The organism is Fictibacillus nanhaiensis, from assembly GCF_042686385.1.
GTDB lineage: Bacteria > Bacillota > Bacilli > Bacillales > Fictibacillaceae > Fictibacillus > Fictibacillus nanhaiensis.
This window is the reverse complement of record NZ_JBHUPF010000006.1, coordinates 2017083-2132425: the sequence shown is the minus strand read 5'-3', so window position 1 is coordinate 2132425 and position 115343 is coordinate 2017083. Positions and strand designations below refer to the sequence as shown.

Below are 115343 nucleotides of genomic sequence, written 5' to 3'. Positions count from 1 at the left end.
CAAAGAATCTCTAAAACAAGCCTTAGATCAATACATAAAGGAACTGAAAGAGGACGATAGCCCATGGGCAAAACGTTCATTGGAATGTTTGTATTCATTAGAAAAAGATTATAAGTTTGATTAAAAATGGATAGACAGTGGAAAGAGAAAATATAGACCAAAAGGTGGCGATAGAATTGGAACTTCAAAAACAGATTATTACAGAGTTGAAAGTAGAACCTAAAATTAATGCGAAAGAAGAGGTTACATCAAGAATTCAATTTTTAAAAGATTACGTAAAAAAATCGGGTGCGAAGGGGTATGTCCTCGGCATCAGTGGTGGACAAGACTCAAGTCTCGCCGGAAAATTAGCTCAGATTGCCATGAACGAGCTTAGAGAAGAAACAGGAGAAAAATATACATTTGTTGCAGTTAGGCTTCCGTATGGTGTTCAAAAAGATGAAGAAGATGCTCAGCGTGCTCTTACATTCATTGGGCCAGATGTATCTTTAACAGTAGATATTAAACCAGCAGTTGACGCATCTGTAAGTGCGTTTATGAAGGCGACCGAAAAAGAACTTTCTCACTTTCTCAAGGGGAACACGAAAGCCCGTGAAAGAATGAAAGTACAATACGACATTGCAGGTGCTTATCAATGTTTGGTTATCGGTACAGATCATGCAGCAGAGGCGATAACCGGCTTCTTTACAAAACATGGTGATGGAGCATGTGACATCGTTCCACTATACGGATTAAATAAAAGACAAGGAAGAGAGTTGCTAAAAGAACTAGGTGCAGAAGAACGCATCTATTTAAAAGTCCCGACAGCTGACCTTGAAGATGACAAGCCGTTGATTCCTGATGAAACAGCACTTGGGGTAACTTATGAAGAAATTGATGATTATCTAGAGGGTAAAGAAGTGTCTTTAGAATCTAAAGAAAAAATTGAAAAGAGATATCTTCAAACCATGCATAAGAGAAATCATCCTGCTTCCATCCATGATACATGGTGGAAGTAATGCAGAGAACACCTGGAAAACCAGGTGTTTTTGTTTTGTCTTTTTTAGGTTATACTTGTTCTTGGAATAAAGGGGAAGGGGATACATAACTTTGAGTAAAACGGCGAAGATCATCATCTCATTAGGTGTCATATTTTTAGCATATTTTGTATATGATACCATCAATCGTGAGAACGAAAGAAAAGATAAATTAAATGTTATCGACGAGCATTTTAAGAAACCTTTTAAGATTGAAGAAGAATTAAAAGAACAATATGATAATGATTTTCTGATCGAAATGGACAAAGAACTATATATAGTAACAGTAGAAAATCATAAAGTCGTCAAAACGGTAAAGCAATAATAGAAAGAAACCGCTTATAAAGAGCGGTTTTTTGTATGATTGTTGGTACTTCGTCTTCCCCATGGAAAGGGAGAAACCTGAAATGATAATCATCTACACTCAAAAGCTTCAATGATCAAAGTGACTCTTGAAGGCATTCTCTTTTTCATTTAAAGTAGATGAAAGCTCAATTGTATACATATTATGTAGATGGGGTGGTAAAATCATGGAAAATTCATACGTTTTGTATCATGATCAAATTATTAAAGACGGATCAATTCCAGTTGATCCAGAAGACAGAGGCTACCATTTCGGAGATGGGATTTATGAAGTGGTGTTTGTTTATGACAAAAAACCTTTTGCGTTTAAAGAGCATTTTGCGAGGTTTGAACAAAGTGCAGAGAAACTAGAACTTGCGATGCCGTATGATGTTTCTACGTTTAAAAACCTTACAGATGAACTGATCAGTAAGAACAACATCGAAAATGGAATGGTCTATATTCAGATGACGCGTGGAGTAGCACCAAGAAATCATCTATATGAAAGAAATATGCAAAGCGTTGTTACAGGTTTTGCAAAATCCGTTTCACTTGAAAACATCGCTGAATCTCAAGCGAACGGAATCAGCACGTATCTAACAGAAGATATTCGTTGGCTACGATGCGATATTAAGAGCTTAAACCTTCTTGGTAACGTGATGGCAAAACGGAAAGCTGCAGATTTTGACTGTCAAGAAGCGGTTCAGCACAGAGATGGAACGGTAACTGAAGGATCTTCTTCCAACGTTTTCATCGTAAAAAATGGAACATTGAAAACACATCCGAGTACCAATTTGATCTTAAATGGTATCACGAGACAGATCGTCATTAAATTAGCACAAGAAAATGGGATCTCCGTTATAGAAGAAGCCTTTTCTGTAGAGGAACTTTTAAAGGCAGACGAAGTGTTCATTACAAGTACAACGATGGAAGTGACACCTGTCACAAAACTTATAGGCTCAGAGAAACAATCATACGTTATTGGTCCTGTTACTCAAATACTACAAGACCACTTTAAAAAACAGATCAAAAAGAATACTTCTGTCGTTAACTAGTCTTAATTGTAGGGGAAAACATGAAAAAAATACTCAAATACTTTATTAATGGACTCTTGACCATCCTTCCGATCGTGTTAGCGGTTTATATGGTTTATAAGATCTTTGGATTCTTAGATAGCATCCTTGGGAACTTATTAAAAGATGTTTTAAAAGAAGACTATATTCCTGGGATCGGACTCATCACAACGCTCGTACTGATCACGGTCTTAGGCTGGATGTCTACGCAATATGTATCAGGAAAAATATTTAGTCTCATTGATCGTTTACTAGAGAAGACACCATTTGTGAAGACGATTTATTCTGTAATAAAAGATACGATCCATTCTCTGTTTGGCGAGAAAAGATCTTTCTCCAAAGTTGTACTGATCGAATATCCTGAACTGAACTTAAAAAGTGTTGGTTTTGTTACGACTGAAGATGTATGTAGTTTAAGTGACGAGTTAGCAGATCACGTTGCGGTGTACATCCCTCAAACGTTTCAGATTGCCGGCTTTACTTTTTTAGTCCCAAAGAACAAGATCAAAGTTCTTGATATAAAACCTGAAGAGGCCATGAAGTTTTTATTATCGGGTGGCGTCGCAATAAAATAATTTAGCTAATGAACAAACACCCTTGTAATGGAAAGGGTGTTTTTCGTTGCTTTATTTCATACATTGTTAGAAAAGGAGGGTGTTAAGATTGATAACTTCTAAACGTCTATTTACAAAATTAACACTTCTCCCGTTTGAAATGGTTTTAAACGCTATTCCTTTTTTTCATAGAGAAAAAGTAGTTTGGGAACTAAGTGAAGTTCAGAAGACCTTACTCCAAGATGAGTGGAAGAGAATAAAAAGAAGAAGTGATGGCGTTAAGATAAATGTTCAAAGCCATAATAAAGAATTAGTTCAAAGAATCAGGTCGGAGACAAAACGCAACAACAAGAATAACATTACGCGTACTGCAGCCTATTTAGCTTTTTATAACCAACATCCTGAGATCACATGGTCATTCTTGGCACATATGGTCTCAAGAAATGCTGGATATTTTATGAGTGATCTAAAAGGTGAGTACTTACCACATATTCTTCAGGAGACGTTTGTAGAGAAATTATACGATATGCTTGAGAAAGGAAACAGTTTGATTTTCGAGGATGCTTACCCTCAATTGCTTTTGTATGAAGAAAGTAAAAAAACGGGGATATCTTTGTTTCATCTAAGTCATCATTTTAATGTTTCGCCATTTATAGAAGGAGTTTGGGAGGTTTATTTTCGGCGAGAAGATCGGAGTTTTTTATTACCTGTCGCACAAATTATTAATGAACAGAGTCATATAGAAAAAGCGCTTGTTCAAACAAAGGAGTATAAACAATTATTAGAATCGATCACATATCGACTTCAAGAATGGCTGAAGCTTTCTCAAATCTTGTTTCCTACATGGCCTTTGAAACGTTCGATAGGAAGAAACATGAACCATTTTAAAAATCTGGACGAAAGAATTCGGTTAGGGCAGAATTTATATTCCGCATTATTTCAGCCACAATTTTTAACGAAGATACACAGATTTGCGAATACATTTTCTCATACGGGATCACGATGTGATTATGATCACGATAGCTTTACAGCTTATTATTCTCCTCCTGATAAATTCCCTAAAGAAAAGCTCTCTTTTTTTAAAACGAAAAAAACGAAAAAAATATATAGTCCATTTCTTCTGGATGTATGGAAGCATACATTTCATGGACCCCATCCTTTCTCAGATTGGTTTGATGATGAAGAGTACGTGATAAAGATGATGAAGTTAGTCGATAGACGTTCACCATCCACTTGGATGGCGTATTGGTCTGGTCTTCACAAAATAGAATCTGTGTTTCTAGTTAACCGGTTTTATCAGTTGCTCAAAAAAAAATAGAAACCTTTGATTAAGGCTTCTATTTAAAAAAGGAAAGGATGTTACCCATTTGCTGTGCTAGGCCCATAACTTGATTAGCTCCGCCCATCATTTTTCCAAAGTTTAGTCCGGATCCTTGATTGTTTGGCATCATGCCCATCGAACTTTGACTGCCTTGCGTTTGCTGCTGCTGAAAAGGCATACCTTGCATCATAGGATGTGGCATCCCACCAGGGGGCATCATTGGCATCATATACGGCATGAAAGGCTGTTGAGTGAATCCTTGTGAATATTGCTGTTGTGGCATAGCTGGAGCTTGAGCTGCAGGAGCGTATGGCGGTCTGCCGGGTACCGTTTGGCTATTTGCATATCCCTTTGCAGTAGGTGTAGTAAAAGGGTCGTATCCGCCATATGGGAACATTCTTACAGATTTCTCTTTCAAAAAAAATCACCTCATAATAGTTTCTATATATATATATTCAACGAATGAAAAAGGGACATAACCCTTTCGTGGAAGTGATGAAAACGCCCTGTCCAAATTTAAAACACATCATATTTTAATAATAAAAATGTGTGCTTCGAAAAGGAGGATAAGGGATTTATGTCTGATGATCATACTTCATATGAATGGTTGTTAACCGCGATTGGTGATTCCTTAACTGTTGGAGTAGGGGCACCAGTGTTCGGTAAAGGATATGTTGGAAGGTATGTAAACTTTACACAAACCACATTTGATAAGCAAATCTTAGTGAATAACTTTGCAGTCACGGGAACAACGTCCGAAGAAATATTAAATTCCTTACAAGATAAAGAGATCAAGCGGTCGATTAAGGATTCAAAAATCATTTTGATTACAGCAGGCGGCAACGATCTCATACAAGCGGCTTTTAAATATATGTTTACGAAAGAAGAAGATTTGATCTACCACGCACTTGAAAAATGCAAAAAAAATCTGAACAGAATCTTTAAGAAAATCTATAAAATAAAACGAAATTCAACTGATCCGTTTATCATTCGAATATGCACGCTATATAACCCGTATTTTAAATGGAGTAAAGCTATGCAATGGGTCAACATGTTTAACGAATTGATCAAAAGTTATGAGAAGATGCCTTATGTAAAAGTAGCTGATCTATATAGTGTGTTTGTGGGTAGAGAAAGTGAGCTAGTATGTTTTGATACGATCCATCCCAATAAGAAAGGCTATCAAGTAATAGCGGTTTCTTTGTTTGATTTAGGATTCACTGAAATCGAGTGATAAAGAGATATTTTCGACCTACAATAATTTCACGTACCGTTAGCGTTATATATAATTTATAATAATAAAAGATGCCCCTAAACAAAAAAAGAAGCTGTCACAATTAGGACAGCTCCTTTTCAAAGTTTATTTACATAACTGGGACTTTTTCAAATTCTTTCCTGAGAGATTTAGATCGTTTTGCAGCATGTTCCACTGCTTTTTCAATGGCGACTCCACCGCCATTCTCTGCAAGTGCTTCGAGACCTGCAGCTGTCGTACCGTTGGGTGAAGTTACTTTCTTTCTGAGTTCAGAAGGAGAATCATTAGATTCCATAACCATCTTACTAGCACCATAAAGTGTTTGCGCAGCAATGTCGCGAGCTAGTTCACGATCGAGTCCGTTTTCAACAGCAACATCTTCCATGTGTTCAAGTAGATAATAAAAATATGCTGGTCCACTACCGGCTAATCCAGTGAAAACATCCATCTGTTCTTCGGAAATGATTTTCACTTTACCGATTGCTTTCGATAATTCTTGAGCTAAATCCAAATCTTCATTCTTCACAAACTTTCCGGCACTAATACCTGTGATGGATTCACCAATCATACTTGAAGTATTAGGCATCACGCGAACGATAGGTAAAGATCTGTCGATGATCTCTTCTATAAACGTAGTTGAAATTCCGGCAAGAACGGATAAAATGACATGGTGATCTTGAAGTGCGGGTCTAAGTTGTTGAAGAACTTCTTCCGCTTGTTTTGGTTTTACCGCAAGAATAATCACATCTGTATTTGTTAATGAGAGTTCTCGAACTGAAGTTGTTGTAATGTTATATCTGTTGGTTAGTTCTAATCTTCTGTTTTCATTACTGTGGTTCGCGGCTATGATTCGATTAGGAGAAATTCCAGCCTTATTGATCAATCCTGATATCATTGCTTCTGCCATCGAACCTGCACCGATAAACGCAATATTTCTATATTTTAACATGCAACCCCTCTTTCAATGATTTTAATTATCAATAAAGTACTATGTTAACATCTTCACAAATTTATGCAAGTCGTTATGTTCTTTTCCATCTGATTGTAATATGATTTTTACATAAGGAATAAGGAAATGAATGGGGGAATAAGAATGAAATTTTACGTGGCTTCAGGTTTTCAAAATAAAGAGCTTGTAAAAAGGATAGGGGATGACTTACAAAAGAATCTTCAATGGCAGCTGACTTATGATTGGACGCTAAACGCTAGGGCTGAGACGAAAGAGGATTTGGCTGAAATAGGTAAGAAAGAATATGAAGCAGTGATGGAAGCTGACATAACGATCGTAATCTTGCCTGGAGGAAAAGGGTGTCATACAGAACTCGGTATTGCTCTAGGGAATAAGAAAACCGTAATCTTGTATGATCCAGAAGGTGTGTTAAACAAATTAACAGAAGCCACTACATTTTATTTTCTACCAGAGATCATTCATTGGAATGGGGTAGTAGAAGAACTGCCTTCATTATGCAGTTCTTCTGTACCTCATTGCGCTTCTTTGTAAGATTGATTTTGAAAGGTTGTAACGGTTTTATTTGCAATTCGATCGTATCCTTCTTCGTTTGGATGGATGGAATCAAAAAGCCATTTATCCATATCTTCTGTTTGAAGGGCATCACTAACAGGAACTACTAGAGCTGGTTTGTGTGAAAGTGCTGTTTCATAGGCGATTAGATTCCAATCATTTAAAAGTTTTTCAGTAGCGGGGTAATATTTCTGTTCGGCATTTACAACGTTATATAATTCATTTAATACAATTATCGCATTAGGGTTATGCTTCCTGATGTTTTCGAAAATGTCATTTAAATTTTGCTGATACTCAGTTTTAACATCATCATAACTTTGTATCGCTTTTAGAGGGCCCTGTTTTTTTGCTATTTGTACAAGGTCATTACCGCCAATATTAATTGAAATGATATCTGCTTTTTCGACAGATTGCTGAACGGCTGAAATCTCCAATTGATTCAATAATCCTTGACTCGTAAACCCGGAAACACCTTGATTTTCAAGAACAAAGGTTTTCCCTGTTAAGTTCTGGAGGTTATCGTTTACTTTAGTGGCGAAACCACCTTCTTCAGAGCCTCTACCTTCAGCAACAGAATCGCCTAGTACAAGGTGATTAAATGTTGTTTTTGGAGAATTTTTAAGGTGATCGAGATAAGTGATCTGCTTAGAATCTGAGGAAGCGTTGTGGTCGATCACAGATTCTTTTTTAATCTGGCTTATTTTATATTGTGGATAGTAATACCACCCAACCGCACTTATAACCAACAGCAAAACAAACAAGGAGATCATATATCTTTTCTTCATATATATCCTCCTGTATGAAAAGGTTTAATAAAAGTATTAGTTATTGATAATAACATAAATATGCCTAGAAAGTGAAAGGTGACAACTTGAATAACCATTCTTTAAAGATACCTGTATTTATACCTTTAATAATAGGGATTGTAGCAATATCGTTTTCTTCCATTTTTGTTAAATGGTCTGATGCACCAGTCTCTGTACAAGGGATGTACCGATTATTATTTACACTGATCATGATGTTCCCTTTTGTTTGGAAACAAGTTTATTTATTGAAAAAAATAACTTGGCATGAGATCTGCTTATTATTTTTATCAGGAACCTTTCTAGCTCTTCATTTCTTGTTTTGGATGGGATCATTGAAATTAACTACCGTAGCAAGTTCAACGATACTACTTTCCCTACAGCCTGTATTTGTAATGATTGGAGCATACATAGCGTTTCGGGAAAAAACGTCTAAAGCTGCGATTATAGGGATGGTGGTTGCCATTCTTGGTGCCATTATGATTGGGTGGGGAGACATTGGCATCTCTGCAAAACATATTCAAGGAGATCTTTTATCGATTCTAGGTACGATTGTAGTGGCAGCCCATATGTTGATCGGCCAAAAGCTTCTTCGAACATTTCCTGCTACGCTTTATAGTTTTTCGGTATTTTTGATAGCGGTCATTGTATTTGGAATCTACAATTTTACTTTGGGTATATCGATGACTGGTTATTCTGAGCAAGAGTGGGGAATTTTTCTGTTGCTTGCAATCGTTCCAACTGTTTTTGGACATGTATTATTCAACTGGTTACTAAAATATGTTACGGCTGCTACGATATCAATGGCAATCTTAGGAGAACCTGTTGGTGCCACTTTGTTAGCTTTTCTAATACTGGATGAATCACTAACTCTTTCCCAATGGAGTGGAGGCGTTATCGTATTAGCCGGACTTTACTACTTCCTGCAAAATACGAGAAAACAGAAGAATAGCTCACCTCCAGCTCCGGTTAAGACACCAGTTACACCAGGTCCCATGGTAAAAAAAGGGTGAGAGCCTTTTTCTATGCTTTTGAATGACATTCTTATATGATGAAACAAACAGATGAAAAAGGAGATTGATCTCATGAGTAACTATGCAAAAGCTACTTTTGCTGGTGGATGTTTTTGGTGTATGGTCACACCATTTGAAGAATGGCCTGGTATTATTTCTGTAGAATCAGGCTATACGGGTGGCCATAAAGAAAATCCGACTTACAAAGAAGTTTGTAGCGAAACGACTGGCCATTTTGAGGCAGTCCAAATTACATTTGATCCATCTATCATCTCGTATGAAAAAATCGTTTCTGTGTTTTGGAAACAAATTGATCCTACTGATGCAGGAGGTCAATTTTATGACCGCGGTGATTCGTATCGCACTGCCATTTTTTATCATGATGAAGAACAAAAAACGATCGCTGAGAAATCAAAGAAGGAATTAGAGGAGAGCGGCCGATTCGACAAACCGATCGCAACTTTAATATTACCAGCTGATACATTCTATCCGGCTGAAGAATATCATCAGGATTATCACAAAAAGAATCCGTTTCATTACAAGCGTTATCGTCAAGGCTCAGGTAGAGATGCATTTATTAAATCACACTGGGTAGACAATGGGCAAAAAGAAGAAATTCTTAAAACATTAAGTCCTATCCAGTATAACGTTACACAAAACGATGGAACTGAACCACCGTTTCAAAATGAATTTTGGAATCATACAGAAGAAGGTATCTATGTAGATATCGTTTCTGGAGAACCTCTTTTTAGTTCTTTAGATAAATTTGATAGCAGCTGTGGATGGCCAAGTTTTACAAAACCGGTTCGTTCATCTACTGTTGAAGAAAAAGAGGACTTATCACACGGTATGATCAGAACGGAAGTTAGAAGTAAGGATGCAGACTCCCATTTAGGACATGTATTCACTGATGGTCCTCGAGATCGCGGAGGATTAAGATATTGTATCAACTCTGCAGCACTCCGGTTTATTCCGAAGAACGAACTAAAAGAAAAAGGATACGGAGAATATCTCACTCTGTTCGAACAAAAATAAGCCAACACCTAATCAATGACAAAGAAAAACCAGCCCATTTCGCTGGTTTTTCTTTATATACATGAATTCAAGTTAGATTATTTAATTTTAAATCGTCCTACGTTTATTCGTCCTAGACTTCTTGTTTTTACGTATAGAAAAAGATCAAACTCACTCAATAGTAGTGGGTTTGATCTTTTTTTGTTTAGTTAACAGGTATGGATTTGAGCGGAATCATACTTTGAACCTTTATAGGGTGGAATTTTCATTACCTAAGCTCAAACTGTTTTATTTTTGTTCAGAAGAGGAATAAGAATGTGACTGAATGTATTTTAATCGGGCAAATAGAATAATTGCTCCAGCTGTTAGACCTGATATTAAACCAATCCAATAACCATATGCACCAAGAGTTGTGAAGTTCGCTAGATAATATCCAACGGGTAGACCAAGCACCCAGTAAGAGATAAATGAAAGCATAAAGGTTACATTTACATCTTTATAGCCTCTTAGTGCACCTTGTATCGGAGCACCTATAGCGTCAGCCAATTGAAAGAACACTGCATACCATAAGAACGAGATCGTAAGTTGAATGACTTCTGGTTCGTTTGAATACATTCTCGCTACTTGGTCATCGAAAATGACTAAAAGACCTGATAGGATTAGAGCAAATCCAACTGCCGTTATTATTCCGATGTAACTATATTGGGCTGCGTCTTTAAAGCGTTTTGCACCAACTTCAAAACCAACTGCAATCGTAAGCGCAAAAGAGATGCTTAGTGGCAGCATATATAGGAATGAAGCAAAGTTAAGTGCGGCTTGGTGAGCCGCTATGGTTATCGTGTTAAAATCACTCATTAACAAGGTAACAGCCGCAAATATACTTACTTCAAAAAAGATGGCAAGACCAATCGGAACGCCGATTTTCAACTGTTCTTTCCAAGCGGTCAAAGAAGGTTTATAGAAGTTTCTAAAAAGTTTATATCCCCTAAATGGATTCACTTTAACGACGATGACAACGGTAATAATTGCGGTTACCCAATACGTTATAGCTGTTGCAACACCTGCACCTACTCCGCCTAATTCTGGAAAACCACCTTTACCAAAAATAAATAGGTAGTTAAAGATCGCATTTACGGGTAGTCCGACAAGAGTAATAAACATTGTAATTCTAGTTTGACCAAGCGCATCTATAAAAGATCGAAGTGCTCCATATAAAAACAATGGCATGATCCCGAAAGAGAGTGCGATTAAATATCCTCTTGCAACATTTTCAACTTCTTTTTCAAGAGACATCGCTCCTAAAATAGGATCTAACATAACTGATCCTAAAACAACAACGATGACGGATATTACAACAGACAAGTAGACTGCTTGCATAACAGATCGGGGAACATTTTTAGTGTTCTTAGCACCTAAAAGCTGTGAGACGATAGGTGTTAATGCCATTAGGATACCATTTAGCCCAGTGAAGATTGGCACCCACAAACTCGATCCGATGGCTACACCTGCTAATTGATCAGCACCAGATCGGCCACTCATTACCGTATCTAAAAAGTTCATGGCATACAAGCCTAACTGAGTGACTAAGACTGGAATCACCAGGATTAAGAAGTTTTTGTATTTATCTCTTAACGAATATGTCTGTATCATATGCATACTTCCTTTAGTATTAAACTGTCAATTCGAGACAATGCATTATATCATAAAACATAACTAATATACGTGAAGGAGAAACTATGAGTGTTCAATTTCTTTTTGAAGTTCAATCTGTTCTGCCAGGAGAGCAAAGCGACGAAAAGATTGTACTGGTATCAACAGAGCTTTTATATAAAAGCAGTGGGGAAACAATTTATACAGGCATAATACCGGTCAGAGTTACAGAACATGGAGTTTTTGTATCAGTACCAGCCGTTACGGCGGCTTTTAATTCAAAATATTTACGAACGGAAACGTTATTTCGGTTAAAAAGATACATTAAACGCATGAGAGATTACTTGGATTTTGATAATAAGGAATAAGTTGACTTTTTGTTTTTGCCCTCATATAATATGAAAAACTATAACTCAGATCATTTATGAAAAAGAGAGTACTCTGTAAGGATGTTCATAGCGAGCAAGGAATCGGTGTAAGCCTTGCACTACTTACAGACGAAGCGCACTTTGGAAATGTTTGCTTGAAACGAAGTAGAGCAGACCGGGACTTCCCGTTAACAAGTCAAGTGGCCTTTTGGCAATGAGAGTGGTACCGCGGTTAATATCCGTCTCTTCTATTAATGTAGAAGAGGCGGATTTTTTTTATTTTAGGGAGGGAAACGAATGAACGGAAAACATATATTTGCAGCTTACTTACAAGATCAAATCGGGAATGACTTAACATGGGAACAAATTGAAGCCTCTATTGAAAAGCCAAAACAGATCCAACATGGTGATCTAGCATTTCCCTGTTTTCAGTTAGCTAAGACCTTTAAGAAATCTCCAAATGAAATCGCAAAAACGATAGCTCAAGGAAACATTTCAGGTGAGTTTGAGAAAATTGAAGCTGTAGGGAGCTATGTAAATGTTTTTTTAAATAAAAAAGCAGAAGCTCAATCTCTGCTGACTCAAATTTTAAAAGAGAAGGACGCATATGCCAACCATCGTTTCGGTCATGGGAAAACGATCCTTTTAGATCTTTCCTCACCAAACATCGCTAAGCCGTTCTCGATGGGACATCTACGCTCGACTGTAATCGGTTCCTCTATAGCCGCTATCAGTGAAAAATGCGGCTACCAGACAGTAAAAATAAATTATATAGGAGATTGGGGAACTCAGTTTGGAAAATTGATCTCAGCCTATTTAAAGTGGGGCGAGGAAAATAAAGTCCGTAATAATCCGATCGAAGAGCTGACTAAACTTTACGTACGTTTTCATGAAGAAGCTGAAAAAGATCCTTCGTTAAATGATGAAGGTAGAATGTGGTTTAAGAAATTAGAAGATCATGATCCAAAAGCTAAAGAACTATGGATCTGGTTTAAAGAAGTATCTTTAGAAGCTTTTCAGAAAATTTATGAGTTATTGGATGTCCAATTCGATTCCTATAACGGTGAAGCTTTCTTTAACGATAAGATGGATGCTTCTTTGAAAGCATTGCAAGAAATGAATTTGTTAGAACTCTCTGAAGGTGCTCAAGTTGTAAGAGTAGGTGATGATCTACCACCGTGTTTGATCAAAAAGACAGACGGTGCCACTTTATATGCAACACGTGACATTACGGCTGCTCTCTATAGAAAGAACACCTATGACTTTGACGAAGCGTTCTATGTTGTCGGTCACGAACAATCTCTACATTTTGAACAAGTGAAGCGAGTCCTGAGAAAGCTCGGACATGATTGGGCAGACAACATGCACCATGTTCCATTCGGGCTCATTTTACAGAACGGTAAGAAAATGAGTACTCGAAAAGGAAAAACAGTCCTATTAGAAACGGTTATTTTAGAAGCAGTTAAGTTAGCAGAACAAAATATTCGAAGTAAGAATCCTGAACTACATGAAATAGCGACCGTCGCTCGTCAAGTAGGAGTGGGGGCTGTTATCTTTCATGATTTAAAAAATGAAAAGGGAAATGATGTGGAATTTTCGCTTGAGATGATGCTTAAATTCGAAGGTGACACAGGGCCGTATGTGCAGTATACAGCAGCTAGAATACAAACCTTATTGAATAGAGGGAACTTTACCGGGAGCGTTCCACTAGAGTTCTCCATCGGATCTGAAAGCTGGGAGATTCTATCTGTATTAAGCGAGTTTCCTGAAGTTGTTGAACTTGCGTTTCACAGAAAAGAACCATCTATAATTTCAAAATATGTCTTAAAACTATCTCATAAGTTCAACCACTATTATGCACATGTGAAAATCTTAGATAGTAAAGAAACGCCAGAACGATTAGCACTTTGTGCAGCTGTTCAAATCGTGCTGAAAGAAGGATTACGATTATTAGGCGTACAGACACCGAATAAAATGTAAAGTTACCGATTATTTTGCTGTAAAGTTTATTTAGTAGCAAATCATCAAGAATCCGTTATATAATCTTATAACTTCATATAAATTATGGGATCGAGGAACGGACAATGAAATTAAATGAACATACGAAGGGTATATGGTATGCCGCTTTTTCTTATTTAATATGGGGATTTCTACCGCTATATTGGAAACCACTTCAATCAGCTGGTTCTGTTGAGATCTTAGCACACCGCATTCTATGGTCATTTCTTTTAATGATCGCGGTTATGTTCTTACTAAAAAAGAAAAAGTCACTAATAAGAGATGTAAAAGTACTTTTTAGTAATAGAAAGCAGTTTCTATCTGTATTGACTGCTTCGCTATTGATTAGTGGAAACTGGGTCATGTATATATGGGCGGTCAATACAGATCATGTTGTTGAAGCAAGTTTAGGCTATTATATCAATCCGCTCGTTAGTGTAATTTTAGGCATGCTTGTTTTAAAAGAAAAATTAAACAGCTGGCAGCTCGTATCCTTTTTGTTAGCTGCTTGCGGTGTTTTTCTATTAACATGGCAACATGGAGAATTTCCTTGGGTAGCTGTTTCTCTAGCGCTTTCGTTTGGTCTGTACGGACTTGTAAAAAAACTTGGGAGTTTTGATTCGTTAACGGGCTTAACGTTTGAGACGATGTTTGTCTTTCCATTAGCGTTCTTTTATTTAATCTTCCTTCAATGGAACGGAGAAGCTTCCTTTATCGCTGGAGGAACTTCTACGACATTGCTCTTATGGGGAGCAGGCCTTGTAACTGCTGTACCGTTACTTTGTTTTGCGCAAGGTGTTAAGCGGATTTCGATGACGATGATCGGTTTTCTACAATATATTGCTCCTACGATTATGCTCGTGTTAGGTGTTTTTTTGTATCAGGAAACATTCAGTCAGATACACGTCATTTCATTCGCTTTAATATGGCTTGCACTGCTTATTTTTACGGTCAGCAAAACAAAATGGGCAAATTATCTCATAAATCGTAAAAAACAAAATTCACTTTCTGCGAAAATATAGTATAATGGCAATGACCATTGTTACAGTTGAAACCTTATCAATGATAAGGTTCTTTTCATTCATTGTTTGAGAGCGCTTTAAATAGGGAAAAATTCAATGGCGAGAAATGATGAATCACCTGTTAACAGCAACAGCACAATACTTACAAAGGGAAGCAGGAGGGAACAAAAGATGAGTCATCAACGTTCCAAATCAGAAAATCCTTGGCAAGGACTAAGTGGACCGAATATGGCCTACATCCTTGAACTATATGATCAATATAGTGTGGATCCGGAATCTGTTGACAGTTCATTCAAAGAGAAATTTGATGCATGGGGGCCTCCAATTGAGGGCTCTGAATCAAATCAACGTACTGCACAGAGTTTTGATGGATTGGATTTCGAGAAATTAGCAGCTGCATTAAAATTAGCAGAAAACATTCGCACATACGGTCACCTGGCAGCTAACTTATACCCTGTAGGGGAATTTCCGAAAGATATCCACCATATTGACCCGAAAGAATTTAACTTAACAAAAGAAGATTTGAAAGCGATACCACCTTCCTTTATTTGGAAAGAAGCGCCATCAAGCGTTAAAGACGGGTTTGAAGCGATTCAGATGCTTCAGGAAGTGTATACGAAAACAATCGCTTATGAATTCAGTCATGTTCATGAGACTGAAGAACGCCAATGGTTAAACACCATGGTTGAAACAAGCAAACACTATCCTAAATTTTCGGCTGAAGATAAGAAGAACCTTCTAACGCGATTGAGTGAAGTTGAAGGATTTGAGAAATTTCTTCATAAGACATTCGTTGGACAAAAGCGTTTCTCTATCGAAGGCGTTGATATGCTGGTACCGATGCTTGATGAAGCAGCTAAAGAAGGATGCCGTGACGGAGCAGAACATGCTCTGATCGGAATGGCACACCGTGGGCGTCTGAACGTTCTTGCTCACGTGCTTGGCAAACCTTATGAACTCATTTTCTCAGAATTTCATCATTCTCCAAACAAGGAGCTAATTCCTTCTGAAGGTTCAAGAGGAATTAACTTTGGATGGACTGGAGATGTAAAGTACCATCTTGGTGCAAGCCGATTGGTCGAAACAGATCAATCTCACAAAATTAAAATCTCACTTGCAAATAACCCGAGTCACTTAGAGTATGTAGATCCAGTAGTTGAAGGATATACAAGAGCAGCTCAAGAAACACGTGATAAAAAAGGGTATCCGGTTCAAGATACTTCTAAAGCATTCGCGATCCTTATTCATGGTGATGCTGCTTTTCCTGGTGAAGGAATCGTTGCTGAAACATTGAACTTAAGTCGTCTTAAAGGATACCAAACAGGTGGGACACTTCATATCATCGCGAACAATCTAGTAGGTTTTACAACAGATAGCGGCGATTCTCGTTCAACCAAATATGCGAGTGACCTTGCAAAAGGGTTTGAGATTCCGATCATTCACGTTAATGCAGATGATCCAGAAGCATGTATTGCAGCTGTACATCTTGCTTATGAATATCGTAAAAAGTTCCAAAAAGACGTTCTGATCGACCTGATCGGATATCGTCGATTCGGTCACAATGAAATGGACGATCCATCTGCAACACAGCCAAGATTGTATAAACAAGTAAACAGTCATCCGACAGTTCGTGACGTTTATGCTAAGCAACTTGTTAAAGAAGGAGTACTTTCTGAAGAAGAAGTAAAATCCATTGAAAATGATGTATTAACAAAGCATCAGACTGAATATGAAAAAGTACAAGGTCGTAAAGAAAAATTCAAATTGGAAGACACAAGACTTCCTGATCCGTTATCGAAAGCACTTCCTGATATCGATACCACAATTTCAGTTAGTGATCTTCAAGAACTTACAGAGAACATGCTCAAGTTCCCAGAAGACTTTAACGTTTATCCGAAGATCAAGAGAATCCTTGAACGCAGACGCAAGTCTTTCCAAGGGGAAAAGATCGATTGGGGTATGGCTGAATCATTAGCGTTCGCCTCTATCCTTAAAGATGGAACGCCGATTCGTATTACGGGGCAAGACTCTGAGCGTGGTACGTTCGCGCAAAGACACCTTGTTCTAAACGATAGTGAGAGCGGAAAGAAGTTTTCTCCATTGCATGCGATGGATGACATCGATGTTTCGTTTGCGATTCATAACAGTCCACTCTCAGAATCATCAGTTGTTGGTTTTGAATACGGCTATAATGTGTTTGCACCTGAAACGCTTGTTATTTGGGAAGCACAATACGGAGATTTCGCGAACGTTGCACAAGTTCTATTCGATCAGTTCTTATCTGCTGGCCGTGCGAAGTGGGGACAAAAATCAGGTATGGTGATGCTTCTTCCTCACGGATATGAAGGTCAAGGACCTGAGCATTCAAGTGCACGTCTAGAAAGATTCTTACAGCTAGGTGCAGAAAATAACTGGACAGTTGCTAACGTAAGTACAGCATCTCAGTACTTCCATTTGCTAAGACGTCAAGCGAAGCTCTTATCGATGGATGAGGTTCGTCCGTTGGTTGTAATGACACCTAAGAGCTTGCTGCGTGACACGAAAGTAGCATCCATGGCGGAGGCATTTGAAAGTGACCACTTTATGCCATTGTTACAACAGCCTGGTCTAGGCAAAGAAAAAGACAAAGTAAAGAAAATCTTACTTTGTTCTGGTAAGATTGCGATCGATCTTGAAAAAGCACTTGAGCAAGATCAAGTAGCAAGAACGGAAATGCACATCGTTCGCGTTGAACAGATCTATCCGTTCCCAGAAGAAGAGATGAATGCTTTATTAAAAGAGTATCCAAACGTTGAAGACTTGATCTGGGTGCAAGAAGAGCCGAAGAACATGGGATCTTGGTTATACATTGAGCCTAAACTTCGTGCTGTAGCACCAAAAGCACACGTTTCATATATTGGACGTCAAGAACGTTCGAGTACGGCTGGTGGGGAACCAGACATCTATAAAAAAGAACAAGAACAAATCATCCAAACATCATTAGCACTAGACATTCAATCGCGAGAGGGAGGCCGTGAACATGTTTGACGTTAAAGTTCCGGAATTAGCCGAATCAATTTCAGAAGGTACAGTAGCACAATGGCTTAAAAAAGAAGGCGACACCGTTGTTAAAGGCGAAGATTTAGTAGAGCTAGAAACTGATAAAGTTAACATTGAGATCAGTGCAGAGCGAGATGGCGTTCTAAAAAATATCAAGGTTGAACCAGGCGACACTGTAGCCGTTGGAGATATCATCGCTTCAATCGTTGAAGGCGGAGCTTCGGAGTCTGCAGAACCGGCAGCAGAAGAGAAAACGGAAGAAAAGGCAGCTCCAACTCAACAAAAACAAGAGCCGATCGTAGAAAAAGACGCAGCTGAAAAAGAAGTGAAAGCTTCTGACCGTCCAATCGCATCTCCTGCAGCTCGCAAGCTAGCTCGTGAAAAAGGCATCGATCTTTCTGAAATTAGTGCTCGTGACCCACTTGGACGCGTTCGCACAGAAGATGTTATCCGCCATGCTGAAGGTGGAAGCACAGAGAAAGCTGCACCAGCATCTAAACCTGCTGCATCAGCTTCTAAGCCTGCTGCTTCAGTTGAAGCGGTAAATCCTGAAAAGCCTGTAGAGCGCGTGAAGATGTCTCGCAGACGCCAAACAATCGCTAAACGTTTAGTTGAAGCTCAACAAACGGCAGCGATGCTAACAACGTTCAATGAAGTTGATATGACGGCGATCAACGAAGTTCGTGCTCGTCGTAAGGACAAGTTCTATGAGCAAAACGGTGTTAAACTAGGATATATGTCATTCTTCACGAAAGCTGTTGTTGGCGCACTGAAAAAGTTCCCTGCGATCAACGCAGAGATTCAAGGCGATGAAATGGTTCTTAAAAAGTTCTATGATATCGGTATCGCAGTTGGAGCAGAAGAAGGACTAGTTGTACCAGTTGTTCGTAACGCTGACCGTCTAAGCTTCGCAGGTATCGAAAAGGAGATCGGAAACTTAGCTGAGAAGGCACGTTCTAAAAAGCTATCTTTAGAAGACCTTCAAGGTGGTTCTTTCACAATCACAAACGGCGGTATCTTCGGATCGATGCTATCGACACCGATCTTAAATGCACCTCAAGTTGGTATCCTTGGTATGCACACGATCCAATGGAGACCAGTAGCGATCGATAAAGAGCGCATGGAAAACCGTCCGATGATGTACATCGCGCTTTCTTATGATCACCGTATTGTAGATGGAAAAGAAGCAGTAAGCTTCTTAACAACGATTAAATCACTTCTGGAAGATCCAGAATCACTTCTTTTAGAAGGTTAATGTTTAGGAATGTAATGATGATATGGAACACCTCCTGCTTGCAGGGGGTGTTTTTTTGTGGGTTTGTGAAGGAGGCTGTGGTGTGTGTAGCTGCTGATGGGTGTTCCGGGTAGTAAGTCCTTGGGGTTTGTCGAATGACCTTTATTTTTGGATTTAGACTTAATCGTGGCTGAAAACGGCTTAATTGATGCGTGGAACGACTTAATTAACGTTCATTCCGACTTAATTTTTTCAAATTAGACTTAATTGTGCACAATCTAATTTCCGAATGGAAAATAATCATCAAATCATTACTGAAAATAAAGGATTTTTATCCAGTTTTCTTGAATGAGATATGTACTAAAAAGCTAGAGGTGATTTCTTGATAAAAAAACCACGTACTAAGCCCCTAAAATTATTAAAATTGGACTCCATTATCCAGAGATTAATACCCAGTCACCCGAAATATGGTGAATTAAAAACTGAGTTTGCGAAATACGCGGCAGGTTATAGAGGCGAAGTGGCATTATATTATTATTTGCACGATTTAGATGAACATTCATATCTCATTTTTCATGACTTGCGACTTCCAAGAGATAAAGAAAAGAAGTACTATTTTCAAATTGACTGTCTGATCCTTCATTCTTCATTTGTCGTTTTGCTCGAAGTTAAAAATCTCTCAGGTGACCTTTATTTTGATCATCACTTCGATCAGATGAAACGAACGAAAAATGGGGTGGATGAAACATTTCCTGATCCAGTGAATCAAGTTCAACAACAAAAAATATATTTAGAAAACTGGTTGAAAAGAAGTCAGTTTCCAAAAATTCCGCTTCATTCCCTCGTTGTTCTAACAAATCCTAAATCCTTTATTACGCTATCGCCGCATTACGGTAAAAAAACAGCCCATATTATTCGAGCTAAGGGTTTAGCTAATAAAATTCAAGACATTTCGACATCCCATCAAGAAATTCTCTCGAAGAAAGACCTCGCCAAAATGACTACAAAGCTACTAAAGCAACATGAAAAACATAACCCAGACTTATTAAAAACCTATAACATCCATGAGGCGGACATTATCACTGGAGTCTTTTGTCAAGGCTGCAATCATATTCCTATGCGACGAGAGAGAAGTACTTGGGTTTGTTCTATGTGCAATGGAAAGTCCAAAGGTGCTCATATAAGAGCAATCCATGACTACGCATTGATCTTTAATGAACCTGTTAAGAATAAAATCTTAAGACGTTTTTTACACATCGATTCATCCACTTGTATGAAAAATCTTCTGAAATCCATGAAGCTTACTCCGAGCGGCCCTACTAATTCAGCAACGTACCAGCTACCATTTCCTGAATAATTCAACTAGCAAAAAATTATTTCAATCTAATAAAAATGCGAATTTAAGAGCCTGCTATTTTATAAGTGAAAATCACTTGTAAAATACAATCAATAAAATTTGCGAAATACAACTATCTAATGATCAAGACATTTGCATTATGCAACTAGAAAGAAAAAAAGACAGCTGCAATCTGCAGCCGCCGTAAATTCTTCTATTATATAACTTAAGGAATCAACAAAATCTTCCCCGTACTCTTTCTACTCTCTAAATATTCATGAGCTTTTGCACCATCATGCAATGGGAAATGTGTTTCTGAAATTTTTACATCGCCATTCTTAATCCATTCAAACAACTCGCTTGAACGATTCAAACGTTCTTCATGAGAGGTAAGGACATTCCACAAATCGCCTCCGGTCAACGTCTTAGAAGTATCCATGAGCATACGAGGATCAATGGACACAGGATCGCCACCAGCCATCCCAAAGAATACTACAGTTCCACCAATTCTTGTAACTTCAAAACTATCCATTATCGTAGAACCGACTGACTCGTAAACAACGTCTACGCCTTTGCCAGAAGTTTGACTCAACACGCTTTCTTTCCAATTATCATTATATAAGAATACCGAATCCGCACCCGCTTCTAAAGCAATCTGACGTTTTTCTTTTGAAGAGGTTAGACCAATAACCTTTCCACCAAGCAGCTTGATGATTTGAATCAATAACTGACCAACACCACCGGCAGCAGCATGAACCAATGCTACATCGCCTTTTTTAATGGAAAAACTGTCTTTCGTTAAATAATGTGCAGTCAACCCTTGTAATAAAAGTGAGGCAGCTGATTCAAAAGAAACGCCTTCTGGAATAGGAATTGCTTTGTCTTGTGGTACAACGACAAGTTCCGCGTTAGCTGCAGGTACATCTGCAAATGCGATACGATCTCCAACTGAAACACCGTTAACGGCACTACCAACTTCTTTAACGATTCCTGCTCCTTCATAACCGAGAATATATGGAGGCTGCCCTTCAAGATGATAATTTCCTTTTCTTCTATAAACATCTGCGAAGTTTAAGCCAATGGCTTTCATTTCGACCAAAATGTCTTGATCACCGATAATCGGGTTGTTAATTTCTCGATAGTCTAAAACTTCTGGACCACCAAAAGAGTCAAACACTAAAGCTTTCATATATATAGATCTCCATTCTAATAGAATCTTCTTTATCATATTAACCGAAACAATCTATGTAATACTAGGAAAGAAGTCTCTAAGGAATGAATTTGACAGAAAGAGCGGGGCACATTATGATTTAACAAAAGAAATGCTTAAAGGAGAGAGATTTCATGATTCATTTAGAGTGGGCGAATCGAGACACAATTCGCGAGATCAAATGCGTACATACGGATGCAAAAAAATATATGGTTAACCGTGCTTTAACGGCTGGTAAAACCTATGAACTAAAGAATGAAACAGAAGAATTTTATTTTGTAATAGATAACACAGGGAAAATAGGCGGATACTACAAAGAATATTTTGAAGGGTAAGCTCTAGAGCAACCATAGAAAAAGCCTGACTCAGCGAGCCAGGCTTTTTTCCTTCTATTAAGAATGAATCTTCTTTTTTTCTTTGTTTAGTAGCGCATCCATGAATTCGTGGAATTCTGGAATGTTCATCTGTTGTGCTGAATCAGATAGCGCTACTGCTGGGTCAGGATGCACTTCAGCCATAACTGCATCTGCACCGATCGCCATTGCCGCTTTAGCAGCAGGGAGGAGAAGGTCTTTGCGCCCTGTTGAGTGTGTTACATCCACGACTACAGGTAGATGCGTTTCTTTTTTAAGAATAGGTACCGCAGAGATGTCCAGCGTGTTTCTTGTTGCTCTTTCGTACGTACGAATTCCGCGTTCGCAAAGAATGACTTGGGAGTTCCCTTGAGCCAAGATGTACTCAGCTGCGTACATGAATTCCTCAATCGTCGCAGCTAACCCACGCTTCAGCAATACAGGCTTGTTTACAGAACCAGCTGCTTTTAACAGATCAAAGTTCTGCATGTTACGTGCGCCGATCTGAATTACGTCAACATAATCTAGTGCCATTTCAATATCGTTAGGATTTAGAATTTCACTTACAACAGCAAGCTGATGTTCATCTGCTGCTTTACGAAGAATTTTTAATCCTTCTAGTCCAAGTCCTTGGAAGTCGTAAGGAGACGTACGCGGTTTGAATGCACCACCCCGGATTAACGTTAAACCTTTTTCTGCAATGACTTCAGCTACTTGCTTTACTTGTTCGTAGCTTTCTACCGCACAAGGACCCATGATGAAGTGAGGATTTCCATCACCGATCTTTTCACCTTTTACATTTACAATTGTATCTTCAGGTTTCTTTTTACGAGATACGAGTAATGCTTTTCGATTGTCATCTTTTTGAAGCTCCAAGCTTGCTTTGAAGATTTGTTTGAAGATATGTTGCACTGTCGAAGTCTCGAACGGACCATCGTTATGAGAAGCAATTAGATCAAGCAGTTCTCTCTCTCTGACAGGATCAAAGCGTTTAACCCCTTGCATTTCTTTAAGCTTTCCAATTTGTTGTGCCACGTTTCCTCGTTCGTTCAAAAGTTCTAAGATTTTTAAAGAAATATCATCCATCTGTTTGCGTAAGTCTACTAATTCGTTTGACATGTGTGGTTCCTCCCCATATTTATACTCTTGTCATTAGTTCCTATATCGCGGCCGCTCATAGGCTTATTTATATACATCGTTACATAGACACTTTCGCGCTTTAAAGCGTGTGTCTCATAAAGTATTGTTTGTAACTTTAAAGGGATTTCAAAAGAATGTCAAGTACTTACACGAAAAAAGATAAAAAATTATTTTAACGCAGTCTAACAAGCTTTTTGACATATAGATGTAGGTAATGTAAATTTTAAGAAAAATGAATGAATTTCCTTTACAACAGCGCTTCAACGTGCTAAAACTGTTTATAACTTTATAAAACAAATCGCAATGATAGAACAGCAGTAGTGGAATGGTTCCCTGTTATTAGAGAGCTGATGGTGGTGCAAATCAGTACACAGCCTTTCATGAATTACAATTCTTGAGCAAGCTTTTGTAAAAAAGCCGGAAAAATTCCGTTAACAAAATGAAGGTGGCAAAGGTTGTTTATTTGCTGTCAGGGTGGTACCGCGATAATAATTCGTCCCTGCTTATTAGCAGGGATTTTTTTGTACAATCAGAACTAAAAACGTAACTGGATCATCGAGGTTAGGAAATGTTTTTTTTATAAAATAACAGGCAAACAGGAGGAATAGAAAATGAGATATTTAACAGCAGGAGAGTCCCATGGCCCTCAACTCACAACAATCATTGAAGGTGTACCAGCAGGTTTGCCTCTAGTAGCAGAAGATATTAACGAGGAACTTGCTAGACGTCAAAAAGGGCATGGACGTGGAAGACGTATGCAGATTGAGAAAGATCAGGTTCAAATCTTAAGTGGTGTACGTCACGGAGTTACACTTGGTTCGCCGATCACACTCGTGGTTGAGAACAAAGACTTTACTCATTGGACAAAGATCATGGGAGCAGAACCTCTTGAAGAAGAGAACGCAGAAGTGAAACGAGTGATCTCAAGACCTCGACCAGGTCACGCAGATCTTAATGGTGCTATCAAGTACAACCATCGAGATATGAGAAACGTGCTAGAACGTTCTTCAGCTCGAGAAACAACGGTTAGGGTAGCAGCAGGAGCTGTAGCGAAAAAGGTACTAAAAGAGCTTGGAGTTGAAGTTGGTGGCCACGTGTTAGAACTGGGTGGTGTCGTAGCTGAGAATACTTCTTATGAATCGTTAACCGAACTTCGCGAAAAAACCGAGGTCTCGCCTGTCCGATGTCTAGATAAAAATGTTGAAAAAACGATGATGGAAGCGATTGATACCGCAAAAGAAAACGGCGATTCGATCGGTGGGGTTGTAGAAGTAATCGTAGAAGGTATGCCAGTAGGTGTTGGTAGTTATACGCATTATGATAATAAACTCGATGCTAAATTAGCAGCTGCAATTATGAGTATCAATGCATTTAAAGGTGCTGAGATCGGTATTGGTTTTGAAGCAGCACGAAAACCTGGAAGTGAAGTGCATGATGAGATTGTTTGGGATATCGAACGCGGCTATACAAGAAGAACAAACAACGCAGGAGGCTTTGAGGGAGGAATGACGACTGGGATGCCAGTTGTTGTTCGTGGTGTGATGAAGCCGATTCCAACACTGTACAAGCCGCTTAATAGTGTAGACATTGAAACGAAAGAAGTCTTTGCGGCAAGCATCGAACGTTCTGATAGCTGTGCAGTTCCTGCTGCTAGTGTTGTAGCAGAATCAGTTGTGGCCTGGGAATTGGCAAGTGCTCTAGTTAATCAATTCGGACAAGATAACATGGAAGTGATAAAGAAAAACATCGTACAACACCAAGAACGTGCAAGGGTGTTTTAAATGAACACGATAGACATAACAACACCTTCAAAAAAATATCCTGTTTTTATTGGTGATAAAGTAATCGATCAGCTTAACGTAGTCCTTGAAAACCTGAATCCATCACCAAAGAACCTTTTGATCATAACGGATGAAAACGTTGGAAACCTTTATCTAGAAACCGTACAAAATGTGATCGGTGATGCCTTTACTTATGAAACGATACAGATTCAGGCTGGTGATGATCAAAAGTCATTCGAGAACTATATGACTTGTCAAAGCTTTGCTTTAAATAAAGAACTCGACCGGACATCTGTTGTTATTGCACTTGGAGGCGGAATGATTGGAGACCTTGCTGGATTTGTCGCAGGAACCTATATGCGAGGAATTCGCTTTGTTCAAATTCCGACTACTATACTCGCACATGATAGTGCAGTAGGTGGAAAAACGGGTATTAACCACCCTGAGGGTAAGAACATGATCGGGGTATTTCATCAACCTGAAGCGGTGATCTATTCTACAGATTTCTTAACCACCTTACCAGGAAACGAAAAAAGATCTGGTTTTGCAGAGGTCATTAAACACGCATTGATTGCTGATGAAAATCTATATCGTTCATTGCGAGAAAATGTAAAAACGATCGATGATCTAAAAGGTGATTCTCTACAGCAAGCTCTTATACAAGGCATCAAAATAAAAAATGCTATCGTCACACAAGACGAGAAAGAAAAAGGAATTCGTGCTTATTTAAACTTTGGCCACACACTCGGTCATGCTATAGAAGGAGAGCTTCAATACAAAGGCATCACTCATGGTGAAGCAGTTGCATTAGGTATGCTTTTTGCACTTTCGCTAAACGAGGACACTGAAATTTTAGGACAAGAACTGAAAATGTGGTTAACAACATTAGGTTTTCCGTCATTTCCTAAGCACTTATCTGCTTCCTCATTAATCAATCGTATGAAGAAAGACAAGAAAGCTGAAAAGGGCATGATTCAAATGGTGCTGCTAAACGGTTTCGGTAAGCCTTATCTATCACCTTATACTTCAGAAGAATTAGAGAGTAAATTATCTTCTTTTATAGGAGAGATATAAAAAGGAGTATGAATAAATGAAGAACGTCTTACTAATAGGGGTTGGATTGATCGGTGGTTCAATCGCTCTTTCTATCAAACAAGAACACGAAGCAACAATCTATGGGTATGACGTTTATGCTGACAACAGTGTAACGGCAGCAGAAATAGGCGTAATTGACGAAGCTGTTACAGACTTTACTAGGATTGCCCAAATAGCAGATCTAATTATAATTGCAACACCTGTTGAAGCAACGTTACAGGTGATGGAAAAATTAGCTTCCATATCACCTATAATTAAAGCGCTTGTTATGGATGTTGGAAGCACAAAAAAATCCATTATGAATAAAGCTGAGAAAATGGCCGCTTCTGGAATTCGTTTTATTGGCGGTCATCCTATGGCTGGATCACACAAAACAGGAGTGGAAAGTGCAAAGGTACATCTGTTGGAAAATGCCTTTTATTTTTTGTCACCAAACTCCGTAACTACTGAAGTAGATATCGATGAAGCAAAGACTTGGCTAAAGGGGACAAGAGCAAAATTTCTCGTTACTGATCCAGATGAACATGATTTTCTTACTGGAATCATAAGCCACTTTCCGCATCTTGTGGCCTCAAGCCTTGTGAGGATTGCGCAACATCATGCGAAGGAAAAACCGCTGATTCAGCAACTTGCAGCAGGAGGATTTCGAGACATTACGCGTATTGCTTCAAGCTCTCCTAAAATGTGGAGTGATATTGTCAGTCAAAATAAGTCACATCTTCTTAAACTATTAAATGAGTGGAAAAATGAGATGGATACGGTGATTGAGTTCGTAGAAAAGGGAGATGAATCGGAACTCTATGATTACTTTGATGGAGCAAAATCATTCCGAGATTCCTTACCTGTTCGTTCTAAAGGTGCGATTCATCCGTTTTCAGATCTATATGTGGATATCCTCGATAAAGTAGGTGCTCTGTCTCATATCACTGCTCTTTTGGCACAATCAGAGATCAGCATAATCAACCTCAGTATTTTAGAAGTAAGAGAAGGACTAAACGGGGTACTTCGATTGAGTTTTCAAGATGATAATGATCGAGACCAAGCACAAGATATTCTACAGAATGAGAATTATTTAACTCAAATTACTTTATAAGGAGGCACTATTCTATGACAAAACGATTACAACCCATTCAACGACTAACGGGAACTATTAAAGTGCCTGGTGACAAATCTATTTCACATCGAGCAGTCATGTTTGGGTCGATCGCTGAGGGTAAAACCACAGTAGAAGGTTTTCTAACAGGTGAAGATTGCTTAAGTACTATTTCTTGTTTCAAGAAACTCGGCGTTTCAATTCAACAAGAAGGTGAAAAAGTAACAGTAGAAGGAAAAGGACTCACAGGATTAACTCCACCTTCAGAAGATTTGTACGTTGGGAATTCGGGAACTACGATTAGGCTGATGCTAGGCATTCTTGCTAACACACCTTTTGAATCAATCTTAACAGGTGATGATTCAATCGCAAAAAGACCAATGAATCGTGTTACTAAACCTTTAAAAGAAATGGGTGCTACGATAGATGGGAATGATTCAGGAAACAAGGTTCCACTTCACATTAAAGGCGGAGAAACACGAGGTATTCATTACACCTCTCCAATCGCTAGTGCTCAAGTTAAATCCGCTATTATTCTAGCAGGATTAGATGGAGAAGGAACAACCTCTGTAAAAGAACCCTTCAAATCGAGAGACCATACAGAACGCATGCTAAAAGCGTTTGGAGTTGAAGTCGAAACGGATGATCTATCTGTTTCGGTCGCAGGTGGACAGAAGTTGAAAGGGACTCATATTGAAGTGCCAGGTGATATTTCCTCAGCTGCTTTCTTCTTAGTAGCAGGTGCGATCGTTCCAAACAGTGAGATTACTCTAAGAAAAGTAGGGTTGAATCCAACACGTACCGGAATATTGGATGTACTTAACGAAATGGGGGCAGATATCACCTACCAAAATATAAATGAGGAAGCATCAGAACCTTTCGGAGACTTAGTCATTAAAAGCTCTGATTTAAAAGGTACGGTAATCGAAGGAGATCTTATCCCTCGATTGATCGATGAAATTCCAATCATAGCTTTGGCCGCAACTCAAGCAGAAGGAAAGACAATCATAAAAGACGCACATGAACTTCGAGTGAAAGAAACCGATCGAATCGAAACCGTTGTGAATGAACTTAAGAAAATGGGTGCGAATATAGAAGCTACAGAAGACGGTATGATCATACATGGTAAGTCTACATTACACGGAGCATCTGTACAAAGTTACGGTGACCATAGGATCGGAATGATGTTAAGTGTAGCCGCTTGTATCGCGGAAGGCGAAACAACACTTACAAACAGTGAAGCGATTGCTGTTTCATATCCTTCATTCTTTGAACAACTGAATGTCCTCTCATCATAAAGAAAAACGTTCCCTGTTATTAAACGGGAACGTTTTTTTGTATTATTGAACGCTTGAAAAAGTTCGTAGATCTTCAATGTCTGCCACCTTGAACCCATTCGCTTCCACTCGGTGAACCAGTTCATCAATCTCTTCACGCGATACACTTTCATTGAAAGTGATAACAACTCTGCGAAGAAATTGCTTACCCGCGTCTTGAGTGAAAACACCTTCAATATTGTATTCTTCATGGATTGCTGTAAATAGTTTTCTTAACGAACCTTTTCCCTCTGTAGTAGAAACGGTTAGAGAGTAGCCGCCCTTTTTTATACCATAAGAATCTTCTAGAATATCCATTACTTTTGAATGAGTAATGATTCCTAGGAAATTATGATCATCATCAACAACTGCCATAAACGGCAGGCGTCTGATCGTGAAAAGCACTTTGAAATAAGCCGTATTCTCATGAATAAATGCGTCTTTCTCTTCTACAATTCTACTAACATGATCTTTAACTGAACCGACATTATCAATAATATAATCAGATGTAGTCTCTTTAAAAAGAAGCCCTACAAATTTTTGTTCGGATTCATCTAAAACGGGTATGCAGCGATACCCGGATTGAATAATGGTATATCGCGCTTCGCTGATTGACATGTTTTCTGTAACATACGTTACTTTAGATTTAGTTAGATAGTTGGATTTTACTTTCATAGTACACACCCTTTTCAGAATAATATAAATATTTAAAACTATTTCGACAAAAAAAGCAAATAACCTTTCTTTTTATTTAACTTTATTCCTAATTGCATATTAAGTAATAATACCATATACTATTACTAGAATATTTTATAAATTCTTAAAAGGAGGTGTAAGGCATGCTTAAAGGTGTACAAATGTTTGACTGGTTGGTCGTTTTCCGTGCGATTACTTATGTATTTTCAAAAATTGGCGGAGTCTGTCCATTTTCAGTTAAAACATGAAAGTACATCACAAAGTAACCTTACCCTATCCTTTTTTAATTGTTAGTAACCATGGGCAGGTATGTTGCTCATGGTTTTTTTGTATACAAAAAAGGACAGTGGCATTGGATTAAAAGGAGAAAATAAAATGATTATATGCACTGTTCATCAAGTTAAGAAAATGTATGGCGGAAACGAGATTCTAAAAAACATATCTTTTGAAATTCACGATCAAGACCGAGTAGGTATAGTCGGACAAAATGGTTCAGGGAAAACGACTCTGTTTAAGCTGCTAAGCGGGGTTGACCATCCGGACTCAGGTTCTATAGCCATCAGGAAGGATGCAGAGATCGGATATTTGGAACAACTTCCTGAGCATTCAGAGAATATGAGTGTATATGACGTAGTTTCTGCAACGTTTCAAGAAATCAAAGATATTGAAAGTGAAATTCAGAAGGTTAATACATTGTTAAGTGATCCACAGCAATCGCAACGATTAGAGAAAAATTTAAATCGGCTTTACAGGTTGCAAGAAGAATTTGAAGAGCTTGACGGTTATTCCATCGAGTCAAAGATAAATGGCGTTTTAGGTGGTTTAGGACTTACTCAACTATCTCATCAACGATTTATACAACTCAGTGGAGGGGAACAAACGAAGGTCGGTCTAGCTTGTTTATTACTAAAAGAACCTGAGCTACTACTTCTAGACGAACCTACCAATCACCTTGACATTGAAACGATGAATTGGCTAGAAAGCTATCTTCAAAAATATAAAGGTTCTGTTATTATTATTAGCCATGATCGTTATTTTTTAGATAAAGTGACGTCAAAGACTATTGATATAGAAGATGGTGAATGCACCTTTTATCATCAAAGTTATTCAGGTTTTCTAAAAGAAAAAGAAAATAACCTATTATTAGAATTTGAGAAGTATGAAGAACAGCAAAAGAAGATAAAAAAGATTAAAGAATCAATCAAACAACTAAGAGACTGGGGTGCTCGTTCAGGAAATGAAAAGTTCTTCAAAAGAGCGAGGAACATGGAAAAAGCACTTCATCGAATACAGAGTATGAAACGCCCTAAACTGGAACGAAAAAAAGCGGCATTTGAATTCTCAGTAAACAAGAGAAGCGGGCAGGACGTTGCAGTGATAAAAGGGCTTAGTAAATCAATCGAAGGTCGTTCAATATTAAGTAATCTTGAACTACAGATTCGATATGGTGAGAAGCTAGCTCTCGTCGGTAAAAACGGTTCAGGAAAAACAACGTTGCTACAGACCCTACAAACTCTGGACCACAACAGCGGTACGATAAACCTTGGACCATCTGTTTCTATTGGTTATCTTTCTCAAAAGGGACTTACTTCTGAATCAAATCAAACAATACTTGATATTTTCAGAGATAAAGTCCCGATGGAAGAAGGAGAAGCTCGGCACCATCTAGCAAAGTTTTTGTTTTACGGTGCATCTGTTTATAAAAAAGGAAATGAACTAAGCGGAGGAGAACGAACACGACTGAGACTTGCACAGCTTGTATATGAAGGATTCAATTTCTTGATTTTGGATGAACCGACAAACCATTTGGACATTGATTCACGTGAAGCATTAGAACAAGCACTTGAAGAGTTTAATGGAACGGTCCTATCAGTCTCACATGACCGCTATTTCATGAACAAACTATTTGAGCGTACCATTTGGTTAGAAGAGGGAAGCCTAGAGAGTTATAAAGGGAATTTTGATTATGCACTTGAAAAACGAATAAACAATTAAATTCAACTATCCAACTGAGAAACAGGTTATTTTTAATAGCCTTTTTTTTTTGGTAATAAATTGTGGTTTTCTATACCGGTGGTTTTTACCCCAGGTTGTTCGATTTCTATAGTCGTGCGGTGAGCACCTGCTGCTTTACAGAGTCTCCACTTGTCTAGATAAATTAGCTAGCCAGGTGAGACACCAATAAGGGAAACGGACAAATGTGTCTCACTGCGTTCCACGTTGACATGGAACGAAAATCAACTGCTTTTAAAAGCTTTGAGCTATATGAAAATAGTCTATACTGATTGTTCTTTCGAAGTATTGGGAATAATGGTGAGAAAACGTTTCTAAACAGGAGGTACCTTATGAGTAAGTATGAAAATACTATGCCGCAGTTTCCAGAACCAATCTGGAGAACGCAATTAGAACTACCTACATATTCGGTTTTAAATAAAGATCATGAAACGGAGGTTGTAGTAGTAGGAGCAGGGATTAGCGGAATCACAACCGCTTATCTTCTAGCTAAAGAAGGAAAGAAAGTTACATTGATTGAGGCAGGGAAAGTGATCAATGGAACAACTGGTCATACAACGGCAAAGATTACTTCTCAACATGATGTCATCTATGATCACCTTATTTCACATATCGGATTAGATCGAGCACGTCTATATTATGAATCAAATGAACACGCTAGGAAGTTTATAGAAAATCTTGTTAAACAAAATAATATTCATTGTAACTTTGAAAAACACGATGCCTATCTATTTGCAAACACCGAGGAAGGAATCAAAAAACTTAAAACAGAAGCAGGTGCTTATCAAAAGTTAGAGATTGATGGAGAACTAGTTGAAAAACTGCCTTTTAACATACCGCATAAAAAAGCACTTGTGATGAGAGATCAAGCGCATTTTCATCCTGTGAAATATTTAACCGCGTTATTACAAGAAATGGAGATACTAGGTGTTGCGGTCTACGAAAACACAACAGCAACAGATATTTTAGAAGAGAATGACAAAAAAGCTGTTGTGCAAACAAGTAACGGACACAAAATTACCGCTGACTTTGTTGCTTGTTGCACACATTTTCCCTTTTTTGACGGTCTAGGTTTTTATTTTACAAGGATGATGGCAGAGCGTTCATATGTTCTAGCCGTTAAAACACAAGATGCTTTTCCGAACGGGATGTATATGGGAGTTGATCAAACTTCATTCTCTTATCGTTCTATCTTACAGGACGGTGAAAAAATTGTATTACTCAGTGGAGAAAGTCATCAAACAGGACAGGGAATTCCTACACATCAGCACTATGAGGCATTATTAAAGGAAGCGAAAAAGTCATTAAAATTAGAAAGAATTCTTTATCGTTGGTCAGCACAAGATTTGATCACACTCGATAAAATACCATTCATAGGTAAGCTTACACATAAGCATGATCACATTTTGGTGGCTACAGGTTACAAGAAGTGGGGAATGACGACAGGAACACTTGCTGCATTAATCATTACAGATCTTATCCTAGGTAGAGAGAATGATTACGCTGAAGTCTACAAGCCACAAAGGTTTCAAGCTGATCCATCAGATATTAAACAGTTTATAAAGGAAAACGCAGACGTTGCAAAACATTTTGTTTCTGGTAAGTTAGACAAACCGTCAAAACACCCTAGAAGTCTAAACAAAGATGAAGGATGTGCGGTGACTGTCGATGGTGAGCGATGTGGTGCCTACCGAGATTCGAGTGGAGAGCTTCATATTGTTGATACGACCTGTACACATCTCGGGTGTGAAACAGAATGGAATAGTGGCGATCGAACATGGGATTGTCCCTGCCACGGCTCACGCTTTTCATACGATGGTTCAGTCGTTGAAGGACCTGCCAAAAAACCGCTTAAACGTGTAGAGTTACAATAAGACAATAGGAGAAGACTTATTAAAGTATGCGTTGCTTTAATAAGTCTTTTTTTATGTATTTCAGATCGCAAAATTCGTATATAAAGTCAACATGATTCATATATTGCTTACAATTTGTATAAGTCTTTTATGAAATTTCAAAAAAATAACAAGTAAAAATAATGAAAATTTTATGAATTTAGTATAAAATAAAGTGCTTGAAAGCGAGAGGGGGAAATAAATATGAAGCTTTTGAGAGAGACGTTAAAGCATTTTAAGCCTTATTGGAGGGGGCTTCTTCTAGCTTTTATTTGTTCGTTAATCGGTGGTGCCTTTACCGTAATCCCACCTATTTTAGCAGGAAAGCTAGTTGATGAAATCCTGCCGAATCAAATGACAGATATGATAGGTTGGCTCGTTGCAGGTGTTCTGTTCTCCTTTTTATTTAAGGTGATATTTGAATCCTTACAAGAGTTTATTCAAATCCAGATCGGTTTAGATGTTATCACTGATATGCAAATGCGTGCATTTGGGAGGTTACATAAAACACCGATGTCCTTTTTTACGACTACACCTCGAGGAGATATGCTGTATCGACTTACACATGACGTAGAAGCTGTCCAAAATTTAAATAATACGGTGGTACCTCGATTCGTACAGCAAGTAGTAAGTGCGGTAGCAGCTTTTATTGCCGTATTTGCTCTATACTGGCCAGTCGCAATCGTTATGTTCTGTGTATTTGCTATCTATTTGTATCCATCCTTTAAACTTGGAACCACTATGAGAAAAATGAGTGCGGTTCAGAGGGATATGCGTGCAGATATTTATCACCACCTTCAAGAAAGTATCGAATCAACGAGACTAGTTCGTACGTTTCAAACACAAGAAAGAGAAATACATACACAAGATACAAAGCTTACAGATTGGAAGAATTATTCCATACGTGCCGCTTTGATCGGAAAAGTAAACTGGCGTCTTGGTAATCTATTTAATATCGCTACACCAGGCGTAGTCATGCTTGTTGGAGGAATAGCAGTTTGGAATAATACAATTTCTGTCGGTACACTTGTTGCTTGTTTAGGGTTTATTCCTACGATGTTTTTTCCCATTCGTTCACTAGCTGAGAATGCATTGATCATACAACAGGCTATTCCTGCTCTTCAGAGAATCTATGAATATTTTGATCTACCAAAAGAACATGAAGATGATCTGCCAAAGATGCAACCTGTTCGAGGGGATATTGATATTGATAATCTTTGGTTTCGTTATCCGGGCAACGAAGAATATGTGTTAAAAGGCGTCTCATTGAATATGAAAGCTGGCCAACACATTGGTATCGTCGGTACTAGCGGAGGTGGAAAATCGACGCTCATCCAATTGCTGCTTGGTCTTTATGAACCTGAAGCAGGCTCTATTGAAATCGACCAACAAAACTTGTTTGCGTATAATAGAAATTCTTTTCGTCAGCAGGTAGGAGTCGTTTCACAGGAAACGTTTCTTTTAAACAACACACTGCGAATGAACTTATTATATGGAAGAAAAGATGCAACTCAAGCCGATTTAGATGCAGCGTGTGACGCCTCAGGGCTTACTGAATTTGTAGCTGCTTTACCAGAAGGCTATGAAACGATCGTTGGTGAGCGTGGACTTAAGCTTTCTGGTGGACAAAGACAACGTGTTGCACTTGCAAGAGCTATCCTTCGACACCCTGCACTATTAATCTTTGATGAAGCAACTTCTTCACTGGATGGGGAAACAGAAGAACGCGTTCAGTCCGCTCTTGAAGAACTCATACCAGGCAGAACGACGATCACGATCGCTCACCGGCTGATCACCGTGAGGGATGCAGATAAAATCGTACTCTTAGACAAGGGTGTTGTAGCCGAATCAGGTACGCACGAAGAACTTCTAGCAGAGCGAGGAAAATACTACGAGCTTTATATGGCGCAATACAGTGAGTTAGAAAAGGAGAGAGCGATATGAGCCAGGCAGAATTGAAACAAAAAAATCGAGATGGCAGACGCGTTCTAGCCTTTTTAAAGCCACATAAAAAATGGGTGTTTGCTGACGCGTTTGTGATTGCCGTATCTCAAGTGTTCTCTGCTCTAATCCCGACACTTGCACTAGGTTGGCTCGTTGATTCCATTTTACCTGGTGAGTCCAATCAACTTCTATGGGGGTTGATGTGGCTATTAATCTTTGCTGCTGTGGCTGATTTAATCCTGATGGTTATCGATGAATATTTTTGTCATCAAGTCGCAAAGACCGTAACGAACTGGCAAAAATTAAGACTCTTTAAACATCTGCAGAACTTACCGTTTTCCTTTTATCAAAACAACCAATCCGGTGAAATGATGGCTCGAGTTTCGGATGACCCAGATACACTTCATAACTTCCTAGCATGGGAAGGATCGACCTTTATGGCATCTGTACAAGGTGTTATTTTATACAGCATCGTCCTTCTTTGGATTCATCCCTATTTAATGATCACGAGTGTTGTGTTAGGGGTTATCTTTTATCTAACGTCAAACGCAGTCGGTCAACGGACACGTCAATCTTCAGCGAATGCGAGAAAAGAAGCTTCTCGTTATCTTGAGAGACTTCGAGAATCTGTAACCGGCATCCATCTTTCAAGGGTGTTAGGCGTTTCTGATGGTGAGGTTTCAAGTGTAGCCGAGATTAGAAAATCGTTCATAAAAGAATCTCGTCACGAATTAAAAGCTAGGATGCAATCCATTGTAGTGATTGGAAGCTACAACGGTCTTGCATTAGCTGTCGTTTATGGACTTAGCGCATACTTAATATGGAACGATAAACTAACAGCAGGTCAGATGCTAACTGCAGCAGGTCTTGTAGCTATCGCTGCAAATGAGATGCAACGAATGTTAAGAAATTGGCTTTCCGTAAGAAGAACCGGTCCGGCTTTAGATCGCTCAGAACTTTTACTTAGTCAAGATGTATCGTGTGCTGAAACCGAAAAAGGATTTATACCTAAAGAAGTTGAAGGAGAGATCGAATTTAGAGATGTTGCATTCGGTTATCCTGAAAAAGAAGATAAAGTTTTAAAAGGTTTATCATTTTCAGTAAAGCCCGGAGAAGCAGTAGCACTTGTAGGACCAAGTGGATCTGGAAAATCAACGGTTGTAGATTTATTATTGCGACTGTATGAGCCTGAGAGTGGAGCAATCTTTATTGACGGAGAGAGCGTTTCAACGATAGATGCTGGGTGGCTTCGCTCACAAATTGCGATTGTTTCACAAGATGTACAGCTTCGAAATGGTTCTTTAGCAGATAATCTACGAATCGCCAAACCTGAAGCGACAGATGATGAATTGATTTCTGCTCTTCAAGACAGCGGTCTTGGAGATTTCTTACTTACCCTTCCTGAAGGACTGGACACCCTTGTCGGTGAAAGAGGAAGTTTGTTATCTGGAGGACAGAAACAAAGGTTGTCATTAGCACGAGCTCTAGTAAAAGATGCAGCCATCTTAGTTCTTGATGAAGCAAGTTCTGCTTTAGATCCCATCACAGAAGTTCAAGTTAATGAAGCGATCAATAAAAGAAAATCAAAACAAACGCTCATTATTATTTCGCATAGACTTTCAACTGTCTTGGCTGCTAATCGAGTGATTGTCATCGAGAACGGAGTCATGATTGAGGACGGAGTTCACGAGGAGTTGCTGAAGTCTGATAATGGTGTATACAGCAGGTTGTTTAAACGAGAAGCGGATATTGGTACACAGGCATTTAGTAGTTAGATTTGGTTAAGCCATTAAGCTTAAATTGCCTTTTCCTCATAATTCCACTCCAATTTGGGTATATATGAAACTATATATCCAAAGGAGGGAACTATTCATGTCAGCAACATTTAGAGCTATTTTAAACATTGTAGCACTTGCAGCAGTAATCTTTGTGAATTATCTTGCTAATGCATTACCACTGAATGGAAGGACAACAGGAGAATTATCAGCAAAATACAACGTGTTGATCACTCCAGCAGGTTATGTATTTTCCATATGGGGCCTCATCTATGTGCTGTTAACAATCTGGGTGATCATTCAAGTGCTGCCTAAGAACAAAAATGAACCCGTGTATGGAAGTATTGGTCTGTGGTTTGTTTTGAACTGTATCTTAAATTGTACATGGATATTTGTTTGGCATAATGAACTTCTAGGTTTATCTTGGATCGTTATGATCGGCCTCTTATTGTCACTCATTATGATCTATACGAAAATACAAAATCAAGATAACAAGTCTTCGTTCATTCGACTCCCGTTCTCGGTATATCTAGGATGGATCAGTGTGGCGACAATCGTCAATACGGCTGTTGTTTTAAAATATAGCGGCTGGAATGGTTTTGGACTTTCATCAGTTACTTGGACTGTGATCATGCTGATCGTCGGTACAGGATTAGCGATCTTTTTTACCTTATTAAACAAAGATATTATCTATCCACTTGTCTTTGTATGGGCGTATGTAGGAATAGGGATTAGACATAAGGGAGAGATCGATGTTCTTAGCTATACGAGTTTTACGTTAGCTATTTTACTTTTGTTATTCATTATTTGGAAACTTGCTACAAAAAGAAACGGAGATGTAGCAATGAAATAAGATTTAGAGGAGAGTAAAGAATGGTTAAGTTATCGATGCCTGTCGGCTTATTGTTGGAAGCTGCTATAGCAGGCGGTGTTTCTGGGGACCGGTTGCTAGAAGTGATCAAGACGAAAAATTACGAAGCACTTCGTCATGTTGGTAAAGAAGAGTCGAGCTGGACTTATTTCTTCGAATTTGCAGAACAGAACTGGGAAACCGTTGTTTCTGCAATTACGACAGGCTACACCTTTAAGTTTATTACGATCAGAGGATTGTTGAACTTAATACAAACCAAATACAAGCTAAAAGAGAACGAAGACTTTTTAATGAATGAATCTGGAATTGACATGAATCTCTTAGATGAACAGCTGGATTTTCTTCGTTCTCGAATTCCTTCACAATGGGTATTCAAGAAACAAGAACAAACAAAGTACGGAGTTCAGGCTTTCTTAGCACAAACAACCTCAACTAATGTGTAGATAACGAAAAAGCGCTTAAGCGGGAAATATCCTGCCTAAGCGCTTTTTTAATCTTGATAGTTATTTCTTGCACTCAACCATGTGTTGATTCCGATCGCTTTACACACAGAGAAGTAATGAAGAAGCATCAATAGTACGGAACCCGCGTTCATTCCAATAATGATGCCATGCATACCTAAGGATGGCTGAGAACCTAACATGTACATAAGAACAAAAGATAATGTTGTTGACCACACCGATTGAACAAATGCAGTCGTTATTAAGCCAAGACCGATCAAATAAGCTTGAAGAGGGATTAAGAAAAAAGTAAACAAAAAACTTGGCCACAATAATTCTAAATACGTGGCGGCAGATTGTGAATGGAAGAACATTAAGGTAAGTTTATCTGAAAACATCAAGAAGATAGCAACGGCTGGAAACCCATATAATGCTGTTATACCCATTACACGGATAAGTAGGTTTTTTAATTTTTCTACGTCTTTTTTAGCCGTAGCTTCTGAAACAGTAGGTATCAAGACAACCAATAAAGAGTGAGCAATAAAAGCAGGGAAGAATCCAATTGTGATTGCTACCCCTGCCAATAAACCAAACTCTTCTGTTGCTGCAACTCCTGAAAAGCCAGCAAGAGACAATGAATATTTAATCAAAAACGGCTGTATTGCGTTTGTTACAGCATGAAACAGTCGCAAGCCCGTAGTAGGAATCGTTACGGCCATAAGACTTTTAGTTACTTCATTAGAAGAGAGATGTTCATTATTATGAGATTGCATTCTTTTGTATTGAATCAAATAGGCTGTAAATAAATAGACAAAAACTACAAGTTCACTACCTACAAAAGTTGCTAAAGCTATAAGGATTGCCGTTTCGTTATCAAAAGAAAACAACTGATAAATGCCTGTCAATAGAATGAGCTGAGCCAATTTTCGAAACAAGTTTGAGAACGCCAGCTTACCCATCTGCTGTTTGCCCATAAAAAAACCTCTAGCTATTGATGTTAGCGAAATCAGAGGAATTAATAGGACCATAAGCCATCTCACCAATGGGTGATAACTATTGAAAACAGGTATAAAAGGTAAAATCACTAAAGCAAGTACAACCATTGCGACAGTCAACAAAATAGTCATCTTTGTAGCATGCTTCAGCATGCTATAGTGTTGTTTTTCTTCTTTCTCTGCAACGAATTTTGAGATGGAGATCGGTAATTCCAAACTCGCGATGATAATAATCAGGATGACAGTTGGAAAGATCGACATATAATGGCCGAGTCCTAATTCACCTAATTCTCTGGCTAAAACCATGTTCACAATAAATTCTAAGCTTTCGCCGACTAATGCAGCAGCAGCAAGCAATAATACTCCTCTGAAAAATATATTCATACGATGAGTGCATCTCCTTGTACACGTTGTCCTTTTATTCATATGCAAAAAAAATGAAACAAGACCTCGAAGGACTTTAAACATTAAAAGGAGAAAGATTAGAATATAGCAAAACAAGGAGAGATTCATGTGACATTACATACAGAACAAAATGCAATTCAAATTCTATCCATGTCAGAACAAGAAAAGATTATGGATCAGTGGCTTTATGAAAGGCTAGAGCATTTATTGCCTTTGTTAATGAAGAAACATAACGTTGATATGTGGGTAACGATCGGCAAGGAATATAATGAAGACCCAATTGGGAGGACTTTCTTTCCTTCCGCGATCGATAGCTCTAGGCGAATAACGATTTTTGCATTTGTTAAAGAAAACCACTCTGACAAAATTAGTCGGTATGTTATTTCTTCTAACAAAAATTTTGAACCTTTTTACTCATGCTATCCATTACAAGCTAATGAAGAATCTTTTGATGGATTGATGAGGTTAGTGGATAAATTCGACCCTGAATCGATAGCGGTTAATTCTTCTTTGCATTATGCTTTTTGTGATGGATTAATTCATTCTAATTATGAAAAACTAGTAAAAGTCTTAGGAACACAGCATGCTAAAAAACTAATTTCCTCTGAAAACATTGCGATCGATTGGCTTCAAACAAGAACAGAGTCTGAACTTGATTGGTATAAAACATTAGAGGGCATTACAAAAGAAATCGTAAGAAAAACCTTTACAAACGAACTTATCATTCCTCATAAAACCTCAACACAGGATGTGGTTGGATGGATTAGACAATACGTTAGAGACTTAGGGTTAAAAACATCTTTTTATCCTACGGTTGATATACAAAGAAAAGGTGGATCTTCAGACAGGTTGGAAGGCGTTATACTTCCAGGAGATATCTTACATTTAGACTTTGGTATTGAATATTTGGGTCTTTCTACAGATACACAACAATTAGCTTATGTTCTTAAAGATGACGAAATAGAACCTCCTGCAGGGCTAAAAAACGCATTAAGTGAGGCGAACAAATTTGAAGATTTTTTCTTTGAAGAAAGTAGAGAAGGAATGTCGGGGAATGAGGTTTTTTTAAGTGTACTAAAAAAAGCAAAACTAAATCATATCGACGCAATGCTTTATTCACATCCGATCGGCTATCATTGCCATGGAGCAGGACCGATTATCGGACTATATGATAAACAAGAATATATTCCTGTTCTGGGAGAGTTAAGGATGGAGAATAACACGTGCTATGCACTAGAATTTAACATTAGACATTTCATCCCTGAATGGAACAAAGCTGTTCCGATCTATCTAGAAGAGACGGTTTGTTTTAAAGAAGGTAAGATGCAATTTTTAACAGGCCGACAAACAGAATTTTATCTAATCGAGCCTAAGAGGTAATAAAATACATTTGAAATATCTATTCACCTCTAGTACAATGAGAAACTGTGTGTTTCAGCTTGTTGTAAGGGAGAGATTAGATTAAATGCTATTGCTTGGACAAGAGCAAGATAAAGAAACAAAACTTGATCGCAACGAACTCGAGTTTCAATTATTACGTATGCAAAACGATATGAAGCAAATTGCTAAAAGTTATGATGTGATCGGTGTTGATCAAACAAAAGACGATAACCTTGTGATCGTATATAAATCTGAACAACTGGATCAATGTAAAATAATGATCAATGATTGTGAATCAAGATATGATGGCTGGGATTTTTCAATTGATGCCGTTTATGAAGATGAAAACACCCTTCATATTGGTGATATTAAAGGACCTGCTAATAAAGGGTACGGCTCAATCTGTATGCATTATTTAAAAGAAACGGCTTCGGATAAAAACATCCCAACGATAAAAGGTGATATAGCAAAGAGAGACTGGGGACATGTAGATCGACTCATTCACTTTTATGAAAAGCATAATTTTGCTATTGAACTTGATACGGAAAATAAATGCGGAAAAATTGAATGGAACGATTTTTAAGGAAAAGACGTGTATCGTAGTGAACACACGTCTTTTTTTTGTGCTTCTTTATCCAACAACATGAGAAAAATAAGAACTTAAGTATTTAAACCTTGACTTGTTTTGTAACCTGATTTACGATATTAATCGTAATCATTACGATTTAAAAGGAGTTTTTAATACATGTTACATACATTGACAAAACGAGTACCAGTAACCGTGTTGAGTGGATTTTTAGGAGCAGGTAAAACCACATTAATGAATCATGTCTTATCAAATCGAGATGGTTTAAAGGTTGCTGTAATCGTTAATGACATGAGTGAGATCAATATTGATGCTGCATTAATAAAAAATGAGACGCAGTTATCTAGAACAGAAGAAAAGCTCGTTGAAATGACAAATGGCTGTATTTGCTGCACCCTAAGAGAGGATCTATTGATAGAAGTAGAAAGAATCGTAAAAAACGGTGACATTGATTATATTCTCATAGAATCAACGGGCATAAGTGAGCCGATTCCAGTTGCACAAACTTTCACTTATTTGGATGAAGAATCAGGTGTTGATCTTGCTTCGTTATGCAAGTTGGATACGATGGTAACAGTAGTTGATGGAAATCGATTTTGGAACGATTTTGCATCTGGAGAAAGCTTATTAGATCGACAAGCAGCATTAGATGAGACCGATACGAGAGAAGTAGTAGACCTGATCATTGATCAGATAGAATTTTGTGATGTTTTAGTTTTAAATAAGTGTGATTTATTGGAGAAAGAGGACCGAGAAGAACTCAAAAGAGTATTGAAAAAATTACAACCACAAGCAAAACTGATTGAAACAGAATTCGGTAAAATAGATCCAAAGGATATTCTCTCTACAGGTCTTTTTGATTTTGAGAAGGCCAGTGAATCTGCAGGATGGATGAAAGAGCTTGAAACAGAACACATTCCAGAAACAGATGAATACGGAATCTCTTCTTTTGTATATAGAAAGAAAAGACCTTTTCACCCAGCAAGACTTTTTAGTTTTTTAGAGAATTGGCCAGCTGAAATTGTTCGAGCAAAAGGATTTATTTGGGTAGCCTCTCGAAACGATTGGGCAATTTTGTTAAGTCAAGCAGGTACGAGTATTATCTTCCAGCCAGCAGGTCAATGGGTGGCAGCTCTTCCAAAAGAAGAACAAGAAGAAATGGTAGAAGAAGAAAGAAGTCATAATCCAAACTGGGATGAAGAATATGGTGATCGAATTACTGAACTAGTGTTCATAGGAATTGATTACAACAAAGAACAACTGATAGAACAGTTAGATCATTGCTTATTAACCGACTCTGAAATGAATAATGAAGATTGGGGTAAGTTTGAAGACCCGTTACCTCGATTCCCTGAAAGTGAATAATTTTTACAAACGAATCCATTTTGGGTTCGTTTTTATTTTGCTAAAAACTCTCTAAATGATTAGCTAAGTATTAGCATAGCACTCTCCATAACTTTACATATTGACTAGAAGTTTTAGTTTAAAGTTGTTAAAAAAATGGGTAGTAAAAGGGTAGTGGAAGAGAGAAGGAGAGATCGATGATGACCGTCACTCATATAAAATCTAATACAGAAAATAGCCTTTCTGAACGTTTTGAAATTGCTTTTAATCAGATTCACAAATGCTTAATCGACAAAGTAAAAGATACGAAAGATGATCGGTTTAAAAATCTAGTGGAAACAGGAATGAAAAAGCATTCTCTAATTCGATCTTTTTATAATGAGCTCGGTCAGTTTGCGAAACTTAGAAATGCTATTGTACATGAAAAAGTTGATCATGATTTTTACATCGCTGAACCTCATCTAGAGATCGTTGAGAGAATAGAAAAAATAGCGGGTTATTTCATGAAACCTGAAACAGCGCTTAACATTGCAACTAAAAAGGTACATCATTTTAAAGAGAGTGACCGTTTGGAAGATGTTTTAAGCTGTATTCGAAAAACCTCGTATTCACGCTTTCCAATTTACAACGACAAAGGAGAATACCTTTGGCTCTTAACGGCTACATACTTATTGAACTGGTTAACTGACAGGCTTGCTGATCAGGTGATCGACCTGAACAATGCAAGAATTTCGGATATTGCAGATCGTGAACAAAAACAATTGGTTGCCTTTATTTCTAAAACTTCAAGTATTTTTAAAGCAGAAGAAATTTTCGAAAACATTCATAAAGAAGGAAAAAAGCTTGAGGCGATCATCATCACATTAAATGGAAGTGAGAACGAGAAACCTTTAGGGATATTTACTTCCTATGATCTGATAGAGATTGATTTAGATGACTAAAAAGGCACTCGCGGAGAGTGTCTTTTTGTTTGTAAACAAATGAATAAATAACATTAGTTTAAGGAAATAACGATTAGGGAAACGGATGTTTGAGATGTCAGAATATTTTGTATGTAACCTTTAGGAAAGGGTGTTATCATTTGGAAGATTTTACGGTAAAAATAAACGGAACAGAAAGAAAAGCTACTCAAGGAGAAACGGTATTAAATATGTTAGATGGTTCACCAGATCAAGTTCCCCATGTTTGTTATCATCCAAGCCTAGGACCGATTGAAACATGTGATACGTGTATCGTTAAAGTGAATGGAGAATTTGTAAGAGCATGTTCTACCAAGGTTCGTAACGGAGATAACATTGATACAAATTCTGATGAGGTACGTGAAGCTCAAGTCATCGGAATGGATCGAATTCTTTTTAATCATGAGTTGTATTGTACGGTTTGTGATTATAACAATGGCGGCTGTGAGGTACATAACACAGTAAAAGAAATGAAAATCAATCATCAGAGCATTCCTTTTGAACACAAACCATATGAAGTCGATGATTCTAACCCCTTTTATAGATATGATCCTGATCAATGTATATTATGTGGACGATGTGTGGAAGCATGTCAAGATGTCCAAGTTACAGAGACCCTTACAATTGATTGGGAAAGAGAAAGACCAAGAGTAATTTGGGACAAAGATGTACCAATCAATGAATCCTCTTGTGTATCTTGTGGGCACTGTTCTACAGTTTGTCCTTGCAACGCCATGATGGAAAAAGGAATGGAAGGCGAAGCAGGATACATGACTGGGATCAATCGCGAAACACTCCGCCCGATGATCGAGATCACGAAAGGTGTTGAGACGGGATACGGCTCCATACTTGCTATATCAGATATGGAAGCCGCGATGAGAGAACAACGAATTAAAAAAACAAAGACCGTGTGCACTTACTGCGGTGTGGGTTGTAGTTTTGATGTCTGGACAAAGGGCAGAGAAATCTTAAAAGTAGATCCGCAGATTGAAGCACCTGCAAACGGGATTTCAACATGCATTAAAGGTAAATTCGGTTGGGACTTTGTGAACAGTGAGGAACGGTTAACGAAACCTCTGATTCGTGAAGGAGATGTATTTAGAGAAGCTTCTTGGGACGAAGCATATAACTTAATTGCTTCAAAATTTACTGAGATCAAGGATAAGCATGGCGCTCAAGCGCTCACGTTTATCAGCTCATCTAAGTGCACGAATGAAGAATCTTATCTGATGCAAAAATTAGCACGTGGTGTTATTGGAACAAATAATATAGATAATTGTTCGCGTTATTGTCAAACTCCAGCCACGATGGGGTTGTTTCGTACTGTAGGACATGGTGGTGATTCTGGATCTATCAAGGATATTGAAAAATCAGAGCTGGTAATCGTGATCGGCTCAAACACATCAGAATCTCATCCTGTCTTAGCAACACGTGTTAAGCGATCACATAAGCTTCACAACCAAAAATTAATCGTCGCGGACCTTCGAAAACATGAGATGGCTGAACGAGCTGATCTATTTATTCAACCCCGGGCAGGCTCTGATCTCGTTTGGCTGTCTGCAGTAACGAAGTATATTCTAGATGAAGGATTAGCGGATCATGATTTTTTACAAAAGCATGTGAACGGGTTAGATGTTTTTACAGAAAACCTTGAAACCTTCACTTTAGAGTATGCAGAAAAAGTAACAGGACTATCACAAGAAACACTGATCCATTTAGCAAAAACCATTTCACAATCAAAAAGTGTTTGTGTTCTCTGGGCAATGGGTGTTACTCAGCACATGGGGGGAAGTGACACGAGTACGGCCATATCCAATCTACTTTTAGTGACAGGCAACTATGGACGGGAAGGTGTAGGTTCTTACCCATTACGTGGACATAATAATGTACAGGGAGCAAGTGACTTTGGTAGCATGCCGGATCGATTACCATCGTATGAAAAAGTTTCAGACATCAAGGTAAGACAAAAGTATGAAAATGCTTGGGGTGTTAAGCTACCAGAAGAACCTGGTCTTAACAATCATGAAATGGTTCAAGGTATTCATGATGGCCATGTTAAAGCGATGTATTTAAAAGGAGAAGACATGGGAATCGTTGACTCAAACATAAACCATGTTCATGCCGCTTATGAAAAACTAGACTTTTTTGTCGTACAAGATCTTTTCCTTACAAGAACGGCTCAGTTTGCTAACGTTGTTTTACCAGCAAGTCCAAGTCTCGAAAAAGAAGGAACTTTCACAAACACGGAGAGAAGAATACAAAGGTTATATCAGGTATTAGAACCATTAGGAGATTCTAAACCAGATTGGGAGATAATCCGTGATATCGCGAATCGACTTGGAGCTGGATGGGATTACAAACATCCGAGTGACATAATGGAAGAAGCAGCACAACTAGCGCCACTATTTGCCGGAGTATCCTATGAACGGTTAGAAGGGTACAAAAGTCTACAGTGGCCAGTGGCTGAAGACGGAACAGATACTCCAATCCTTTTTAAAGATGGATTTCCTTTTGACGATAAGAAAGCGCGGCTATTTCCAGTAAACTGGACAGAGCCTGTAGAATTTGGAGAAGAATACGATATTCATGTTAACAACGGAAGACTATTAGAACATTTTCACGAGGGAAACATGACGTATCAATCAGAAGGGATTACATCTAAAACACCTAACACTTTTCTTGAGATATCTCCTGAACTAGCTGAAGAACGAGGAATAAAGGATGGGACACTAGTAAGATTATCTTCACCTTATGGAAATGTAAAAGTTCATTGTTTAGTAACGGACCGTGTAAAAGGTAAAGAAGTCTACCTCCCTATGAACGATAGCGGAGAAGCAGCTATAAATCTACTTACAAGCAGCTATTCAGACAAAGATACAGATACACCTGCATACAAAGAGACACGTGCTAAGCTTGAGATTTTGATGGAGGATGGTGTGAATCCATTACCTAGAACAAACTTCAGGTACGGCAATCCACAACCTCAAATAGGAGTTCAAGTAGAAAAGAAGTGGGCAAGAGAAGATTATATCTTTCCAGGTGATGCTGTGAAAAAGGGGCGGAATCAACATGGCTAAGGCGATTAAAAACGTTCAAAAACAAACGATTTCAGCAGAAGAAAAACGATCTAATGACCTAAGAGAGGTAGAAGATGCACTTATTCAGAATAAGTCGGCGATCTTACAAACACTCGAAATCTTAAACCATATGAACGAAAAAGGGATTCTACCTCTATTGAATGGATTGTTCGGACAAGGGGATAAGGTAATGGATATTGCTGTGAAAGCGATGGACAAACCTGATAACACCAACACATTAAAAAATCTACTCTTGCTCCTAGGAACACTTGGAATGATCAACGTGAAGCAACTTGAACCATTTTTACTAAAAATAGATGCAGGGATCGCCAGAGTAGCTGAACATAAAGATACAGATGAAAAAACGAGTTACTTTGATATCGTCCGTTCGTTAAAAGATCCAGAGATCAATAAAGCCGTTACCATACTGATGCAGTTCCTAAAAGGCATGGGCCAAGAAACAGAACACTATGAAAAGACGACAGGAGACTCACCTAGAGACCGCGTAAAACAGAGCAAGGAAAAAACATTAGAGTAATAAAAGTAGAGGAGTAAACAGGATGGCTAAAAAGGTGAAAAACCGCTGGCTGATTGCTGCAGCTGCTGTAGGTATTCATATATCAATTGGGTCTGTCTATTCATGGAGTGTATTTACAAACCCTCTCCGGGAAGAACACAATTGGGGGCTAAGTGAAATTTCTCTAACGTTTAGTATCGCAATCTTGTTTCTAGGTTTATCTGCTGCTTTTATGGGGCATTTTGTTGAACGGTATGGACCTCGAAAATCTGGCATCATAGCCTCAGTATGTTTTGGGGCGGGATTGTTAGGCTCAGGGTTCGCTGATCAATTAGGTTCTATTTATCTGCTTTATTTTTTTACGGTGCATTAGGTGGGATCGGACTAGGAATTGGCTACATCACTCCGGTCTCTTCCCTTGTAAAATGGTTTCCTGATCGAAGAGGATTAGCGACAGGTCTTGCTATAATGGGATTTGGATTTGCGTCACTTATCGCAAGTCCTGTTATTGCGAGACTGATAGCAGGTATAGGAATTTCAAATACTTTTTACGTATTAGGCGCCGTTTATTTTACGATCATGTTTCTTTCTTCCTTATATCTTACACCACCTCCAAAGAACTGGCAGCCAGAAGGTATGAATGAAAAAAGTAAGAAAGATGAGAGTCAAACAAAAGATCTTGCCCAGTTAACTGCCAACGAAGCGGTTAAAACGATTCGTTTTTGGGCTTTATGGGCGATGTTGTTCATCAATGTTACATGCGGGATCGCCATTATTTCGGTAGCATCTCCAATGGCACAAGATATTGCAGGTCTGAGTGCTGCTTCAGCAGCTACGATGGTCGGTATCATGGGGTTATTTAACGGTTTTGGAAGGATCGGTTGGGCATCGATTTCTGATTATATCGGTCGTCCAAATGTATACACTACGTTTTTCGCAATACAAACAGTGGCATTCGTACTTTTACCGAATGTTACGAATGCTTTTTTCTTTCAGTTGCTTCTCTATTTAATACTTACCTGCTATGGAGGTGGATTTGCTTCTATACCTGCCTATATAGGAGATTTATTTGGTACGAAGCAACTTGGAGCTATTCATGGATACATTTTAACGGCATGGGCTGCCGCTGGACTAGTCGGTCCTTTAGTTGTTTCGTGGATCCGTGAAACGACTAATAGTTATTCCTTAACGCTTTATATCTTTACAGGTGCATTTGTAGTAGCACTTGCCATCTCACTCCTTATCCGGATTAATATTCGAAACGTAAGAAAAGAAAACAGTCAGTCCCATGTTGCTAGTTGACCGTAATTGACTTCTTATTAGAAGAAGCTTGGCATAGATGCCAAGCTTTTTTAGTTCACATAAAATTATTGATATTGCTCTAGTACAGAGAAAAACTTAATCACAAATTCAAAGAAAACTTGTTCGGCAGGTGCAAGTTCACGACTTCTAGGGGTAATGATTCCCACTGTGCGTTTAACATCTGGTATCTCTATCGGTATTTTTACTGTATAACGTGGCTTCGTTTCATAAAAGGAACTATCGGGTAAAAGGGTAACACCCATACTAGCCGTTACTAGCCCTTTAATCGCATCTAGATCTTCACCTTCACAAGCAATCTTAGGAACGAAGCCTGATTCTTTGCAAGCGTTAACTACTACATCTCGTAAAATATACCCATCTGGAAATAGAACGAATTCATCATTTCTTAAATCACTCAATAATAAACTTCTTTTTTCTGCTAACAAATGTTGTTCAGGTAGTAGTGCTGATATTTTTTCAGTGAACAGGATATGTCCTTCTAAATCAGGATCATTAGTAAGAACAGGTCCTAAAAAAGCGAGATCTATATCACCGCTTTTTACGCTTTCTGTAAGAAATCGATAGGAACCTTGCCTTAAGTGAAAGGCAATATTGGGATGTTCGCGCTTAAAAGCTGACACGACCGTAGGCAAAAGATGACCTGCCAGACTAGTAGGAAATCCGATTTTAATCGTACCTCTTTCAGGATCTAAGTATTCATCAATTTGTTTTCTTGCATGATCGATTGCTTTCATAGCTGTTTTTGCATGTGTCAAGAACAGCTTACCAACAGGAGAGAGCTTAATATTCCGACCTTCTCTTTCAAATAAGTCAACGCCAAGTTCTGCTTCTAAGTTTGCGATCTGACGGCTGACTGCAGATTGTGCAACATGTAACGCAATCGCTGCTTCTGAAACATGTTCTCGTTCTGCAACTTCAATAAAATACTGTAATTGTCTGAATTCCATGCTTGTCACAACCAATCATTCTCATTTTGAGATCGTTTTAATCTAAATTATATATTGTTTCGATTAATTATAAAACCTAAACTAAATGAAAGAAAGTTTCGAATATTTCAGTTGATAAACATAAGGGGGAGTTCAAAATGACCTTTAGTCAATTTCCAGAACCACAAGGTTTATATAATCCGAAGAACGAACATGACGCTTGTGGCATTGGTCTATATGCTCATTTAAAAGGGCATGCTACCCATGAGATTGTTGAAAAAGGACTTCATATGCTATGCCAGCTTGATCACCGAGGAGGACAAGGAAGTGATCCTTTAACGGGAGATGGAGCCGGCTTGTTGACAAAGATACCGCATAATTTTTTTAAAAAGGTAACTGATTTTGATCTGCCTGAAAATGGACGTTACGGGGTAGGGATGATCTTTTTCCCAAATGATACAGAAGCTCAACAGAAATTAGAAAATCAAATTAATCAAATTATTATTCAAGAAGGACAACAATTACTCGGCTGGAGAACGGTACCCGTAAACGATAAAACGATTGGGAAAAAGGCACAGGAAACTTGTCCTTTAATTAAGCAAGTCTTCATCGCTTCTCATGATGCGTTCTCAGAGAATCTAGTTTTTGAGAGAAAACTATTCGTAATCAGAAAACAAGTAGAGCACTGGGCAAGAAAACAAGGACTTCAAACGTATTTTGCTAGTCTATCATCACAAACCATCGTATATAAAGGTTTATTAACTCCAGAACAAGTAGATGCCTTTTATTATGATCTACAAGATAGGGATTTCGTGTCCCCATTCGCTTTAGTGCATTCCCGTTTTAGCACAAATACGTTTCCGACGTGGGAACGAGCTCATCCGAATCGATACCTAATCCATAACGGCGAAATTAATACGTTACAAGGCAACATGAACTGGATGAAGGCTCGGGAAAAGCAGTTCGTGTCTGAAGCATTTGCAGAAGATATTGAAAAATTACTTCCTATTCTTGATGCTGATGGCAGTGATTCTTCTATTCTAGATCAAGCCTTTGAATTTTTTGTACTTGCAGGGAGAAAACCTTCTCATACGGCTATGATGCTTATCCCGGAACCATGGAGTGAGAATCCTCATCTAGAAAAAGACAGAAGAGCTTTTTATGAGTATCATAGTTGTCTGATGGAGCCATGGGACGGACCAACAGCGATTTCTTTCACAGACGGGAATCAAATTGGAGCGATACTGGACCGAAACGGTCTACGTCCGGCGAGATACTATGTAACAAAGGATGATTACATTATATTCTCATCTGAGGTAGGAGTTATTGACGTTGAAGAAGAGAATGTTTTATACAAAGAGAGATTAAGTCCAGGAAGAATGCTTTTGATAGATTTACAAGAAGGTAGAATCATTACAGACAATGAGATCAAAACCGAAATGGCTAGTAAAGAACCGTACGAATTATGGCTGACAAATGGATTGCATCATCTTGATGAAGATGGTGAAGAGTCAGGGATTATCTTAGAAAATGTAAGAAGTAAACAAAGAGCATTTGGATATACGTATGAAGATATCCATAAATATTTAATTCCTGTCATTACAGAAGGAAAAGACCCTATTGGGTCTATGGGTAATGATACACCTTTAGCTGTTTTGTCTGATAATCCTCAATCCCTATTTAATTATTTTAAGCAGCTATTTGCTCAAGTTACCAATCCACCAATCGATGCCATTCGTGAGAAGATTGTCACGTCTACGATGACGCTGCTTGGAGCTGAAGGAAATCTTTTGCATCCAGGACCACAGAACGCTAAGAGAATTCAATTGAATTCTCCTGTGTTAACAACAAATGAGTTTAATCAAATTACAGATAACATGATTTATGAATTTAAAACGGCTGTTCTGCAAACTTTATTTTCTGAAGATTTAGAAATCGGATTGCAATCTCTATTTAAAAATGCGGCAGAAGCCATTCAAGATGGAGCAACGTTATTAATTTTGTCAGACAGAGAAATGAATAAATCTTCTATTCCTATTCCGGTCTTACTTGCTGTAAGTTCTCTGCATCATCATCTTGTAAAAGAAGGACTCCGGACAAAAGTAAGTTTGATCGTTGAATCAGGTGAAGCTAGAGAAGTTCATCATTTTGCAGCGCTCATTGGATACGGAGCAGATGCAATCTATCCATATCTAACTTATAAGACATTTGAAGAAGCGATTCAGAATGAACATATCAACCTTTCTTTGTCAGAAACAGTTAAAACGTATAAACGAGGAATTACTGATGGAATCGTTAAAGTAATGTCGAAAATGGGAATTTCAACGGTTCAGAGTTATCGTGGGGCCCAAATTTTTGAAGCAGTCGGAATCGGTAAAGAAGTAATCGATCGTTATTTCCCTGCTACCGCATCACAAATAGATGGCATCACATTAGCAGAGATCGAAAAAGAGTCAACACTAAGACATCAACTAGGCTATAAAGAAACGATCGATGACACTTTGGATTCAGGAAGTGATTTTCAATGGAGAAGTACTGGTGAACATCATGCCTTTAATCCAAAAACGATTCATACCCTTCAATGGGCATGTCGTAAGAATGATTACTCATTGTTTAAAACGTTCTCCAAGCTAGCAGATGAGGAAAGAACAACTTTCTTAAGAAACTTATTCTCGTTTGCGCCCGAAACAACGTCTATACCACTAGAAGAAGTTGAACCAGTTGAAGAGATTGTAAAACGCTTCAAAACAGGCGCGATGTCTTTTGGCTCTCTTAGTCAAGAAGCACATGAATCTCTAGCTATTGCGATGAATCGCTTGGGTGGAAAAAGCAATAGTGGTGAAGGCGGAGAAGATCCAGCCCGTTTTCTTCCTGATGAACTTGGCAATAACCGTAGAAGCAGTATTAAACAAGTAGCTTCAGGTAGATTCGGTGTAAAAAGCCACTATCTCGTAAATGCAGATGAACTGCAGATCAAGATGGCACAAGGAGCTAAACCAGGTGAAGGGGGACAGTTGCCTGGCAATAAAGTTTATCCTTGGGTAGCAGATGTTCGTGGATCAACGCCAGGAGTAGGACTGATCTCCCCGCCTCCACATCATGATATCTATTCGATCGAGGATATGGCCCAACTGATTCATGACCTAAAGAACGCTAATCGCGAAGCTAGAATCAGTGTGAAGCTTGTAGCTAAATCTGGAGTTGGAACGATTGCGGCTGGTGTCGCAAAGGGCGCAGCAGATGTGATTGTAATTAGTGGTTATGATGGAGGAACAGGTGCTTCACCGAAAACAAGTATTAAACATACTGGTCTTCCTTGGGAGTTAGGACTTGCTGAAACGCACCAAACGTTGATGCTTAATGGACTTCGTGAACGTGTAACACTTGAGACAGACGGAAAGCTGATGACAGGTAAGGATATTGTGCTTGCAGCATTGTTAGGTGCAGAAGAATACGGCTTTGCAACAGCACCACTTGTTGTATTAGGATGCGTCATGATGCGTGCTTGCCATCTTGATACCTGTCCTGTTGGTGTAGCGACACAGAATCCTGAATTACGGAAAAAATATATGGGTGATCCTGAACACGTAGTAAACTACATGAGATTTGTAGCTGAAGAAATTCGTGAAATTATGGCTGAACTTGGCTTCCGTACGATGGAGGAAATGGTCGGGCGTACTGATGTATTAAAAGTGGGAGATCGTGCAAAAAAACACTGGAAAGCGAAGCATCTCGACTTATCAAAACTCCTTTATCAAGCAGGAGGTATTCGTACGAAACAGATTTCTCAAAATCATAAGATCGATCAATCCCTTGATATGAATCACATACTACCTGATCTCCAGACAGCATTAGAAACGAAGAAATCTGTTTCACTCAACTTACCGATCAAAAACACGAATCGTGTAGCCGGTACGATTGCTGGTAGTGAAATTACAAAACGATTCGGTGAAGAAGGTCTTTCAGAAGATACTGTTACTCTTAACTTTACTGGATCTGCTGGTCAAAGCTTTGGAGCATTCGTGCCACGTGGCATGACGCTTTATCTGAACGGAGACAGCAATGATTATTTTGGTAAAGGATTGTCTGGCGGAAAATTAATTGTTGCACCACCTAAATCAGCAGAGTATTTAGCTGATGACAATGTTATCCTAGGAAACGTTGCTTTTTATGGAGCTACAAGTGGTGATGCATATATTAATGGATTGGCTGGTGAAAGATTCGCGGTTAGAAACAGTGGAGCTAACATTGTTGTTGAAGGAATCGGAGATCATGGTTGTGAATATATGACTGGTGGTCGAGTAGTTGTCTTAGGAGATGTTGGAAAGAACTTTGGAGCAGGTATGAGTGGAGGCATTGCCTACATCTACACGCATCAGCCACTTTTATTGAAGCAGTTATGTAACAAAGAAGGTATTGAGTTTGAGCGATTAATCGATTCTGAAGAAACAGAAACAGTCAAGCAGATGGTCATTCAACATTTTTCATACACTCAAAGTAAAAAAGCTGCAGCTATTTTACAAAATTGGAAATTACAACATTCGCATTTTGTGAAAGTCATTCCATCTGACTATAAGGAAATGATCAAGAAAATAGAAGAAGAGAAAAAAGCAGGTTATTCAGAAGATGAAGCGATCATGAATGCTTTTGAAGCTGGATCAAGCTCAGCGAAAGCAAGCGGCAGACCTGGACCAACAAAATTAATTCTGAAATAAAATGAGATGAGGGGAGAGATGTTAAATGGGAAAACCAACAGGATTTTTGGAGTACCCAAGAGAAGAAACGATAGAGAGAAAGCCTCTCCAGCGTCTTAAAGATTGGAAAGAATATACGGAAAAACAACCTGAAGATATGTTGAAAAGGCAAGGCGCTAGATGTATGGATTGCGGAACACCTTTTTGTCATATCGGTATAGAGATTAATGGGGCTGCGTCTGGCTGTCCCATTAACAACCTGATTCCAGAGTGGAACGACCTTGTCTACAGAGGAAAATGGAAAGAAGCTCTGGACCGTCTATTAAAAACAAACAATTTTCCTGAATTCACAGGTCGTGTTTGTCCCGCTCCTTGTGAAGGCTCATGTACAGTTGAGTTAGCTGGCCCTGCTGTTACGATAAAGAACATTGAAAAAGCAATCATTGATAAAGGTTTTGAAAATGGCTGGATTCAACCTAGAATTCCAGATAAAAGAACAGGAAAAAAGATCGCTATCGTTGGATCAGGACCAGCTGGGCTTGCAGCTGCAGATCAGCTGAACCAAGCGGGTCATTCTGTTACCGTTTATGAAAGAGCAAATAGAGCTGGCGGATTGTTAACCTATGGAATTCCTAACATGAAGTTAGATAAGGATGTAGTGGAAAGACGGATCAAATTATTAAGACAAGAGGGCATTGATTTTATCCTTAACACAGAGGTAGGAAAAGATATTACTTCTGAAGAACTGAAAAATCATTTCGACTCCATTATTCTTTGTACAGGAGCACAAAAACAAAGAGATTTGACTCTTCCTGGAAGAGAAGCAGAAGGTGTTCATTTTGCTATGAACTATCTCACTCAAGCTACGAAAAGATTATTAAATATTGAAGTTTCAGAGCCATTCATTGATGCAGAAGGTAAACATGTCATCGTAATCGGTGGTGGTGACACGGGTGCTGACTGCGTGGCAACAGCTCTTAGACAAAAGTGCAAGAGTGTCGTCCAATTTGGAAAACATCCTAAACTTCCTGAAGTACGTAGTGAAGCTAACATGTGGCCGGAGCAACCTAATATTTTTACAATGGACTATGCTTATGAGGAAGCGACAGCTCAATACGGTCAAGATCCTAGGGAGTATTCTGTTCAAACAAAGAAACTCGTATCAGATCAAGACGGTCGTCTGAGAGAACTTCATACGGTTCAAATGCAACGTACGTCAGATGATGCTGGAAATTTGGTTTTTAAAGAAATTCCTGGATCCGAACAGATTTGGCCAGCAGACCTTGTTTTCATCGCTATTGGCTTTGAGGGCGCAGAACTGCCAGTCTTAAAAGAATTTGGAGTTGAGATCAAAAACAACAAAGTTGATGCTAAACATGGTGATTATCGGACAAATATAGATGGCGTATTTGCTGCAGGTGACTCTAGACGTGGTCAGAGTTTAATCGTTTGGGCGATTCAAGAAGGGCGTGATTGTGCACGTCAAGTTGACCTATCGTTGATGGGTAGTACGGTTTTGCCTTAATACTTTTTTCCATGCTACAATAAACTCCAAAAGCCATAAGCTTTTTATCTATGATAAAATAAGGTTTAGGCAAAAAACAATTCTTTTATTTATAAGGAGTAGACGCATGGAAAAAGTACTTATTTTTGGACACAAAAATCCAGATACTGACACGATTACATCAGCGCTTGTTTATGCTGACTTAAAATCTAAATTAGGACAAAATGTAGAAGCCATTCGCCTAGGTGAGATTAATGGTGAAACACAATATGCATTAGATTATTTTAATGCAGAGCTTCCTAGACTTGTTGAACATGTCTCTGCTGAAACAAACGCAGTAATCTTAGTTGATCATAATGAACGTCAACAAAGCGCAAATGACATTGATAAAGTAAGAGTGTTAGAAGTTATTGATCACCATCGTATCGCAAACTTCGAAACGAGCGATCCTTTGTATTATCGTGCGGAGCCTGTTGGCTGTACGGCTACAATCTTGAACAAGATATACAAAGAGAAAGGTGTTCAAGTTGAGAAAAATATTGCAGGACTTATGCTCTCTGCTATTATTTCTGACTCTTTGTTATTCAAATCACCTACTTGTACAGAAGAGGATGTTGCTGCAGCACGCGAACTTGCTGAAATTGCAGGAGTAGATGCTGAAAAGTACGGTTTAGAAATGCTAAAAGCTGGAGCAGACTTAAGTGATAAATCGGTAGAAGAGTTGATTTCACTTGATGCTAAAGAATTTAACATCGGTGAAAGTAAAATTGAAGTTGCTCAAGTGAATACGGTGGATGCTAGCGATGTAATGAAACATCAAGAAGAATTAGAATCAGCCATTACTAAAGTGATTGCTGATAAAGGGCTAGACCTATTCATGTTTGTTGTAACGGATATTTTAACAAATGATTCAACAGCTTTAGCTCTTGGTAAGAAATCACAATCTGTTGAAGAAGCTTATAACGTTAAATTAGAAAACAATACAGCCGTTCTTAAAGGTGTTGTTTCTCGAAAAAAACAAATTGTACCTGTATTAACAGAAGCAATGAGTAAGTAGTATAAGTGCTAAAAGGGTAAAACCAAACACGAAGGTTTTACCCTTTTATTGTGCCATCCACTATTCGTGCTTCTTTAAAAACAGTATTGACAATCTAAAAGAGACTGCTATCATTTAAGTCAGAAACCAACTACATAAAAACGAACCACTAGGGGTGCCTTTTATAAGGCTGAGATCAAAGTGAAACTTTGAGACTCTTAGAACCTGATCTGGATTATACCAGCGTAGGGAAGTGGTGTTGCGGAGTATATATTCCTATGTTGAATTCTCCATATACAACCACTTTCTTAGCTGAAAGTGGTTTTTTTGTTGGATAAAACAAGGAGGATTCATATGAACACATTTACTGATATCTTGCGAGAAAGAGCGGCTTCTATTTGGGAAGCGAACCTTCAACATCCATTTGTTAGAGGAATTGCAGAAGGTGACCTTTCTTTAGAATGCTTCCGGTATTATGTTTTACAAGATTCGTATTACCTATCTCATTTTGCAAGAATTCAGGCGATGGGAGCAGCAAGAGCAGAGGATTTGTATACGACTTCTAGGATGGCGGTACATGCACAAGGTACAAATGACGCTGAGTTAGGACTTCATGAGACGTTTATGAAACAGCTGGGGGTGACAGAGAAAGAACTGACAAGTTTTGAGCCCGCTCCAACTGCTTATCATTATACATCTCACCTTTACCGAGTAGCAGAGTCTGGAAGCTTAGGAGAAATCATTGCTGCCATTCTACCATGTTATTGGATCTATCAAGAAATAGGTGAAACGTTTAAAGGAGCAAAACCACAAGAGCCGATCTATCAGGAGTGGATCGCTGCATATGGCGGTGAATGGTTCTCAGAACTGGTAAACGAACAGATCGATAGATTGAATCAATTGGCTGAAAACGCAAGCGACCAGGAAAAAAGCAAAATGATTCAACATTTCTTAATTAGTTGTCAGTATGAGTATTCCTTTTGGGAGATGGCTTATACGTTAGAAAAATGGCCGATTCCATTCAGCCTAGCGACAACAACGACCGGGAGTGAAGCGTAGCATGCAAAGAGGTTTAAAGTTAACAGATATTCTTATCACCATTGTAATCTCGATCGCATTTGGCATCTTGTATAAAATATGGGGGCCGCTCTACTATGCGGTTAAACCATTTGGTCTTCACATCGATCAGTTGATATACGGAATGTGGTTCATGGCAGCAACAGTTGCGTTCTTAATCATTCGAAAGCCTGGAGTTGCTCTTTTGGCTGAAATTGCTGCTTCTTCAGGAGAATTTTTAATGGGTTCTGAATTTGGACTTGAAGTATTACTATACGGAATCATTCAAGGATTGTTTGCAGAGTTGATCCTTTTCGCATTTCGTTATAAACGAGTTGACCTTTTTGTCATCTCGCTTGCTGCGTTAAGTTCATGTGCAGGATCTTTAATCATGGACTTTTACAAAGGATATATTGGTGATCTTTCAACATGGAACCTAACTTTATTTATCGTATTTAGAGTAATCAGTTCTATATTGTTTACAGGGGTGTTTGCCGTTTCTATCGTAAAAGCTTTAGAAGCTACAGGTGTAACAAATTTAGTGCGAGCCTCTTCCAAAAAAGATCACGAAGCATTAGATCAATAACTGAGGTGGTTTGATGACAATCATAACATCTGTAAAAAATCTAAGATTGAAATTTCCAGGTGAGACAGAAATGCTGTTTAAAGATTTGAGTCTATCTTTTCATTCAGGTGAAAAAGTACTTCTTCTAGGCACATCTGGTTGTGGTAAATCCACACTCTTACAAGTTCTCTCTGGACTCGTTCCACATACCATTGACATACCCATGAAGTGTGAGGAGATACAGATTCCTGATCGATGGGGCTTTGTATTTCAAGATCCGGATACTCAATTTTGTATGCCTTTCGTTGATGAAGAGTTAGCATTTGTTCTTGAGAACCTTCAGGTGCCTCGAGAGGAGATGACAAGTAGGATTCGTTCATTATTAGAAGAGGTTGGCCTTGAACTCGATGACATCCATACACCGATTCAACATCTATCAGGTGGGATGAAGCAACGATTAGCCATCGCATCTGTATTAGCACTGAAACCAGATGTTGTATTTTTAGACGAACCTACCGCTTTTATTGATGAGAAGGGAACTGAACAGATTTGGGAAACGGTAAAAAGAGTCTGGAAAGATAAAACGTTAATTATCGTAGAACATAAAATAGAGAAAATCCTGGATTTCGCGGATCGTCTTATTGTATTTACACCAGGCGGAGAAGTCCTTGCTGACGGAGATACTTCGACGGTTTTTTCTCTTCATAAGGAAAAGATTAAGAAGTACGGAATTTGGTACCCTGGTGCATGGGATGAATATAAACGAATACCGACCGTTGATAATAAGTTTGAACTGAGGAACACCATGAAGTTGAAAAATTTCAAAGGGTATCGAAGCAAGGAAAATAAGATAGTAGTTGATGACATAATGGTTCATTCAGGAGAATGGATCACGATCATGGGTGAAAACGGAGCAGGAAAGAGTTCATTATTGTTAGCTTTGATGCAGCTTATTAAAACATCAGGAAACTATTATTTAAATGATGTGCATGTTAAAAAAACGAAAGACATCTTTGGGCTGGTTTACCTCGTATTTCAGAATCCTGAATACCAGTTCTTAACGCATTCTGTTTACGACGAAATAACATATGGTCTTCAAAAACATCAGGAAGAAGGAGTAAAAGAAATACTAACTTCTCTTGAGTTGACGAACAAAATGAATCAACATCCTTATAACCTATCTGTCGGTCAAAAACGACGTCTGAGTGTGGCAACAGCCTTTTTGCAAAAACCATCTATCTTACTTCTTGATGAACCAACTTTTGGACAAGACTCAGTAAACACGTTTAAACTTTTAGAATGGTTAGAACGAGAACGGCAAAAAGGGACGATTATACTTATGGTTACCCATGATCGCCATATTATGGAACAGTTTGCCACTCGATTATGGGAAGTTCAGAACGGTGAAATTGTAACGGATCATCAACTCAAAGAAGAGAAGGAGCTTCTCGATGAATTCATTGTTTGATGCCAAACACACATGGTTACACAGCATAAATCCTTCTCTAAAACTAGTAACGATATTGAGCTTATTCATAGTTGCGATCAATATTCACTTCCTGGATTTAATGGTTGGTTTTTTATGCGTGATCTTGCTATTGTTTATATTTGCTACAGGGTACTCATATAAACAATTATTTATACTGTCTCTGCCTTTTGTGCTTATCTTTCTTTCAACTTCTTCTTCCATGATTTTATTCGGAAAAGGAGAAACGATTCTTTACAAGTGGGCATATATACAAGTGTCGGAAGAGAGTTTAATACGGGGGATTCATTTAGGATTTAGAGCTTTGTCATTTGCTATGCTTGGCTTGCTATTTGCTTTAACCACCAAACCAGTCAAACTGTTTTATTCTCTCATGCAACAGTTCAGACTATCGCCTAAGTTTGCTTATAGTTTTATGGCAGCCATCCGATTAATTCCAATCATGGTAGAAGAATATCAAATGATTATCAATGCTCAAAGAGTTAGAGGAGTAGAACAGAAGAACAACTTTTTAAAAAGAATGAAGAGGCTTGCGATCCCTTTATTATCACAGAGTATTCGCAGAGCTTATCGCATTGCGGTTTCAATGGAAGCTAAGCGATTTCAATCCGATAAAAAAAGAACGTACTATTATAAAGTTGGCTTTTCAAGAAACGATCTGTTTTTTATCAGTTATTTTTTGCTCATGTTAGGTCTTATCTATATTCTTTCTATTCATGACCCCTTTCTTCCCAGTACGGATGTTAGATACTTACCGGAATAAGAGACTGAACGTAACCGTTTCAGACTCTTATTCTGATAAAGTTATGTTATCCTTGTGTTTAATGAGCTGGATATAGTTACCTACTTTTATTTTCATATATATAGCATGAGGTACTTGTAATTTCTGCCTATCCTCAAAGAATATAGTATATTGTGGTTGTGATATAAGTGAACTTCCCATACTTATTACTTTTTCACTTCTTTCTTTTTTTATAACATAACCTTGAAATTCGTCACTTTTAAATTCATCTTTTATATAACCAGACCACGCAAAGAACAGTAGAAATCCCGCAATAAATGTGCAAAATATCGAACTTACTTTTTGCATTTTATTCACCTCTGTTTTTAAATAGAAAGAAAAAAGAGAAAAATTGAAGGATTTGCTTGAGATTGATCTAATAATTACTGTGACAATAAGATCAAACCTACCCTTTTTTCATCACCTTGTCATGCCATGAAGTAAATAATAATAAGGCAATGATCGAACCGATTAAAGCAAAAGACATGTCCCATTGTGCATCCCAAATATCTCCTTGTGAACCTACAAAATCTTTCGTTTCACGCTTTGCTATCTTTCCCGCAATCCATTCAACAATTTCATAAAGGGCGGCAATTCCTAACGTTATACTTATGGCAATGAATTGTACCCATTTTCCAATGTGTAAAGGTGTTCTTACGAGAAGGATTTCTCGGATAACAATTGCCAACAAGCCTTTCATAAAGTGACCAAATCGATCATAGTGATTGCGACTTAAATTATATTGTTGTTGTAGCCAATCAAATAGTGGTACGTCATCATATGTGTAATGTCCGCCTATAAACGTCAGGATCGTTAGCAAAGCAATGATGCAATACGAAAGAGTCGTGAATCTTAATCGTTTATATAAGAAGAGTATAAAAATCAGGGCTACAAGAGATGGAGCTACCTCCAATATCCATATGGGGTAATGTGCTGGTTGAATCAGTGACCATAAAAAAAATAAGGAAACGATGATTAATAATAACAGATGGATTTTATTTATTTTCAAAGGCAATCCCTCACAATCTAACAGTAGTATTGATATTAAGTTAGAAATGTATTCTTTTCTGTGTATTTCACCATCTATGGGAGGATGTGATTAATCATGCCTAAAAAAATTGCAGTGGCCATTCTTCATGGTATTGGAAATCAAAGTGAAAATTTTTCTGATTTATTTATTGAGATGCTGACAAAAAGGTTTTCTCAACAGATAAAACCGTTTTACGCAACTCCCGAAGAAGAACTAGTGATTCAACCTATTTATTGGGGAAGTGTATTTAATGAAAAGGAATCACTATTATGGAAAAAACTAAATATAGAAGATAACTTAGATTTTAAGCAGTTAAGACAGTTTGTCATCCACTTTTTTGGGGATGCAATCGCTTATCAGCCAGTAGTTAATCATAATCCGAATTATATAAAGGTTCATGAGGTTTATGCGAAAGGACTACGTAAATTAAGTGAACATGCGGGGGAAGATGCACCACTCATCGTAATTGCACATAGTTTGGGTACCGTTATTTCGAGTAATTATTTTTATGATCTACAGTTCATTTCTGAAAAAATCGCTGAAGATGTATTGCAAAATATGCAGAAGACTCCGCTAGAAAAAGGAGAGACTCTAACAAGCTTTTACTCATTAGGAAGTCCTTTAGCTTTGTGGAGTCTTAGATATGCGGATTTTGATAAGCCGATATTAGTTCCATCACCACATCTACAGAATCATTATCCAGAACTAAATGGTAAATGGGTAAATATATATGATAAAGACGACGTTTTCGGTTATCCATTAAAAACAATCAATGACTCTTATAATCAAGCGATTGCTGAGGATAAAGAAATCAACAGCGGGAACTTTATAAGCAGTACTACACCACTTTCACATAATCATTACTTTAAAACGAATGAAATCATTCATGACATAGGTGACAATCTAGCGGAGATATGGAAACATTTGAATTTAGCGCCTGAGCGAAAATAACAGTTCTTACCGTATCTGGACACTTCTTTCAAAACACACTAGACACATAAAAACAAACATCCCATCATTCAGTAATGGGATGTTTTTGTTTTTAATAAAGTGAAGTATTATTCGTTTTTTGAGATTTCTTTATTCATTTGTGAGCGCAAAACCCATTTTAAGAATGGAGGTACAGCAAAAAAGATAAAAAGAATACGGAAAAGTTGATAGCCTGTAATCATCGTAACATCCTCTTCTAACTCGTGTCCTATAATTCCCATCTGATCAGCTCCACCTGGTGCCATACTTAGGAAACTAGTAATGAAGGAAAAGTTAAATTGATAGGTTAGTAGAAGACTCAGCAGAAGTGCGATAGTTACTAGCATGAAGCCACTAAACACCGCAATTGGAATCATTTTCGCTTTTTTTCTAAGCTTTTCAGGCTTTAATAATAATCCAATATAGCCTCCGATTAAAAATTGAGAAACATCAAGTATTGAACCAGGAAGTGGAGGACCTGTTAAATCAACTATATTTAAAGCTGCAATCCCAAGAATAGGACCGAGTAAAAAAGCAGTAGGAAGTTTTATTTTTTTTCCTATAAAAGCCATTCCAACAGAAAATAGTCCAAATGGAATAATCTGTGGGAAAAAGGAAGAAGAGGTTCCTTCCGAAATCACATCAGGAATAGTAGCGGAACTTCCTGAGGAAAAAATAGGACTGAAAATCAGAAAGGGAACAGCAAATATGATAACGATGAGACGTGTTACTTGAAAAAACGTAACGGTTGTAATATCAATTCCTTTAGTCTCTTCTGCAAAAGTAATAATTTGTGATAGACCACCAGGAATTGAACTGGTAAGTGCAGTCGGAAAATTGATGGATGTAGAACGAGATATTATAAGAGCCATGCCTGAACAGATTAATAATAATAAGATCGTCATAAATGCCATAGAAGGCAAGTGAGTGATCATAAGCTTTAACGTATCTTTTGTAAACGTTAAACCGATTGAATAACCAACGATGATCAAACCCGTATTTCTTAAAAAAACTGGCCAATATAAAGGGATCCAACTTAGTTGATTCACAATCAGTACGGCAGCCATAGTACCTAAGAGCCAAGGAATCGGCCAATTAAACACATTAAATAAGAAACCCCCTAAAAAGGCAATTGTCATAGTGATGAAGAGTTGAAAACTTTTATATAGCTTTAAACTTTTAAATTTCATTGTATAACCTTCTTCTTATGTTTGCTTTCGTTAATTAATAAACTTTCTTATTTTTTTCTTCAAATCTACACATACACTTTGCGATTCCACTTCTTATCAAACTAAATAGGATTTTTGATAGATGGGACTTTGAATTAAAGTATAGATAAATGTGAAAAGAAAAACTGGCCCTCCAATAATGAGACCGAGCAGTAAGACAAGGCACTCCATGAAGATTCGTACTCTACTAATTGAAAAGCCAGTTATATCTGATATAGATAACATCAGTCCATCTCTCGGACCCGCTCCTATTCCTGCCTCTGAATACATACCTCCACCAATTCCCATTAAAAAAATCCCTGCAAACAAGAGGGTTATATCAACTATGGTGTTCGTTGAATTAGGAAGTAAGTGAAGAAATAGAAAGAAGTCTACAAAAACGCCAACCAAAACTGCATTTAAAAAAGTTCCAATGTTAATATATTTCCGATTGATGATCATTGTACAAGTCATTAATAGAAAGCCCACTATAATATTCCATATTCCGATCGTGAAACCAAACTGCTCATACAATGCAAGGTTCAACACGTCCCATGGGCTGATTCCTAAGTATTTTACTTGAACGCTCATGGCAATTCCATAACTAAAGATTATTAATCCTATAAAAAAGAAGATTAGCTTAATAGTAAACTTCACCAATAACTCCTCTTTTCCAAAATAACCCTATAATTATCTTTGACTATAAAGCAATATGAGAAAAAATGAAAAGAAGTTGCTTACTATTTTATTGACATAATGACACTTTGTTATGAAGGATTTTACATGAGCGTTTGTCGAAATAGAATATCTACAAAGTAAAACAGGAGTGTGGACCATGGAATCGATTAAGGAAGCAAGTGAAAGCCATCTTGATTCATTGACGGAATTGGCTATAGCATTATGGCCAGACAATCAATTCAGTGAATTGAGAAAAGAATTCAAACAACTTCTAAATTCAGAAAAAGATAAAGTGATTGTATATTTAATTCATGCTGAACCTATTGCATTTATTCATGTTTCGATTAGAAGTGACTATGTGGAAGGATCACGATCCAGCCCTACAGGTTTTGTGGAAGGAATTTATGTAAAACCTGATCACAGAAGGAAAGGGATATCAAACAAACTGATTACTCAAGGGGAGAGTTGGTTAAAAACTAGAGGATGCAAACAAATAGGTTCTGATATTGAGTTGTCCAATGATACAAGTTATCACTTTCATACGAGCGTGGGTTTTAAAGAAGCAAATCGTTTGATTGCATTCATTAAAGATATAAAGTAAGTTTCTTTACTAAAAGATTGTTATTTACTAACCTCGTTTCTTCTAAGACAGTTGAATGGAGTAGAAGCTGCGTGCTTAGCATTTGAGAAGCTTCTCGCAAAGTTTGCGAGGAGGAATTCTTCTAACTGCGCCAGCATTTACTTGTAGACGTATGAGTAAGGATACTTCCTTGAGACGGGCTTTCCGAAAAGTAGAAGTAGCTCACTCGGCATTTATAAGAAATAAGTGAATGGGCTATGAAGGTATACTTTACTCATCATTGATCATTTATTTTTGACTCGAGTGCCTAGCCACTATAACTAATAGGTGAGACACTAAACAAGTTGCGAAAACAGCCTATTTAAAAGAATACACAGAATTGCGGGAAGCATTAAAGGCACATCATAGTGTCTTTTTTTAATGGATAAATTTAGAGTATACAAAGTTTTTAATATGTGAAACCTGTTAATCGACTCTATTTAAATGATGGGGTGTTATGTGTGTCCTTTAAAAACGTTAATCCTTTCGAACGTAAATGTTTATATTTTGCATTTTTCGTTATCCTTTTATATTTATCTCCTTTACTCATTTTAGGTGAGAATGCACACATTCGTGTCCATGATAATCTTGATTCCAACCTTGCTTGGTACAAGGTACTTAATGAGAGCGGGATGTTGTTTGGAAGTGTACATTCAACGATTCCGCAAGTTATTAACGGTCTCCCGAGAAACGCACTAGGAACAGAGTTTAGCGGAATTGTTTGGTTGCATGCCGTTTTCCCAACTATGACCGCTTATATCATCAGCCAAGCGATCACTCGGGTTTTCGCATTTATCGGCATGTATTTACTATTAAAAAATCATTTTTTATCTGAGCAAAAGTACACCTTAATCACGATCGGTACAGCACTTGCATTTGCGCTTACTCCATTCTGGCCGTCTGGAATGCTAAGTACACTTGGTATGCCTTTAGCATTGTGGGCATTTCTAAATATTCGTAATGGGGAAAAAGCATGGAGAAACTATCTAGTTCTCACACTGCTTCCGTTTTACTCAAGTTTTGTTCTCGGTTTTTTCTTCTTTTTATTTGCCTTAGGAATTTTTTGGTTTGTGGATGTTGTTCGAGGAAAAGGGTGGAATTGGCGTTTTTTCTTCTCCATAGTCTTAATGACTTCCGTTTTTCTTGTGATTGAATATCGGCTCGTCTATTCATTTATCTTTGATGATGAACCAAATACAAGAGATGAATATTTTCATGCTCGTTTACCTTTTTGGTGGGTGACGAGACTCACGTTTAAAAACTTTGTGCTCGGACATACACATGTAATGACAGTTCATGGTTTGATTATACTTCTCGCAACCATACTTGCCTTATTTTTAGTCTTTTTTAAGAGACTGTGGAAGCAGGAGAAAGTTTTTGTTTTTTTATTTGTTTTTAATTTCGCTTTATCTGCCTGGTATGCCTTTTGGTTCTATAAAGGATGGCTGCCATTAACAGAACGTTTTCATTTTATGGACACGTTTAATTTTGCAAGGTTCCACTTTTTGCGTCCACTCATTATATACATGGGATTTGCCCTCGGTCTGAAGATTATAATGGATCATAGTAAATCACTTAAAAGCGTCATTCCTTACATGATCATAGGGCAAATTATCATTCTCTGTTTATTTAATGATGAGATCATCTATAGAAAAAAGCCGAGTGTTAAAGAATTTTATGCGGAAGATTTGTTTCAGGAGATTGAAGATTACATAGCAAAACCCATGGCGAGCTATCGTGTGGCTAGTATTGGAATTCATCCTGCAATTGCACAATATAACGGTTTTTATACCCTTGATACGTATAACAATTTTTACCCTTTAACATACAAATACGCCTTTCGGGAAATAATGGAGAAAGAACTCCAAAAAAACAAAAGACTTCGTACGTATTTTGATGAATGGGGTGGACGCTGCTACATTTTTACCGATCAGCTTGGGAAACATTATATGTTTAAAAAGGATTCGAAAGAAAGATTGAACAACCTCCAACTTAATATCGAGCCTTTTAAACAATTAGGCGGGGAATACATATTTTCAGCTCTCCCAATCGATCATGCTGCGGATATAGGATTGCAGCTAGAAAAGGTGTTTCAATCTGATACAGCAGCGTGGAAAATTCATTTATACAAAGCGAAGTAAACAGGCAGGAGGTGCACATATGAAACAACCGGTTTTGACAATTGTTGTTCCTTGTTACAACGAGGAAGAGGTATTGCCTACAACGATTGATTCCTTGCATAAACTTCTGATGATAATGATAGCTGAGGAACAGATCTCAAGTGAAAGTAACTTGTTGTTTGTAGATGATGGCAGCAAGGACTTAACTTGGTCAATCATCCATAAAGGAAGTTTACAAGGAAATCATATTAGAGGCTTAAAACTTTCTCGTAATGTTGGACATCAGAATGCTTTACTAGCTGGCCTATTTACTGCAAAAGATACTTCTGATTGTGTTTTATCCATTGATGCTGATCTTCAAGATGATATACATGTAATCCCGTCATTTGTTGATATGTTTAAAAAAGGGCATGACATCGTATATGGTGTAAGGAAAAAAAGAGATTGTGACACATTTTTTAAGCGTAGCACTGCGGAGTTCTTTTATAGATTGATGAACAAAATGGGTGTCAACCTTGTCTATAATCATGCAGACTTCCGTTTAATGAGTAAACGAGCCTTACAAGAACTAGAAAAATTCGAGGAAGTTAATATGTTTTTACGAGGTATTGTTCCTTTAATTGGATATAAATCAACCTCTGTATTTTATGATCGAAAAGAGCGCCTAGCAGGTGAGACAAAATATCCGTTAAAGAAGATGCTATATTTTGCATTCGATGGAATTACTTCTTTTTCTGTAACTCCCATTAGATTCGTTTTAATTACAGGTCTTGTTTCTTTTTTTGTCAGCTTACTATTCGGGGTATATTTTATCTCCTTGAAATGGATCGGAGAAACTGAAACGGGATGGACTTCACTGATTACATCCATATGGCTGATTGGGGGTCTTCAACTCATAGGGATAGGGCTTATCGGAGAGTATATTGGAAAGATTTATAAAGAGTCAAAGCGCAGGCCAAAGTTCATTGTTGAAATCGATTCAAAAACATTTACACAGCCACTTCCATTAACGAATACACAGAGAGTGAAAGATGAATCTTATAATCTCAACCTTCGAAAACTTCCTGAAACCAACTAACTCCCTTATCCGCTTTTTATTAGTTGGCATCGTAAATACATGTATAGGACTTTCTATTATTTTTCTCTTGATGAACGGAATTGGAATGAGCTATTGGATGTCTACATTCATTGGTAACACAAGTGGTGCTGTAATTAGTTATGTTTTAAACCGTAATTTCACATTTAAAAGCAACACTTCATTGGGAGCGAGTGGCATACGGTTTGTGGCGGTAATTTTAATTTCTTATTTTGGCGGTTATGGTATGAGCGATCTACTATGGTCCGGAGTACTTAACGATACAAGCTTCATTCTAGTTACGAATAAAGAAGCTTCCGTATTGTTCGGAGCTTGTCTATATACCCTAATGAACTATTTCGGACAAAAGTATTTGGTATTTAATAAAACGAGGTGACCATATCGTGAAACGTAAATTTCTTCTGATACTAAGTGCTGCGTACGTCATATTTATGGCTTACCTTTGTTTTTATTATTTTACGAAAGGTGAAACACATAGTTATCAGGTTGCTTTTGGGGCAATATTCTGCGGACTTATTCCGTTGTGCTTGATCCTTTTTACGAAAATAAAGTTTAATATGCCAATCATGATTTCCTATTTTGCCTTTTTATTTGCTTCACAATATTTAGGGTCCATTTTGGGCTTTTACCATTTAGGCTGGTGGGATACCTTCTTACACCTATTAAGTGGCGCATTATTGGCATTTGTGGCAATCGCTCTTTATGAACGAATGACACATCAACATAGTAGGAATGATATCTCTTATTGGCTCGTATTCTTATTCGTACTTGCCTTTTCCGTTTTTGGCGGGGTCGTGTGGGAAATTTATGAATTCAGCATGGATCAATTTTTTAATATGACCTTACAAGGCGGAGGAAACTTTGATACGATGGTGGATTTAATTGCCGATACCACAGGAGCAATCGTTATAGCAGCAATTGCAGCAGTGAAAACAAAAAAAAGATTTAAGATGTCTTAAGGAAACAACCACACAAAACCACATTTTACGCATATTTCCTATGAATATGCGTTTTTTTATTTAATAAATTTGTTTAAAAAAGTTTTAGAATACCTATTGACCTTCACGTTGCGTAAAGGTGTAAAGTGAGAATTGTCAGGAGGTGATCACATGGAATACACCATTCAGAAGCTTGGTTTATTGGCGGGAGTCAGCACCAGAACTTTACGTTATTATGATGAGATTGAAATTCTTAAGCCGGCAAGAATCAACTCGTCCGGATATCGTATATATGGTGAGGAGGAAGTGAATAGACTACAGCAAATTTTATTCTACAAAGAACTCGGGCTTCCATTAGATCAAATAAAGGAAATCATAACATCACCAACATTTAATGCAGCTGTAGCACTCCATGAACACCGTGAAAAACTCCTGAACAAACGAGAACAGTTAGACCGTCTAATCGCGAATGTGGATCAGACGATTGCAGCTAACGAAGGGAGAATTACGATGACAGATAAAGAGAAATTTGAAGGGTTTAAACAGCAAATGGTTGAAGAGAATGAACAAAAATATGGTAAAGAGATTCGTGAAAAATACGGAGATCATGCTGTAAATCAATCAAACGAAAAAGTGTTAAACATGATTCAAGGTGAGCATGATACAGCAACAAAACTTGCTGAAGAAATTCACACGATACTTGCTAAAGCACTCGAAACAAGTGACCCTGCAGGAGAACTGGCTCAAAAAGCAGCTGATCTTCATAAACAATGGCTGATGTTGTACTGGAACGAATACAGCAAAGAAGCACATGCGGGTCTTGCACAGATGTATGTGGATGACGAACGGTTCACGGCATATTATGATAAAGAGCAGCCAGGAACGGCGAAATTTTTAAGAGATGCGATCCACATTTATACAGGGAAGAGAAATTAGCGATTTAGCAAGACTGGTAAAGGAGATAACCATCGAAGGTTATCTCCTTTTTGTTTTATTCATTACCCAGGTTCGTTTAAACTAAGGAAAGAGTGAAAGAAGGGATGACATGATATGACTGAAAAACTATATTATTCTTCACCGTATACAATCGAATGGGAAACAACCATAAAGAAATCATTTGATAACGACGGTAAATTTTTTATTGTTTTAGAGAGTACCGCTTTTTATCCAACAGGTGGCGGCCAGCCGAATGATACTGGGACCATCAATGGCATAAATGTCTTGGATGTGTTTACTGAAAAGGATGAAGTGATTCACCAATTGGACAGGCTGCCAGAAACATCTTCGGTAAATTGTAAGTTGAATTGGGATAGAAGGTTTGACCACATGCAGCATCATAGCGGACAGCATCTGTTATCAGCTGTTTGTTATTCCTTACATGGCGCACGAACAATCAGTTTTCATCTAGGAACAGAATATGCGACGATCGATATAGAGATGGATGTGCTGAATCAGAATCAAATGGATAGGCTCGAACAAGCAGTTAATGAAGAAATTTATAAAAATAGAATGGTACATACTTACTTTGTTAACGATGAAGAGCTTCAACAATTACCATTATTAAAAATGCCTAAAATTACAGAGAACATACGAATCGTTGAAATTGAAGGAGTTGAGCACAATGCTTGCGGAGGCACACATGTCCGTTCAACAGCTGAAATTGGCATCATAAAACTATTAAAAGCTGAGAAACAAAAAGGAGCGGTAAGATTATATTTCAAATGCGGTATACGAGCACTTGTTGATTATAATGAGAGTTTGAAGATCCTTGGATTGATAGCTGCTAAATTTAACACCGGCCGAAATGATGTTTTAAATCGCTTAGAGAAATGGGAAGCGGATCAGCTAGATATGGAAGTGGAAATGAAGCGTCTTAAAGAAGAGAACAATAGTTATTTAGCAAAAGAAATTCTTACACATGTAACAAATGATTTCCTTACGTATGTATTTAAAGAAAAATCGTTTGATGATACAAAAGAGCTTGCAATAAAAATTGCAAATGAAAATGAGTTACTCATTTTATTTGCTGCAATACAAGATAATCGTATTATATTCATGCATAACGGAACAAACGAAATTCAGTGCGGCAAATTTTTCAAAGAATACCTTAGCTCATTCAATGGTAAAGGGGGCGGAAGCGATACATCCGCTCAAGCTGGTTTTTCTTCAACAGAAGACATGCAACGTTTTGTAGAATTTGCTCGGGAGAACCTCTCTAAGGATTTATAAACAAACAAAAGATAACATAGCAGAAAAGGAGTGAGGCACATGCCCACACTCCTTTTTTTATATCAAGAAAATTGCCACAATCGTTGTTACTACTAAGCCAATGGTAACTGGTTTTAGGTTTCTTCTAGCGAGTTCAAATGGATCGACACCACAAATCGCCGCCGCGGGAATCAATGCCCAAGGCACCAAAGTCCCTCCACCAACCCAAATGGCTGCGATTTGACCTAATGCAGTCAGAGTAGCGGCACCAGCACCAATTGCTGTTCCAAATATGTTCGCAACCGAGCCTGCTAACGAAATACCTGAAAAACCAGAACCATCTAGACCCGTAATGGCTCCTACAGCTGTTAAAGTTATGGCACCAATCTCCTTGCTTAAAGGAACAACAGACGCAAGTGCTACACCAAGATCGTTTACGATTCCGTGAGATGTCTTTGGAAGAAACTCACCAATAATTTTAGCAAAACCTGAATCTCCAAGGTAAAAGAACGCTGCAATTGGAATTACAGGACCAAAAACTTTAAATCCAAATTGAAAACCATCAATTAGATAAGAAGTTGTTTTCTCTAAGCCCTTATTTTTATGACTCACCATCGTAATTAAAAGAAGGATAAAGACTGAGGTCCCACCGATCAGCGCTGTTGCATCTCCGCCTTGTAAATTGAGAATCGACATGGCAGCTACATCAAGAGCAAACATTAACGGAATAAACAGAGCAAAGAATCGCTTCTTTCCCTGTGACAACAAACTTAATTCTTGATCCGTTGTTTCCTTTATCCGTTCAGCCGTTACCCCAGTCGTGCTATTCAACTTACCTGACTTCAAATCTCGCTTTAAAAAATAGAACGCCGCTATTATAGTAACTAATCCCATTACAAATACGAGCGGAATACTCGCATCAATTACTTCACTGACCGGAAGTCCTGCAGCATCAGCTGTTAATTTTGGCGCAGCTTGAATAATAAAATCACCCGAAAGAGCTATTCCGTGACCAAACAAGTTCATGGCCATGGCTACACCTAGAGCAGGAAGACCAACACGAATAGCTACAGGCAGAAGTACAGCACCCATAAGTGCCACTGCCGGCGAAGGCCAGAAGAACCACGAAATGATCATCATTAGAATACCTATCGTCCAATAAGCAAGTGACGGAGTACGTATTAATTTAGAAAACGGCGAAATCATCACATCATTAATCCCTGTTGTGGTAAGGGTTCTGCTCATAGCAACGATAATAGAGATCACAAGAATCGTAGGTAGAAGTTCGGTGATCGCATAAATGAAACTATTAAATATACTACTTATCGAACCACTTAAAGAACCTGTAGCTGTTATAGCAATTAAAAAAATACCCACAATACAGATCAGAGTCGTATCGCGTCTTTTCACCATAAAACCTATGATTAAACCGATAAACACAACATAAATCCAATGCAGCGCTGTAAGTTCAACGCCCATCTGTATTCCTCCCTTGTGAAATGGGTGAATAGCCCTTTCGTCATGTAATACAGAATATGATGGGGAGGAAAAGGGGTGAGGAGAACTTTTACTGCTTAACGTTGCGTTTTATTTTTTGAAGATAATCATAAGTGAAATAAGAGAATGTAAAGATAAAGAGGGTATAGCACAAATTCCAGATAAAGTTCTCCGATAAATGATCTAAATGTACAAATTTAATAAATTTATTAAACACATCTAACAAAAACACGTGAATGATATATATGCCTAAAGCATTAGCTCCTACTTTTGTAACATATAAACCTTTTCCTAACTTTTTATGATTAAGGGCAAATAAAAATAAAAACGCTGTTAAAAGAATCGTTGAGAAAAAATATTCGCCATGGCTACCTGACAATACTTTGTCTAATATATACCCTTCCATTGGTTGAACAACTGCACCGATAAGAGCTAAACCCAAAAACGTCCGTCCACTAACTTTATTTAAACCGCTCAGCCGGCTATTTGATGCGAAGAATACGCCAAGTGTCGTGTAAAATAACCCAAAGAACATTGCATCACGAGTGCTGTTAATAGGAAATTTAATAAACATTGTGTATGCCTGACCTAATAGGCCAATCAAGTTTAAACAAAAGCTAATCAAAAAGAGTAAAGTGATTTGTTTAAACCTAAAAAATACATAAACAGCGATCGTTGACCAAATTAACGCTGTCAAAAACCAGAGCTGATAGCCGCTCGTCCCTTTTCCATAATACAAAAGATTTAATAACGTAAATTGTTCAAAATATGCTTTCAGTTTTTCGGCAATATGAACTTCATCAAGTAAGATTAGAACAACATCATAGCAAGTGTAAAAAATCAACCAAACCAAATACAGCTTAATTAACTTCAAACAATAGCTTTTAAAATAGAGAAAAGGGGCATCTTCATGTTTCATCTTTTGTGCAAAAAAGTAACCAGATGCTGCAAAGAAAAAGGGAACAGCAAACCTAGCTACATTATCGATAATGAAATAACCCGCAAACCCATCTAGAGGAAAAACATGTATGACAACAACAGCAAATATCGCAAAAAATTTTATATAATCAATGGAATAAATACGCTCCATTTCTGTGCCACCTTTAAGAATTTATACACTACTATCAGTATGAACATTCCTTTGGCATTCCAACATTTTATGTTAAATTCTTTGAGCATTAACAACAGTAAATAGTGACACCAAATTGGAATTAATGTAAAATTATTACTGTTATAAGTACGATAACGAAAAGAGGTAACTATATGTTATCTCTTTTCTTTTTGTTACATACATTCAACAAAGGAGAAGATTAGGGGGCAGTATGATGGACCAGTCCAGGTTTATTAAAGATCTAAACGAGTTAAGAGAAGGAGGATATGTAAAGAAGAAGGATTATTTAAACGTGCTTGATGGTTATTACAGATATAGAGAAGATGTTAGAAGAAAAGAAATTAACGATACGATTGTACATACAGCAAAAGTTTCGAGTGATGAACCTAAACATAATCCACAGCCAGTAAAAACAATAACTCCTCCACCAATAAAGCCGAAAGTGGAAATCACACCTGAACAGAGAAGAGAAAGAAATCTTACAACCATAATGGCAGCGGGAGTAATTCTGCTTTTATTAGGAGGACTTACTCTAGCTACAAGCAACTGGGAAGTCTTTAGCTCGATTACAAAAACGATGTTAGTTGGAGGTATCGCTTTATTATTTGGTGGCCTAGGCGCACTTTCAGAAAAAGTACTTCATATTAGAAAAACTGCCTTTACGTTCTTTGTTCTGTTTGCTTTGTTTATTCCCATTACCGTACTCTCAGCTGGTTATTTTGAATTATTTGGAGAATGGCTCAGTTTTAATGGGGAGGGAAGATATATATTAGGTGTTATGACGACAGTTGTTTGTACACCGATCTATTATTATTTTGGAGTATACTTTAAATCCAAACTATTCAGCTGGTTTACTTTTGTTGCTACCGCAATTGGGTATGCGTATTTAATCCTCTCGTTTGGCTTAACAAAGGAAGCTTTTTATTTTGTTTATGCATTAGGAAATGTAGGGTTTATTCTTTTATATCATTTCCAAAAAGCAAAGCAATCTATATATCTTCAAATCTTACCTTTGTTTATACAAGTTAACTTGATTCTATCGACACTGTTCATATTAATTCTATTTGAAAATCAACTTTATCAAAGCTTCAATATCATCTTAACTGCCGTATTATACTTATCGATGAGAATGGTCAATCAAAGAAAAGAATATGAACTTTTCTTTATTGGTTTTATCACGTATGGTCTTTATCAAATGATTCAAAACTCTCTATTAATAGAATATCGTTTGTTCTTGATCGTGCTTATACCACTCGTATTAGTGGTGGTTGCTAATTTTTCAGATACAGTTTTAAAAAAATATTATCAGCTTGCTAATGGAGTAATATCTATACTTGCTTTCTTATATATAACTGTTGAAGGCGTGTTATTGTCTGTAGGAGAAGGCAGTGTGTGGTTGTTATTAGGGTATCTTGTTTTAGCTGGTAACTTTATATTCTTAAGCTACAATTCTACGTTTTTCTTCTTTAAATATTTGGCACCGTTTTATCTATTCTGTGCGTTTATGGAAGTGTATCAGGTGACGGGTGATCGCTTTGAAGATTATTGGACGCTAGCAATCGGTATCTCAAGCGCATTATCTTATTCTATCGGACAGTATCTCAAACCACTGAACAGAGCAAGCCTAATAGTGGGTGGTGGAGGATTATTTATTAGTTTTCTATTATCCTTGGAATTCATTTATTATGGTCAAGGAAGTATGATTTCTGTTATTTTGATCATACTATCTGTTCGTCATTTCTTAATTGAAAATGGAAAAGAAAGAATGTTAGCCACCTGGCTTGTACCCATTTTTACTTTTTTTAGTTTCTGCCTTTTGGGGATGAAGTACTTGCCATCACCGACATTATCATACTCTTTACTTCTTGGCAGTGTCGTCACTTTAGTAGTCTATCTTTGGCAAAGAAAGCAGAAGCAGCTTGCAACTTCATTTATTTCTATTACGACCATAACGACGATTTTAAATTTCCTTGTCACCTTAGTCGAAAGTGATTTTACGTGGCTAAAAATTCTATCGTCTATATTTCTAATGCTAGTGTTATGGTTTTTCACTAACCATTTTAAGTGGGCGATTGGGTACTCTGGTATACAGATTGCATTATTCTTTGCACTTAATCATGTAGCGGAACTCCTTGGATTTACAATAGGTACTGAGGAATCCGTTTATGCGTTCATCCTCATTTCCTATTTGTTATTAATGAGTAGCGAGGTAATCCACAAGATTGACTTAAGTAGTGAATATCCAACGAAAGCTGTTTCTCACTTAATAACCTTAATCATAGGCTTTTATGCTTTACTCGTAACAACTTCAGCAGCTCCTTTCATACTACTTGCTACAGTATATGGAGTTTACGTGTTCCGTGCTCGCAAGGAGATAGAGATCAGATATAATTTTTACGCTAGCTTGATATTCTTAGCAATTGGATTCCATTACTTTATTAGAGAATGGCTGACGAATGAAGGTCCTGTTGTTTACAGCATACTTCTAGCTGGTTTCTACTTTATTTTTAACAATGAATGGAGAAAGCGATTAAGGCCCTTCATTGTTCCTTTTTCCGTCATTTTCTTGGGAGAGTATATTACGATTAGAGAGTTTAATGAGGTCTATCTTATTATCCATACTCTTGTCTTAATCGGCTTCATCTTGTTCTATCAATCGTTAAAGAGATACTGGACGTACGCATCTGTAATATTGCTGATCTATTTAATGATAGATATAGAAGATTGGGTAATGATGAATAATACGGCTACAGAAATGTATTCACTCGCATGGTACATTTCTGGAATTTCGATTTCACTTGCAGGTATGTATTTCTTTACAACGTTATATAAAAAATCAGATTATCTTCAATTTGATTTCTTTGCAGTTTTTGGAATACTTTATGTGCTTACAGGATTGGTGCGATCGGAAAATGTGTTAACAACGATTGGTCTAGTCATACTTGCTATTCTTCTTTATGTTCAAGGAAATCGGTTGTTAAATGTTTTGATTGGAAAGAGAATACTCCAAACATGTTCCAGCTTACTTGCCCTGTTCTCTTATTATTCACTCCTTGATCAATTTGAGATCCCAGTTATTATTCAAACTGAATTAATGATACTTCCTTGGATTTTGTTAAGTTATGTGATCACAAGAAAAATGTGGGACATATCGGAACATTTAGCTAACATAATTCAATATGTGTTACTTGGTGTAATAGGGATAACATTGATGATCGATGCGATAGACAGTTATCAAGTAATGGATGCGATCATACTTGGTTCTTTATCATTTGCTAGTATCATTTATGGATTTATCTCAAAACAAAAAAGTTATTTCTTTACTGGATTGATCGTACTACTTCTGAATGTCTTGGTTCAAACACGTCCATATTGGGGGAACATGCCTTGGTGGGTATACTTATTATTAACAGGAATCCTTCTCATTGGATTTGCGAGTTATAATGAATTCAAGAAACAAAAAGGAATTGATTCTCCACCATTAAAGGATATAATTTTAAATAAATGGAAACATTGGTTTGGAGAGTGGAAATAACTTCTCTTCTAATAAGGGGGATTAATGAAGTGGAACAAGATCAAAACAAACCCAAAATCACAATGGGTATGCTTTTTCAAAACAAAGTAATTCGTACCATTCTTTTTTCGGTACTCTTTTTACAGATCGGGATATGGGTTCGTAACTATTCCATCCTATTGTACGTGATAGAAAAAACGAACGAAAATCCAATCGCGGTATCTTTAATATCAGTAGCAGAGTTTGCTCCAATATTCTTGTTTTCATTTATCGGTGGAACGTTTGCTGATAGATGGAAACCCAAAAAGACGATGATTTGGTGTGATTTATTAAGCGCTGTATCTATCTTTGTCGTATTATTAACACTGCTTTTTGGAAGCTGGAAGGTCATATTCTTTGCAACGCTCGTTTCATCGATCTTGTCTCAATTTTCTCAGCCATCAGGTATGAAGTTATTTAAGATTCATGTACCTGAGGAAATGGTACAGTTAGGGATGTCGATGTATCAAACACTTTTTGCTGTATTTATGATTCTAGGTCCAATTCTCGGGACGTATGTTTACCAGCAGTTTGGGATTACAACAGCTATCGCAATCATGGGAATCGCGTTCGTATTGTCTGCTGTTATTCTCTTATTACTTCCTCCTGATGAAGAAGTGGAAAAGACAGAGGAGAAACCATCGATCTGGTTAGAAATGAAGGAAGGTTTCAGCTATGTACTTAACAGACGCTCTTTAACTTTACTTGGTGCATGTTTCGCTGTTGCTGGATTAGCTTTAGGGTTAACACAGCCTTTAACGGTCTTCTTAGTTACAGAGCAACTTGGTCTTCCTAAAGAAGAGTTGCAATGGCTCATGGCGGCATTTGGAACGGGAATGATTCTAGGCGGTGGTTTGACGATAGGAATCGCAAGCAAAGTGAAACCACAATTATTATTGGCTCTAGGAATGGGAGCAAGTGCGATCGGATTTATGATTATGGGATTCTCCGAACATTTCTGGTTGACCTTATCGGCCGAGTTTATAAGTGGTCTATTCATGCCATGCGTTCACATCGGTATCAATACACTCATTCTCCAGAATACAGAGGCTAAATTCATCGGCCGTGTTAATGGTATATTAAATCCATTATTTATGGGTGCGATGGTTCTTACGATGTCGATTACCGGTTGGCTAAAAGAAACTTTTTCACTTGTGTTGATGTTTGAGGGGGCAGCACTTCTATTTGCAATCGGAATATTGACGATGCTCCCGCTTATTAGACAAAAAGTTGTTCCGATGGCTGAAGTCGAGAAAGCCTAAATGAAAAGATCCTCAAAAGCTTGGTATAGCGTTTGAGGGTTTTTTTTTTATGCATCGTGTTAGCTCTAGCTGAACCGCAATGGTGTATGTGTCAATAAGTGTCGAAGATTGTAAACTCGTGGATAAACAGCAAAATCTCGTGGATTGGAGTTCTAAATTTGTGGATTCACTATTTATATATTTAATTAACGGCTAGAATCAAACCATCATAAAATACTGTAGGCGTCATTTCATCCACGAACCGTTTTTTAAACTGTGGAAATGGGTATTATAGATATATTTCCATCATTATTACAATAAATCTTGAATGTCTAAAATATAAGGGGAATCTATCATATGTCTATCTCACCAGATCACCGTATAACATTACATGGGTTTAATAATCTCACCAAATCTCTTAGCTTTAATCTGTACGATGTTTGCTATACGAAAACGAGAGAAGAGCGAGAAGCGTATCTTGAGTATATCGATGAACAATACAACGCTGAAAGACTTACGAATATTTTGCAAACTGTTTCTGATACGATAGGAGCTCATGTTCTAAATATAGCTAAACAAGATTATGTACCGCAGGGTGCTAGTGTTACTGTACTCGTCTCAGAAGGACCGATTGTGGAAGTACCCACCGATTCATTTGATGAAAATTCAACAGCTATGCCAGAATCTGTTGTTATGCAACTTGATAAGAGTCACTTAACGGTTCATACATATCCTGAATTTCATCCTGATGAAGGAATCAGTACGTTTAGAGCGGATATAGATGTTTCCACCTGTGGAGAAATTTCTCCGCTTAAAGCACTCAATCATCTGATCGATTCCTTTGACATGGATATTGTGACGATAGATTATCGGGTTAGAGGATTTACGAGGGATATCAAAGGTCACAAGCTGTTCATTGACCATGATATTAGTTCCATACAGAACTATTTGTCTTCTGATATAAAAGAAACATATACGATGATTGATACGAATATTTATCAAGAAAATATCTTTCACACAAAGTGTAAGTTAAAGCATTTTGAACTCAATAACTACCTTTTTGGGTATACAAAGGATGAAATCGATAGCGAAACTCAAAAACACATTACAGGATTGATCAATGCTGAGATGGACGAGATTTTTTACGGAAGAAATATTCAATCATCATCTAAACGGTAAAAGCTTAGTCAGTCTTGGATCACTAGGAGATAATCTTAGTGGTCTTTTTTTGTGTGAACAATATGAACAAAATGCATTTTATGTCCTTAAACTTCCATTTGATAAAGCGAGTGATAGGATTATGAAAAGGGAAATGAAAGCGCTATCAAAATTAAGGGGGATGTGAATGATGAAAACGATGAAATGGAAAAAGTGGCTTGTAGCAGGTGTGATACTTTCTTCACTTACAGCTTGCAGTTCATCAGGTTCTGGGTCGAATGCAGGGGAATCTGATTATCCCAAAAAACCTATTACAGTAGTGGCTCCATCAGGCGCTGGAGGTGGTTGGGATCTAACGGCACGCTCACTGTCTAAGATTCTTGGGGAAACCAAAATGGTTGATCAAACGATAACAGTTGAGAATAAACCAGGTGGAGGTGGCGCTGTCTATCTTGCAGAATATGCCACACAGCATAAGAAGGATGATTACAAACTTTTTGTAAGCTCTCCGCCCATCTTAATCAACAACTTGAAAAAGGAAGGCAACAGTCCATACGGCTTTCAGGATACAACACCACTTGCTCAACTAACAAAAGATTTTGGAGCCATCGTTGTTAAAGAAGATTCTAAATACAACAATCTAAAAGAGTTGATGGAAGCTGTTAAAAAAGATCCTAAGTCTGTTACAGCAGCTGGTGGATCTGCACCAGGGTCCATGGACCACCTTGTAGCTGTTCTTCCAGCTTACAAATCTGACATTGATCCTAAAACGGTTAAGTATGTTTCATACGATGGCGGTGGTGAGGCAATCGCAGCTCTATTGGGAGGCAACGCAGATTATATTGCAACTGATGCTTCGGCGGTAGGCGAATATTTAAAAGCTGGAAAAGTAAAAGTCCTTGGTATTTCTTCAACGGAACGATTAAAAGGTGACCTTGCAGATATACCAACATTTAAAGAAGCTGGAATCGATGCTGAATTCACGATTTGGAGAGGTGTCTTCGGACCAAAAGAGATGTCTGATAGTGCTGTTGCTTATTGGGATAAAACATTGAAGAAATTAAATGAAAGTAAAGAGTGGCAGGACGAGCTTGAGCGGAACGGTTGGGAAGCGGAATTTAAAGATGGTAAAGAATTTGAAACCTTCTTAAAAGATCAAGAAAAACAAGTAGAAGATTTATTGAAATCCTTAGGGATGAACAAATAGTTTGTGACATGGAGAAGTATTTCTACTTCTCCATTTTTCAAATAAGGAGGGAAGTACATTGCAGACAGGAAAATTTGACAGATATGCAAGTATCTTATTTGCATTACTAGGAGCAACATTTTTAATAGAAAGTCGAAATATCTCAAAAAGTGCTTATGGAAGTGAAGTAGGACCTAATGTTTTTCCTTTTCTCTTAGGACTTATTCTTATTCTACTTAGCGTTAAACTTTTTCTTGAATCATTAAAAAATATTCAGAAAGAAAAGAAGAAAACGGATGAGTTACAGATCAAACGTTTTGTCATCATTTTACTAGCAAGTATTTTCTACGCAGGTACTATTGAAATGTTAGGTTATATCATTAGTACTTTCTTATTTTTGTATGTATCTTTTCAAGCGATGGAAAGAGGAAGCTGGATAAAAAATGGAATTGTTGCTTTGGCATTCTCATTCTTTGTCTATTTCTTATTCGTTGTTGTGTTGGAAGGATCTTTGCCTGGAATGCCAATATGGCTTAGTTAGGAGGAAATTTATATGGGTGTTATGGATTTTTTGATGCAAGGCTTTCAAACAGCGCTACAGCCACATAACATATTCTTTGCTTTTATAGGTGTATTGATCGGAACTGCAGTTGGTGTTTTACCTGGTATTGGACCGATGAGTGGTGTTGCACTCTTGATACCAGTAACAGCTACTTTCACAAGCGGAATGGATCCATCTGCAGCAGCTACAAGTTCGATCATTCTTTTAGCCGGTGTTTATTATGGTGCGATGTACGGAGGATCAACTACATCTATTCTATTAAACACACCTGGTGAATCTTCTTCGGTCGTTACAACCCTTGATGGCTATCAAATGGCTAAACAAGGCAGAGCAGGAGCTGCCTTGTCAATCGCCGCAATCGGTTCCTTCTTTGCCGGAATTGTTTCCATCATCGGATTGGTATTATTAGCAGATCCACTTTCAGAGATGGCATTAAAATTCGGACCTGCAGAGTATTTCTCTCTAATGCTGTTAGGCCTTGCCGCAGTTAGTGGCTTAGCGGGAGGATCAATCACAAAGGCGTGGATGATGACCGTAACCGGACTTTTGATCGCCACGATCGGTATCGATGCTGTTTCTGGCGTTGCTCGATTCACCTATGATATTCCTGTTCTGTTTGGAGGACTTGAATTTTTAACGGTTGCTGTCGGTCTGTTTGCATTAGGTGAGGTGTTTAAGACGGTTCTGCATAAGGAAGAAGACACGGAAAAGGTTGCGAAAGTTGGGAGAGTCATCCCTTCTAGAGCGGATTTTAAAGAAAGTGCCGGACCGATTGTCCGAGGTTCTTTTTTAGGATTCTTTATTGGTGTCTTACCAGGCGCAGGTGCAACACTCGCTTCTTTCTTCTCATATATCTCTGAGAAGAAGATAAGTAAAAATCCTGAAAAGTTTGGAAAAGGTGCGATTGCCGGAGTTGCGGCTCCTGAGTCAGCAAACAACGCAGCTTCAGGAGGAGCCATGATTCCATTATTAACACTCGGAATTCCGGGATCTGGAACGACAGCGATTCTTATGGGAGCTCTTATCATGTATAACGTTCAGCCAGGTCCTTTATTGTTTAGTGATCACCCGGACGTGGCATGGGGGCTAATCGCTTCGATGTTTATCGGAAACTTGATGCTTCTTATCCTTAACATGCCGCTTGTTAAGGTTTTTGCGAAAATTATTGAAACACCTGCGAAATATTTGCTGCCTATTATTATTGCTATCTCTGTCTTTGGTGTTTACGCTGTACAAGTAACCACATTCGATTTGTTTTTATTGATCGGCTTTGGACTGGCCGGGTACTTATTAGCACAACATGATTATCCGATTGCTCCTCTAGTACTGGGATTAGTTTTAGGGCCAATGATTGAAAACAACATGAGACGTGCTTTAACAACATCAAACGGTGACTTTATGGTATTTGTTCAACAGCCTATATCTGCATTTTTCCTGGTTTGCTCCGTTTTATGGATTCTTATACCTTTTGTTCTACGGTTAAAAGGAAAAAATGTTGTTGTAAACGTTGAAGGATAAAAGAATATAGGTAGAGAAGACTTTCTATTCTGAGAAAGTCTTTTCTATTTTTACGGAGGGAAACTATGAAACTGCAAACAAAATTAATTCTCATCAGCTGTTCCCTAGTCTTTTTAGTGATCACCATTTTAGCGGTTATCTTTCAAAATATGTTTGAAGACACGATGAAGAGTCAAATTGGAGAGAGGGCGCTAAGTGTTTCTTATGCGGTAAGTAACAATCCACTTGTTATTGATGCGTTTGAAAGCGGTGACCCCTCTAAACAGATCCAGCCTTATGCAGAGAAAATTAGAAAGAAAACAGGTGCTCATTATATCGTAGTGGGAAACAAAGAAGGTGTTCGTTATTCACACCCTATCAAAGAACGCATAGGAAAGAAGATGGTAGGTGGAGACAACCGAAAAGCCTTATCGGGTGAACCGAGTATTACTGAAGCAACAGGCTCGCTTGGACCTGCTGTGCGGGGAAAATCTCCGATTAGAAATAGTGACGGAGAGATCATTGGATTAGTATCCGTAGGCTTTTTAACCGATCAGATCAAAGAAGAGATCTGGCCATATAAACTAAAGATTATAATCATAGGCGTCTTGACTCTGTTGTTAGGTATAGTCGGTTCCGTATTGATCGCTAAAGGTGTGAAAAGAGCAACACATGGCTTGGAACCAAAAGAGATCGGAATGCTATACAAAGAAAAAAGTGCAATCTTGGAAGCTATTAGAGAAGGTGTCATTGCTGTTAATCGAGAAGGTGAGATAACCCTTGCCAATCATACTGCACTTCAGATGCTTGAAACAGAAAATGAGAAATTAATAGGTGAAAATGTGTTAAAAGCTATTCCAAATACAAGATTACTTGATGTAATAGCTTCTGGCCAAAACGAATTTGACGAGCAAATGAAACTAGGAAATACGAAGGTTATAGCGAATCGTATTCCGATAGTGGATCATCATAATCAAGTAATAGGGGCGGTTGCGACATTTAGAAACAGAGATGAGCTTTATCGATTAAATGAAGAACTCGCGCAAGTGAAAAGCTATAGTGAAGGCTTAAGAGCTCAAACACATGAGTTTTCTAATAAACTGTATTTAATATCCGGACTTATACAGCTAGGTTCTTATCAAGAGGCACAAGATATTATTACGAAAGAATCAAATGTTCATCAGCATTTCACACAATTTATAATGAATCATATTTCTGATCCATATATAGGCGGTCTATTAATCGGCAAGTTCAATCGTTCAAAAGAGTTGAGAGTTAAATTCACCATTGTTCCTTCAAGTCATCTAAAAGATATTCCGGACTCGATCGACAGACAATTACTGGTTACGATCATAGGTAATCTAATAGACAATGGCATGGACGCTGTAGTTGAATCTAGAACACATGAGCCGATAGTAAAAATTAGCCTTTCTGATTTTGGAGAGCAACTAATCATAGAAGTTGAGGATACTGGAGAAGGGATTCCTGAGAAAACCGCTAATATGTTATATAAAAAGGGATTCTCTACAAAAGGGCGAGATCGCGGCTACGGATTATATTTAATCAAACAAGCTGTGGAAGTATTAGACGGTCATGTCTTTTTTGAGAGAACAAAAGTGGGAACAACGCTTTTCACGGTTATCATTCCAAAAGAATAGAGGATAGACATCATGAGTACATGGGAAGTTTTTATCGTTGAAGACGACATTCGCATTGCAGAAATCAACAAAAGATTCGTCGAAAAAGTAGAGGGCTTTTCAGTATGTGGAATTGCACTAAATAAGGAAGAGGCAAAAGAACAGATTTCTATATTAAGACCTGATTTAGTTATTTTAGATATCTTTTTTCCGGATATGAATGGACTTGATCTACTAAGGTGGATTCGAAGTGAGTTTCGAGGAATCGAAGTGATCATGGTAACAGCTGCAACAGAAGTCAACACTTTAAAATATGCATTGGAAGATGGTATTTTTGATTATATTGTCAAGCCTGTCATCTTTCAGCGATTTAAAGATACACTCGTACGATTTAATGAGCACAAATCATCCATTACTCAATTATCAGCTGATAAAGAAATCAATCAGAACATTATTGATACATTATTAAAACGCGAAAAGATCGAGGTTGAACCATTCTTTCTCCCAAAAGGAATAGATCCTATTACACTAGAAAAGATATTGTCCATTTTGATGCAGAACGAAAAAGGCTTTACTGCTGAAGACCTCGGACAGCGTACCGGAGTGAGCCGCACAACAGCAAGGCGATACCTGGAATATCTTGTTTCAGAACAAAAAGCTAAAGCAGATATCACTTACGGAGGGGTAGGCAGACCAGAAAGAATTTACAAATATGCACTATAGTCTAAAGCGACCAGTTAACTAGGTAGCTTTTGTTCGACTCTTATACTACTAAAAATTAGTTAAGTTGATGTATAATGTTCTACATAGATTTAAAGTTGAAAGAGAGTGAGCAATATGGGACGTAAATGGAATAATATTAAAGAAAAGAAAGCATCAAAAGACGCTAATACGAGCCGAATTTACGCTAAGTTCGGTCGCGAAATCTATGTGGCAGCAAAACAGGGTGAGCCTGATCCGGAATCCAATCAATCGTTAAAAGTTGTTTTAGAGCGAGCAAAAACATATAGTGTACCTAAAAACATCATTGACCGTGCGATTGAAAAAGCAAAAGGTGGATCTGACGAAAACTATGACGAACTACGTTATGAAGGCTTTGGTCCGAATGGATCGATGATAATTGTGGATACTTTAACGAATAATGTGAATCGAACAGTTGCAGAAGTACGTTCTGCCTTTAATAAAAATAATGGAAACATGGGTGTTTCTGGAGCTGTATCCTACATGTTCGATGCAACAGCTGTTATTGGTCTAGAAGGAAAGTCAGCTGATGATGTTTTAGAATTGTTGATGGAAGCAGATCTAGATGTTCGTGATGTAATTGAAGAAGATGAATCAGTTATTGTTTACGCTGAACCTGATCAGTTTCATGCTGTGCAAGAAGTATTTAAAAATGCAGGTATCACGGAATTTACAGTTGCAGAACTTACGATGCTTGCACAAAACGATGTGGAACTGTCAGAAGAATCACAGGTTCAGTTTGAGAAGTTGATCGATGCCTTAGAAGATTTAGAAGACGTGCAGCAAGTGTATCATAACGTAGATCTGAAATAATTCTATTCAAGTGATGGGCCGGTCCTTTTTTATGGGGCAGGCTCGTTTTTATTGTCAGAGCAAAAGAAAAAGCAACCGATTAATTCGATTGCTTTCTCATCCCTAACAAACTAATTGTGATGATCGTAAATCCAACGAACGCAAGAAGTGGAATCGTTATGAATCCCAGCCAGTTGATATACTGACCTGAACATGGAACACCTGATGTACATACCTCAAAAGCCTTTAATGCAGGTATTTTTTGAAGAGCATAATGATAGCCGGAAACGATGATGCCCAGAATGGATAGAGGAAGGACATAACGTGTGACTTTATGATCTTGCTGATAAAAGGCAACACCTAGCACAATTACTAACGGATACATCAAGATTCGTTGATACCAGCAAAAATTACATGGCACAAAATTCATGACTTCACTAAAAAACAGACTTCCTACCGTGGAAACGATCGATGCGACCCAAGCGATCAACAAAGGTTTATTACCCACCTTTACTTACTCTCCTTCGCAGCATCATCAACCATTCTCTTTAAATCTTCTAAAGATGTACCGTCGAACTTTTTACCATTAACAAACAAGGTAGGTGTACTCGTTACACCAAGTTCACTTACAAGTGTTTCATCTGTTTTTAAAGCTTTTTCGTTGTCCTTGTCTTTCCATGTTTCGGTTACTTTCTTAACATCTTCATCTGAAGTTACTTCACCAAGTGTTTCTGTTAAGAATTTCTCGGTAAAGATATCTTGTCGTTCTAGATTCTGATCGTCAGGCTGCTTTTCGTAAAGTGTCTTATGAAACTTCCAAAACGTTTCATTACCTAATTCTCTATAAACGGTTTCTCCAAAGATTGCAGATCGTTCAGAATCTACATTAATAAACGGATAGTTTAAGAAATAGAATTTCACTTTACCTGTTTGAATCAGTTCTTTGTCAATAAGTGGAAAGAACGACTCATTAAAGTTCTTACATGCAGGACACTTGTAATCTCCAAATTCAATGATATTAACAGTTGCATCTTTCTCACCTAAGTAAGGCTGGTTTTCGTAGGAAATATCAGCTGTGGATGTATCATTATTATCAAGTGCACCACTGAACAGAAAAACAATCAATCCAAGAGTCAAAATACCAATCGTCCAAAAAAGCCAAACAGGAGAAGAGTTTTTCTTTTTCTTTGAGCTGTTTACATAAGCCTTATTCTTTTTTTGTTTACCCATTGTTCACCTCGTAGAATTTTTACTAAATAAAAAGAAGTTACTTTTATCGTAAACAAAGTTGAAGGTATTTACAATGAAGAAATCTTGAACATTCTATTTCAGATGTAAACTCGAACAATATTGAGCAATTTATATGAAAAAAAAAGATAATACTTTATTCCTCTATTTAATAAAAAACTTGTATGCAAAAGAAGACTTTGGCAGTATAATTTTCTAGAAATTATACTAAACAAGTTTTTTGGGGGTACAGGGATGAAAAAGGTTGTAACTTTCTTATTGGCTATTACGATTAGCCTCGGCATCTTGCCATTGTCAGCGTTCGCTATAAATGCAAACGACAAAGAGTATAAAGCGTTTTTACAAGAGATCGGTTGGAACTCGAAGGATTTTGTAGCTTATTTGAACAGTAAAGAGTGGGCATTAAGAGATTTTGAATCGGTTGATGAACTAGGCACACCATTATCAGAAAAAGGTGTACAGACAGTGTTAAAAGAGTTTGACATTAGTCGAGATAGACTCAATGAACTTCTTGTGGAGTATGGAAATATTGAAGAAGGACAAGATGTACTCGACGGAACTTATATTATTTTTGAAGAGGAATTGTTTGAGGAAGTTGATTTTATGATCGGCACACCTATAGACGATCAAAACCTTCAAAAGTTATTAAGTGATTACGATCTAAAATCCATTGAAGAACTGGATGCTTTATTAAAAGAAAACGATGATTCACGTGAAAACTATGAATATATCGAACATCTTGAATGGTCTGTTGATTATTATATTAATGGAGATGACTGGGAAGGAACTCTTATTAATGATGAAAACCTTCAACAGTTATTAAGAGATTACAACCTAGCTTCTCTTGCTGAACTGGACGCTTTATTAAAAGAAAATGATGATGCAAGAGAAAACTATGAATACATTGAAGATCTTGAAGGAGCCGTTGATTTCTATATAAATGGGGATGACTATATAGGTGATGATATCGAGGATCTATTTACAGAGATTGCTTTAACAGAGGAAGAAATAGAAAAGCTTTTAACTCATATGGAAACTCTTAATTGGGAAGATCCAGCCTTTCTTGATCGAATGATGGTTCTTGCCGAAAGAATGATGGCGTTTGAAGATTTTGAAACAGCAGATGAACTTACTTCTGAACAAGTTGCTGAACTGCTTTCCATCTTTTCTGAGATGAAACAACTTTTACAACTTGAGACAAAGTATTATCTAGTTGTTGATGGACAAAAACAACCTGTTTCCATGGATTCACTGATGAAGATGGAGACGACAAATGGAAATGATCTTATCATGGAAATCTATAATACAAATGGTGAATTATTGGCTGATATTCGTATCACAGCTGAAATGTTTGGCTCTGAAATAATTCAAGAAACAGGTAAAGATATACAAAAAGTTGAAGAGATTGTTACTGCAGTTCCAACGAAATCCAGTCATCCGGTTAAAACAGTAAAAGGCGGAAAACTTCCTAAAACTGCTACAAACCATCTAGAGAACTCATTAATGGGGTTAGGTGTTTTTGCGGCAGGAATTTTCCTCTTTAGAAGATTTCGTGTAAAAGGAATCTAATGAAAATGAGAGGTAGCGTTCGAAAGATACTTCTTGTGTTTTCATTCGTATTAATATTACTTGGTTTTTGGTTCAGTACTACAAACGCCTATACTTTTATAAAAGGCTACATGCTCTTTCAGACAGATCAAACACACATTGTAAACAGTGCTGAAGAACCCTCCAAACAGCACAAGGATAACTTGAAACAAAAAAAACTATATACAATACGACCAAATAAAGGTGAGAATATTGGTAACCTACTCATACCAAAGTTAAATGCTACACTTCCAATTTTTCATGGAACAGATGAAGAAGAATTAGAGAACGGTGTAGGTCATTTTGATAAAAGTGTCTTACCAGGAGAAAAGGATAATTCGGTTCTTTCTGGACATCGAGATACCGTTTTTCGAAAGTTAGGTGAAGTCGGTAAGGGTGATACGTTGATTGTTGAAACGTCAGCAGGAAGCTTTACTTATAAAATTCGACATGTGCGCATAGTAGATAAAGATGACAGAACGGTTATCGTACCTAAGCCGAGAGCAACATTAACTCTATCAACGTGTTATCCTTTTGATTTTATAGGTGCATCACCTGAACGTTATATTCTCGTTGCAGACTTGATATCACAAAAATTAACATAATCTATTAAGACAACAGACACTTTTCTGTTGTCTTTTTTTGACCCCATTTTCAACGGGCGTATACTTGTTTTGTTTAAAAGATAATCAAAAAAGGTATGAATACCAATAATATGCATGCGGGTCTATAGAAATCCCTCCTGATACATACTTAGAATAAACAACTAGAAAGCCGGTGGAGAAAACATGAAGAAATTCACAATGATCATCACAATCTGTATCATCGTTTTGATAGGGGTTGCTTTTGGCGTGTACTCGCTTAACTCTAAAGAAATGGAAGTGACAGCACTTGGTGATTCTCTTGCCTATGGATTAGGTGATACAAAAGATAATGGGTATATAGGGGATGTTGAAAAACGGTACGAAGAAGATTTAGATAAACAGCTTGTCATTCATGACTTTGGAGTTCCAAATGATACAAGCACAGACCTGCGTCAGCGGTTGAAAAATCCAGAGATAGCAAAAACAGCTAAAAGCTCTGATGTTATTTTTATAAATATTGGTACGAATGATTTTCTTAAAAGCACAGATCAACTAACAAAATTCAACAAAAAAGAACTAGCAGCAAATGAAGAAATCTACAAAGAAAATCTAAATAAAATCATTCAGAAAATACAAAATAAAGAAAAGCCAAAGGCCATTTATATAATAGGAATCTATAACCCGAAAGCTGAATGGAGTGATATGGCTGTTGTTAATGAGGCCGTATCAACTTGGAATCAATCTACAAAAGAAGTTACAAAGAAATATAAAAATACGACTTATATACGTACGGATGACCTTTTCATCAACAAAAATAAACGTGATTATTTCTCTGATAAACTTCATCCTAATGAAAAAGGATATGCTTTAATTGGAAAAAGAGTTTACGAAAACATCCGTAAGAGTTCTGAATATAAATAAACGATAACCATTGACGCAGAATGAACAATCTGTTAATCTACAAAACGTTACAAATAAAATAATTAAATAAAAGTCCTCACATTAATCTCTGTGAGGTAGAGGTCGCATGAATTATGAGTAGAACTGTTAGAGGCAAGTGGTGCTTATGACAACAGTTTAAAAGGAATTGATGCCGAAATGGGTTTAGATCCACGTAACAAATCCATTGGGGCTGCATTGAACAAGTGCAGAACTGTCGCAGAACGTTCTGCGTTGAGCTATGAGAGATTTTTGGAGGATGCTGATTATATTCACGTATGGGCGTTTCCATACGTGTTTTTTTATTGGCTTTATATCAACAGGAGGTACTTACATCATGAAAAATAATAATTGGAGTGTGTGGTTGCTAACTGCATTTGTCGTTGGAAACATGGTTGGCTCAGGAATTTTTATGTTACCGAACACATTAGCTCAAACAGCTAGTCCACTTGGTGTTACAGCCGCATGGGCAGTTACAGGGTTTGGAGTATTAATGATCGCGTTAGTCTTTGGTTCATTATCCATAAGAAAACCGGAATTAACAGCAGGACCTCAAAGCTATGCAAGAGCTTTGTTCTCCAATCCAAAAGCCGGAAATGTAGCAGGATTCAGCATGGTATGGGGATACTGGGTGGCGAATTGGATAAGCAACGTCGCGATCATCACGAGTTTTGCAGGATATTTGTCAACGTTTTTCCCTATGATGCGAAGTCAAAAGGTTATCGGAACGGTACTTAACCAAGACATTCAGTTAGGAAAGCTAATTACATTTGTCGTGTGTACGGCACTTCTATGGTTTACTCATTTTATTTTAATCAAGAGCATGAACGGAGCAGGGAAACTTAACTTTGTGGCAACGGCTTCAAAAGTAATCGGATTTATGTTGTTTATAGTCGCTGCACTTTTCGCTGTTGAGTCAACCATCTTTGCTGATGCTTACTTCCCAATTGTAGACAATGAAGGGACCTCTCATGGTCTTGGAAGTCAGATTAATATGGCGGCCATTGCAACGTTATGGGCTTTTGTTGGGATCGAATCAGCTGTTGTCTTATCGGGGAGAGCTTCTTCGCAACGAGATGTTAAAAAAGCTACGATCATAGGTCTTTTGATTGCACTTAGCATCTACATGATTACGACATTACTAACGATGAACGTTTTGCCTCGAGAAGTTCTCATGAGTTCAGACAAACCATTCGTTGATGTATTATCCGTACTGATCGGAAATACGGGAGCTTCCTTAATGGGATTGTTAGCTGTTATCTCTTTGTTCGGTTCAACAATCGGCTGGATTCTGTTAAGTTCGGAAGTTCCTTATCAAGCAGCTAAATCAGGCGTATTTCCCGCTATCTTCGCAAAAGTGAATAAGAACGGTAGCCCGGTGAACGCATTAGCAGTAACCAACATCATGTCTCAAATTTTTATCTTTTCTACGATATCAGGTACGATCGGTGAAGCTTATACGTTCTTAACCACTTCAGCTACGCTCGCATATTTGATCCCGTATTTGATTTCGGCCATTTACTTTTTAAAGCTTGTCTTTAGCGGAGAAACTTACAATGATATAAAAGGATCTCGCGTAAGAGATGGTGTGATTGCTTTATTGGCATTCATCTACTCGAGTTGGGTTATCATTTCCGGAACAGCGGATGTGAAGACCTTCACTTTAGGAATCGGATTATTTTTCTTAGGATTTCTCGTATATCCCATCTTTCATAAATATACGCCGAATAACCGTAAAAATAGCAAAGTGGCATAAAGAGGTTTTCTTTTTAAAGTCTTTAACGTATAATGTGAGTTAACTTCATATAGCTCGTATAATCGCAGGGATATGGCCTGCAAGTTTCTACCAAACCCCCGTTAAGGGTTTGACTACGAGTGACGCAAACTTTCCATGCATCTTTCTATAGATGTATTGGGCTATTTATGTGTTCCGATTTTATTTAACCGGAGAATTGCTTCACTCGTTCAGAGAGAAGGTGTTCTCCGGTTTTTTTGTGTGTAAATTAAACAATGGGGTGGGAAAATGAATTTTTTAGAAAAGAAAATTTGTGATGAAGGCATTGTGTTGTCCTCGTCCGTTTTAAAAGTAGACTCGTTTTTAAATCATCAGATCGACCCAGAGCTCATGCAGCAAATAGGTACTGAATTTGCAGATCGTTTTAAAAATGAAGGAATTACAAAAATTGTTACGATTGAATCTTCAGGTATAGCACCTGCTGTTTTCGCGGGGTTGAAACTTCATGTTCCTGTCGTCTTTGCTCGAAAAAAGAAATCGTTAACTTTAACAGATGGATTATTAACATCGAGCGTTTATTCTTTTACTAAACAAGAACAAAACGAGATTTCTGTTGCTAAGAAATTTATTCAACCCGGTGATAAGGTGTTGATTATTGATGATTTCCTTGCACATGGTGAAGCTGCACTTGGTTTAGCTGAGCTTGTAGATCAAGCACATGCTACGATTGCTGGATTTGGTATCGTGATCGAAAAGTCGTTCCAGGTCGGTCGTCGAAAACTTGAGGATAAGGGGTATCGCGTAGAATCGATCGCAAGAATAAAAGAAATGAACACGAATGGAATAACGTTCATTCAATCTGAGGTGATGTCATCATGAAGAAGGGTAAAGTATTTTCTTTAGGGATTCAACACGTTCTCGCTATGTATGCAGGAGCAGTGATCGTACCATTGATCGTAGGAAGTGCTTTGAAATTATCTCCTGAACAGTTAGCTTATTTAGTAGCTATCGATCTTTTAACATGTGGACTAGCAACACTTATCCAAGTTTGGCAGAACCGTTTCTTCGGAGTAGGTCTACCCGTTGTCCTAGGTTGTACTTTTACAGCGGTAGGTCCGATGATTGCCATTGGGGGACAATATGGGATGAGTGCCATCTACGGTTCCATCATTGCAGCAGGTTTATTCGTTGTCATTTTTGCTGGAGCGTTCGGAAAAATACTTAAGTTGTTTCCACCCATCGTGACGGGAACCGTTGTAACCATTATAGGAATTACCCTAATTCCCGTTGCAATCAAAGACATGGCAGGGGGAGCAGGTAGTGAGAACTTTGGTTCAGCACAAAATTTATTGCTCTCTTTTGGTGTTTTAGCATTCATCCTTCTTTTATATCGATTTTCAAAAGGTTTTATTCGTTCCGTTTCTATCTTAATTGGTCTGATAGCGGGTACAATCGTTTCTGTTTTTCTAGGTTTAGTAGACTTTACGCCAGTTCTAGATGCATCATGGGTTCACATGCCTAAGCCATTTTATTTTGGAGTTCCCACTTTTGAACTTGGTGCGATCATTACCATGATCTTAGTCGCTATCGTAAGTTTGATTGAGTCAACAGGTGTATTTATGGCGTTAGGAAAGATATGCGACAGAAACTTAACACCAAAAGACTTAACAAAAGGATACCGAGGAGAGGGACTTGCCATTATTCTAGGTGGAATCTTTAACGCTTTTCCTTATACGACATATTCACAAAACGTTGGCCTTGTTCAGTTATCTGGGGTAAAAGCAAAGCAGGTAATCTATGTTGCAGGGGGGATGTTGATTTTCCTTGGGTTGATTCCAAAAGTAGCTGCACTTACGACTTTAATTCCAACAGCTGTGATGGGAGGAGCGATGGTTGCCATGTTTGGAATGGTGTTTGCTTCTGGTATCAAAATGCTAAGTGAAGTGAACCTTGCTAAACAAGAAAATCTTCTGATTATTGCTTGCTCAGTAGGAATGGGGTTAGGCGTAACCGTCGAACCTGAACTTTTCAGCAAACTTCCTGAAAGTATTCAAATTCTTACTGAAAACGGAATCGTAGCCGGAAGTTTGATGGCTGTTCTACTGAATTTATTATTTAACACAAAGTCTAAAAAAGTAAAAAGTGTAAATATCCCCGTATTATCAAGTAATGAAAAAAGAGTAGCAAAATCAAGTTAATGTCCCACATATTAATGCTAAAAACATGTTAGAACGTCACCTGCATTTTCTTATCTATTCGATGAGATTTACTGGAGGTGGCGTTCTTTTTTATGAATAAACGAACTCGAATTACTAAAAGACATCAAATACCTATATCCGAAGAGAACACATTGTATAATTACAATTTTGAACAGCATATCAGTATTTTATGTCCGCTAAAAAATCTGAAGATTTGAGGGAAAAGACATTAATCAGCTACAAATAGCACTTAACTTCTTTTCAAAATGGCTGGAAAATAACCATCCAGAAGTGCTTATGGTAAACGATCTAACGACACCAATACTTAGAGAATACTTGGTATACATGAAAGATAGTCATTTTAACTACAAAACAAAACGATTTGGGCTAAGTACTCAAACGGTCAACGCTATAATTCGATTCTTGAAGAATTTTTATAATTTTTTGTTTAAAGAGGAGATAGCATCACATAATCCATTAGAACAAGTTAACTTTTTAAGAACGGATGAATCAACATTTCAACCTTTATCAGAAGATGAATTACAAATGCTGTTCAATGTACCGGATAAATCCCAATATCCTCAGTGGAGAGATTTAGTATTAATGACCTTACTTTACGATACAGCTATACGCATAAATGAAGCGATTAACCTAAGAATTGAAGAGATAGATATTAAAACAAGAAGAATTGTCCTTCCTGCAATTAGAAATAAAACAAGGAAAACTAGAATAATACCTATCTCAAACCATGTTATTAAACTCTTATTAGAGCTATTAAATGAGAATCAGATACATTTAAATAATGAGTTTGTGTTTTTAAATTGTTATGGAGAGCAGATGTCTGAAGATACTTTCAGGAGAAATATAAAACGATATGTGAAGAAAGCAGGAATTACTAAGCAATTTTCATGTAATGACTGGAGGAGATAGTCTATAACTGAAATGTTTGCGTCAGGAGCTTCATTATTTGCTGTACAAGCAATTGTAGGACATAGCCAGATTTCACAACAAGGCGGTACGTAAAGTTTGATGAGCAGGTAATTAGAAATCAACATGAGTTATATAGTCCAGTAGTTAAAATGAGGAAGAAATTTAGAACATAAAAAGACAAAAAGAAAAACAGATGCGCCTAACTTTGAGCTTTCTTACGAACAATACATTGCATTATGTCTTAGTCGAGAATTAGGACGAATGGTAGACGAAGAATTTGATAGGAGGCAAATAAAAATTAATCGAGCTTTTAAGTTAATTAAACAAGGCCATTACTCTAAAGAACTTGGTGAATTTTTAAGTCGTATTATTCTTGAAGAACAAACCATTGCTGGAGAACATGGATTAATGTTTATAGATCCTGAGTTACTAAACAAATACCATTATATTAATGAACGATATTTATTTGGTGAACCTGAGAGGATAAAACATTTAGCATCTTTTAAATCAAACGAAATAGAAAGAAAGAAATTTAAAGAGATGTATGGTATATGAGAGAATTTTGATCATTACACATTAGAACATCTTACAAAATTTGTTCTTTTATGGTAGAGTTTCCTTCTTAACATGTATAATAAACAGATAGATGTTAAGAGGGGGATATTGATGGCTCAAACAGTAACAACAAAGTCAAAAGTTTTTATTTCTTATAGTTGGACTAGTATTAAACATGAAGACTGGGTACTTGAACTTGCTCAAAGATTAATGAGTGATGGGGTTGAAGTTGTTTTTGATAAATGGGACTTAAAAGAAGGGCAAGATATTTATGTCTTTATGGAAAGTATGGTTACTTCACCAGAAATAGATAAAGTCCTAATTATTTGTGATTCTGGCTACAAAGCTAAAGCTAATGAAAGAGCTGGAGGGGTTGGAACTGAAACTCAAATTATTTCCTCTCAAGTTTATCACGATGTAGGTCAAGAAAAATTTATTCCAATAGTTGCAGAACGTAACGAAGAAGGACAGCATTATATTCCCACTTACATAGAGACAAGGAAATATATTGATTTATCAAATGATGAGATGATGGCACAAAATTATGAAAGCCTACTCAGAAACCTTTATAATAGACCGCAGTACAGAAAACCTCAAGTTGGTAAACCTCCTAGTTTTTTATTTGAGGATGAAGCAATCAGTACTTTTAAGCTTCAATCAATATTAAATCAAATAAAAAGTAATTTCTTAAGAAATGAAAGGATAGATGTTTCATTGATGGAAGATTTTAGACAGGAACTCTTGGGATTACTTCCTGAATTTAAGATCCAATCTGTTCCAGACCCTGCAAATATTGATGATTTGATTCTGGCTAAAATTGATGACATGACTATTGTAAGAAATACTTACGTTGAATTTATTGAAGTAATATCCACTATAACAGACTCTGATTACTTGATTGATTTATTTGAGGACTTATACAATAAATATACCGAAATAAAAAGAAGTGAAAATCAATATTATGATACACAATTTGATCATTTCAGATTTTTCTTGCGAGAAGTATTCCTTTATACAGTTATGATTTTCCTAAGTAAATCATCATTTGAAACTCTAGGGGAATTTCTAAAGGCAAGATTTTTTATAAGAGATGCGCACAAAGAGGATCTAGAAAATAACACTTTTGTAATGTTTGATTGTTACTTACGTTCATTAGATGAAATAAGAAATAATAAATTACCACAAAAGTATCTTAGTGTGACTGCTGATATGTTAGTAAAGAGGGCTAACTTAAAATATTCTAAAGAGGACATTGTCGAGGCTGACTATCTTTTATATTACATTTCAGAGATAAATAAGACAGACTCATACCAAAACCAATGGTTTCCACGTACTTATGTTTATGGAACATATCAGAAGAGTAAATTGTTACAAAAATTAATTTCAAGAAGACACTTTGAAAAAGTGAAATATCTCTTCGGAGCTCAAACAATTTCAAGACTAAAGGAAATTTTTAATACTTTAGAAAATCCATATTCAAGAGGGTATGGAAGTTTTAATTTAGTTTATGATATTAAATCTCATATTAATCCTGAAGACATAGGAAAGTATGAGTAATAACAAAGCATCCATTAATTTGGGTGCTTTTTTAAAATTTCCTAAACTTCCTACCGATATAAGTATAGGGGTGATTTAATGAAGAAGAAAGATCTAACTAAACTAATATATAGTGCGACTAATAAGCAACTACTTAAGTATTTGCAAGAAGAGTATTCTTTTTATCTAGGTAAGGACAAAGGTTATTTTAAAAACCGTTTGAATGAATTAAAGCAATTAGATATAGACACAATTAAGTTCGGGATTGCAAGGATGGAAGAAATTCAAGAAGAAAGAAATATTATGAGTTCTTTGCCCAGTTTAGTAACTTTAATGACAGCTTTAATAGCAAGTTATATATCAGTTCTAGATAAGGGATTTGAAGTGAATAATCTGAAAATAAGTTCAGCATTAAATACAGTTGCTATTTTGATAGTAACAATAACTGTTATTTACTCGGTTACTGGGGCAAGGTTAGGTAGATCTAAAGCAGCACTATTTAAAGAACTGCTATTGCATTGTGAAAAACTAAAAACACAAAATAAGAAATAAATGTTGCCATTCATACCACCTTTTGACAACTGTTGTTGAGAGGGGTTTATAAATGGATATAAAACTAATTAGTGGATTAGTATCTGCAACAGTGGCTTTGTTAATAGCTATTTTAAATCATTTTATTATTACACCTATTAAAGAAAAAAGAGAAAGAAAGCGTCAACAACTTAAGAACTTATACGCACCTTTATATAGTTTGCTAAATACTCGAATAAATATGGTTAAGGATATATCGATAAAGCATAATAAAATTATGCTTGGTACCAGAACTGATGTGAAATATTTTAATAAAGAATATATGGAAATATTTCTCTTAGAGAATATGGGATTTGCAAGTGATGAGTTAATCTCAGTATGGATAAGGTACAGTAGTTCAATAACTATTGATGAAAAAAAAACTTTAGAATTTGTGAAAACTGTTGTAAAAGAATATAACCAACTAAAAAAAGATCTGGGGCTCGCATTTAATCAACAGGAATTAATTACAGGTATACCAGAAGTTATTAAAGATTTTAAAGATAAATTGTAATGCTTAGCTCCCGATTAAAATTGGGGTGCTTTTTTATTGAATATTAATCATTGTAGCTAATATTATTAATGTTAAAATAATATTGGGTGATGAAAAATATGGAAAGATTAAAAGAAAAAGTATACTGTTTTAATTGTAATGGAAAAAGAAATCACGAAATTTTAACTTCATTTAATCACGAAGCTGACGTTGAAGATGATTTTCATTGGTGGGAAAAAAATCACATTGTTAAATGTTTAGGTTGCGATTACATTGCTTTTGTAAAACAATACGGTGATGAATACCAATGGGAAGAAAGAAATGGGACTCAATATTTTTTTGATACTTTTACTGTGTATCCTGAAGAGCCTAAGAAGAAAGAAAAAAAATCATTAATGTCATTCCAATTAAAAGTAAGAAATTCAAAGGTTTACCCGATACCCTACTTGAATTATACAATCAAATAGTCTCTTCCTATAATCAAAATCATAGAATTTTATGTTTATCTGGGATAAGAACATTGATAGAAGGGATATGCAAAGAATTAAATATTGACGGTGGACATATACACAATGAAAACGGAAATTATATATTAAATAAAAATAATGAAAAAATTTATTCCGACAAGATTCAAGGGAAAATCTTTGGACTATTTGAAAATAATCATATTAATTTTTTTCATTCTTTAATTTTACAAAAAATAAGAATTAAAAGTAATGAAACCATTCATGATGTAATAGTGCCAGAACGTAAAGACTTAAAAGATATTATATTTATTGTTGAACATCTAATTAAAAACGCGTTTGAATTAAAAATTCATAGGTTACTAAAGAAAGAAAATTAAATTTTGTTATATTTTAAGACACTCAACGTAGTGTCTTTTTATGTTGACACGTCAAAGGTAGGTGATTTATATGTATGAAGATTTATTAAGTCAACAGCAACAAACAGCGGCAAGGCTATAGCTATTGAAGGCTTGGAAAAACAACAAATTGCAGACTCAGTTGGCATAAGTAGAGCTACCCTTTGGAACTGGGAGAAGACTGACAAAATGAAGGCTGAGGTAGACAGAGTTAAACGTGAGTTCCAAAATTTCGGCGGAATGGGGTTAGGCATAACCGTTGAACCAGAACTTTTCAGCAGACTTCCTGAAAGTATTCAAATTCTTACTGAAAACGGAATCGTAGCCGGAAGTTTAATGGCTGTTCTACTAAATTTATTATTTAACACAAAGTCTAAAAAAGTGATCGTTTCTCACGTTAAACAGAGTCAGAAGCAAGCTGTATAAATGAAAGAGCGGCTATGATCCTCATTGTAATCAGTGGATGATAGCCGCTTCTTATGTTTGATGTTGTTAAGTTTTTCCCTTTTCGATTTTGTCGTCTTCGATGTCATCAGATTATAGATCTCTTGATGAGCAAATGCGCTTCGATCATGAATAGGATTTCGTTTACCTTCACGAACTATTCTTTCTCTCATTTTCTTTGCTTTTGACTTAGCCATTTTCTTCATTCCTTTCAATTCGTTCAATGGAAGTTAATGGGTAATACATGACTACTATACTATATTTATATGATGAAAAGATACATGTTGTTTAACAAAATGCAGAATCTTTAAAAAAACAAGCTAGTATTATCAGAAAAGGAAGATTATAATCTTCCTTGGGACCAATATGTTAGGATCTTTGGTTGAATTTAAATACCATTGTCAATCTTCCTATGTCTGACCAATTCGTCTCAAATTTATGAAATAAAGGGGTTATTGTTGTGAATAAAAATGTTAAGAAAGCAGCTTCACTTACTCTAGCTATCAGTCTTTTAAGTTCACCTCTAGCAGGACAAGCCATCGCTAAAACGCCAGCAAAACACAAAAGTAAAGTTAACCTCAGAATCATGGAAACAACAGACATTCATACAAACCTACTAAACTTTGATTATTACAAAAATGCAACATCTGAAAACGTTGGTCTAGCAAAGACAGCTACACTTGTTAAAACGGCTCGAGAAGATTTAAAGTACAGTCAAAACAGTGTGCTAGTTGATAATGGAGACCTGATTCAAGGTACACCACTTGGTACATACAAAGCAAAAATCGCCCCGCTAAAAGATGGTGAAGTTCATCCAGCCATCGCAGCTATGAATCTAATGGATTATGATATGGCAACACTAGGAAATCATGAGTTCAACTATGGTCTTGATTTTCTAGCAGAAACGTACGATGATGCTAATTTTCCTTTTGTAAACGCTAACGTATACGTGGATGATAAGGATAACAACCCTAAAAATGATGTTAACAAATACACACCTTACAAAATTGTGAAAAAATTCGTTAGAGATGAATATGGCAGACCGAAACTTTTAAAAATCGGTTATATTGGTTTCGTTCCACCACAGATTAACGAATGGGATAAATCACACCTAGATGGGAAAGTAATTACGAAGAATATCATTGAAAGCGCAGAAAAGTTTATCCCGCAAATGAAGAAAAAAGGTGCAGATATCATCATCGCACAAGCACACTCTGGTTTTAATGGAAGTGAAACGAACACAGAAGATGTTATCTATGCACTTAGCAAGGTAAAAGGGATCAGTGCCATAACATTCTCACACACACATAAGATATTCCCAGCTGCTGATGAGAAATCATTAGATGCATTGTTTAAAGACGCGAAAGGTAATGTTCTTCCTGGCGTTGATAATGCAAAAGGTACAATTAATGGTGTACCTGCTGTACAAGCAGGCTATGGTGGAGGATCACTCGGTCTGATCGACTTGACCCTTCAACAAGAACGTGGAAGATGGAACGTGATTTCTTCTCAGTCATCAGTTAGAAGTGCTGCTGCGGTCAAGCCAGACGAAAAAGTGGTTAAGACTGTAAAGAATGTACATGATGCAACAATTAAGTATGTAAACACACCAATCGGTTCAACGACGGATGATATTCATAGCTTCTTTGCACTCGTTCAAGATGATCCGTCTGTACAAGTTGTAACGAATGCTCAAAAATGGTACGTAGAAAAATACATTTCATTAAACAAGCCAGAATATAAAGATCTTCCTATACTCTCTGTAGGAGCTCCATTTAAAGCAGGAAGAAACGGTGTAACTGAATTCACTGAGATTGAAAAAGGACCACTTACAATTCGCAGTGCGGGTGACCTCTACCTTTATGACAACACGTTAAAAGCACTAAAAGTAAAAGGTTCTGTTGTTAAAGAATGGTTAGAAATGTCTGCTGGTAAATTTAAAACCATTGATCCGAACAAAACAGAAGCACAAGAACTCTTAGATGCAGGTTTCCCTGTTTATAACTTTGACGTAATCGACGGTGTTAATTATCAAGTCGATGTTACGAAAGCTTCTAAGTACGATAAAAACGGAGCAGTGATCAATGCTGACAGCAATCGAATAGTAAATCTAACGTATGGCGGAAAACCTATTGACCCTAACCAAGATTTTATCGTAGTAACAAACAACTACAGAGCGGGTGGAGGCGGAAACTTCCCTGGAGTAAAAGGTAGCGAATATGTAGTAGATTCAGCTGATGAAAACCGTCAGATCTTGATGGATTATATCACGGAAATGAAGGAGATCACGCCTACAGCTGACAACAACTGGTCCATCGCTCCGATTAGCGGAAATGCTAACGTAACGTTCCTATCATCACCGAACGGTCAAAAATATACGAGTGCGACAGGTAAGATTCAATACACCAATAAAACAGATGCAAACGGATTTGGAATCTATAGTATCGATCTAAATTAATAAAGATAAAAGAGAGCCCTAGTGGTTCTCTTTTTTTATTTCATAAGAAGGTGTAAATCATCTTTAGTAGAAATATAAAAATGGTAGCTAGTAGGGAAAAGGTTTGGTATGATAAAAAACGAACAAATGTTCTTGTGTCGAAAAAATGAGACGATGAGGTGCTAAAAATGATTGTAGCAGTGAACCCTTACGTAGTAACTGATGGTAATGGAAAAGAAGCGGTACAGTTTTATGTTGATGCATTTAATGCTGAGTTAATCTCCCTTCAAACTTTTGGAGAGATGCCAGAGGATCCAAACCATCCACTTCCAGAAGAAGCGAAGGATCGTGTGATGAATGCTCAATTCAAAGTGGGGGATACGATTATGATGCTCTCTGATAATTTTCCAGGGATGCCTTATACCATTGGAAATCAAGTTACCATTGCCATACAAATCAGCACAGTAGATGCATCAAAACAAGTATTTGAAAAACTGTCTAAAGAGGGAAAAGTGACAATGCCACTACAAGAAACATTCTGGAGCCCATCGTATGGACAACTAACAGATAAATATGGTGTCGAGTGGCAAGTATCTGCCGTTCAGCAAGACTAATTAACAACAAATTAGACTCTTTCTATAACATTTAGAAAGGGTCTTTTTGTTTATTCCTCATTTTTTACGGTTATCTTAATTAGTGTATGCAAAAAACGGGCAATAAAAAGCAAAAATCATTGACTAGTTCTTATAAAGATATTATAGTGGTTTCACCCACTCATGTTCATGAGTTTAAACATTTGATTTTATGTGACAGGAGGCGTAAAGCTTGCACCAGCAAAACATGATAAAAGAGAGCACAAGGGAATCGGTTGATAAACTTGTACGAGCTCAGAGAAAATATTTTAGAAGCGGGGTAACCCGATCATACGATTTCCGAATGAAAGCATTAAACAATCTGCTAAAGCTTATTCGAAACAATGAAGCAAAAATTCTTCATGCTTTAAAGAAAGACTTAAACAAATCTGAAGCCGAAGCCTATACTACTGAGATCGGCTTTTTATTAGAAGAGATTCGACATACGCAAAAACATCTTAAAAAATGGATGGAACCCAAAAAAGTAAAAACAGCAAAAACCCATATTGGATCAAAGGGTTATACAATCGCTGAACCTTATGGTGTGACTTTAATCATCGCACCATGGAACTATCCATTTCAACTGCAACTTGCTCCATTAATAGGTGCTATCGCTGCGGGGAATACAGCAATATTAAAACCATCTGAATTAACACCACTAACGTCAAAACTGTTAGATGAATTAATTAAAGAGTACTATCATCCAGACTTTATCGCAGTGGTAGAAGGCGGGATAGAAACCAATCAAATCTTACTGGATCAACCATTAGATTATATATTCTTCACAGGGAGCGTTCCTGTAGGAAAGATAGTCATGGAGGCAGCAAGCAAGAGGCTTATTCCTATTACATTAGAACTAGGTGGTAAGAGCCCTTGCATTGTAGATGAAACAGCAGATCTTAAGCTTGCCGCTAAACGCATAGCTTTCGGAAAGTTCACAAACGCAGGTCAAACGTGTATAGCACCAGATTATATGTATTTACACAAAAATATACGTCAACCATTCATTGATACATTTAAAGAGGTAATTAAAGAATTTTACGGAGAGAATCCACTCAGAAATGAAGAATTCGGCAAAATCGTAAATGATCGTCATTTTAATCGTTTAAAAAGTTACTTATCTGAAGGAGAAATACTATCCGGTGGGAAGTATGATGAATCAAGTGAAAAGATCGAGCCAACTTTACTAGCTCCCCACGATACCTCTTCACCAGTTATGAGTGATGAGATCTTTGGACCCATCTTTCCAGTCATGGAATACGAAAACATCAATGAAGTGATCGATTTTGTTGTGGAACGCCCAAAACCACTTGCACTTTACTTGTTTACCACAAACAAAGAGATTGAAGAAAAAGTGGTTAATAACATATCATTTGGCGGTGGATCGATTAACGACACATTAATGCATATCGCAACACCTTATCTTCCTTTTGGTGGTGTAGGAGAGAGCGGAATCGGTAGTTATCACGGTGAGTCGAGTTTCGTTGCGTTTTCTCATAACAAAAGTGTACTCAACCAAACAAACAAATTCGACTTTAGTTTTCGATACCCCAACGCTAAACATGGCTTAAAAATCATTAAAAAGTTAATGAAGTAAAGATTATTTTTAGACGCTATCATTTGAGATAGCGTCTTTTTTTGTGCAAAAGTGCCAAAAACTCGACTTAAGAACAAATGTTCGTATAAAGGAGAAAAAAGGGATAATCTCTATAAAAAACAAAAAAGAGTATTTTTCCATAAGGAAAATACTCTGACTTAAAAGGCCTTTCAGGCACATTTATGGTAATAAAACTGTATCGATTACGTGAATTACACCATTGGATGTCTCGATATCAGGAGTAACCACAGTTGCATTGTTTACTTTTACGGGATTAAGTGAAATCGTTACTTCTTTACCAGCTAAAGTTTTTACCTTCATTCCATTTTTGAGATCACTTGACAATACTTTTCCTGGAACGACATGGTAAAGCAGAATGTTTTTTAAATCTTCTCTGTTTAATAACTCTTCTGCTGTGATATTTAAATCCTTTAGCAGTTCTCCAAACGCTTGATCTGTTGGTGCAAATACAGTATAAGGTCCAGCACCTTTGAGTGTCTCAACAAGTCCCGCTTTTTGTAGTGCGGCAACAAGTACTTTAAAATCTCCTGCGTCTGTTGCTGTTTGAACAATATCCTTTTTACTTCCTGAATTCTCAGAAGCGAAAACATTGCTCGAGAGTGGAAGGGTAAGCATGAAAATCAATAAGAACCAACTCATTATTTTCTTTATCAAATTAATATCCTCCTAAATTTTTTAACATGGGTACTCCAAAGAACTTACAATTTTGATTTATTTAAATTGAAAGCACTAAGGGTATTATTTATCTACCAATCGTTTTTATACAAGAAGGGTATCTTTTACATATTTCCATAAACGTTGGATGAACAGTTTCCGAGTAGGTTAATATTTGTACCACATAGACACTTAATCGCAGATAAACTACATCTAATGAATGAAAGAAGTGAAAGAAGAAGGACAGATCAATTAAGTAAGGTAAGTAAGCACATTAAAATTCATTCTTTATTAGTTTACATAATATCTATTCTCGGCAGCTATGCGAAATGGAACGAAGAACATCTCAAAACCAAAGATTACTTAGGATAGTGAGACAAAAAGGAAAAATATACTGAATTTGGTAATTGTATTAATCGGTATTCAATTATTAGGTTTGTGCTGAACTTATTTCTTTCTGCAAATTAAAAATCATTTCAATCATAAATCCATTCCTTTTGAACTCGTGTTCGTGCGTTCAAATTGTCTGTCTTTTTTTAGTCTGAGTTCTATAAATAATCTATAAATAATCTATAAATAATCTATAAATAATCTTTCTAAGCTTTCACATATTTTTCTTTCGTTCATTCTTATTAGTAACACCATATAAAATTTGTAAAGTTTTACCTATTGGTTCATAACCTAAAATAAGCAGATATTTACTTCTAGGCTCCTTCATTTGCACTTTTTACGATTCGTAGTATAATGGTTAACATTAATTCCGATAAATTTAATAGGAAAAGGCGGGATAGTATGGCTGAATCTGTTATTAATACTAAAACAAAAACTGCTTTTAAGGGCCGGCCAACCACGAAAGTTACTGAACTCAGTCCTATGCAAAAACCTTTAGTAACCATTGGTGTACTCACTGCGATCTTACTCCTTACAGCAATCGTCAATGTTGCTAACTGGACGCAAGGGACACTTTTTATCATTGGTATTTTGCTTGGCTGTGCACTTCTTTATGCGCGTTTTGGATTTACATCAGCTTTCAGGCGTTTAGTTTCTGTAGGGAATGTGCAAGGTTTGCAAGCTCATATGGTTATGCTTGCTGTAGCGTCCGTATTATTTGCGATTATTTTTAGCACAGGATTTACTTTTTCTGGTGCTGAACCAACAGGAAACGTTTCACCAGTTGGCATAAGCATACTAGTAGGTGCTTTCTTGTTCGGTATAGGGATGCAATTCGGTAACGGATGTGCTTCTGGTACTCTATATTCACTTGGTGGCGGATCTTCCTCTATGATTTTGACATTGATTTCATTTATTGCAGGATCTGTCATAGGCGCTTATCATTTTACGTTTTGGATGGGGCTGCCCTCTCTTCCACCACTTTCATTGAACCAGATTCCTGGGCTTGGTTATTTCGGCGCTTTAATAGTTCAATTAGCACTATTTGCATTTATCTATTGGATTACGATTCAAATTGCTAAAAAGAAACAACCACCAATGATGAAGCCACTTCCAACGACTGTTGGATGGAAAAAAATATTTCGTGGTTCGTGGCCGTTATTTACAGCAGCAATCGTTCTTGCTCTTTTGAATGCTGCAACATTAGCGGTTAAAGGAAGTCCTTGGGGTATTACATCCGCTTTTGCACTTTGGGGCGGGAAATTTATGATGGCAACAGGTGTTGATGTATCTTCTTGGGGTTATTTTGAAGGCAAGAACGGTGCAGCTCTTTCAAAAAGTGTTCTTACCGATGCAACGAGCGTTATGAACTTTGGTATTATGCTCGGTGCATTCATTTCAGCTTCTTTCCAAGGAACGTTTAAACCTGGAAAGATCAAACCTGGTATTGCTGGAGCATCTATCATCGGTGGATTATTGATGGGCTATGGTGCCCGCTTAGCGTTCGGCTGCAATATCGGTGCTTACTTTAGTGGAATAGCCTCATTTAGCCTCCATGGCTGGGTATGGGCAGTTATGGCGATGTTAGGTACGTATTTAGCTCTTTTCGTCCGACCACTTTTCGGTCTTAAAAATCCAAAACCTACAGATTCAATCTGTTAAAGAAAAAGCTAATGGACGTCCAATGTCCATTAGCTTTTTTTATTCTTGTATCATTTATGTAGATACTTTATACAGCAATTCTCCGATCTCACCCATAATACGTCTAGAGTCAGAGCGTGTTTGCACGTTTTTGCTGAGGACAGATAACGCATAGGTATGAGAAGGCAAATACAACAATCCTACATTATGTTCGATCCCTGGAACATATCCAGTTTTATGTGCAATCTCCCAATTCGGAATCATTCCGATTACACCTTCTTTAACCGGTAGTTTACTCGGCAGCAAATCATTCATTTTCTGTTTTTTCATGATAGCAATCATCTTGTTGCAGGCATTTAATGAAATCACTGATCCATAAGCGATATTCTTTAAAAAATTATTCACTTCACCAGCGGTTATAATATTCATGTTTCCAGGTTCTCTTGTGGCATTAATCTGCAATTTATGATGCAAATGACTTTTACTAAATCCCCATTCTTTCATGTACGTATTAATTTGATCTAGCCCTACTAACCCAATTAAAGCATTAGTAGCCGTGTTATCACTCTCAATAATCATTAATACGATTAAATCCTGTATGGTCCACTCTATACTTCGTGACAAATGCTGAATCATGCCATCGCCAGGAACGGTGTCTTCTTCTCTTATCATAATTGTATCTAATAATGAACACTTCCCCGCTGCTGCATGAGCAAATACAGAAGCCATAATAGGTACCTTTATAATACTGGCTGAATAAAAGAGCTCTTCTGATTGAAAGTTTATGCTTTCCTTCGTTTCGAAGTGATAAATGGAAACGCCATACGTGGCTTTTCCAGAGGAAATTAAATGTAATATAGCTTGTTCGTTTTGTTTTAGCATACAAGGTACCTTCCTTTAGTTTTCAGAACAGATCTATTTCAGGACTTCCTTTGGTTGTTTGGAATAAGCCTTTTGAAAAAGGGTTAAATACTCTTCTTTTGTTATGGCTCTAGCATTACTTGGTGTCGATCCATTCAAAAATGCTGATTCAGCGAGATAAATAAAATCGTTTTCGTTTACTTCAGGTAAAGATGAGAAAGTTGGGATGGAAAGGTCTTTTGCGAGCTGTTTCATATCTGATACGAGACGAACTGCGGCATCCTGATCAGAATCGTTTGACGAAGCAATTCCAATGGTTCTAGCAATGGTTGCATGTTTTTCTAGTTCCGCATCTGCATTGAATTCAACAATATACGGCAAGAACATGGAATTAGCGATTCCGTGTGGTGTGTCGTACCATCCCCCAATTGCTTCAGCCATACAATGGACAGAGGCCACATCAGCATGAGAAAAGGCCATTCCTGCAAGAGTAGAGCCAATCATTAGATGATAACGAGCTTCTCGATCATTCCCATTGGTAACGGCTGTTCTTAAATTTGGATAAATGTGTTTCAGGGCTTGTATAGCTAAACCGTCTGAAATGGGGTTAGATAACTTACATGTGTAAGCTTCTAAAGCATGAACGAGGGCGTCCATTCCAGTTGAGGCAGTCAAATGAGAAGGTAGCCCATATGTGAGTTCAGGGTCTACGATTGCTAATAGAGGTGCAATATGAACATCCTTAATCGTAAACTTCACCTTTTTCTTTGTATCTGTTATAACGGCAGAACGAGTTACTTCTGCTCCTGTTCCAGCCGTTGTCGGAATTACGATTATAGGAGTCACTTTTGTTGGAACCTGATCTCGTCCCGCATAATCTTGGGGATTTCCACCTAAACACTGTAAGATGGCGATCGCTTTTGCAGAGTCAATGACAGATCCCCCGCCTAATGCCACGATTGCGTCCGCATGAAAATTTCTTGCTGCCTCACCACCCTCTGTACAATCAAGGTCACGCGGATTAGGATGAACGTTATTAAATGTCTGAACTTCAAAGCCTTGTTTTTCTAACATTTGAATCGCTTGTTTTACGAACCCTGTTTGTTCAATACCAGGGTCTGTGACAATTAAAATACGTTTTCCCTCCACATATTCCTTTACGTAGACTCCCAATTTTTGAAATTCACCATTTCCTGCTCGAATGATCGTAGGTAGATTAAATGCAACACGTTTCATGTGGATCTCCTTCCTCTCTTTTTACTATCATACGGTAAAAAGAAATTCATTTACATTAAATATACATAATTTTTTGAATATTATTATTCGCCCTAAAAAATAGCACCTGATCACCAGGTGCCATTGATTAACTCAACACATTAAAATACCTTGCTTCTGGATGGGCAAACACGATGGCTGATACGGAAGCTTCTGGCTCCATCATGCAGCCATCTGTTAAATGGATACCGATATCTTCAGGTTGAATTAGTTTAAATAGCTTTTGCTGATCTTCAAGTTCTGGGCAAGCTGGATACCCAAAGGAGAAACGCTGTCCTTGGTAACGTGCTGAAAAGCGTTCTCTCATTGTAAAGTCTACTGAATCTGGAAAGCCCCAGCGATCTCGCATCTGTTGGTGAACAAGTTCAGCAAAGCCTTCTGCTGTTTCTAAAGCTAATGCTTGGAGAGCGTGGCTTTCTAAAAAACGGCCTTCTTTTTTTAGTTCTGCAGCTAGCTCCCGAATCCCGGTTCCAGCTGTTACAGAAAAGAAACCGACGTAATCCATTTCCCCGCTGTCTTTTGATTTTAAGTAGTCCGCTATACAAAGATATGGCTCTTTGTTTTGTCTAGGAAAATCAAATGTCTCGATAATCCTTTGTTGATCGATAGGGTCATAAATGAGTACACTGTCACCGTCACTTTGCGCTGGAAAGAATTGATACAGTGCTGAAGGCATAATTAAATTCTTTTCCTTCGCTTCCGCCAACAGCCTGTCTACAACTGCTTTGATTTGAAGTGTTTTCTCATCTTTCTCTTGAAGCAGTCGAGAAATTTTCCCTTTAATCCCTAGATGATGACCTAAAAGCATTTGTAAATTGATGTAAGGCTGTATATGGGACAATGAGTAATTTCTTAAAATATGCCTTTTTGTATCTTTTGGAACGAAAACTGGAGCGGTTTGAGATACTTTTGACCGGACCCTTACAGCTGTTGCAACCGACGAAGGGCCCTCATAGCTCCCTGCATCACTCACTACACTTTTTTTCCTTTCGTGAAACTCATCAGCCAGTTTATCATAATCTTCTGGCGTTTGAATTTGGTTTGCGAGTGAAAGTCCTTCCATTGCATCTTTCGCATAAAGAACCATTCCTTCGTATTCCTTAGATATCTTTGTATCGGTGAATTTCCTTGATAAGGCTGCACCACCGACTAATATAGGCGTAGAGATGTTCGCTTCACGCATGTCATTTGCAGTTAAGACCATCTGCTGAGCGGATTTAACAAGCAACCCGGAGAGACCGATGATGTTAGGTTGTTCTTTTCTAATCGCTTCAATCAATTCTTGAGACGTTACTTTAATGCCTAAATCAACTACTTTAAAACCATTGTTGCTCAATATGATGTCTACCAGGTTTTTACCGATATCATGCACGTCACCTTTAACGGTTGCGAGAAGAACTTTTCCTTTTGATGCAGACTCATCATTCGTTTCCATGAATGGCTCTAAAAAGGCAACAGAAGCTTTCATGACCTCTGCACTCTGAAGAACTTCTGCAACGATTAACTGATTATCGTTAAAAAGTCTGCCCACTTCTTTCATGCCATCCATTAATGGTCCATTAATGATGCCTAACGGTGTAGCGTACTGTTTTAAAGCCATTTCTAAATCAGGAATCAAACCCTCTTTTGTACCTTCTAAAATGTAATAGTGAAGCCGCTCTTCTAATGTCATATCAGGCAGCTTTGATTTGACTTCTTTTTTCTTTCCTCTATAAAAGTCTGTAAAAACAGATAAAGTTTCTTCAGTTGTACGAAATAATAGATTTTCTGCCATTTCAATCTCTTCTGGTGCAATAGAGGCAAAACGTTCTAGCTTTTCTGTATTTACGATGGCATAATCGAGTCCCGCTTGTGTGCAATGATATAGGTATACAGCATTTAATACTTCACGACCGACTGGTGGCAAACCAAAAGATACGTTACTGACACCAAGGATAGTTAAGCACTTTGGAAATTGTTTCTTAATTAATCGTATCCCTTCAACTGTTGCATGGGCGGATCCGATATACTGATCATCACCAGTTCCAACAGGAAATACGAGTGGATCGAATATGATGTCTGAAGGTGAAACGTTATATTTATCCACTAAAAGGTCATACGATCTCTTAGCGATTTTCAGTTTTCGTTCTGCAGAAACACCCATACCTGTTTCATCGATCGTTCCAACAACAACTGCCGCTCCATATTTATGAAGAAGCGGGATCACCTTTTCAAACCGTTCTTCACCGTCTTCTAAATTAATCGAATTGATGATGGCTTTTCCTTGTGAATACTTTAAAGCTAGCTCGATAACATCCTCATCCGTAGAGTCGATGACAAATGGAATTTTCACTTTCTTAACCGCTTCTTTCATGAACTTCTCCATGTCGCTTAATTCATCCCGGTCAGGGTCAGCTAAACAAACGTCGAGTACATGGGCACCGCCTTTCACTTGGGCTCTTGCAATTTCAGCCGCTTCTTCAAACTTCCCCTCAGCAATTAACCGTTTAAATTTTCGTGATCCGATAACATTTGTTCTTTCTCCTACCATGATCGGTCTTAACGTTGGATCATCATAGATAAATGGTTCGATTCCTGAAACCATATGAATATCGTTTACTTGCAGTTGACGTGGTATATAGTTCTTCATAACTTTTGATAGTGCTTCAATATGAGCAGGTGTCGTTCCACAGCAACCACCAACGATATTTAGCCACCCTTTTTGAGCAAATCCGGATAGCTTAGCGGCTAATGATTCTGGTGTTTCATGATAATTTCCATCTTCATCAGGAAGTCCTGCGTTCGGATAACAGCTTACTGCTGTAGTAGACAAGTTGGACAGGGAACGTATGTGATCTTGCATGAATTCAGGACCTGTCGCACAGTTTAATCCCACTGCAATCGGGTTCATATGTTTCAGCGAGATATAAAAAGCCTCAATCGACTGACCCGCGAGTGTGGTTCCCATCGGTTCAATCGTTCCAGAAACCATGAGCGGGATTCTTTTTCCCGTTTGTTCAATCGCTTGCTCGATTCCTAAAAAACCAGCTTTTACATTGAGCATATCTTGGCTTGTCTCTAAGAGGAGAAGATCCGCACCTCCGTCAATCAATCCTCGTGCTTGTTCGGCATAAGCTTCTCTTAACGCATCAAACGTCGTTCCGCCCGTAACACTGAGCGTTTTTGTGGTCGGCCCGAGTGAGCCCGCAACAAAACGAGGCCACTGTTCTGTTGAAACTGCATCAACGGCTTTTCTTGCAATTTCTGCTCCAAGCTTATTGATCTCATAAGCTCTATGTCCGAGTGTGTATTCATCCAGTACAAGATTCGTACCGCCGAATGTATTCGTTTCAACGATATCCGCGCCGGCCTTAAGATATTTATAATGAATGGATTCGATCACATGGGGTGCCGTTACATTTAAATACTCATTACAACCGTCATACGCCTCACCGCCAAAATCTTCTGGAGTGAGATTGGCTTCTTGAAGCATCGTTCCCATCGCACCATCCATGATTAAGATCTTTGATTCTAGCTGCTTTTCTATTGATGACTTAGGCATTCTGTGACCTCCTGGCTAATAGTGATGGATGGTTAGCTCGTGCATATTGTGCTAATTCTACGGTCAGCTCGTAACGGATAAATGGTGTGATCAGATAAATGCCATTAAAGAGTTCCATAGCTGTGTCTAATAACGACTTGGCAATCAATAAGCCTTCTTCGCACGCCTGTTTTGGATCATCTTTATACTTGCCCATGCGATCACGCACAGAATCAGATAGTTTAATTCCAGGAACTTCATGGTGAAGAAACTCTGCGTTTCGCGAAGAAGTTAATGGCATGATCCCAATATAGATCGGTTTATCAATATGTTTTGTTGCTTCATATGTTTCAATAAGTCTTTGCTCTGAAAAAACAGGCTGGCTGATAAAGTAATCTGCGCCATAAGCAATCTTTTTCTCTAACCGCTCAACTGCTTTGTCAATGGACCGGATGTTAGGGTTAAAAGCCGCTCCCACCGTAAAGGATGTTTTTTCTCCAAGCTCTTTACCTGAAAGTGATAACCCTTCATTAAACTGTTTGATGAGCTTAATAAGTTCGAAGGAGGTGACATCATAAACAGATGAAGCACCTGGGAAATCTCCGACGCTTGCGGGATCTCCAGTCACAGCTAGTACTTCATGTATTCCATGCGTGTGAAGTCCCATCAAGTGAGACTGAAGGCCGATTAAGTTTCTGTCACGGCACGTAATATGAACGAGCGGGCGAAGGTTAAGTTGGGACTGCACAATCGACCCTAATGCAGAGTTGCAAACACGTGGAGAAGCAAGTGAATTATCAGCGAGGGTAAGTGCGTCGATTCCCGCTTCTTTTAACGCCTTGGCTCCTTCCATAAAACGCGATGTATCTAATTTACGTGGTGGATCTAATTCAACAATAATGGATTGCTTCTTTTTTACTTCTTCACTTAGTGGAACATACTTAGGTTTTGATGCTGATTGAATGACAATCTTTTGCTTTCTTTGTTTCACTTCTTTTTCTGTTACAGGCTCTAAATTTTTAAGTTCACTTGAGAAGGCACGAATATGGGCAGGCGTCGTACCACAACATCCGCCTAATAGACGAACCCCTTGCTGCCTGAACAAATGGGCACATTCTTTAAAATAATCCGCGTCCCCTTCATACTTAAAACGGCCATCTGTATAAGAAGGAAGCGACGCATTAGGAAACGCTGAAAGATAAGCCTGATTTGGTAATGGAACTTCCTCAAGTGTCATCAGCATGTGATAAGGTCCAAGGCGACAGTTTACCCCCACGACATCAGCACCTAAGTTCTCAAGCCGGTTCAAAGCATCTGAAATCGGCGTGCGGTCCTGCATAAAGCCGACTTCCTGCAATGACACTTGAGCAATGATTGGAAGAGATGTTTCTTTTCTAGCAATCTCTAAAACTGTTTCTAGTTCTTCCAGGTCATAATACGTTTCTAATTGGATGCCGTCTACATTCTCCATCAACAAACAATACAGCTGCTCACGAAAACTGCGCTTGATTTCATCCAGAGAAATGCTATTTGGTTTAATGCCGCGTATTCCACCAATCGTACCTACAACATATTCGTTATGAGCCGCTGTTCTAGCAATATGAACAGCCGCTTTATTGATCTCTTTCACATGATCTTGAAGTCCGTAACGTTCAAGCTTCGAATAGTTTGCTGCATACGTATTCGTTTGAATGATATCAGCACCTGCATCTAAATAAGCGCGGTGGATGTTATAGATCTGTTCTTCTTGAGAAAGATTTAACTCTTCATAACAGAAGTCAGATCCATACGAATACAAAAGCGTTCCCATCGCACCATCACCGATTAGGATCTTGTTTTGTTCTAAGTCTGTGATTAAACTCATGATAGCCTCCTCTATAAAAATAAAAAGCCTTCTATAAAAGAAGACTTTTTTAAGCGTCGGGGTCTTCTTATCTTTACAAGTTCAACATTTGAACTCGCAGGAATTAGCACCTTTTC

Annotated in this window: 98 protein-coding genes, 1 pseudogene, 4 riboswitches and 2 other annotated features (2 of these 105 cut by a window edge); of the genes and pseudogenes, 76 read left to right on the top strand and 23 right to left on the bottom strand. The window is 37.6% G+C overall.

All coding sequences use genetic code 11. The features are described 5' to 3' along the window. From kapB to ACFS5O_RS14495, 6 genes are all read left to right on the top strand, one after another. Positions 1-124, top strand: partial view of a kinase-associated lipoprotein KapB gene (kapB, locus tag ACFS5O_RS14520; RefSeq protein ID WP_205726233.1) — the final stretch only. It extends 251 nt beyond the left edge of the window; 124 of the gene's 375 nt are visible here — the last part of the coding sequence; its start codon lies off the left edge, out of view; the stop codon is at positions 122-124. Positions 125-176: 52 nt separating this feature from the next. After that, a complete protein-coding gene (gene nadE, locus ACFS5O_RS14515; RefSeq protein ID WP_205726234.1) occupies positions 177-998 on the top strand; it encodes an ammonia-dependent NAD(+) synthetase in 822 nt (273 codons plus the stop codon). A 91-nt stretch (positions 999-1089) separates the two neighbouring features. After that, complete coding sequence (locus ACFS5O_RS14510; RefSeq protein ID WP_205726235.1) at positions 1090-1341, top strand: hypothetical protein; 252 nt, start codon at positions 1090-1092, stop codon at positions 1339-1341. A 205-nt stretch (positions 1342-1546) separates the two neighbouring features. Then, positions 1547-2413, top strand: coding sequence for a D-amino-acid transaminase (dat, locus tag ACFS5O_RS14505; protein WP_205726236.1), 867 nt, complete (start codon positions 1547-1549; stop codon positions 2411-2413). 20 nt (positions 2414-2433) lie between these two features. After that, positions 2434-3006, top strand: a complete 573-nt coding sequence (locus tag ACFS5O_RS14500) for a DUF502 domain-containing protein (protein WP_205726237.1) — start codon at positions 2434-2436, stop codon at positions 3004-3006. A gap of 88 nt (positions 3007-3094) precedes the next feature. Then, complete coding sequence (locus ACFS5O_RS14495) at positions 3095-4303, top strand: DUF2515 family protein (RefSeq protein ID WP_205726238.1); 1209 nt, start codon at positions 3095-3097, stop codon at positions 4301-4303. Positions 4304-4322: 19 nt separating this feature from the next. Here ACFS5O_RS14495 and ACFS5O_RS14490 read toward each other — a convergent pair whose 3' ends face one another. Continuing rightward, on the bottom strand, positions 4323-4724 hold the full coding sequence (locus ACFS5O_RS14490; RefSeq protein WP_205726239.1) for a hypothetical protein: 402 nt from the start codon (positions 4722-4724) through the stop codon (positions 4323-4325). 159 nt (positions 4725-4883) lie between these two features. Here ACFS5O_RS14490 and ACFS5O_RS14485 point away from each other — a divergent pair, with 159 nt between their 5' ends. Continuing rightward, positions 4884-5540, top strand: a complete 657-nt coding sequence (locus ACFS5O_RS14485) for a GDSL-type esterase/lipase family protein (RefSeq protein WP_205726240.1) — start codon at positions 4884-4886, stop codon at positions 5538-5540. 130 nt (positions 5541-5670) lie between these two features. Here ACFS5O_RS14485 and proC read toward each other — a convergent pair whose 3' ends face one another. Continuing rightward, positions 5671-6510 (bottom strand): pyrroline-5-carboxylate reductase, encoded by an 840-nt coding sequence (gene proC / locus ACFS5O_RS14480; RefSeq protein WP_205726241.1) that lies wholly within the window; start codon positions 6508-6510, stop codon positions 5671-5673. 144 nt (positions 6511-6654) lie between these two features. Here proC and ACFS5O_RS14475 point away from each other — a divergent pair, with 144 nt between their 5' ends. Beyond that, complete coding sequence (locus ACFS5O_RS14475) at positions 6655-7062, top strand: group-specific protein (RefSeq protein ID WP_205726242.1); 408 nt, start codon at positions 6655-6657, stop codon at positions 7060-7062. Here the strand turns inward: ACFS5O_RS14475 and ACFS5O_RS14470 are convergent. Beyond that, positions 7044-7868, bottom strand: coding sequence for a GDSL-type esterase/lipase family protein (locus tag ACFS5O_RS14470; protein ID WP_205726243.1), 825 nt, complete (start codon positions 7866-7868; stop codon positions 7044-7046). The genes ACFS5O_RS14475 and ACFS5O_RS14470 overlap by 19 nt on opposite strands. Positions 7869-7954: 86 nt before the next feature. On the opposite strand from ACFS5O_RS14470, the gene ACFS5O_RS14465 reads away from it, so the two are divergent. Next, positions 7955-8899, top strand: a complete 945-nt coding sequence (locus ACFS5O_RS14465) for a DMT family transporter (RefSeq protein WP_205726244.1) — start codon at positions 7955-7957, stop codon at positions 8897-8899. 72 nt (positions 8900-8971) lie between these two features. Further along, entirely contained in the window at positions 8972-9934 is a 963-nt protein-coding gene (gene msrA, locus ACFS5O_RS14460) for a peptide-methionine (S)-S-oxide reductase MsrA (protein ID WP_205726245.1), read from the top strand. Between the two features lie 267 nt (positions 9935-10201). Here msrA and ACFS5O_RS14455 read toward each other — a convergent pair whose 3' ends face one another. Then, the gene (locus tag ACFS5O_RS14455) at positions 10202-11563 is read right to left on the bottom strand and encodes an MATE family efflux transporter (RefSeq protein WP_205726246.1); all 1362 of its coding nucleotides are present in this window, start codon (positions 11561-11563) and stop codon (positions 10202-10204) included. Positions 11564-11649: 86 nt separating this feature from the next. Here ACFS5O_RS14455 and ACFS5O_RS14450 point away from each other — a divergent pair, with 86 nt between their 5' ends. From ACFS5O_RS14450 to ACFS5O_RS14425, 6 genes are all read left to right on the top strand, one after another. Then, a complete protein-coding gene (locus tag ACFS5O_RS14450) occupies positions 11650-11931 on the top strand; it encodes a hypothetical protein (protein ID WP_205726247.1) in 282 nt (93 codons plus the stop codon). 47 nt (positions 11932-11978) lie between these two features. Beyond that, positions 11979-12181, top strand: a binding site (T-box leader). A gap of 47 nt (positions 12182-12228) precedes the next feature. After that, complete coding sequence (gene argS / locus ACFS5O_RS14445) at positions 12229-13911, top strand: arginine--tRNA ligase (protein ID WP_205726248.1); 1683 nt, start codon at positions 12229-12231, stop codon at positions 13909-13911. Between the two features lie 104 nt (positions 13912-14015). Continuing rightward, positions 14016-14951, top strand: coding sequence for an EamA family transporter RarD (gene rarD, locus ACFS5O_RS14440; RefSeq protein ID WP_205726249.1), 936 nt, complete (start codon positions 14016-14018; stop codon positions 14949-14951). A gap of 171 nt (positions 14952-15122) precedes the next feature. After that, on the top strand, positions 15123-17978 hold the full coding sequence (locus tag ACFS5O_RS14435; protein ID WP_205726250.1) for a 2-oxoglutarate dehydrogenase E1 component: 2856 nt from the start codon (positions 15123-15125) through the stop codon (positions 17976-17978). After that, a complete protein-coding gene (odhB, locus tag ACFS5O_RS14430; RefSeq protein ID WP_205726251.1) occupies positions 17971-19245 on the top strand; it encodes a 2-oxoglutarate dehydrogenase complex dihydrolipoyllysine-residue succinyltransferase in 1275 nt (424 codons plus the stop codon). Before ACFS5O_RS14435 ends, odhB begins: the two co-directional genes overlap by 8 nt. Positions 19246-19606: 361 nt before the next feature. Beyond that, positions 19607-20581 (top strand): nuclease-related domain-containing protein, encoded by a 975-nt coding sequence (locus ACFS5O_RS14425; protein WP_205726252.1) that lies wholly within the window; start codon positions 19607-19609, stop codon positions 20579-20581. Positions 20582-20786: 205 nt separating this feature from the next. On the opposite strand, the gene ACFS5O_RS14420 is transcribed toward ACFS5O_RS14425, so the two are convergent. Beyond that, positions 20787-21749 (bottom strand): quinone oxidoreductase family protein, encoded by a 963-nt coding sequence (locus tag ACFS5O_RS14420; protein WP_205726253.1) that lies wholly within the window; start codon positions 21747-21749, stop codon positions 20787-20789. 155 nt (positions 21750-21904) lie between these two features. On the opposite strand from ACFS5O_RS14420, the gene ACFS5O_RS14415 reads away from it, so the two are divergent. Continuing rightward, a complete protein-coding gene (locus tag ACFS5O_RS14415) occupies positions 21905-22105 on the top strand; it encodes a DUF6501 family protein (protein WP_205726254.1) in 201 nt (66 codons plus the stop codon). Positions 22106-22162: 57 nt separating this feature from the next. Here ACFS5O_RS14415 and ACFS5O_RS14410 read toward each other — a convergent pair whose 3' ends face one another. After that, a complete protein-coding gene (locus ACFS5O_RS14410) occupies positions 22163-23242 on the bottom strand; it encodes a bifunctional 3-deoxy-7-phosphoheptulonate synthase/chorismate mutase (RefSeq protein ID WP_066394116.1) in 1080 nt (359 codons plus the stop codon). A 315-nt stretch (positions 23243-23557) separates the two neighbouring features. Beyond that, positions 23558-23767, top strand: a binding site (T-box leader). A 107-nt stretch (positions 23768-23874) separates the two neighbouring features. Here ACFS5O_RS14410 and aroC point away from each other — a divergent pair. From aroC to aroA, 4 genes are read left to right on the top strand one after another with little or no spacing between them, the layout of a single operon-like run. Then, positions 23875-25044 (top strand): chorismate synthase, encoded by a 1170-nt coding sequence (aroC, locus tag ACFS5O_RS14405; protein ID WP_066394119.1) that lies wholly within the window; start codon positions 23875-23877, stop codon positions 25042-25044. Then, complete coding sequence (gene aroB / locus ACFS5O_RS14400; RefSeq protein ID WP_205726255.1) at positions 25045-26118, top strand: 3-dehydroquinate synthase; 1074 nt, start codon at positions 25045-25047, stop codon at positions 26116-26118. It begins immediately after the preceding gene. 16 nt (positions 26119-26134) lie between these two features. Beyond that, positions 26135-27232, top strand: a complete 1098-nt coding sequence (locus ACFS5O_RS14395) for a prephenate dehydrogenase (RefSeq protein ID WP_205726256.1) — start codon at positions 26135-26137, stop codon at positions 27230-27232. Between the two features lie 14 nt (positions 27233-27246). Continuing rightward, positions 27247-28530 carry a 3-phosphoshikimate 1-carboxyvinyltransferase gene (gene aroA, locus ACFS5O_RS14390; RefSeq protein WP_205726257.1) on the top strand — a complete coding sequence of 428 codons (1284 nt, stop codon included), beginning with the start codon at positions 27247-27249 and terminating at the stop codon, positions 28528-28530. Between the two features lie 42 nt (positions 28531-28572). On the opposite strand, the gene cbpA is transcribed toward aroA, so the two are convergent. Further along, positions 28573-29223, bottom strand: a complete 651-nt coding sequence (gene cbpA, locus ACFS5O_RS14385) for a cyclic di-AMP binding protein CbpA (protein ID WP_066394129.1) — start codon at positions 29221-29223, stop codon at positions 28573-28575. 396 nt (positions 29224-29619) lie between these two features. Between cbpA and abc-f the strand changes: the two genes are divergently transcribed. From abc-f to ACFS5O_RS14355, 6 genes are all read left to right on the top strand, one after another. Continuing rightward, positions 29620-31239: a ribosomal protection-like ABC-F family protein gene (gene abc-f, locus ACFS5O_RS14380; RefSeq protein WP_205726258.1), complete on the top strand. Its 1620-nt coding sequence runs from the start codon at positions 29620-29622 to the stop codon at positions 31237-31239. Positions 31240-31589: 350 nt separating this feature from the next. Beyond that, positions 31590-33131, top strand: a complete 1542-nt coding sequence (locus ACFS5O_RS14375) for an FAD-dependent oxidoreductase (RefSeq protein WP_205726259.1) — start codon at positions 31590-31592, stop codon at positions 33129-33131. A gap of 222 nt (positions 33132-33353) precedes the next feature. Continuing rightward, positions 33354-35093 carry an ABC transporter ATP-binding protein gene (locus ACFS5O_RS14370; RefSeq protein ID WP_205726260.1) on the top strand — a complete coding sequence of 580 codons (1740 nt, stop codon included), beginning with the start codon at positions 33354-33356 and terminating at the stop codon, positions 35091-35093. Then, positions 35090-36868, top strand: a complete 1779-nt coding sequence (locus tag ACFS5O_RS14365; protein ID WP_205726261.1) for an ABC transporter ATP-binding protein — start codon at positions 35090-35092, stop codon at positions 36866-36868. Before ACFS5O_RS14370 ends, ACFS5O_RS14365 begins: the two co-directional genes overlap by 4 nt. 97 nt (positions 36869-36965) lie before the next feature. After that, complete coding sequence (locus ACFS5O_RS14360) at positions 36966-37721, top strand: TspO/MBR family protein (RefSeq protein WP_205726262.1); 756 nt, start codon at positions 36966-36968, stop codon at positions 37719-37721. Between the two features lie 20 nt (positions 37722-37741). Next, positions 37742-38182, top strand: a complete 441-nt coding sequence (locus ACFS5O_RS14355) for a hypothetical protein (protein ID WP_205726263.1) — start codon at positions 37742-37744, stop codon at positions 38180-38182. 47 nt (positions 38183-38229) lie between these two features. Here the strand turns inward: ACFS5O_RS14355 and ACFS5O_RS14350 are convergent, their stop codons facing one another. Continuing rightward, complete coding sequence (locus ACFS5O_RS14350; RefSeq protein WP_205726264.1) at positions 38230-39558, bottom strand: oligosaccharide flippase family protein; 1329 nt, start codon at positions 39556-39558, stop codon at positions 38230-38232. Positions 39559-39687: 129 nt separating this feature from the next. Between ACFS5O_RS14350 and ACFS5O_RS14345 the strand changes: the two genes are divergently transcribed. From ACFS5O_RS14345 to ACFS5O_RS14315, 7 genes and pseudogenes are all read left to right on the top strand, one after another. After that, positions 39688-40959, top strand: coding sequence for a M24 family metallopeptidase (locus ACFS5O_RS14345; RefSeq protein WP_205726265.1), 1272 nt, complete (start codon positions 39688-39690; stop codon positions 40957-40959). A gap of 85 nt (positions 40960-41044) precedes the next feature. Further along, positions 41045-41542, top strand: coding sequence for a hypothetical protein (locus ACFS5O_RS14340; RefSeq protein WP_205726266.1), 498 nt, complete (start codon positions 41045-41047; stop codon positions 41540-41542). Between the two features lie 162 nt (positions 41543-41704). Continuing rightward, a complete protein-coding gene (locus ACFS5O_RS14335; RefSeq protein ID WP_205726267.1) occupies positions 41705-42910 on the top strand; it encodes a GTP-binding protein in 1206 nt (401 codons plus the stop codon). Between the two features lie 176 nt (positions 42911-43086). Next, a complete protein-coding gene (locus ACFS5O_RS14330; RefSeq protein WP_318300212.1) occupies positions 43087-43830 on the top strand; it encodes a CBS domain-containing protein in 744 nt (247 codons plus the stop codon). Between the two features lie 140 nt (positions 43831-43970). Then, the gene (gene fdhF / locus ACFS5O_RS14325; protein ID WP_318300213.1) at positions 43971-46925 is read left to right on the top strand and encodes a formate dehydrogenase subunit alpha; all 2955 of its coding nucleotides are present in this window, start codon (positions 43971-43973) and stop codon (positions 46923-46925) included. After that, a complete protein-coding gene (locus ACFS5O_RS14320) occupies positions 46918-47463 on the top strand; it encodes a helical membrane plugin domain-containing protein (protein ID WP_066394160.1) in 546 nt (181 codons plus the stop codon). The genes fdhF and ACFS5O_RS14320 overlap by 8 nt, the downstream gene beginning before the upstream one ends. Positions 47464-47485: 22 nt before the next feature. Continuing rightward, positions 47486-48744, top strand: a pseudogene (locus ACFS5O_RS14315) (L-lactate MFS transporter). A 65-nt stretch (positions 48745-48809) separates the two neighbouring features. On the opposite strand, the gene gltC reads toward ACFS5O_RS14315, so the two are convergent. Continuing rightward, positions 48810-49712 (bottom strand): glutamate biosynthesis transcriptional regulator GltC, encoded by a 903-nt coding sequence (gltC, locus tag ACFS5O_RS14310; protein WP_205726268.1) that lies wholly within the window; start codon positions 49710-49712, stop codon positions 48810-48812. A gap of 137 nt (positions 49713-49849) precedes the next feature. Between gltC and gltB the strand changes: the two genes are divergently transcribed. The 7 genes from gltB to ACFS5O_RS14275 all read left to right on the top strand — a co-directional run bounded on the left by gltB (position 49850) and on the right by ACFS5O_RS14275 (position 60795). Beyond that, positions 49850-54406, top strand: a complete 4557-nt coding sequence (gene gltB, locus ACFS5O_RS14305) for a glutamate synthase large subunit (protein WP_205726269.1) — start codon at positions 49850-49852, stop codon at positions 54404-54406. A gap of 25 nt (positions 54407-54431) precedes the next feature. Beyond that, entirely contained in the window at positions 54432-55910 is a 1479-nt protein-coding gene (locus ACFS5O_RS14300; RefSeq protein ID WP_205726270.1) for a glutamate synthase subunit beta, read from the top strand. Positions 55911-56016: 106 nt separating this feature from the next. After that, complete coding sequence (locus ACFS5O_RS14295; protein ID WP_205726271.1) at positions 56017-56946, top strand: manganese-dependent inorganic pyrophosphatase; 930 nt, start codon at positions 56017-56019, stop codon at positions 56944-56946. 140 nt (positions 56947-57086) lie between these two features. Next, a riboswitch (TPP riboswitch) is annotated at positions 57087-57194 on the top strand. An 85-nt stretch (positions 57195-57279) separates the two neighbouring features. After that, positions 57280-57984 (top strand): thiaminase II, encoded by a 705-nt coding sequence (gene tenA, locus ACFS5O_RS14290; protein ID WP_205726272.1) that lies wholly within the window; start codon positions 57280-57282, stop codon positions 57982-57984. A 1-nt stretch (position 57985) separates the two neighbouring features. Continuing rightward, on the top strand, positions 57986-58567 hold the full coding sequence (locus ACFS5O_RS14285; RefSeq protein ID WP_066394178.1) for an ECF transporter S component: 582 nt from the start codon (positions 57986-57988) through the stop codon (positions 58565-58567). A 13-nt stretch (positions 58568-58580) separates the two neighbouring features. Then, positions 58581-60014, top strand: a complete 1434-nt coding sequence (locus tag ACFS5O_RS14280; RefSeq protein ID WP_205726273.1) for an ABC transporter ATP-binding protein — start codon at positions 58581-58583, stop codon at positions 60012-60014. After that, positions 59998-60795: an energy-coupling factor transporter transmembrane component T family protein gene (locus ACFS5O_RS14275; RefSeq protein WP_205726274.1), complete on the top strand. Its 798-nt coding sequence runs from the start codon at positions 59998-60000 to the stop codon at positions 60793-60795. Before ACFS5O_RS14280 ends, ACFS5O_RS14275 begins: the two co-directional genes overlap by 17 nt. Positions 60796-60822: 27 nt before the next feature. Here the strand turns inward: ACFS5O_RS14275 and ACFS5O_RS14270 are convergent, their stop codons facing one another. Both ACFS5O_RS14270 and ACFS5O_RS14265 read right to left on the bottom strand, forming a co-directional pair. Next, complete coding sequence (locus ACFS5O_RS14270; protein WP_205726275.1) at positions 60823-61122, bottom strand: hypothetical protein; 300 nt, start codon at positions 61120-61122, stop codon at positions 60823-60825. 97 nt (positions 61123-61219) lie between these two features. Then, positions 61220-61822 (bottom strand): DUF2238 domain-containing protein, encoded by a 603-nt coding sequence (locus ACFS5O_RS14265; RefSeq protein WP_318300214.1) that lies wholly within the window; start codon positions 61820-61822, stop codon positions 61220-61222. 96 nt (positions 61823-61918) lie between these two features. Between ACFS5O_RS14265 and ACFS5O_RS14260 the strand changes: the two genes are divergently transcribed. Continuing rightward, entirely contained in the window at positions 61919-62794 is an 876-nt protein-coding gene (locus ACFS5O_RS14260; RefSeq protein ID WP_205726277.1) for a chemotaxis protein, read from the top strand. A 107-nt stretch (positions 62795-62901) separates the two neighbouring features. On the opposite strand, the gene ACFS5O_RS14255 is transcribed toward ACFS5O_RS14260, so the two are convergent. Then, positions 62902-64002, bottom strand: a complete 1101-nt coding sequence (locus tag ACFS5O_RS14255; RefSeq protein ID WP_205726278.1) for an AbrB family transcriptional regulator — start codon at positions 64000-64002, stop codon at positions 62902-62904. Between the two features lie 96 nt (positions 64003-64098). Then, positions 64099-64677: a YczE/YyaS/YitT family protein gene (locus ACFS5O_RS14250; protein ID WP_205726279.1), complete on the bottom strand. Its 579-nt coding sequence runs from the start codon at positions 64675-64677 to the stop codon at positions 64099-64101. A 178-nt stretch (positions 64678-64855) separates the two neighbouring features. Here ACFS5O_RS14250 and aac(6') point away from each other — a divergent pair, with 178 nt between their 5' ends. The 7 genes from aac(6') (at position 64856) to ACFS5O_RS14215 (ending at position 71700) form a co-directional block, all read left to right on the top strand. Continuing rightward, a complete protein-coding gene (aac(6'), locus tag ACFS5O_RS14245) occupies positions 64856-65299 on the top strand; it encodes an aminoglycoside 6'-N-acetyltransferase (RefSeq protein WP_205726280.1) in 444 nt (147 codons plus the stop codon). A gap of 479 nt (positions 65300-65778) precedes the next feature. Beyond that, a complete protein-coding gene (locus ACFS5O_RS14240) occupies positions 65779-67458 on the top strand; it encodes a DUF6044 family protein (protein WP_205726281.1) in 1680 nt (559 codons plus the stop codon). 19 nt (positions 67459-67477) lie between these two features. Continuing rightward, positions 67478-68515, top strand: a complete 1038-nt coding sequence (locus ACFS5O_RS14235; protein ID WP_205726282.1) for a glycosyltransferase family 2 protein — start codon at positions 67478-67480, stop codon at positions 68513-68515. Next, positions 68469-68909: a GtrA family protein gene (locus tag ACFS5O_RS14230; protein ID WP_205726283.1), complete on the top strand. Its 441-nt coding sequence runs from the start codon at positions 68469-68471 to the stop codon at positions 68907-68909. The genes ACFS5O_RS14235 and ACFS5O_RS14230 overlap by 47 nt, the downstream gene beginning before the upstream one ends. Positions 68910-68916: 7 nt before the next feature. Continuing rightward, the gene (locus ACFS5O_RS14225; RefSeq protein WP_205726284.1) at positions 68917-69492 is read left to right on the top strand and encodes a DUF2238 domain-containing protein; all 576 of its coding nucleotides are present in this window, start codon (positions 68917-68919) and stop codon (positions 69490-69492) included. 150 nt (positions 69493-69642) lie between these two features. Next, the gene (locus tag ACFS5O_RS14220; protein ID WP_205726285.1) at positions 69643-70407 is read left to right on the top strand and encodes a MerR family transcriptional regulator; all 765 of its coding nucleotides are present in this window, start codon (positions 69643-69645) and stop codon (positions 70405-70407) included. Positions 70408-70521: 114 nt separating this feature from the next. After that, complete coding sequence (locus ACFS5O_RS14215) at positions 70522-71700, top strand: alanyl-tRNA editing protein (RefSeq protein WP_205726286.1); 1179 nt, start codon at positions 70522-70524, stop codon at positions 71698-71700. A gap of 57 nt (positions 71701-71757) precedes the next feature. Here the strand turns inward: ACFS5O_RS14215 and ACFS5O_RS14210 are convergent, their stop codons facing one another. Next, complete coding sequence (locus ACFS5O_RS14210; RefSeq protein WP_205726287.1) at positions 71758-73158, bottom strand: hypothetical protein; 1401 nt, start codon at positions 73156-73158, stop codon at positions 71758-71760. An 88-nt stretch (positions 73159-73246) separates the two neighbouring features. Further along, positions 73247-74266 (bottom strand): acyltransferase, encoded by a 1020-nt coding sequence (locus ACFS5O_RS14205; RefSeq protein ID WP_205726288.1) that lies wholly within the window; start codon positions 74264-74266, stop codon positions 73247-73249. A gap of 235 nt (positions 74267-74501) precedes the next feature. Here ACFS5O_RS14205 and ACFS5O_RS14200 point away from each other — a divergent pair, with 235 nt between their 5' ends. The 9 genes from ACFS5O_RS14200 to ACFS5O_RS14160 all read left to right on the top strand — a co-directional run bounded on the left by ACFS5O_RS14200 (position 74502) and on the right by ACFS5O_RS14160 (position 86675). Further along, on the top strand, positions 74502-77822 hold the full coding sequence (locus ACFS5O_RS14200) for a hypothetical protein (RefSeq protein ID WP_205726289.1): 3321 nt from the start codon (positions 74502-74504) through the stop codon (positions 77820-77822). Between the two features lie 62 nt (positions 77823-77884). Continuing rightward, entirely contained in the window at positions 77885-79102 is a 1218-nt protein-coding gene (locus ACFS5O_RS14195) for an MFS transporter (protein WP_205727275.1), read from the top strand. A gap of 336 nt (positions 79103-79438) precedes the next feature. Continuing rightward, on the top strand, positions 79439-80260 hold the full coding sequence (gene speD, locus ACFS5O_RS14190) for an adenosylmethionine decarboxylase (RefSeq protein ID WP_205726290.1): 822 nt from the start codon (positions 79439-79441) through the stop codon (positions 80258-80260). Positions 80261-80429: 169 nt separating this feature from the next. Beyond that, on the top strand, positions 80430-81446 hold the full coding sequence (locus ACFS5O_RS14185; RefSeq protein WP_205727276.1) for a Bug family tripartite tricarboxylate transporter substrate binding protein: 1017 nt from the start codon (positions 80430-80432) through the stop codon (positions 81444-81446). 58 nt (positions 81447-81504) lie between these two features. Then, complete coding sequence (locus tag ACFS5O_RS14180; protein WP_205726291.1) at positions 81505-81966, top strand: tripartite tricarboxylate transporter TctB family protein; 462 nt, start codon at positions 81505-81507, stop codon at positions 81964-81966. Positions 81967-81978: 12 nt separating this feature from the next. Next, positions 81979-83505, top strand: a complete 1527-nt coding sequence (locus ACFS5O_RS14175; protein WP_205726292.1) for a tripartite tricarboxylate transporter permease — start codon at positions 81979-81981, stop codon at positions 83503-83505. Positions 83506-83570: 65 nt separating this feature from the next. Next, positions 83571-85142 carry an ATP-binding protein gene (locus ACFS5O_RS14170; RefSeq protein ID WP_205726293.1) on the top strand — a complete coding sequence of 524 codons (1572 nt, stop codon included), beginning with the start codon at positions 83571-83573 and terminating at the stop codon, positions 85140-85142. A gap of 12 nt (positions 85143-85154) precedes the next feature. Next, positions 85155-85844 (top strand): response regulator, encoded by a 690-nt coding sequence (locus ACFS5O_RS14165; protein ID WP_205726294.1) that lies wholly within the window; start codon positions 85155-85157, stop codon positions 85842-85844. A gap of 114 nt (positions 85845-85958) precedes the next feature. After that, positions 85959-86675 (top strand): YebC/PmpR family DNA-binding transcriptional regulator, encoded by a 717-nt coding sequence (locus ACFS5O_RS14160; RefSeq protein WP_205726295.1) that lies wholly within the window; start codon positions 85959-85961, stop codon positions 86673-86675. Between the two features lie 79 nt (positions 86676-86754). On the opposite strand, the gene ACFS5O_RS14155 is transcribed toward ACFS5O_RS14160, so the two are convergent. Together ACFS5O_RS14155 and ACFS5O_RS14150 are read right to left on the bottom strand one after the other, a co-directional pair. Beyond that, a complete protein-coding gene (locus tag ACFS5O_RS14155; RefSeq protein WP_205726296.1) occupies positions 86755-87162 on the bottom strand; it encodes a disulfide oxidoreductase in 408 nt (135 codons plus the stop codon). A gap of 2 nt (positions 87163-87164) precedes the next feature. Continuing rightward, positions 87165-87884, bottom strand: coding sequence for a DsbA family protein (locus tag ACFS5O_RS14150; RefSeq protein WP_205726297.1), 720 nt, complete (start codon positions 87882-87884; stop codon positions 87165-87167). A 252-nt stretch (positions 87885-88136) separates the two neighbouring features. Between ACFS5O_RS14150 and ACFS5O_RS14145 the strand changes: the two genes are divergently transcribed. From ACFS5O_RS14145 to ACFS5O_RS14080, 14 genes are all read left to right on the top strand, one after another. Next, positions 88137-89471 carry a processed acidic surface protein gene (locus ACFS5O_RS14145; protein WP_205726298.1) on the top strand — a complete coding sequence of 445 codons (1335 nt, stop codon included), beginning with the start codon at positions 88137-88139 and terminating at the stop codon, positions 89469-89471. 5 nt (positions 89472-89476) lie between these two features. Beyond that, positions 89477-90094: a class D sortase gene (locus ACFS5O_RS14140; RefSeq protein ID WP_205726299.1), complete on the top strand. Its 618-nt coding sequence runs from the start codon at positions 89477-89479 to the stop codon at positions 90092-90094. Between the two features lie 183 nt (positions 90095-90277). After that, a complete protein-coding gene (locus tag ACFS5O_RS14135) occupies positions 90278-90994 on the top strand; it encodes a GDSL-type esterase/lipase family protein (RefSeq protein ID WP_205726300.1) in 717 nt (238 codons plus the stop codon). 88 nt (positions 90995-91082) lie between these two features. Further along, positions 91083-91262, top strand: a riboswitch (Lysine riboswitch). A gap of 87 nt (positions 91263-91349) precedes the next feature. Next, the gene (locus tag ACFS5O_RS14130) at positions 91350-92768 is read left to right on the top strand and encodes an amino acid permease (RefSeq protein WP_205726301.1); all 1419 of its coding nucleotides are present in this window, start codon (positions 91350-91352) and stop codon (positions 92766-92768) included. A 34-nt stretch (positions 92769-92802) separates the two neighbouring features. Further along, positions 92803-92904: riboswitch (purine riboswitch) on the top strand. Positions 92905-93035: 131 nt separating this feature from the next. Beyond that, a complete protein-coding gene (locus tag ACFS5O_RS14125; protein WP_205726302.1) occupies positions 93036-93626 on the top strand; it encodes a xanthine phosphoribosyltransferase in 591 nt (196 codons plus the stop codon). Next, on the top strand, positions 93623-94945 hold the full coding sequence (locus ACFS5O_RS14120) for a nucleobase:cation symporter-2 family protein (RefSeq protein ID WP_205726303.1): 1323 nt from the start codon (positions 93623-93625) through the stop codon (positions 94943-94945). The genes ACFS5O_RS14125 and ACFS5O_RS14120 overlap by 4 nt, the downstream gene beginning before the upstream one ends. A gap of 297 nt (positions 94946-95242) precedes the next feature. Continuing rightward, on the top strand, positions 95243-95875 hold the full coding sequence (locus ACFS5O_RS14115) for a tyrosine-type recombinase/integrase (protein ID WP_205726304.1): 633 nt from the start codon (positions 95243-95245) through the stop codon (positions 95873-95875). A 261-nt stretch (positions 95876-96136) separates the two neighbouring features. Beyond that, positions 96137-96430 (top strand): hypothetical protein, encoded by a 294-nt coding sequence (locus ACFS5O_RS14110; RefSeq protein WP_205726305.1) that lies wholly within the window; start codon positions 96137-96139, stop codon positions 96428-96430. Positions 96431-96541: 111 nt separating this feature from the next. Beyond that, positions 96542-97987 (top strand): SEFIR domain-containing protein, encoded by a 1446-nt coding sequence (locus tag ACFS5O_RS14105; RefSeq protein WP_205726306.1) that lies wholly within the window; start codon positions 96542-96544, stop codon positions 97985-97987. A gap of 78 nt (positions 97988-98065) precedes the next feature. Then, a complete protein-coding gene (locus tag ACFS5O_RS14100) occupies positions 98066-98518 on the top strand; it encodes a hypothetical protein (protein ID WP_205726307.1) in 453 nt (150 codons plus the stop codon). A 52-nt stretch (positions 98519-98570) separates the two neighbouring features. Next, on the top strand, positions 98571-99050 hold the full coding sequence (locus tag ACFS5O_RS14095) for a hypothetical protein (protein WP_205726308.1): 480 nt from the start codon (positions 98571-98573) through the stop codon (positions 99048-99050). A 98-nt stretch (positions 99051-99148) separates the two neighbouring features. Continuing rightward, complete coding sequence (locus tag ACFS5O_RS14090; RefSeq protein ID WP_205726309.1) at positions 99149-99496, top strand: hypothetical protein; 348 nt, start codon at positions 99149-99151, stop codon at positions 99494-99496. A 53-nt stretch (positions 99497-99549) separates the two neighbouring features. Beyond that, positions 99550-99873, top strand: coding sequence for a hypothetical protein (locus ACFS5O_RS14085; RefSeq protein ID WP_205726310.1), 324 nt, complete (start codon positions 99550-99552; stop codon positions 99871-99873). Between the two features lie 132 nt (positions 99874-100005). Beyond that, positions 100006-100317 carry a hypothetical protein gene (locus ACFS5O_RS14080; protein WP_379839287.1) on the top strand — a complete coding sequence of 104 codons (312 nt, stop codon included), beginning with the start codon at positions 100006-100008 and terminating at the stop codon, positions 100315-100317. Here ACFS5O_RS14080 and ACFS5O_RS14075 read toward each other — a convergent pair. Then, entirely contained in the window at positions 100299-100532 is a 234-nt protein-coding gene (locus ACFS5O_RS14075; protein WP_205726311.1) for a hypothetical protein, read from the bottom strand. The two genes, ACFS5O_RS14080 and ACFS5O_RS14075, sit on opposite strands and share 19 nt — an antisense overlap. 263 nt (positions 100533-100795) lie before the next feature. Here ACFS5O_RS14075 and ACFS5O_RS14070 point away from each other — a divergent pair, with 263 nt between their 5' ends. The 3 genes from ACFS5O_RS14070 (at position 100796) to ACFS5O_RS14060 (ending at position 105001) form a co-directional block, all read left to right on the top strand. Beyond that, positions 100796-102793, top strand: coding sequence for a bifunctional 2',3'-cyclic-nucleotide 2'-phosphodiesterase/3'-nucleotidase (locus tag ACFS5O_RS14070; protein ID WP_379839285.1), 1998 nt, complete (start codon positions 100796-100798; stop codon positions 102791-102793). A 167-nt stretch (positions 102794-102960) separates the two neighbouring features. Further along, entirely contained in the window at positions 102961-103386 is a 426-nt protein-coding gene (locus tag ACFS5O_RS14065; protein ID WP_205726312.1) for a VOC family protein, read from the top strand. Positions 103387-103612: 226 nt separating this feature from the next. Next, positions 103613-105001 (top strand): aldehyde dehydrogenase, encoded by a 1389-nt coding sequence (locus tag ACFS5O_RS14060; protein WP_205727278.1) that lies wholly within the window; start codon positions 103613-103615, stop codon positions 104999-105001. A gap of 180 nt (positions 105002-105181) precedes the next feature. On the opposite strand, the gene ACFS5O_RS14055 is transcribed toward ACFS5O_RS14060, so the two are convergent. Next, on the bottom strand, positions 105182-105676 hold the full coding sequence (locus ACFS5O_RS14055; protein ID WP_318300215.1) for a fasciclin domain-containing protein: 495 nt from the start codon (positions 105674-105676) through the stop codon (positions 105182-105184). Positions 105677-106468: 792 nt separating this feature from the next. Here ACFS5O_RS14055 and ACFS5O_RS14050 point away from each other — a divergent pair. After that, positions 106469-107728 (top strand): YeeE/YedE family protein, encoded by a 1260-nt coding sequence (locus tag ACFS5O_RS14050; RefSeq protein ID WP_205726313.1) that lies wholly within the window; start codon positions 106469-106471, stop codon positions 107726-107728. A 54-nt stretch (positions 107729-107782) separates the two neighbouring features. Here ACFS5O_RS14050 and ACFS5O_RS14045 read toward each other — a convergent pair whose 3' ends face one another. From ACFS5O_RS14045 to ACFS5O_RS14030, 4 genes are all read right to left on the bottom strand, one after another. Further along, positions 107783-108589 (bottom strand): serine hydrolase, encoded by an 807-nt coding sequence (locus ACFS5O_RS14045; RefSeq protein WP_205726314.1) that lies wholly within the window; start codon positions 108587-108589, stop codon positions 107783-107785. A gap of 33 nt (positions 108590-108622) precedes the next feature. Beyond that, positions 108623-109804 carry an iron-containing alcohol dehydrogenase gene (locus tag ACFS5O_RS14040; RefSeq protein ID WP_205726315.1) on the bottom strand — a complete coding sequence of 394 codons (1182 nt, stop codon included), beginning with the start codon at positions 109802-109804 and terminating at the stop codon, positions 108623-108625. Positions 109805-109931: 127 nt separating this feature from the next. Beyond that, positions 109932-113384 carry a methionine synthase gene (gene metH, locus ACFS5O_RS14035; protein WP_205726316.1) on the bottom strand — a complete coding sequence of 1151 codons (3453 nt, stop codon included), beginning with the start codon at positions 113382-113384 and terminating at the stop codon, positions 109932-109934. Beyond that, positions 113377-115227, bottom strand: coding sequence for a bifunctional homocysteine S-methyltransferase/methylenetetrahydrofolate reductase (locus ACFS5O_RS14030; RefSeq protein WP_205726317.1), 1851 nt, complete (start codon positions 115225-115227; stop codon positions 113377-113379). The genes metH and ACFS5O_RS14030 overlap by 8 nt, the downstream gene beginning before the upstream one ends. Before the next feature lie 64 nt (positions 115228-115291). After that, positions 115292-115343, bottom strand: a riboswitch (SAM riboswitch); it runs 63 nt beyond the window's last position.

Bases quoted from the DNA above. Each gene is read 5' to 3' on its own strand.
- abc-f (WP_205726258.1), top strand. From the start codon at position 29,620: ATGATTATATGCACTGTTCATCAAGTTAAGAAAATGTATGGCGGAAAC.
- ACFS5O_RS14120 (WP_205726303.1), top strand. From the start codon at position 93,623: ATGAAGAAGGGTAAAGTATTTTCTTTAGGGATTCAACACGTTCTCGCT.
- ACFS5O_RS14340 (WP_205726266.1), top strand. From the start codon at position 41,045: ATGCTATTGCTTGGACAAGAGCAAGATAAAGAAACAAAACTTGATCGC.
- ACFS5O_RS14050 (WP_205726313.1), top strand. From the start codon at position 106,469: ATGGCTGAATCTGTTATTAATACTAAAACAAAAACTGCTTTTAAGGGC.
- ACFS5O_RS14185 (WP_205727276.1), top strand. From the start codon at position 80,430: ATGAAAACGATGAAATGGAAAAAGTGGCTTGTAGCAGGTGTGATACTT.
- aroC (WP_066394119.1), top strand. From the start codon at position 23,875: ATGAGATATTTAACAGCAGGAGAGTCCCATGGCCCTCAACTCACAACA.
- ACFS5O_RS14375 (WP_205726259.1), top strand. From the start codon at position 31,590: ATGAGTAAGTATGAAAATACTATGCCGCAGTTTCCAGAACCAATCTGG.
- ACFS5O_RS14275 (WP_205726274.1), top strand. From the start codon at position 59,998: ATGAATTCATTGTTTGATGCCAAACACACATGGTTACACAGCATAAAT.
- ACFS5O_RS14095 (WP_205726308.1), top strand. From the start codon at position 98,571: ATGGATATAAAACTAATTAGTGGATTAGTATCTGCAACAGTGGCTTTG.
- ACFS5O_RS14280 (WP_205726273.1), top strand. From the start codon at position 58,581: ATGACAATCATAACATCTGTAAAAAATCTAAGATTGAAATTTCCAGGT.
- ACFS5O_RS14450 (WP_205726247.1), top strand. From the start codon at position 11,650: ATGAGTGTTCAATTTCTTTTTGAAGTTCAATCTGTTCTGCCAGGAGAG.
- ACFS5O_RS14485 (WP_205726240.1), top strand. From the start codon at position 4,884: ATGTCTGATGATCATACTTCATATGAATGGTTGTTAACCGCGATTGGT.
- ACFS5O_RS14360 (WP_205726262.1), top strand. From the start codon at position 36,966: ATGTCAGCAACATTTAGAGCTATTTTAAACATTGTAGCACTTGCAGCA.
- ACFS5O_RS14500 (WP_205726237.1), top strand. From the start codon at position 2,434: ATGAAAAAAATACTCAAATACTTTATTAATGGACTCTTGACCATCCTT.
- ACFS5O_RS14065 (WP_205726312.1), top strand. From the start codon at position 102,961: ATGATTGTAGCAGTGAACCCTTACGTAGTAACTGATGGTAATGGAAAA.
- ACFS5O_RS14165 (WP_205726294.1), top strand. From the start codon at position 85,155: ATGAGTACATGGGAAGTTTTTATCGTTGAAGACGACATTCGCATTGCA.
- ACFS5O_RS14230 (WP_205726283.1), top strand. From the start codon at position 68,469: ATGAATCTTATAATCTCAACCTTCGAAAACTTCCTGAAACCAACTAAC.
- argS (WP_205726248.1), top strand. From the start codon at position 12,229: ATGAACGGAAAACATATATTTGCAGCTTACTTACAAGATCAAATCGGG.
- ACFS5O_RS14475 (WP_205726242.1), top strand. From the start codon at position 6,655: ATGAAATTTTACGTGGCTTCAGGTTTTCAAAATAAAGAGCTTGTAAAA.
- ACFS5O_RS14195 (WP_205727275.1), top strand. From the start codon at position 77,885: ATGGGTATGCTTTTTCAAAACAAAGTAATTCGTACCATTCTTTTTTCG.
- ACFS5O_RS14160 (WP_205726295.1), top strand. From the start codon at position 85,959: ATGGGACGTAAATGGAATAATATTAAAGAAAAGAAAGCATCAAAAGAC.
- ACFS5O_RS14030 (WP_205726317.1), bottom strand. From the start codon at position 115,227: ATGAGTTTAATCACAGACTTAGAACAAAACAAGATCCTAATCGGTGAT.
- rarD (WP_205726249.1), top strand. From the start codon at position 14,016: ATGAAATTAAATGAACATACGAAGGGTATATGGTATGCCGCTTTTTCT.
- ACFS5O_RS14135 (WP_205726300.1), top strand. From the start codon at position 90,278: ATGAAGAAATTCACAATGATCATCACAATCTGTATCATCGTTTTGATA.
- ACFS5O_RS14370 (WP_205726260.1), top strand. From the start codon at position 33,354: ATGAAGCTTTTGAGAGAGACGTTAAAGCATTTTAAGCCTTATTGGAGG.
- ACFS5O_RS14170 (WP_205726293.1), top strand. From the start codon at position 83,571: ATGAAACTGCAAACAAAATTAATTCTCATCAGCTGTTCCCTAGTCTTT.
- proC (WP_205726241.1), bottom strand. From the start codon at position 6,510: ATGTTAAAATATAGAAATATTGCGTTTATCGGTGCAGGTTCGATGGCA.
- ACFS5O_RS14205 (WP_205726288.1), bottom strand. From the start codon at position 74,266: ATGGAGCGTATTTATTCCATTGATTATATAAAATTTTTTGCGATATTT.
- ACFS5O_RS14295 (WP_205726271.1), top strand. From the start codon at position 56,017: ATGGAAAAAGTACTTATTTTTGGACACAAAAATCCAGATACTGACACG.
- ACFS5O_RS14105 (WP_205726306.1), top strand. From the start codon at position 96,542: ATGGCTCAAACAGTAACAACAAAGTCAAAAGTTTTTATTTCTTATAGT.
- ACFS5O_RS14175 (WP_205726292.1), top strand. From the start codon at position 81,979: ATGGGTGTTATGGATTTTTTGATGCAAGGCTTTCAAACAGCGCTACAG.
- ACFS5O_RS14335 (WP_205726267.1), top strand. From the start codon at position 41,705: ATGTTACATACATTGACAAAACGAGTACCAGTAACCGTGTTGAGTGGA.
- gltB (WP_205726269.1), top strand. From the start codon at position 49,850: ATGACCTTTAGTCAATTTCCAGAACCACAAGGTTTATATAATCCGAAG.
- ACFS5O_RS14320 (WP_066394160.1), top strand. From the start codon at position 46,918: ATGGCTAAGGCGATTAAAAACGTTCAAAAACAAACGATTTCAGCAGAA.
- ACFS5O_RS14395 (WP_205726256.1), top strand. From the start codon at position 26,135: ATGAAGAACGTCTTACTAATAGGGGTTGGATTGATCGGTGGTTCAATC.
- ACFS5O_RS14110 (WP_205726305.1), top strand. From the start codon at position 96,137: ATGGTAGACGAAGAATTTGATAGGAGGCAAATAAAAATTAATCGAGCT.
- ACFS5O_RS14125 (WP_205726302.1), top strand. From the start codon at position 93,036: ATGAATTTTTTAGAAAAGAAAATTTGTGATGAAGGCATTGTGTTGTCC.
- ACFS5O_RS14115 (WP_205726304.1), top strand. From the start codon at position 95,243: ATGGTAAACGATCTAACGACACCAATACTTAGAGAATACTTGGTATAC.
- ACFS5O_RS14455 (WP_205726246.1), bottom strand. From the start codon at position 11,563: ATGATACAGACATATTCGTTAAGAGATAAATACAAAAACTTCTTAATC.
- ACFS5O_RS14090 (WP_205726309.1), top strand. From the start codon at position 99,149: ATGGAAAGATTAAAAGAAAAAGTATACTGTTTTAATTGTAATGGAAAA.
- ACFS5O_RS14215 (WP_205726286.1), top strand. From the start codon at position 70,522: ATGACTGAAAAACTATATTATTCTTCACCGTATACAATCGAATGGGAA.
- gltC (WP_205726268.1), bottom strand. From the start codon at position 49,712: ATGGAATTCAGACAATTACAGTATTTTATTGAAGTTGCAGAACGAGAA.
- cbpA (WP_066394129.1), bottom strand. From the start codon at position 29,223: ATGAAAGTAAAATCCAACTATCTAACTAAATCTAAAGTAACGTATGTT.
- ACFS5O_RS14330 (WP_318300212.1), top strand. From the start codon at position 43,087: ATGATGACCGTCACTCATATAAAATCTAATACAGAAAATAGCCTTTCT.
- ACFS5O_RS14045 (WP_205726314.1), bottom strand. From the start codon at position 108,589: ATGCTAAAACAAAACGAACAAGCTATATTACATTTAATTTCCTCTGGA.
- aroA (WP_205726257.1), top strand. From the start codon at position 27,247: ATGACAAAACGATTACAACCCATTCAACGACTAACGGGAACTATTAAA.
- ACFS5O_RS14355 (WP_205726263.1), top strand. From the start codon at position 37,742: ATGGTTAAGTTATCGATGCCTGTCGGCTTATTGTTGGAAGCTGCTATA.
- ACFS5O_RS14260 (WP_205726277.1), top strand. From the start codon at position 61,919: ATGCCTAAAAAAATTGCAGTGGCCATTCTTCATGGTATTGGAAATCAA.
- ACFS5O_RS14270 (WP_205726275.1), bottom strand. From the start codon at position 61,122: ATGCAAAAAGTAAGTTCGATATTTTGCACATTTATTGCGGGATTTCTA.
- msrA (WP_205726245.1), top strand. From the start codon at position 8,972: ATGAGTAACTATGCAAAAGCTACTTTTGCTGGTGGATGTTTTTGGTGT.
- ACFS5O_RS14040 (WP_205726315.1), bottom strand. From the start codon at position 109,804: ATGAAACGTGTTGCATTTAATCTACCTACGATCATTCGAGCAGGAAAT.
- ACFS5O_RS14365 (WP_205726261.1), top strand. From the start codon at position 35,090: ATGAGCCAGGCAGAATTGAAACAAAAAAATCGAGATGGCAGACGCGTT.
- dat (WP_205726236.1), top strand. From the start codon at position 1,547: ATGGAAAATTCATACGTTTTGTATCATGATCAAATTATTAAAGACGGA.
- tenA (WP_205726272.1), top strand. From the start codon at position 57,280: ATGAACACATTTACTGATATCTTGCGAGAAAGAGCGGCTTCTATTTGG.
- ACFS5O_RS14300 (WP_205726270.1), top strand. From the start codon at position 54,432: ATGGGAAAACCAACAGGATTTTTGGAGTACCCAAGAGAAGAAACGATA.
- ACFS5O_RS14140 (WP_205726299.1), top strand. From the start codon at position 89,477: ATGAGAGGTAGCGTTCGAAAGATACTTCTTGTGTTTTCATTCGTATTA.
- ACFS5O_RS14145 (WP_205726298.1), top strand. From the start codon at position 88,137: ATGAAAAAGGTTGTAACTTTCTTATTGGCTATTACGATTAGCCTCGGC.
- ACFS5O_RS14200 (WP_205726289.1), top strand. From the start codon at position 74,502: ATGGACCAGTCCAGGTTTATTAAAGATCTAAACGAGTTAAGAGAAGGA.
- ACFS5O_RS14285 (WP_066394178.1), top strand. From the start codon at position 57,986: ATGCAAAGAGGTTTAAAGTTAACAGATATTCTTATCACCATTGTAATC.
- ACFS5O_RS14130 (WP_205726301.1), top strand. From the start codon at position 91,350: ATGAAAAATAATAATTGGAGTGTGTGGTTGCTAACTGCATTTGTCGTT.
- speD (WP_205726290.1), top strand. From the start codon at position 79,439: ATGTCTATCTCACCAGATCACCGTATAACATTACATGGGTTTAATAAT.
- ACFS5O_RS14470 (WP_205726243.1), bottom strand. From the start codon at position 7,868: ATGAAGAAAAGATATATGATCTCCTTGTTTGTTTTGCTGTTGGTTATA.
- odhB (WP_205726251.1), top strand. From the start codon at position 17,971: ATGTTTGACGTTAAAGTTCCGGAATTAGCCGAATCAATTTCAGAAGGT.
- ACFS5O_RS14255 (WP_205726278.1), bottom strand. From the start codon at position 64,002: ATGAAATTTAAAAGTTTAAAGCTATATAAAAGTTTTCAACTCTTCATC.
- ACFS5O_RS14350 (WP_205726264.1), bottom strand. From the start codon at position 39,558: ATGAATATATTTTTCAGAGGAGTATTATTGCTTGCTGCTGCTGCATTA.
- ACFS5O_RS14235 (WP_205726282.1), top strand. From the start codon at position 67,478: ATGAAACAACCGGTTTTGACAATTGTTGTTCCTTGTTACAACGAGGAA.
- ACFS5O_RS14210 (WP_205726287.1), bottom strand. From the start codon at position 73,158: ATGGGCGTTGAACTTACAGCGCTGCATTGGATTTATGTTGTGTTTATC.
- ACFS5O_RS14420 (WP_205726253.1), bottom strand. From the start codon at position 21,749: ATGAAAGCTTTAGTGTTTGACTCTTTTGGTGGTCCAGAAGTTTTAGAC.
- ACFS5O_RS14075 (WP_205726311.1), bottom strand. From the start codon at position 100,532: ATGGCTAAGTCAAAAGCAAAGAAAATGAGAGAAAGAATAGTTCGTGAA.
- ACFS5O_RS14100 (WP_205726307.1), top strand. From the start codon at position 98,066: ATGAAGAAGAAAGATCTAACTAAACTAATATATAGTGCGACTAATAAG.
- aroB (WP_205726255.1), top strand. From the start codon at position 25,045: ATGAACACGATAGACATAACAACACCTTCAAAAAAATATCCTGTTTTT.
- ACFS5O_RS14415 (WP_205726254.1), top strand. From the start codon at position 21,905: ATGATTCATTTAGAGTGGGCGAATCGAGACACAATTCGCGAGATCAAA.
- metH (WP_205726316.1), bottom strand. From the start codon at position 113,384: ATGCCTAAGTCATCAATAGAAAAGCAGCTAGAATCAAAGATCTTAATC.
- ACFS5O_RS14435 (WP_205726250.1), top strand. From the start codon at position 15,123: ATGAGTCATCAACGTTCCAAATCAGAAAATCCTTGGCAAGGACTAAGT.
- ACFS5O_RS14150 (WP_205726297.1), bottom strand. From the start codon at position 87,884: ATGGGTAAACAAAAAAAGAATAAGGCTTATGTAAACAGCTCAAAGAAA.
- ACFS5O_RS14410 (WP_066394116.1), bottom strand. From the start codon at position 23,242: ATGTCAAACGAATTAGTAGACTTACGCAAACAGATGGATGATATTTCT.
- ACFS5O_RS14220 (WP_205726285.1), top strand. From the start codon at position 69,643: ATGGAATACACCATTCAGAAGCTTGGTTTATTGGCGGGAGTCAGCACC.
- ACFS5O_RS14060 (WP_205727278.1), top strand. From the start codon at position 103,613: ATGATAAAAGAGAGCACAAGGGAATCGGTTGATAAACTTGTACGAGCT.